71 protein-coding genes and 1 pseudogene (1 of these 72 running past the window's edge) are annotated in these 99,428 nt (G+C 70.9%); 34 read left to right on the top strand and 38 right to left on the bottom strand.

What is annotated here, in order from left to right; genetic code table 11:
* Positions 1 to 206: 206 nt before the first annotated feature.
* From ACGFNN_RS08300 to ACGFNN_RS08290, 3 genes and pseudogenes are all read right to left on the bottom strand, one after another.
* On the bottom strand, positions 207 to 437 hold the full coding sequence (locus tag ACGFNN_RS08300; protein ID WP_393554042.1) for a hypothetical protein: 231 nt from the start codon (positions 435 to 437) through the stop codon (positions 207 to 209).
* An 887-nt stretch (positions 438 to 1,324) separates the two neighbouring features.
* Positions 1,325 to 2,185, bottom strand: a pseudogene (locus ACGFNN_RS08295) (IS5 family transposase).
* A gap of 9 nt (positions 2,186 to 2,194) precedes the next feature.
* Complete coding sequence (locus ACGFNN_RS08290) at positions 2,195 to 3,253, bottom strand: LacI family DNA-binding transcriptional regulator (RefSeq protein WP_393554021.1); 1,059 nt, start codon at positions 3,251 to 3,253, stop codon at positions 2,195 to 2,197.
* Between the two features lie 227 nt (positions 3,254 to 3,480).
* On the opposite strand from ACGFNN_RS08290, the gene ACGFNN_RS08285 reads away from it, so the two are divergent.
* From ACGFNN_RS08285 to add, 3 genes are read left to right on the top strand one after another with little or no spacing between them, the layout of a single operon-like run.
* Positions 3,481 to 4,932, top strand: a complete 1,452-nt coding sequence (locus tag ACGFNN_RS08285) for a purine-cytosine permease family protein (RefSeq protein ID WP_393554019.1) — start codon at positions 3,481 to 3,483, stop codon at positions 4,930 to 4,932.
* A gap of 47 nt (positions 4,933 to 4,979) precedes the next feature.
* Complete coding sequence (locus tag ACGFNN_RS08280; RefSeq protein ID WP_393554018.1) at positions 4,980 to 6,755, top strand: adenine deaminase C-terminal domain-containing protein; 1,776 nt, start codon at positions 4,980 to 4,982, stop codon at positions 6,753 to 6,755.
* A 24-nt stretch (positions 6,756 to 6,779) separates the two neighbouring features.
* Positions 6,780 to 7,793, top strand: a complete 1,014-nt coding sequence (gene add, locus ACGFNN_RS08275) for an adenosine deaminase (RefSeq protein WP_393554017.1) — start codon at positions 6,780 to 6,782, stop codon at positions 7,791 to 7,793.
* Positions 7,794 to 7,990: 197 nt separating this feature from the next.
* Here add and ACGFNN_RS08270 read toward each other — a convergent pair whose 3' ends face one another.
* The 4 genes from ACGFNN_RS08270 to ACGFNN_RS08255 form a co-directional block, all read right to left on the bottom strand.
* Positions 7,991 to 8,569 carry a GrpB family protein gene (locus ACGFNN_RS08270; protein WP_393554016.1) on the bottom strand — a complete coding sequence of 193 codons (579 nt, stop codon included), beginning with the start codon at positions 8,567 to 8,569 and terminating at the stop codon, positions 7,991 to 7,993.
* A 130-nt stretch (positions 8,570 to 8,699) separates the two neighbouring features.
* The gene (locus ACGFNN_RS08265) at positions 8,700 to 9,485 is read right to left on the bottom strand and encodes a DeoR/GlpR family DNA-binding transcription regulator (RefSeq protein ID WP_393554015.1); all 786 of its coding nucleotides are present in this window, start codon (positions 9,483 to 9,485) and stop codon (positions 8,700 to 8,702) included.
* Positions 9,482 to 10,534, bottom strand: coding sequence for a 4-hydroxythreonine-4-phosphate dehydrogenase PdxA (gene pdxA, locus ACGFNN_RS08260; protein ID WP_393554013.1), 1,053 nt, complete (start codon positions 10,532 to 10,534; stop codon positions 9,482 to 9,484). The genes ACGFNN_RS08265 and pdxA overlap by 4 nt, the downstream gene beginning before the upstream one ends.
* Positions 10,534 to 11,895 carry a four-carbon acid sugar kinase family protein gene (locus ACGFNN_RS08255; RefSeq protein WP_393554012.1) on the bottom strand — a complete coding sequence of 454 codons (1,362 nt, stop codon included), beginning with the start codon at positions 11,893 to 11,895 and terminating at the stop codon, positions 10,534 to 10,536. The genes pdxA and ACGFNN_RS08255 overlap by 1 nt, the downstream gene beginning before the upstream one ends.
* 285 nt (positions 11,896 to 12,180) lie before the next feature.
* On the opposite strand from ACGFNN_RS08255, the gene ACGFNN_RS08250 reads away from it, so the two are divergent.
* Entirely contained in the window at positions 12,181 to 13,176 is a 996-nt protein-coding gene (locus tag ACGFNN_RS08250) for an aldo/keto reductase (protein ID WP_393554011.1), read from the top strand.
* 264 nt (positions 13,177 to 13,440) lie between these two features.
* On the opposite strand, the gene ACGFNN_RS08245 is transcribed toward ACGFNN_RS08250, so the two are convergent.
* Positions 13,441 to 16,149: a family 78 glycoside hydrolase catalytic domain gene (locus ACGFNN_RS08245; RefSeq protein WP_393554010.1), complete on the bottom strand. Its 2,709-nt coding sequence runs from the start codon at positions 16,147 to 16,149 to the stop codon at positions 13,441 to 13,443.
* 11 nt (positions 16,150 to 16,160) lie between these two features.
* Positions 16,161 to 17,684, bottom strand: coding sequence for an alpha-L-fucosidase (locus tag ACGFNN_RS08240; protein ID WP_393554009.1), 1,524 nt, complete (start codon positions 17,682 to 17,684; stop codon positions 16,161 to 16,163).
* Between the two features lie 50 nt (positions 17,685 to 17,734).
* On the opposite strand from ACGFNN_RS08240, the gene ACGFNN_RS08235 reads away from it, so the two are divergent.
* A complete protein-coding gene (locus ACGFNN_RS08235) occupies positions 17,735 to 19,909 on the top strand; it encodes a beta-galactosidase (protein WP_393554008.1) in 2,175 nt (724 codons plus the stop codon).
* Here ACGFNN_RS08235 and ACGFNN_RS08230 read toward each other — a convergent pair.
* Genes ACGFNN_RS08230 through ACGFNN_RS08210 form a run of 5 tightly spaced genes read right to left on the bottom strand, consistent with a single transcriptional unit; the run spans position 19,900 to position 29,228 of the window.
* Entirely contained in the window at positions 19,900 to 22,917 is a 3,018-nt protein-coding gene (locus tag ACGFNN_RS08230; RefSeq protein ID WP_393554007.1) for a glycoside hydrolase family 2 TIM barrel-domain containing protein, read from the bottom strand. The genes ACGFNN_RS08235 and ACGFNN_RS08230 overlap by 10 nt on opposite strands.
* 56 nt (positions 22,918 to 22,973) lie before the next feature.
* A complete protein-coding gene (locus tag ACGFNN_RS08225; protein ID WP_393554005.1) occupies positions 22,974 to 25,526 on the bottom strand; it encodes a family 78 glycoside hydrolase catalytic domain in 2,553 nt (850 codons plus the stop codon).
* Complete coding sequence (locus ACGFNN_RS08220) at positions 25,523 to 26,905, bottom strand: four-carbon acid sugar kinase family protein (RefSeq protein ID WP_393554004.1); 1,383 nt, start codon at positions 26,903 to 26,905, stop codon at positions 25,523 to 25,525. The genes ACGFNN_RS08225 and ACGFNN_RS08220 overlap by 4 nt, the downstream gene beginning before the upstream one ends.
* Complete coding sequence (locus ACGFNN_RS08215; RefSeq protein WP_393554003.1) at positions 26,902 to 28,167, bottom strand: RuBisCO large subunit C-terminal-like domain-containing protein; 1,266 nt, start codon at positions 28,165 to 28,167, stop codon at positions 26,902 to 26,904. Before ACGFNN_RS08215 ends, ACGFNN_RS08220 begins: the two co-directional genes overlap by 4 nt.
* 53 nt (positions 28,168 to 28,220) lie before the next feature.
* Positions 28,221 to 29,228 carry a zinc-binding dehydrogenase gene (locus ACGFNN_RS08210; RefSeq protein ID WP_393554002.1) on the bottom strand — a complete coding sequence of 336 codons (1,008 nt, stop codon included), beginning with the start codon at positions 29,226 to 29,228 and terminating at the stop codon, positions 28,221 to 28,223.
* Positions 29,229 to 29,465: 237 nt separating this feature from the next.
* Here ACGFNN_RS08210 and ACGFNN_RS08205 point away from each other — a divergent pair, with 237 nt between their 5' ends.
* The 4 genes from ACGFNN_RS08205 to ACGFNN_RS08190 are packed head-to-tail and all read left to right on the top strand — an operon-like array spanning position 29,466 to position 35,623.
* A complete protein-coding gene (locus ACGFNN_RS08205) occupies positions 29,466 to 31,187 on the top strand; it encodes a hypothetical protein (protein WP_393554001.1) in 1,722 nt (573 codons plus the stop codon).
* Entirely contained in the window at positions 31,184 to 32,596 is a 1,413-nt protein-coding gene (locus tag ACGFNN_RS08200) for a glycoside hydrolase family 28 protein (RefSeq protein WP_393554000.1), read from the top strand. The genes ACGFNN_RS08205 and ACGFNN_RS08200 overlap by 4 nt, the downstream gene beginning before the upstream one ends.
* A complete protein-coding gene (locus ACGFNN_RS08195) occupies positions 32,593 to 33,945 on the top strand; it encodes a glycoside hydrolase family 28 protein (RefSeq protein ID WP_393553999.1) in 1,353 nt (450 codons plus the stop codon). Before ACGFNN_RS08200 ends, ACGFNN_RS08195 begins: the two co-directional genes overlap by 4 nt.
* On the top strand, positions 33,926 to 35,623 hold the full coding sequence (locus tag ACGFNN_RS08190; protein ID WP_393553998.1) for a DapH/DapD/GlmU-related protein: 1,698 nt from the start codon (positions 33,926 to 33,928) through the stop codon (positions 35,621 to 35,623). Before ACGFNN_RS08195 ends, ACGFNN_RS08190 begins: the two co-directional genes overlap by 20 nt.
* On the opposite strand, the gene ACGFNN_RS08185 is transcribed toward ACGFNN_RS08190, so the two are convergent.
* The gene (locus ACGFNN_RS08185) at positions 35,575 to 37,626 is read right to left on the bottom strand and encodes a hypothetical protein (RefSeq protein WP_393553997.1); all 2,052 of its coding nucleotides are present in this window, start codon (positions 37,624 to 37,626) and stop codon (positions 35,575 to 35,577) included. The two genes, ACGFNN_RS08190 and ACGFNN_RS08185, sit on opposite strands and share 49 nt — an antisense overlap.
* A gap of 147 nt (positions 37,627 to 37,773) precedes the next feature.
* Between ACGFNN_RS08185 and ACGFNN_RS08180 the strand changes: the two genes are divergently transcribed.
* A complete protein-coding gene (locus ACGFNN_RS08180) occupies positions 37,774 to 39,258 on the top strand; it encodes an ABC transporter substrate-binding protein (RefSeq protein ID WP_393553996.1) in 1,485 nt (494 codons plus the stop codon).
* A gap of 1 nt (position 39,259) precedes the next feature.
* On the opposite strand, the gene ACGFNN_RS08175 is transcribed toward ACGFNN_RS08180, so the two are convergent.
* The 12 genes from ACGFNN_RS08175 to ACGFNN_RS08120 form a co-directional block, all read right to left on the bottom strand.
* Positions 39,260 to 40,237 (bottom strand): DUF5605 domain-containing protein, encoded by a 978-nt coding sequence (locus tag ACGFNN_RS08175; RefSeq protein WP_393553995.1) that lies wholly within the window; start codon positions 40,235 to 40,237, stop codon positions 39,260 to 39,262.
* Positions 40,234 to 41,655 (bottom strand): DUF5060 domain-containing protein, encoded by a 1,422-nt coding sequence (locus tag ACGFNN_RS08170; protein ID WP_393553994.1) that lies wholly within the window; start codon positions 41,653 to 41,655, stop codon positions 40,234 to 40,236. The genes ACGFNN_RS08175 and ACGFNN_RS08170 overlap by 4 nt, the downstream gene beginning before the upstream one ends.
* Positions 41,652 to 42,764, bottom strand: coding sequence for an exo-alpha-sialidase (locus ACGFNN_RS08165; RefSeq protein WP_393553993.1), 1,113 nt, complete (start codon positions 42,762 to 42,764; stop codon positions 41,652 to 41,654). Before ACGFNN_RS08165 ends, ACGFNN_RS08170 begins: the two co-directional genes overlap by 4 nt.
* Positions 42,761 to 43,813, bottom strand: a complete 1,053-nt coding sequence (locus ACGFNN_RS08160) for an ABC transporter ATP-binding protein (RefSeq protein ID WP_393553991.1) — start codon at positions 43,811 to 43,813, stop codon at positions 42,761 to 42,763. The genes ACGFNN_RS08165 and ACGFNN_RS08160 overlap by 4 nt, the downstream gene beginning before the upstream one ends.
* Positions 43,810 to 44,877, bottom strand: a complete 1,068-nt coding sequence (locus tag ACGFNN_RS08155) for an ABC transporter ATP-binding protein (protein WP_393553990.1) — start codon at positions 44,875 to 44,877, stop codon at positions 43,810 to 43,812. The genes ACGFNN_RS08160 and ACGFNN_RS08155 overlap by 4 nt, the downstream gene beginning before the upstream one ends.
* A 9-nt stretch (positions 44,878 to 44,886) precedes the next feature.
* Entirely contained in the window at positions 44,887 to 46,038 is a 1,152-nt protein-coding gene (locus ACGFNN_RS08150) for an ABC transporter permease (RefSeq protein ID WP_393553989.1), read from the bottom strand.
* Positions 46,039 to 46,044: 6 nt separating this feature from the next.
* A complete protein-coding gene (locus ACGFNN_RS08145) occupies positions 46,045 to 47,046 on the bottom strand; it encodes an ABC transporter permease (RefSeq protein ID WP_362545779.1) in 1,002 nt (333 codons plus the stop codon).
* Between the two features lie 18 nt (positions 47,047 to 47,064).
* Positions 47,065 to 49,068 carry an ABC transporter substrate-binding protein gene (locus ACGFNN_RS08140; RefSeq protein WP_393553988.1) on the bottom strand — a complete coding sequence of 668 codons (2,004 nt, stop codon included), beginning with the start codon at positions 49,066 to 49,068 and terminating at the stop codon, positions 47,065 to 47,067.
* A complete protein-coding gene (locus ACGFNN_RS08135; RefSeq protein ID WP_393553987.1) occupies positions 49,065 to 50,027 on the bottom strand; it encodes a dihydrodipicolinate synthase family protein in 963 nt (320 codons plus the stop codon). The genes ACGFNN_RS08140 and ACGFNN_RS08135 overlap by 4 nt, the downstream gene beginning before the upstream one ends.
* A gap of 243 nt (positions 50,028 to 50,270) precedes the next feature.
* Positions 50,271 to 52,559, bottom strand: coding sequence for an Ig-like domain-containing protein (locus ACGFNN_RS08130; RefSeq protein ID WP_393553986.1), 2,289 nt, complete (start codon positions 52,557 to 52,559; stop codon positions 50,271 to 50,273).
* Between the two features lie 78 nt (positions 52,560 to 52,637).
* Positions 52,638 to 53,840, bottom strand: coding sequence for a hypothetical protein (locus ACGFNN_RS08125; RefSeq protein WP_393553984.1), 1,203 nt, complete (start codon positions 53,838 to 53,840; stop codon positions 52,638 to 52,640).
* 10 nt (positions 53,841 to 53,850) lie between these two features.
* The gene (locus ACGFNN_RS08120) at positions 53,851 to 55,368 is read right to left on the bottom strand and encodes a pectinesterase family protein (RefSeq protein ID WP_393553983.1); all 1,518 of its coding nucleotides are present in this window, start codon (positions 55,366 to 55,368) and stop codon (positions 53,851 to 53,853) included.
* A 448-nt stretch (positions 55,369 to 55,816) separates the two neighbouring features.
* On the opposite strand from ACGFNN_RS08120, the gene ACGFNN_RS08115 reads away from it, so the two are divergent.
* The gene (locus tag ACGFNN_RS08115) at positions 55,817 to 56,548 is read left to right on the top strand and encodes a GntR family transcriptional regulator (protein ID WP_393553982.1); all 732 of its coding nucleotides are present in this window, start codon (positions 55,817 to 55,819) and stop codon (positions 56,546 to 56,548) included.
* An 8-nt stretch (positions 56,549 to 56,556) separates the two neighbouring features.
* Positions 56,557 to 58,512: a glycoside hydrolase family 127 protein gene (locus ACGFNN_RS08110; RefSeq protein ID WP_393553981.1), complete on the top strand. Its 1,956-nt coding sequence runs from the start codon at positions 56,557 to 56,559 to the stop codon at positions 58,510 to 58,512.
* A gap of 22 nt (positions 58,513 to 58,534) precedes the next feature.
* Here ACGFNN_RS08110 and ACGFNN_RS08105 read toward each other — a convergent pair whose 3' ends face one another.
* The 3 genes from ACGFNN_RS08105 to ACGFNN_RS08095 all read right to left on the bottom strand — a co-directional run bounded on the left by ACGFNN_RS08105 (position 58,535) and on the right by ACGFNN_RS08095 (position 64,304).
* Entirely contained in the window at positions 58,535 to 60,961 is a 2,427-nt protein-coding gene (locus tag ACGFNN_RS08105; RefSeq protein ID WP_393553980.1) for a glycoside hydrolase N-terminal domain-containing protein, read from the bottom strand.
* Between the two features lie 122 nt (positions 60,962 to 61,083).
* Positions 61,084 to 62,277 (bottom strand): extracellular solute-binding protein, encoded by a 1,194-nt coding sequence (locus tag ACGFNN_RS08100; RefSeq protein WP_393553978.1) that lies wholly within the window; start codon positions 62,275 to 62,277, stop codon positions 61,084 to 61,086.
* A 143-nt stretch (positions 62,278 to 62,420) separates the two neighbouring features.
* Positions 62,421 to 64,304 carry a right-handed parallel beta-helix repeat-containing protein gene (locus ACGFNN_RS08095; protein ID WP_393553976.1) on the bottom strand — a complete coding sequence of 628 codons (1,884 nt, stop codon included), beginning with the start codon at positions 64,302 to 64,304 and terminating at the stop codon, positions 62,421 to 62,423.
* 594 nt (positions 64,305 to 64,898) lie between these two features.
* Here ACGFNN_RS08095 and ACGFNN_RS08090 point away from each other — a divergent pair.
* From ACGFNN_RS08090 to ACGFNN_RS08035, 12 genes are all read left to right on the top strand, one after another.
* A complete protein-coding gene (locus ACGFNN_RS08090) occupies positions 64,899 to 66,107 on the top strand; it encodes an FCD domain-containing protein (protein ID WP_393553975.1) in 1,209 nt (402 codons plus the stop codon).
* Positions 66,104 to 67,504, top strand: coding sequence for a glycoside hydrolase family 28 protein (locus ACGFNN_RS08085; protein WP_393553974.1), 1,401 nt, complete (start codon positions 66,104 to 66,106; stop codon positions 67,502 to 67,504). Before ACGFNN_RS08090 ends, ACGFNN_RS08085 begins: the two co-directional genes overlap by 4 nt.
* Positions 67,505 to 68,088: 584 nt before the next feature.
* The gene (locus ACGFNN_RS08080) at positions 68,089 to 69,279 is read left to right on the top strand and encodes a mandelate racemase/muconate lactonizing enzyme family protein (RefSeq protein ID WP_393553972.1); all 1,191 of its coding nucleotides are present in this window, start codon (positions 68,089 to 68,091) and stop codon (positions 69,277 to 69,279) included.
* Complete coding sequence (locus tag ACGFNN_RS08075; RefSeq protein WP_393553970.1) at positions 69,276 to 70,295, top strand: hydroxyacid dehydrogenase; 1,020 nt, start codon at positions 69,276 to 69,278, stop codon at positions 70,293 to 70,295. The genes ACGFNN_RS08080 and ACGFNN_RS08075 overlap by 4 nt, the downstream gene beginning before the upstream one ends.
* A 5-nt stretch (positions 70,296 to 70,300) precedes the next feature.
* Positions 70,301 to 71,311: an aldo/keto reductase gene (locus ACGFNN_RS08070; RefSeq protein WP_393553968.1), complete on the top strand. Its 1,011-nt coding sequence runs from the start codon at positions 70,301 to 70,303 to the stop codon at positions 71,309 to 71,311.
* Positions 71,308 to 72,192 (top strand): amidohydrolase family protein, encoded by an 885-nt coding sequence (locus ACGFNN_RS08065; protein ID WP_393553966.1) that lies wholly within the window; start codon positions 71,308 to 71,310, stop codon positions 72,190 to 72,192. The genes ACGFNN_RS08070 and ACGFNN_RS08065 overlap by 4 nt, the downstream gene beginning before the upstream one ends.
* A 20-nt stretch (positions 72,193 to 72,212) precedes the next feature.
* On the top strand, positions 72,213 to 73,658 hold the full coding sequence (locus ACGFNN_RS08060; protein WP_393553964.1) for a hypothetical protein: 1,446 nt from the start codon (positions 72,213 to 72,215) through the stop codon (positions 73,656 to 73,658).
* A gap of 85 nt (positions 73,659 to 73,743) precedes the next feature.
* On the top strand, positions 73,744 to 75,009 hold the full coding sequence (locus ACGFNN_RS08055; RefSeq protein WP_393553963.1) for an ABC transporter substrate-binding protein: 1,266 nt from the start codon (positions 73,744 to 73,746) through the stop codon (positions 75,007 to 75,009).
* Between the two features lie 2 nt (positions 75,010 to 75,011).
* Entirely contained in the window at positions 75,012 to 75,923 is a 912-nt protein-coding gene (locus tag ACGFNN_RS08050; RefSeq protein ID WP_393553961.1) for a carbohydrate ABC transporter permease, read from the top strand.
* Positions 75,920 to 76,762, top strand: coding sequence for a carbohydrate ABC transporter permease (locus tag ACGFNN_RS08045; protein WP_393553959.1), 843 nt, complete (start codon positions 75,920 to 75,922; stop codon positions 76,760 to 76,762). Before ACGFNN_RS08050 ends, ACGFNN_RS08045 begins: the two co-directional genes overlap by 4 nt.
* Before the next feature lie 112 nt (positions 76,763 to 76,874).
* The gene (locus ACGFNN_RS08040; protein ID WP_393553957.1) at positions 76,875 to 77,216 is read left to right on the top strand and encodes an L-rhamnose mutarotase; all 342 of its coding nucleotides are present in this window, start codon (positions 76,875 to 76,877) and stop codon (positions 77,214 to 77,216) included.
* 204 nt (positions 77,217 to 77,420) lie between these two features.
* On the top strand, positions 77,421 to 80,570 hold the full coding sequence (locus ACGFNN_RS08035) for a carbohydrate-binding protein (protein ID WP_393553955.1): 3,150 nt from the start codon (positions 77,421 to 77,423) through the stop codon (positions 80,568 to 80,570).
* A gap of 57 nt (positions 80,571 to 80,627) precedes the next feature.
* On the opposite strand, the gene ACGFNN_RS08030 is transcribed toward ACGFNN_RS08035, so the two are convergent.
* Positions 80,628 to 81,377, bottom strand: coding sequence for a FadR/GntR family transcriptional regulator (locus tag ACGFNN_RS08030; protein WP_393553954.1), 750 nt, complete (start codon positions 81,375 to 81,377; stop codon positions 80,628 to 80,630).
* A gap of 271 nt (positions 81,378 to 81,648) precedes the next feature.
* Between ACGFNN_RS08030 and ACGFNN_RS08025 the strand changes: the two genes are divergently transcribed.
* Both ACGFNN_RS08025 and ACGFNN_RS08020 read left to right on the top strand, forming a co-directional pair.
* A complete protein-coding gene (locus ACGFNN_RS08025; RefSeq protein ID WP_393553952.1) occupies positions 81,649 to 82,848 on the top strand; it encodes a mandelate racemase/muconate lactonizing enzyme family protein in 1,200 nt (399 codons plus the stop codon).
* The gene (locus ACGFNN_RS08020; RefSeq protein ID WP_393553950.1) at positions 82,845 to 83,504 is read left to right on the top strand and encodes a ThuA domain-containing protein; all 660 of its coding nucleotides are present in this window, start codon (positions 82,845 to 82,847) and stop codon (positions 83,502 to 83,504) included. The genes ACGFNN_RS08025 and ACGFNN_RS08020 overlap by 4 nt, the downstream gene beginning before the upstream one ends.
* A 108-nt stretch (positions 83,505 to 83,612) precedes the next feature.
* On the opposite strand, the gene ACGFNN_RS08015 is transcribed toward ACGFNN_RS08020, so the two are convergent.
* The 5 genes from ACGFNN_RS08015 to ACGFNN_RS07995 form a co-directional block, all read right to left on the bottom strand.
* Complete coding sequence (locus ACGFNN_RS08015; protein ID WP_393553948.1) at positions 83,613 to 84,653, bottom strand: LacI family DNA-binding transcriptional regulator; 1,041 nt, start codon at positions 84,651 to 84,653, stop codon at positions 83,613 to 83,615.
* Positions 84,654 to 84,727: 74 nt separating this feature from the next.
* Positions 84,728 to 85,900, bottom strand: a complete 1,173-nt coding sequence (locus ACGFNN_RS08010; RefSeq protein ID WP_393553946.1) for a fumarylacetoacetate hydrolase family protein — start codon at positions 85,898 to 85,900, stop codon at positions 84,728 to 84,730.
* Between the two features lie 10 nt (positions 85,901 to 85,910).
* Positions 85,911 to 86,711, bottom strand: coding sequence for an enoyl-CoA hydratase/isomerase family protein (locus ACGFNN_RS08005; protein WP_393553944.1), 801 nt, complete (start codon positions 86,709 to 86,711; stop codon positions 85,911 to 85,913).
* Complete coding sequence (locus ACGFNN_RS08000) at positions 86,708 to 87,802, bottom strand: extracellular solute-binding protein (protein WP_393553942.1); 1,095 nt, start codon at positions 87,800 to 87,802, stop codon at positions 86,708 to 86,710. The genes ACGFNN_RS08005 and ACGFNN_RS08000 overlap by 4 nt, the downstream gene beginning before the upstream one ends.
* Positions 87,799 to 89,007 carry a CaiB/BaiF CoA transferase family protein gene (locus ACGFNN_RS07995; RefSeq protein WP_393553940.1) on the bottom strand — a complete coding sequence of 403 codons (1,209 nt, stop codon included), beginning with the start codon at positions 89,005 to 89,007 and terminating at the stop codon, positions 87,799 to 87,801. The genes ACGFNN_RS08000 and ACGFNN_RS07995 overlap by 4 nt, the downstream gene beginning before the upstream one ends.
* A gap of 207 nt (positions 89,008 to 89,214) precedes the next feature.
* On the opposite strand from ACGFNN_RS07995, the gene ACGFNN_RS07990 reads away from it, so the two are divergent.
* The 3 genes from ACGFNN_RS07990 to ACGFNN_RS07980 all read left to right on the top strand — a co-directional run bounded on the left by ACGFNN_RS07990 (position 89,215) and on the right by ACGFNN_RS07980 (position 91,701).
* Complete coding sequence (locus ACGFNN_RS07990; RefSeq protein ID WP_393553938.1) at positions 89,215 to 89,961, top strand: SDR family NAD(P)-dependent oxidoreductase; 747 nt, start codon at positions 89,215 to 89,217, stop codon at positions 89,959 to 89,961.
* Positions 89,958 to 91,028, top strand: a complete 1,071-nt coding sequence (locus ACGFNN_RS07985; RefSeq protein WP_393553936.1) for an aldose 1-epimerase family protein — start codon at positions 89,958 to 89,960, stop codon at positions 91,026 to 91,028. The genes ACGFNN_RS07990 and ACGFNN_RS07985 overlap by 4 nt, the downstream gene beginning before the upstream one ends.
* A 151-nt stretch (positions 91,029 to 91,179) precedes the next feature.
* Positions 91,180 to 91,701, top strand: coding sequence for an O-acetyl-ADP-ribose deacetylase (locus tag ACGFNN_RS07980; protein ID WP_393553934.1), 522 nt, complete (start codon positions 91,180 to 91,182; stop codon positions 91,699 to 91,701).
* Positions 91,702 to 91,738: 37 nt separating this feature from the next.
* Here the strand turns inward: ACGFNN_RS07980 and ACGFNN_RS07975 are convergent, their stop codons facing one another.
* Positions 91,739 to 92,023: a hypothetical protein gene (locus ACGFNN_RS07975; RefSeq protein WP_393553932.1), complete on the bottom strand. Its 285-nt coding sequence runs from the start codon at positions 92,021 to 92,023 to the stop codon at positions 91,739 to 91,741.
* 254 nt (positions 92,024 to 92,277) lie between these two features.
* On the opposite strand from ACGFNN_RS07975, the gene ACGFNN_RS07970 reads away from it, so the two are divergent.
* A complete protein-coding gene (locus ACGFNN_RS07970) occupies positions 92,278 to 93,030 on the top strand; it encodes a helix-turn-helix domain-containing protein (protein WP_393553931.1) in 753 nt (250 codons plus the stop codon).
* A gap of 295 nt (positions 93,031 to 93,325) precedes the next feature.
* Here the strand turns inward: ACGFNN_RS07970 and ACGFNN_RS07965 are convergent, their stop codons facing one another.
* Positions 93,326 to 93,826 carry a hypothetical protein gene (locus ACGFNN_RS07965; protein WP_393554040.1) on the bottom strand — a complete coding sequence of 167 codons (501 nt, stop codon included), beginning with the start codon at positions 93,824 to 93,826 and terminating at the stop codon, positions 93,326 to 93,328.
* Between the two features lie 120 nt (positions 93,827 to 93,946).
* Here ACGFNN_RS07965 and ACGFNN_RS07960 point away from each other — a divergent pair, with 120 nt between their 5' ends.
* From ACGFNN_RS07960 to ACGFNN_RS07945, 4 genes are all read left to right on the top strand, one after another.
* Positions 93,947 to 94,903: a GlxA family transcriptional regulator gene (locus ACGFNN_RS07960; protein WP_393553929.1), complete on the top strand. Its 957-nt coding sequence runs from the start codon at positions 93,947 to 93,949 to the stop codon at positions 94,901 to 94,903.
* Positions 94,904 to 95,040: 137 nt separating this feature from the next.
* Positions 95,041 to 96,039 carry a type I glyceraldehyde-3-phosphate dehydrogenase gene (gap, locus tag ACGFNN_RS07955; RefSeq protein ID WP_393553928.1) on the top strand — a complete coding sequence of 333 codons (999 nt, stop codon included), beginning with the start codon at positions 95,041 to 95,043 and terminating at the stop codon, positions 96,037 to 96,039.
* A gap of 457 nt (positions 96,040 to 96,496) precedes the next feature.
* On the top strand, positions 96,497 to 99,025 hold the full coding sequence (locus ACGFNN_RS07950; RefSeq protein WP_393553927.1) for a Pls/PosA family non-ribosomal peptide synthetase: 2,529 nt from the start codon (positions 96,497 to 96,499) through the stop codon (positions 99,023 to 99,025).
* 4 nt (positions 99,026 to 99,029) lie between these two features.
* A protein-coding gene (locus ACGFNN_RS07945) for an amino acid adenylation domain-containing protein (RefSeq protein ID WP_393553925.1) crosses the window boundary here: on the top strand, positions 99,030 to 99,428 show its beginning. 2,082 nt of this gene lie beyond the right edge of the window; only the first 399 of its 2,481 coding nucleotides appear in the window; its start codon is at positions 99,030 to 99,032; its stop codon lies off the right edge, out of view.

The raw sequence follows: 99,428 nt of genomic DNA, 5'->3' as shown, positions 1-99,428 counted from the left end.
ACCGCCCGCTTCCGCACGCCGACCGACATCGCGAGATTCCTCGACCTCGACAAAAGCAAGATCAAACCGACGTGTTGATTCCCGGCAAGCCCTTACAGCGCCTAACAGAATGAGGTGACGCTGCTCTCGCTCAGGGCTTCGGCGTAGTTGCGTGACGTCCGGTTTGCGATCACCCGAGTCCGAGGATTGCGAGGGGCCGTCGGGGGTCACGAGCGTGGTGCCGGAGGCCGGCCGCGATGTCGCCGTCGATGCGGGCCGGCAGTCGGCGGACCGTGGTCTCGGCGGGCAGGGACCGCCCGGGCGCAAGCGGGTCGGGACGGGCGCCGACCCGTTCCAGCACATGTGCAGGGGCATCGGCGATCCACTTGCAGCGAGGTCGCTCCGGCCAGCACCGCGCACGCGGTGAGCGCGAGCACGACGGACAGCCGGTGGGGCACCCCGCGCGGATCACGCGGATCCGGCACCTCGGCCGGCCTCTCCAGCAGCGCCGTCGCGAGGTGGCCGATCTGCTGCCGCACCCGGGAGTGCCGCGGGCGGGGGACCCTGTGCACGCTGGGGCGGTACGGCGGATCACCCGGCAGTACCGCGCCAGTCTTGGTGGGCCAGGCGAATTGGTCGCTCGGGCGGTGTTGGTGCTGTGCTCCAGCGGTGGAGGCCCGCCGCACACCGATCGAGTGAGTCCGGGAGGACCGCAGCCGGTCACCCGGGGGGCACGGGCCGCAACGCGTCGAGCGTGAGCAGCGCGTAGCGGCGCCACATCTTCGGGTCGGAGGTGCCCAGTTGGTGCAGTGCGAGGGTGAAGCCCCGGGCCATGACTTGGAAGTCCGTCGCGGTGGCGTCCTCCCTCAGGGTGCCCTGCTGGCGGGAGCGCGAAGGAGCTGTTTTTTTCCGACAGGCTCCGACAGGTACAAGATCAAGTGCACCATGTCCGTTGCTGCCTACTTTGGGGCAGATCCCCGCAGGATGGCCGACACCATCGACGGAGTGCTCAGCGCAGGAGACCGTACGGGACCTCCCATCCCCTTCGACCACGACTTCCACTACGCGCGTACAGTCGTCGACTACTACCGCGGGAAAGCAGGCGACCCACAAGGACCAGGAACCGGGGAACCGAAAGAGCTCTTCAGCGCGGGCACCATCAGTCTCAGCTGGGACCAGGTGCGCAGTGGGGACACAGGTGAGGTGATTGAAGAGCCTCGCTCATGTAGCCCCCATGATCCGCCAGTGCGACGTTGCCTCAGAGAACCCGCCTCGACCAGCGTGGCGGGTCTGCGACGCGAGTACGGGATGGTCTTCAAGATCACTATGCCCGTCACGAACTACTTCACCGTCTGGAAGTAGCCAGATCGGTCTCACGGGCCGGCATCGGCCCTCGCAGTGAGCCGATCTGTCGATGGGCGATGAGGCAGCAGGCGAGTTCGAGGAAGGCTTCGTGGATGTCGGCTCGGCGTTCCCAGCGGATGCGGAGGCGTTTGAAGCCGTGGAGCCAAGCGGTTGGGTCGGCGTTCGACGACCCAGCGGTAAGTGCCCAGCCCTGTGCCGTGGAGGGTGCCACGGCGGGCGATGGCCGGCACGATGCGGCGTTGCCGGACCTGGTCGCGGTAGACATCGTGGTCGTACCCGCGGTCGTCGAAGAGTGAATCCGGCCTACGTCGCGGATGCCCGACCCGGCCCCTGATAGTTGGGATGGCGTCGCTCAGGGGCAGGAGCTGGTTGACGTCGTTGCGGTTGCCGCCCGTGAGGATCACGGCGAGCGGTGTGCCGTGTCCGTCGGTGATCAGGTGGTGTTTCGATCCGGTTCGGCCGCGATCGACCGGACTCGGTCCCGTCCGGCTCCCCCTTTTATGGCCCGCACGCGGCTGGAGACGACCACCGCACGCGACCGGTCGAGACGGGCCGCCGCGTTGAGTTCGGCCAGCAGTACTTCGTGCAGTTGCTGCCAGATGCCGGCCTCGTTCCAGTCCCGCGGTCGCCGCCAGCAGGTCATGCCAGAACCGAAGCCCAACTCCTGCGGCGGGTACTCCCACTGGATGCCGGTGTGCAGAACGAACATGATTCCGCGCAGCACCTGCCGGTCCGGCAGTGGCTTGCGTCCAGGATGCCGAAACCGACGTTCCTCGCACGGCAGCAGGGGCTCGATCCGCTGCCACAGGTCATCCGACACGATCCACGGCGAAGTCCCCATTCCATCGGGTCAGTCCCCCCTGCGCCGCGTCGAGTCCCGCTCCAGCAGGGTCGCCTGCACCAGCCGGTACCGCGGGCCGGAGTCCGCCTGCTGCGGCTCCTGGATGAGGTCTATGAGCAGTTCGGCGGCTTGCTTGCCGATCTCCTCAGGGGCCAGATCGAGCGCCGTCAGCGCCGGACGCGCACTGCGGGCGAACTCGCCGTCCGCGCCGACCACGATCTGTACGTCCTGCGGTACGCGCAGGCCGAGTTCGCGGCAGACGGCGAGCGTGGCGAAGCCGAACTTCTCCATGACGACGTAGAGCGCGTCGGGGCGGTCCGGCCGGTTCAGCAGCCTTCGCGCCGCGTCCGTGGAGTCGGTGCCGGGTTCGGCCCGGTCCAGCAGGACGGGGCTCCCGGTGCGTTCGCACCAGTCACGGTAGGCGCGGGCCGCGTCCTCGTCGTAGGACTGGCCCGTCGAACCGGTGAGGAGGCCGACACGTCGTGCGCCGGTCGAGGCCAGATGCTCGAACGCCGCGAGGGCGCAGGTGGACAACTCGTTGTCGACCCAGGAGAAGGCGTCCTTCCGGGACAGATCTCGCCCGGTGGTGACGATCGGTACCCCCAGGCCGGAGAGCCTGGTCAGCAGGGGGTCGTCGGTGAGCGGGTCGATGACGATCGTGCCGTCCAGCGGGAGCGAGTCGAAGGGGCGGCCGTCCAGCGAGGGCGGGACGAGGACCAGGGAGTAGTCGTGAGCCATCGCCGTCCAGGTGGCGGCGTTCACGATCTTGACGAAGTACTCGATGTCGGTCACACCGCCTTCGACGGCGGTGCGGTGGGTCAGTCCGAGCAGACCGGTGCGGGCACCTCGCAGTCCGCGCGCGTTGGGGTTGGCGCGGTAGCCGATCTCCGCGGCGACGGTGAGAACGCGTTCACGGGTCTCGGCACCGACCCGGCCCACCCCGTTCAGCGCGTGGGAGGCGGTGGTGACCGAGACGCCCGCCCTACGGGCCACTTCACGCAGGCCGCCGCCCTTCGACGCGCCCCCTCGTCCCGTGCCGCTCCGCTTCGGCTGTGTGACATCTGGCATGACGGCGAGCTTACCGGTTGACTGCCAAAACGTTTAGGCATTACCTTCCGAAGCGTTGCCAAAACGTTTGGGCAACGTGCCGACGATCGCACCCGGGCTCTCCCGGACGCGCTCCGGCTCTCCCGCGCACACCGCCGTGCGCCTCCGGCTCGCCCGGAACCCTCCCCGTACATCGCGTCCCGTCCCTCCAGGCCGGGTCGCCGGTCCGCAAAGGACTCCCGCCGACCATGGCCGAGGCCACCACCACCGCCCCGCCCGGATCCACCACCGATCCCGCCGCGCCCACGTCCGTCTTCACGGTCGAGCAGCGCGGCATCGACGCCGTTCCCGCAGCGGAACGCCAGGGTGGCCCAGGCCGCCTGTTCGGCCTGTGGGCCGGCACCAACACCACCGTCTTCACCGTCGTGTACGGCGCGCTGGTCGTGTCCTTCGGCCTCTCGTTCTGGTACGCGGTCGCGCTGATCGTCGTCGGCAACGTGCTGGGCTTCACGGTCACCGGCCTGACAAGCCTCCAGGGACCGCGCACCGGCACCTCCACGCACTCCGTCTCGCGCGCCGCGTTCGGCCCGCGTGGCGGGAAGCTGCCCGCCCTGCTCAGCTGGGTGATGCTCGTCGGCTTCGAGGCGGGCGGCATGGTGCTGATCGTCCTCGCCGGGCTCGCGCTGCTCGACCAGGCCGGGATCACCACGGGCACCCCGGTGAAACTCCTCGTCATCGCGGTCGCGGCCGGGTTGCAGATGCTGCTGCCGCTGTCCGGCTACCACCTGATCATGAAGGTGCAGAAGTACTTCGCCTGGATCTTCGCGGCGATGTTCACCGTCATGGCGTTCCTGGTCGCGCCGAAGGCTGACTTCACGGCCCACGGCGCCGCACCGTCGCTCGTGACGATCTCCCTGGTCCTGGCGATGGTGACCGCGTCGGGCGGCCTCTCGTGGGCGGACATGGGAAGTGACTACTCGCGCTACCTGCCGGAGGACTCCGCGCCGCGCAAGGTCTTCGCGTGTGCCGCGCTCGGCGGCATGGTGCCCAACATCCTGCTGCAGATCCTCGGCGCCGCCGTCGCCACGGCCACCACGAACGCGGCCGACCCGATCTCGGGCCTGCCGGAGATCCTTCCCGGCTGGTTCATCACCCCGTACCTGCTGCTCGCGATCGTCTCCCTGCTCGCGGTCAACACCACCGACATGTACTCCTCCGGCCTCAATCTGCTGGCCGTCGGCATCCCGATCAAGCGCTGGATGGTCGTCTTCATCGACCTGACCCTGTGCACGGCGATCACCCTGTGGGCCGTGTTCTCCGCCGACTTCTACACCCTGCTGTCGAACTTCCTCAGCCTGATCGTCCTCTGGCTGGGCCCGTGGGCAGCCGTGTACCTCACCGACTGGTGGCTGCGTCGAGGGCGCTACGACGTGCCCTCGCTCTTCCCCCGCGAGACCGGCCGTGACGGCATCTACTGGCACAAGGGCGGTGTCCGCCCGGCCGGACTGACCGCGGTGCTGCTGGGCTTCGTCGCCGCCGTCCTGTGGGTCGACTCGACCGTGTTCGTCGGCCCCCTGTCGAAGGCGGCGGACGGCCTGGACCTCTCCGTCTTCGCCGGAGCCCTGGTCGCCGGCGTCGTCTACTGGCTGCTGGCCCGCCGCACCGTCCGGGCCGAGGCCGAACTCACCCACTCCGCCTGATCCTCGCCTTCCCTCTCCACCCTTCGTACGCGCTCTGGAGCCGACCCATGAACCACCCCAGCCTCCGCACCCTGATCGACGCCTCCGAGGGCGTGGTGAAGGCCGACCGGATCATCAAGGGCGGACAGCTCGTCAACGTCTGCACCGGAGAGATCTACCCGGCCGACGTCGCCATCACCGGTGACCGCGTCGCCGCCACCGGTGATGTCAGCGCGTACGAGGGTCCGGAGACCGAGATCGTCGACGCCACCGGCAAGTACCTGACGCCTGGCCTCATCGACGGTCACCTGCACCTGGAGTGCTCGAAGCTGTCGGTGACGATGTTCGCCGACGCCGCGGTCCGCTTCGGCACGACCTCGGTCGTCTCCGGGCTGGACCAGTTCCTCGTCGTCGCCGGGCCCGAGGGGGTACGCGAAGCGCTGCGCGAGGCCGACAACGGCCCCATGAAGATCTTCTGGGGCGCACCGTTCAAGACGCCGTACACCCTCCCCGAAACGACGGTCGGCTTCCGCTTCGGTCCCGAGGACCACGCAGAGGCGCAGGCCGCGGCGGACTGCTTCGGTGTATGGGAGACCGTCGCCGAGTTCGTCCTCAACCGCGACGAGAAGGTGCTCCAGGCGCTCGAGCTCGCGCACCGCAACCGGCTGCCGATCTTCGGCTGCGCCCCCATGGCCGCGCAGACCACCATCAACGCGCTGTCCGCGGCGGGCGTCCGTCTCGACCATGAGAGCTACACCGCCGAGGAGGCCCTGGAGAAGCTGCGGGCCGGTATGTCGCTGCTGATCCGTGAGTCCTCGGTGGCGCACTTCATGAACGAGAACGTGCGCACCATCACGGAGTTCGGCGCCCAGTCCCGCCGCGTCGGTCTCTGCACCGACGACATGCACGTCGCGGACATCCTGCGCGAGGGACATCTCGACAAGCTCGTCCGGATGGCGATCAAGGCGGGCGTGAAGCCGGTCGAGGCCATCCAGATGGCCACGCTGAACTGCGCGGAGATGTACCGCATCGACCACCTCGTCGGCTCGATCACACCCGGCCGCTACGCCGACGTCCTGATCGTCGACTCGCCCGAGTCGTTCCAGGTGGAGCGGGTGTTCTCACGCGGCGAGCTGGTCGCGGAGAACGGTCGTACGCTGCGCACCCCGCAGCCGCCCGAGCGGACCCCCGCCCTCTCCCCCGCCTTCCGGGTGGCCCCGGTGGCCGCCGACGGCATCGGCGTGACCGCCGAGGGTGCCTCGGCCGAGGTCCTCGTCGTCGAGATGGACCGTACGGTGCCGTTCGTGCGCAAGGGCGTCCCCATGACGCTGCCCGTCGAGAACGGCACGGTCCAGGCCGACCTCGCGCAGGACGCCCTGTACGTCACGGTCTCCGAGCGGTACGGCAAGAACGCCGGCGCTACGGTCACGGCGATGATCAACGGATTCGGTCTGCGTTCGGGCGCCATCGCCTCCTCCGCCGCACCCGACGACAACAACATCATCTGCGTCGGCGCGGACCGGGCGGACATGGCGCTCGCCATCAACCACATCTCCGAGCACGGGGGCGGCCAGATCGTCGTCGACGGCGGTGAGATCAAGGAGTTCCTGCCGCTGCCGGTCGCCGGCATCGTCGCCGACCTGGTGCCCGAGGAGATGGCCGAGGCCGAGGACCGCCTGGAGGCCGCCTCCCGTGCACTCGGCTGCGAACTGCCCTCCGCCTTCGGCTTCCTGATCTTCCTGGAGATCACGGCCATCCCCGAGTACGCCGTCACCGACCTCGGCGTCGTGAACTACCACACCCAGGACGTCGTCGACATCCTGCAGCCTGCCGCCACCAACTGATCGCCTTCAGCGAGGAGTTCACTCATGACTGTCGACACCTTCATCAGCGGGCTGCCCAAGGCCGAGCTGCACCTGCACATCGAGGGCACACTCGAGCCCGAGCTGAAGTTCGCCCTGGCACGCCGCAACGGCATCGACCTGCCGTACGCGGACGAGGCCGCACTGCGTGCCGCGTACGACTTCGACGACCTGCCCGGTTTCCTCGGGGTGTACTACGAGGGCATGACCGTCCTCCGCACCGAGCAGGACTTCTACGACCTCGCGGCGGCCTACGCGGCCAAGGCGCACTCCCAGAACATCCGTTACGCGGAGATCTTCTTCGACCCCCAGGCCCACACCGGGCGCGGTGTCGCCTTCGACACCGTGCTCCGCGGCCTCACGCGCGCGCTCGACGACGCCGAGCGTGAGACCGGCTTCCGAGGCCGCCTGGTGATGTGCTTCCTGCGGGACTTCCAGGCCGAGTTCGCCATGGCGACTCTGGTTCAGGCGCTCCCGTACAAGGAGTGGATCATCGGGGTGGGCCTCGACTCGGACGAGGCGGGCAACCCTCCGCTGAAGTTCGCGGAGGTCTTCGCGCGGGCTCGCGCCGAGGGTTTCCGGCTGACCATGCACTGCGACGTCGACCAGCGGAACTCCACCGAGCACATCCGTCAGGTCGTCGAGGAGATCGGCGTCGACCGCATCGACCACGGCGTCAACGCGCTGGAGGACCCCGCGCTCATCGCGGCGATCCTCGAGCGGGGGCTCGGCCTGACGGTGTGTCCGATCTCCAACGCCCATGTCACGGACGGCCTGAAGGCCGAGGAGATCCGCGCCCTGCTCGACCGGGGTGTGAAGGTCACGGTGAACTCCGACGACCCGGCGTACTTCCCGGGCTATGTGAACGAGAACCTGGCCGTCCTGCGTGAGCCCGCCGCACTCACCGACGAGGACCTGCTGCGGCTTCAGCGCAACGCCATCGAGATCTCGTGGGCGGCGCCCGCGGTGCGCGAGGAGTTCCTCGCCGAGCTGGCGGCGTACGAGTCCGCGGGGCACTGAGCCGACGCGCACTCCGTCCCGCCCCCGGCCCCTCGCTGCGGGGCGGGACGGTCCTCGCCGTGGCAGGAACGGCCACCGCGTGATCTCCGCCTTCGACAGCGGAGATCAGCGAAGGGCGTCCCCGGCTGCCCGTCGGCGTCCCACCCGGGACAGGGCCGGCGGACTTCCGGGGCTCACGCGATCGCCCGCCGGCTCGATCACGCCTCCGGGAATCCGTTCCAGCCGGTCTCGACGGCCCATCGTTCGGCACCGGCCATCAGCACCTCCGTGGCGGGAGCCTTGATCTGCCCGTAGTCCGACAGATCCGGCACGCTCGAAGCCAACCGCTGCTTGAACGCCCCCCAGGCGTCGCGTGCGACGGCGTCCGCGCGCAGGTAGTCCCGGAACAGCAGGGTGAAGCGGACGTTGGGGCCGGCTGCCACCCGAAGATGCACGTTGCACGAGCGCGCGCCGACCGGCGGCGCGAAGACCAGTTTGTGACACCGCAGGCCTGCGCAGACCTCGACACGATTCCACGGCTCGGGGCGGCACCGGAACCCGATCCCCGCGAGGAGCGGTACGTCCCGTGCCTCGTCGATCGACCTCATCCTCACCTGCACATCGATGCAGTCCTTGGCCGGCAGGCCCGGCACCGAGGTCGATCCCACGTGATCGACTCCGAGCGCGCGGTCGCCCAAGGCCTCACGCAGCACCTCGGCGATCAACTCGAACTCCGCGGGCCACCGGGGCTGGTACTCCACCACGGAAACCTGGGCGTGCTCATCGGGAAACGGCATGCCGCCGTACGTTACCCCGGTTCGGACAGGCCGTCCCTCGGCTCGGCGGGCCCGCGCCCGGTTTCGGTCACCGGCCGGAGAGGCGTCCTGTCCTGCGGTCCACCACTTGCCGTGGTCGTCAGAGGCTCGGTCAGTCCACCGCCGGCTCCGCGAGCAGCACCTCCACGTCTCGTGCGCGCAGGGCGTCCAGCTGGGCCGGATCCGCCGCGGTGTCGGTGACGAGGGTCCAGCCGGGCTGCCAGGGTGCCCAGGCGTGGAAGGGTGCGGCGCCGATCTTCGCCGCGTGGGCCAGGACGTACACCCGGTGCGAGCGGCGCGCCATCAGTTCCTTGAGCCTGATCTGCTCGGCGTCGGCCTCGCAGATCCCGAATTCGGGCGAGACGCCGTCGGTGCCCAGGAACACCGCGTCGAACGTCATGCGTTCCAGAGCGGCTTCCGCCAGTGGGCCGACGAAGGCATGGCTCAGCGGCCGGTAGTGGCCACCCAGGCAGGTGAGGTGAACACCGTCGGCGCCGGTGAGTTCGAGTACCGCGGACAGGCTGGGCGTCGTGACACTCACTCCTTCCACCGCGCCGCTCAGGGCTCGGGCGAGCGCGGCCACCGTGGAGCCCGCGTCGAGCAGAATCGCCGCGCTCGGAGCGATGCGGGTGGCCGCGAGCGCCGCGATGGCCCGCTTGGCCTTGGTGGCTTCACCGGTGCGCCGGTGCAGGGGTGTCTCCGCGGGTGCGGTCAGTGCCATTGCGCCGCCGTAGGTCCGGGCGAGGCGCCCGTCGGCGGTGAGGAGGGCGAGGTCCCGGCGGATGGTGGACGGGCTCACCACGAAGTGGGCGCTGAGTTCGTCCACTCCGGCGAGGCCGGTGTCCTGGGCCAGCGCCACGATACTTTCGCGCCGGGCGCGGGCCGCCGCACTGGTCATCGTTGCCTTTCGGTGGCGAGGGCGACCGCCTGGCGGAGCGCCTCGACCATGCTGCCGCCCCGGGCCGTGCCGGTTCCGGCGATGTCGAAGGCGGTGCCGTGGTCGACCGAGGTGCGGATGACGGGGAGTCCGACGGTGACGTTGACACCGTTCTCGATGCCGAGGACCTTGACCGGGGCATGGCCCTGGTCGTGGTACATCGCCACGACCAGATCGTAGTCCCCGCGGGCGGCCAGGAAGAACGCGGTGTCCGCGGGGAGCGGGCCCCGGGCGTCGATCCCGTCGGCGCGCAGTGCCGCCAGGGCAGGAATGATCTTGGTCTCCTCCTCGCCGTTCCCGAAGAGGCCGTTCTCACCGGCATGCGGGTTGATGCCACAGACGCCGATGACGGGCTCGGGGGTCCCGGCCCGCACCAGGGCTTCGTGCCCACGGCGCACGGTGCGCTCGACGAGGGGCGGGTCGATGCGGTTCACCGCGTCGATGAGGCCGAGGTGAGTGGTGACGTGAATGACGTTCAGGTCCGGTGTCGTGAGCATCATCGACACCTCGTCAACGCCCGTCAGCCGCGCGAGCAGTTCTGTGTGTCCGGCGTACTCGTGGCCGGCGAGGCGCAGGGCCTCCTTGTTGAGGGGGGCCGTGCAGATCGCGTCGACGTCGCCGCGCACGGCGAGCCGCGCGGCCTCCTCGACGTAACGGTAGGCGGCCTCACCCGCGTCGGAGGAGAGCACACCCCACGGCAGGTCGGCGGGGAGCAGGCCGAGATCGATGACGTTGACGCGGCCCGGGGTCCATTCGGCGTCCTCGGGTCCGGTGACGGTAGCCACGGTGTCGCCGCTTCCGACCAGGGCGGCGGCCTTCCGCAGCCTCCGGGCGTCGCCGATCACCAGGGGGCGGCAGTTCTCGGCGGTGCCGGGATCTCCGAGTGCCGCCATGACGACCTCGGGCCCCACGCCGGCGCCGTCCCCCATGGTGACCGCGACGACGGGCCGGTGGTCCTGGGCCGGGGCGGCCGTCCGGGCACGGTCCGGGCTGTGCAGGGGCGCGTTCATCACGGTCCTCCGTCGGATGGGGTGTGGATGCCTGCGGTAGTGGGATCTGTCGTGCCGCCGTGGGTGTGTCGGGTGGTGTCGGGACGCAGGGCCTCGACCATGCGGACGAGGGAGTCCGGGCCGCCGAAGCTGCCCGGGCGGGTGACGACCCTGCGTCCGGCGGGGGTGCGGCAGAGAACCGCGCCGTGGTGCACCTCCCGGACGGGCAGCAGCGTGGTGACGGCGAGCGCGTTCAGGAGGGCCCGGGCGGTCTCGCCGCCGGTGAGCACGAGATCGGCGTCCTGGGGCAGTCGGCCGACGACGGTGTGACAGAGGGCGTGGACGAGCCGGGGCGCTGCCGAGGCGTCGATCGTGCCCGTGGAATCGATGCTGAACACCGTGACCGGGAAACGGCGTCGGACGGTGCCGGCACCGGTGTGCCGGAGTGACGCCCGGGCGTAGGGGACTGTCCTGGCTCGGGTTCGGTCCTCGGCGTCCGGGGCGGCCTGCTCTTCGCCGCGGGGGTGGGCGAGCAGGGCATCCGCGGAAAGGGCGATGTGCTGAGCACCGCACGCGGTCAACTGCGCGATCTGCGCAGCGGCACCCGGGTGTGCGGTGCCGACGACGACCACGACCCGGCGGGGGACGCCCGGATCCGGTGGGCCTGGATCGGAGCGGCTACACCCTGCGACGGACCGCCGTCCGAGAGCTGCGACGATGCCACCGGAGCCGATGGTCCGCACCGTGCGGGGCAGTCGGAGCAGGACGGCGGCGAGGGCGTCGAGGTCGGCGTCGGTCTCCGCGTCGCACACCAGGGAGGTTCCGGCGGCGAGCCCGGATCGGAGCCGGTGTTCCAGGCGGGGAGCTCCGGCCCGTACCTCCTCCAGGGGTACGACCGCGGTTCGGAGGGCCCCGAGCGCTTCGCCCACCGACCGTGGCGGCGCTTCCGGCTCGGCCTTCCAGGCGTCGGTGAGGTGCAGGGGTACTCCGTGCAGGCGGACGACTCCGTCGCGGACCGTGCGGCCGAGTGCGGGCAGCGCGGGTACCACCAGGATCCCTCCCGCCCCGTCGGCGAACGCCGCTGCCTCCGGGGCGAAGTGACCCCGGAGAGTCGAGTCCGCCTTCTTCACCAGCAGGGCACCGTCCGTCTCGTGGAGGCGTACGGCGCGCGCCACGATCCGTGCGGCTGCGCGGGCGCTGCTGCGCCGGGAGTCGAGGTCGAGGACCCTGGTCGTGCCGACCGGTCCTGGGGTTCCCGGGTCAAGATCGACGGATTGGCAGCGCGGCAGTGCGGCGGCGCACTCCACCGCACCGGAGAGGTCGTCCGCCAGCACGACGAGAGGCGGACAGCGGTGCGCGTCATCGGTCCTTTCGAGCGGCATGGGGCGACTCCCTCTCTCCCTGGTCCCGGGGGCCGATTCCATGGCTCGGGGAGCCCGGCTCCACTGCGGAGCCGGCCGGAGGACCGCCGCCGGCCGCACGCGGGCGCGGTCCGGCGGCGCCCCTTCGGCGGTCCGGGCCGTCCGCCGGCCCAGCATGGCAGGCTTGCGCATTTCGCGCGAGACCTCTTGCGCGAACTACGCAGAACTGCCACCGTCGTGCACGCCCCGAGGGCCGGAGTGCCGGGTGGGTGCGGCACGATCGCCGCCTCCGTGGAAGGAATCCGCATGGTCACCGCTCGTGACGTCCATCTCCCCGGCATCTCCCTCCCGTTGTCCCCGTTGGTGCTCGGCACCATGACGTTCGGCGACACCGTCGACCGGGCGGGCGCGGCCGACATGCTCGACATGGCTCTCGACTCGGGCATCACGGGGGTGGACACGGCCAACGTCTATGCCGACGGAGAGACGGAGCGCATCCTCGGCGGGCTGCTGCCTTCACGACGCGACCGGTTGGTACTGGCCACCAAGGCGGGCATCCCGCATCAGGACCAGGAGGGGCACGCCCCGCTGTCGCGTGCGGGGCTGCGAGCCGCTCTGGAAGGCAGCCTGAAGAGGCTCGGCACCGACCACGTCGACATCTTCTATCTGCACCAGCCCGACCACGAGACACCGGCGGCCGAAACCATGGAGGCCGTCGCGGAGCTGGCTTCCGAGGGCCGCATCCGTGCGCTGGGCGTCTCCAACTTCCCGTCGTGGCGAGTGGCCGAACTCATGCGGCTCGCCGACGAGATGGAAACGCCACGGCCGGTGGTCGCGCAGCAGCTGCACAATCTGCTGGCGCGTCGCATCGAGGAGGAGTTCGTCGAGTACGCCGCCCACCCCGCAGCTCGCGGGCTGCGCGTGATGGCTTTCAACGCGCTGGCCGGGGGCCTCCTGACGGGGCGTTACTCAGGGCTGGAGGAGCCCGGCGTGGGCCGGTTCTCCACCTCCCGTCTCTCCGGCGCCTACCACGACCGGTACTGGAACGACGGGCTGTTCGCCGCGGTGGCCCGGTTGGCGGAGGTGGCAGAGCAGTCCGGGATCGCGCTCGCCTCCCTGGCCCTGCGCTGGCTCCTTCACCGGGAATCGAACGACGCCGTACTGATCGGCGCGTCGAGCACGGCCCAACTGCGCGCCAACCTGGCCTCGGCCGCGGCAGGGCGGCTCCCCGGCGACGTGCTCGCCGCGTGCGAGGAGGTGGGCACAGGGCTGCGTGGGCCCATGCCCGCGTACCACCGCTGACTTGATCTTCGACCTCGGCGCCGCGCCTCTCGGCGTGCCGGCCGGAGGCCTCATGCCTGACGTACTCGCGCTTTCGGCCGTCACGACGCCCGGCCCTCCCTCTGCTCGATGAGCTGGAGGGAGTACCGGGCGTCGTTGACAGGGCGATCCTGGTACGGCACCAGGTCGTGTCCGGCGGACGTTCGTGGATCAGCCGGACAGGACAAAGCCGCGCGGCGTTGCCCACCCTCCGGACGCGGCTTCCGACGGGGCATTCCTGCGACTTCACCCACCGTGCGGACCGGCCCCCGAGGCAGGCTGCACACCGCACCCGCAGTCCACGTCGCTGCCCGCGACGAACGGGTGGCCCGTCACCGTGACAGGCCGGTCGTCGGGGGCGTAGGGCACCTCGACGACATGTCGCCCCGCGCCCCGGGACAAGGGCGCCCCACCGCCCGGTGGGTGGATGTCGGCCCGCGTCCCGGGCGGCACCAGGACGTCGACGACCAGAGTCGTGCCCTCGATGCGCCAGCCTGCCTCCGCCCTTCCGAACGGGGTGAGGTGGGCCGCGCGCGCCCAGGTCAGGGTGGCGCCGGGTATGGGTGCCACCCTGATGCGACGCCAGCCGGGTTCGGCGGCGGCCAGGCCGGCCACGGTGCGGTGGAGCCAGTCGGCGACCGAGCCCAGGGCGTAGTGGTTGAAGGAGGTCATCTGCCCGGGATTGACGCTGCCGTCGGGCAGCATCGAGTCCCAGCGTTCCCAGATCGTGGTGGCCCCCATGGTGACGGGGTAGAGCCAGGACGGGCAGTGCCGTTCGGCGATCATGCGGTGGGCGAGCGGCGCGTGCCCGGCCAGGCAGAGCGCCTCGCAGATCAGCGGGGTTCCGGCGAAACCGGTGGCGATGCGGAAGCCTGATCGGCGCACGAGCTGTGCGAGACGTTCCCCGGCTCGCCGCCGCTGCGTCTCGTGCGTGAGGAGCCCGAAGGAGAGTGCCAGGGCGTACGCGGTCTGGGAGTCGGACGCCAGGCGGCCGCTCGGGGTGACGAACTCGTCGGCGAACGCGCTGCGCAGACGGGACGCGAGGGCTCGGTGGCGGGCGGCGTCGCCCTTCTCGTCGAGCCGTTCCGCGATCTCGGCCAGCAGATCGGCGGAGTGGACGAGGTGGGCAAGGGCGACCAGTCCGGCATCGGTGCGGGCCGCGGCGGGGTCGTCGGGGGGTGCTCCCGGGTCGAGCCAGTCGCCGAGCTGGTCCGGGTCGTGCCACAGGCCGCCGCCCTCGGTCTCCTCGCCTGCCGCGCGCGCGATCCACGCGGTCATGGACGGGTACTGGGCGCGCAGCAGCCCGAGGTCGCCGGTCTCCTGGTACAGCGCCCACGGCACCAGGACGGCGGCGTCGCCCCACAGCGCGTGGGGCCGGCCGCCCATCGGCGGGTCGAGGATGTCGGGGACGACCAGGGGCACCGAGCCGTCGGGGCGGGCCAGTTGTTCGGCTGCGAGATCACGCAGCCAGCCGGACAGCATGCCGGAACAGCCGTGGAGAAAGGCCGCGGTGGGAGCGAACACCGCGATGTCGCCCGTCCAGCCCATCCGTTCGTCGCGTTGCGGGCAGTCGGTGGGGAGGTCGACGAAGTTGCCGAGCAGCGAGTGGACGACGTTCTCGTGGAAGCGGTTGAGCAGTGGGTCCGAGGAGTCGAACCAGCCGGTGCGCTCCAGGTCGGTGTGGATGACGACGGCCTCGACGGCAGCCGGGTCGAAGGGCCCTGGCCAGCCGTCGAGTTCGGCGTATCGGAAGCCGTGGTAGGTGAAGGTGGGCTCCCAGGTCTCGGGCTGCCCCGTGCCGCGCAGCACGTAGCTGTCGGTGGCGGCGGCTTGGCGCAGTGGGCGCAGGGCGAGTTCGCCGTTCTCCAGGACCTCGGCGTGGCGCAGGGTGACGGTGTGTCCGGCAGGGCCGGTGACGCGTATCCGGAGTCTGCCGACGAGGTTCTGGCCGAAATCGGCGACGGTTCGTCCGGAGGGTGTGGTGAGGACCTCGCGGACGGGGACGGTGCGGGTGCGGCGTACCGGCGGACCGGTGGGAGCGGTGATCCGGGCGGTGGGCGGGGGCAGTTCGCGCACCCGGGACCAGTCGTGGGTGTCGTGGCCGGGGCGTGACCACCCTTCCCGCTCCAGGCGGGCGTCGTAGTGCTCGCCGTCGTACAGCTCGGAGCGCAGCAGGGGGCCGGCCGTCCAGTGCCAGGCGCCGTCGGTGGTGACGGTCCGCACGGTGCCGTCGGTGTGGCGTATCTCCAGCTGGGCGAGGAGGGCGCGCCGGCGTCCGTAGTGGTGGCGGCGGCCGCCGTCCCAGCCGAGGCGTCCCGTGTACCAGCCCTCGCCGAGGAGGGCGCCGATGGTGTTGGTGCCTGGTCGCAGCAGGGCGGTGACGTCGTGGGTGCGGTGGCGCAGGCGGTGGTTGTAGGAGGTCCAGCCGGGTTCGAGGACCTCGTCGCCGACACGTAGGCCGTTGATCTCTGTCTCGTGGAGGCCGTGGGCGGTGATGTAGAGGCGGGCGGAGGCGATGTCGGCGTCGACGTGGAATTCCCGGCGGAGCAGGGCGACCGGGAGAGGGCCCTCCTCCCCGCCGGTGTCCGGGGTGACGAGCGTGGCCTTCCAGTCGGCGGGGTCCAGCAGCCCGGTTTCGACGGTGGCGGGCTCGGACCAGGGACTGGGGGCCTCGTCGGCGCCGCCCCACACCCGCACCCGTACGGTGGCCCGGTCGCGGGAGGCGAGCGGGGGGCCGGGCCAGGGGACCAGCACGGAGTCGTCGCCGGGGGTACGGCCGGTGTCGGCGAGTACCGCGCCGTCGGTCCCTTCGACGCGTATGCGGTAGGCGCTCTGGGTCCAGTCGGGCTCGTCCGTGACCGCCCGCCAGCTGAGTCGCGGGGCGGATTCGCCGATGCCGAGGGGGTGGCGGTGGTGTTCGAAGGTGGGGCTGGTCACCGTCTTCGGGTACTGCACGGCAGGTCCTCTCAGTCCAGTTCGATGCGCAGGACCTGCGCGTAGGGCGTGGGGGGCGGCCCTGAGGGCAGGTGGACGTCGAGGCTGTCCCTCCCCTCGGTCCAGCGGACGGGTGTGTCGGTGCCGAGCAGGGTGATGCGCCGGGGCATGTGGGTGACGAGACCACGGGAGAGGGCGAGGCTCTCGATCCGGACGGTGCGGTCGTCGGGCCAGGCCATCAGGAAGGCGTAGAGGGTGCGGCGGTCGGCGCCGACGGTGAAGCGCAGGTCACGTGGGGTGTAGATGAGCGCCTTCTCGCGCGCCCGGTCGCCGGTGACGTTGGTGGGTCCTTCTCCGTAGACCTTCCAGGGGCGGCTGCCGAAGACCGCTTCGCCGCACCGGTCGGTCCAGGCACCGAGCGAGTCGAGGACCGCACCGGTCGCGTCGTCGATGGTGCCGTCCGGGCGCTGCGGGACGTTGAGGAGCAGGCAGCCGTTCTTGGAGACGGTGTCGACGAGCAGGTGCACGATCTCCGGGGCGGTCTTGTAGCGCTCGCCGTCCGCGTAGAACCAGTCTCCGATGCTGGTGTCGTACTGCCAGGGGTGAGGGTCGAGGCCGCCGAGCTGCCCGCGTTCGACGTCGAGGAGTACGGCGCCGCGGTCCTCGTCGGGGATGGTCTTGATGGAGACGGTCCCCTCGGGCCTGTGGGCGTAGTAGTCGGCGAGGAACTCCAGACCGCGGCGGCTCGGCGGGGCGGCCTGGCAGACGCTGTCCTCGTCGAAGGGCATCCGGGAGTCGTCCAGGTAGACGAGATCCGCTTCATGGCGCAGGGCGACCTCGCGCAGCCGGGCGTAGAAGTCGTCGACGAAGTCCGCGTCGGGCTTCTCCCCGGGGCGGCGGGGCCTGCCGTAGAGGGCTCGTGGGTCGAGCCCTTCCCACCAGGTGCCGGCGCCGTCGGCCGCGGTGAGGTGCCCGTCGTAAGGGACACCGGCGTGAGGGCCGTCGGCGTCCTGGCCGAACGCCGCGTCCAGCCAGCGCCAGGTCCAGGATCCGGCGTGCATGCTGACACCGAAGCGGAGACCGGCGGCACGGGCGGCATCGGCCCAACGGGCGACGATGTCGGTGCGCGGGCCGACGTTCACGGAGTTCCACGGCTGACGGGTGGAGTCCCACAGGTCGAAGTTGTCGCAGTGCGTGGCAAGGGAGACGAAGTACCGGGCGCCCGCCCTGCGGAAGCGGTCCATCAGCTCCTCGGGGTCGAAGCGTCCGGCTTCCCAGGAGTGACAGAGGTCCTTGTGGCCGAAGACGGAGGGATGGCCGAAGTGCTCCCGATGGTGTGCGGTCTGACGTGCGGTCCGCTCGCGTTCGAATCCCTCGGTCCCTTCGTAGGGTCCGTAGAGGTGGCGGGCGTACCAGTCGCCTCTTCGGGCGGCCGACTGCGGGCCCCAGTGAGCCCAGATGCCGAGCTTCGCATCGCGGAACCAGTCCGGCACCCGGTGGGTGCGCAGCGATTCCCAGTCGGGCCGGAAGGTGCTCAGGGTGTGTTCGGTGGTCATCCGACGTCCTTTCCCTTGACGGCATTCAGGTGGCATGCCACCTTCTGGCCATGTCTGACTTCTTGGAACGAGTGGAGCGACTGGAACTACCGGAGCGAGCCGCGGGCGCCGACAGGGTGCGGGTGGGGGCCGCGTATTACCACGAGTACCAGCCCACGGACCGGCTGGAGACGGATCTCGATCTCATGGCCTCGACGGGGCTCTCGCTGATCCGGGTCGGCGAATCGGTCTGGTCCACCTGGGAGCCCGCGGACGGGGTCTTCGACACGGACTGGGTGGTGCCCGTCCTGGACGGGGCGCACGCGCGCGGCATCCGGGTGCTGCTCGGCACCCCCACCTACGCGGTGCCGCCGTGGCTGCAGCGCGCCCACCCGGAGATCGCCGCGGTCAGGGCGGACGGCGGCCGGGTGCCGTGGGGCGCCCGGCAGGAGGTGGACTTCACGCATCCGGTGTTCCGGCGGTACGCGGAGCGGGTGGTACGCCAGGTCGCGGCCGCGCACGCGGACCACCCGGCGGTGGCCGGGTTCCAGGTGGACAACGAGCCGGGCCTGCTCCTCCTGCACAACGAGGGGGTGTTCGAGGAGTTCGTGTCCCGGTTGCGCGCGCGGTACGGGACGGTCGACGCGCTCAACGCGGCATGGGGACTGACCTACTGGTCGCATCGCCTGTCGTCCTGGGAGGAGTTGTGGAGGCCCGCCGGCAACACCACCCCGTCCTACGATCTGGCCTGGCGGCGCCATCAGGCGGAGCTGACCGCCGAGTTCATCGCGTGGCAGGCGGGCATCGTGCGCGAGTACGCGCGCCCCGAGCAGTATGTGACGACCTGTCTGGCGGTGACCCGACCGGCGGTGGACGAGGAAGCGGTCACCGAGAACCTGGACGTGGCAGCGGGCAACGTCTACTACGTCGCGCAGGACGAACTCGCGCTGCCCGACCGGGGCCGCCGGCACGAGGGCGGCTGGTTCGGCCAGGGGGTATGGCAGCTCCACCAGTCGGCGGACCGGCTCCGGGGCGCACGCCAGGAGCCCTTCCTGGTCACCGAGACCAACGCCTCCTCCGTCGACACCTCGCACTCGGGCCGCCCCGGCTACGACGGACAGTTGCGGCAGGTGGCCTGGACCCTGGCCGCGCGGGGCGCGCGTCTGGTGCAGTACTGGCACTGGCACACACTGCCGTACGGGGCGGAGACCTACTGGGGCGGCATTCTCGGACACGATCTCGAGCCGGGCAGGGTCCAGCGTGAAGTCGCCCGGGTGGCAGGCGAGTTCGAGACGGCGGGCGAGGCGCTGACCGGTCTGGTCCCGGACGCGGACGTCCTCTTCGTACGGTCCGTGGAGAGTGACTGGGCGATGCAGTGCCAGCCGCCGCTGGCGGTGCCCGGGACCTTCGACCCCGATCCCCGTGCGTACGGGCGCATCTTCGGCGCCTTCTACAAGGGCTTCTTCGATGCGGGCGCGCAGGCCCGGATCATGTCGCCACGTCAGTTCGCGGCGGCGCTGCGTCACTCCCCCGGCGCTCTGCCCGGGACACTGGTGGTGCCCGCCCTGTACGTGTGCGACGACGAACTGCCCACTCTTCTCGACGCGTACGCGCACTCGGGTGGCCATCTGGTGCTGACGTTCCGGACCGGGTACGCCGATGAAGAGGCGCGGGCCCGGGCCGGGACGGCACCCGGTGCGGTGCTCCGGGCGGCGGCGGGGGTCCGCTGTACGGAGTACTCGAACCTGCCCGGGTCCCTGACCGTCACGGCGGCCGACGACTCCGGTCTGCGGCTTCGCCCCGGAGCGCGGGCCCTGGAGTGGGCCGACGGCCTGGAGACGGAGGGCGCCGTGCCGCTCGCGCACTACGAGCACCCGCACTTCGGACGGTGGCCGGCCGCCACCGTCCGGGACCATGGGCGTGGCCGGGTGACCTATGCCGGGACCCTGCCGGACAGCGGGTTCGCCGAGGCGCTGGCCCGGCATGTGACCGGTGGAGCGACCGCGGCCGCGTGCTGGGGCCCGCTGCCCGCGACCGTCCGTGTGACCTCGGCCCGCAACGCCCTCGGGGAGCGGCTCTGGTTCGTGCACAACTGGGCGTGGGAGCCGGTGCGGGTGCCCGTCCCCGAGACGGTCCGGGACGTGCTCGGCGGGGAGCGCCTCTCCCCCGGCGCCCCGCTGCCGCTGGGAGCGTGGGACGTACGGGTGCTCCGCGCGGACGGCGCCGACGAGGGGGGTCACGGCTGATCTCCGGCAGTGACCGGGTGCAGCAGGAACTCCATCCGCCAGGAACGGGGGCGTAGTTGGTGCCGGTCCAGCGGAGCAGGCCCGCAGGAGGCACTGCCAAGGCCGTACTGGGCGGCATCCAGGTGGAGGTGGAGCCGGTCGCCCGGCACCAACTCGTGTGGGTGCGCTGCCGCTTCGAGCTGTTCGACGGACCAGGGGCGGACGGTGAGGCCGAACAGCCCGTCGGGCCGGGCCGCCGAGACGCGAAGGCCCAGGCCGGTTTCGGGGTCGACGAGTTCGGCCCGGCGGACGTCCGCGCGCCGCCCGTTCTCCTGCGGCACGACGTAGGGGGTCTGGAGAGCGGCCACGTCCGAGGTGAAGAGGCCGACTCGGGCCGCCTGGGCGCTGTCCGGGTACGCCTCGCCGGGGCCCTTTCCGTACCAGCGGACGCGGGTGTGATGTGCGGGCAGGGTGAAGCGCAGGCCGACGCGCGGCAGGGTCAGGCCGTCCCAGGGGCCTTCCGGGATGACGTCGACAGCCAGTCTCAGCGCCTCCCCTTCCATGCCCCAGGTGTGGTGGACGCGCAGACCGTGCGGCAGTCCGTCCGGCGCCCACCGGGAGCGGACGAGCAATTCGTGCGGGCGCCGCTCGACGCTCTCGGTCCGGGGCACCAAGCGGTCCAGCCCTGCCTTGCGCCAATGGCGCAGCACGGAGTTCTCGCCCATCCCCCGGTCGTTGTCGGTGGGGGCCCGCCATACGTCGAGGAAAGGGCCCGCGAGTTCCAGGCCGTCCAGGTCACGCAGCAGACCTGAGCGCTCGTCGAACGTGGCGGCCACCGGTGACCGCCCGGCTCCGGTGGCCGGCGTCCGGGGAGGGGACGTACCGACGCGGGCCTGGGCCCACGCGACCTCGTGGCCGGCCGGCGCCCACGGTTCGTCGGCCGCCAGCACGGCGCGAACGGTCAGCCAGCTTTCCGTCCCGGTCGCGTGCTCGTGCCCGGCCGGTTCCGCTGCCGACGGCGGACCGGGCTCGGGCAGTTCCGGGAAGGGCACTTCCCCGACGCTGCGGGCGGCCACCGGTGGCGCCTTCAACTCCCCCTCCGCCACCGGCGTCTCGTCCCTCTCCAGGACCCAGACGAACCGCAGATGCGACAGGTCCCGTACGTCGTGACGGTTGCGCAGCCCGATGCGTCCGCTGACGGGGTCGATGTCGATCGCGACCGGCTCGATGGCCTTCTTGTACGCCGCGAGACCGGGTGAGGGGGTGCGGTCGGGGAAGAGCAGCCCGTCGATGCAGAACGTGCCACCGTGCGGGCTGTCCCCGAAGTCGCCTCCGTAGGCGAAGTAGGTGTCGCCGTTCTCGTCGGTGCGGCGCAGGCCGTGATCGATCCACTCCCAGACGAAGGCCCCCGCGCATCGCGGGTGGGCCTCCAGACTGCGCTGGTAATCGGTCAACGATCCAGGGCCGTTGCCCATGGCGTGCGCGAACTCGCAGAGCAGGAAAGGGAGTCCGCGTCGGCGTGCTTCCGTCGCGGGGCTGTCGGCGGTCTCGGGGGGCGGCTCCTCCTCGTAGCGGCCGATGCGGTCGACCTCGTCGACGGGGGCGTACATCAGGCTGTAGAAGTCGGAGTGGCGGTAGGTGCGGTCGCGCTCGTAGTGCAGGGGCCGGGAGGGGTCGCGCTCCCGTGTCCAGTCGGCGATCACCCCCAGGTTGGTGCCGTGGTGACTCTCGTTGCCGAGGGACCAGATGACGACACTGGGGTGGTTCTTGTCGCGCTCCACGGTGCGCCGCATCCGGTCCCTGATCATCGGGAGCCATCTCGGGTCGTCGGCGGGGTTGCCGGCCCAGTCGGAGTGGATGAAGCCGTGGGTCTCCAGGTCGCACTCGTCCACGACCCACATACCGAGTTCGTCGCAGAGGTCGAGGAAGGCGGGGTGCGGCGGGTAGTGCGCCGTGCGAACCGCGTTGATGTTGTGACGCTTCATCAGGAGCAGGTCCTGGCGCATGGTGTCGAGGCCGATCGCACGGCCCTTGTCGGGGTCGTGTTCGTGCCGGTTGACGCCGCGCAGCAGTACGGGGACACCGTTGACGGTGAAGCGGCCGTCGCGGACGGCCACGGTGCGGAAGCCGATGCGCAGCGGGACGGGGCGGGCGCCGGAGAGCGGGGCGAGCTCGGCGGTGTACAGGCGGGGCAGCTCGGCGCTCCATGGTTCGACGCCGGGCAGGTGGAGCGGCAGGTCGGCGGGGTGGTCGTGGACCCCGAGGGCGGGCAGCGTCACCAGGGCGGGGACGTCGCACTCGATCCGCAGGGTCCCGCTGCCCTGCTCGTGGTCGTAGGACGCGTGCACGAAGTGGTCGCCGATCGAGCCGGGCGGGACCTCCAGCAGGGTCACATCACGGAAGATTCCGGGCAGCCACCACATGTCCTGGTCCTCCAGGTAGCTCCCGGAGGACCAGCGGTGGACACGTACCGCAAGGTCGTTGCGGCCGGGTCGCAGCGCGGGGCCCGCGTCGAACTCCGCGGGCAGCCGGCTGCCCTTGGAGGTACCGAGCTCGATGCCGTTGAGCCAGACCTTGAAGCAGGAGTCGACGCCGTCGAAGCGCAGCACGGTGCCGGCGTCGCCCGGGGCCGGCCAGTCGTCGGGCAGCTGGAAGCAGCGGTGGTGGTCCCCGGTCGGGTTGGCGTCGGGCACGTGCGGCGGGTCGATGGGGAACGGGTAGGCGGTGTTGGTGTAGCGCGGTACGTCGTGGCCCTGGAGGACCCAGTGGCCGGGGACGGTCAGCGGTGACCAGGCGGGGTCGTCGGCCGCGGGGCCTCCGGGCGTGAGGAAGTCGAGGGGCGCGTCGGCGGTGGGTGACAGGCGGAAGGACCAGGTGCCGTCGAGTGTCAGCTGCCTGCCGCCTCGGGAAAAGTGGGCCCTCGGGGCGAGCCGGCCGGTGCCGGGCGTCAGGTCGGTCCAGTAGGCGGTGGAGTCCGCCGGGTCGCCGTCCCGCGGTGCGGGCGCCGTGTTCCGGTCCGTGTCGGTCATCGGTCCCTCGGCTCGGGTCGCAGGATGTGGTGGCTTCGCCGGTTCCGATCGCTCGCTCATCGCCGCGCCCAGTCGCCGGGGACGGTGAACTCCCAGCTGCCGGGGTCCACTTCGCGTACGTCCCGGCCACCGCCCGGGAGTGGCAGCTCCACCTTGGAAGGTGCGCCGGGCGGCAGTGTGACGGTCAGCCGGAACTCCTCCGGTGTCACGTGCCAGGCGACGGCGGCGCGTCCGCGCGGTGTCTCGTACCAGGCGCTCGCCCGGGTGAGGCCGCCGACCGGGGCGGGCCGTACGACGATGCGTTCGTAGGCTACGGAGTCGGCGGCCTGCCGTAGCCCCGCCAGGGAGGCGGTGAGCCATTCGGCGGCGGCGCCCAGCATGAAGTGGTTCTGGGAGGAGCCGCGGGTGGGGCCGTCCCAGCGTTCGGTCAGCGCGGTGGCGCCGTGGGCGATCTGGTAGCCGTAGCTGGGGCTGTCGGTGCGGGAGAGCAGGTCGGCGACGACGTCGTCGCGTTCGTGCGCGGACAGGACGCGCAGCAGCGCGGGCAGGGCGATCTCACCGACGGTGACGTGGTCCTCGGCTGCCCGGATGGAGCGGACCAGGTGGTCGAGCACGGCGGGAGCCTCCTCGGCCGGGACGGCGCCCATCTCCAGGGCGAGGGCGTCACAGGCCTGGCTGCCGCTGCCGTAGGTGTGCTGGGCCGCGTCGAAGAACTCCGTGTGAAAGGCCCTGGCAATGCGGTCCGCGAGCTGTCGGTGGGCAGTGGCGTCGTCGGGGCGGCCGATCGCCTCGGCGATGTCGCCCAGCGCCGTGGCGATGCGGTGGTGCGCGTAGGTCGCGGTGACGGCCTTGGGGGTGGAGTCGTCGAAGGCGATCCAGTCGGCCAGCCCGTGGTGCAGCAGCAGCCCGTCGTCCGAGCGGGAGTGGAGGTGTCCGAGGTAGCGCAGCATGTCCGGGTAGTGGGTGTGCAGGGTCCTGGTGTCGCCGTAGGTGCGGTAGAGGTGCCAGGGTGCGAGGACCAGTGCGCCTCCCCAGTTGGCGTCGTCGCGGAACTTGTCCTCGAACACCGTGTACTCCGGGGCGATACCGGGCACGAGGCCCGTTCCGGTCTGTGCGTCGGCCATGTCGCGCACCAGCTTGCGGTAGTACGCGGCGACGTCGTAGCCGCCCGCGACGGCGGGGAAGACGAGGTGGGTCTGCTCCAGCCAGCCGAGTTTCTCGCGGTGCGGGCAGTCGGTGAGGACGCTGAACATGTTGCCCTGGACGGCCCGGTCGATGATGCGGTGGATCGAGTTCAGCAGGTCGGACGAGCAGCTGAAGCCTCCGGCGCGGGTGTTGGCGGCCCTCATGACCTCGCCGCGCACGGTGTCCGGCGCGGGGTCGCCGGGGAGACCTTCCACCTGGAGGTAGCGGAAGCCGTGGTACACGGTCGCCGGGGCCCAGTCCTCGCCGAGCGGGTCGCCTCGCAAGGTGTAGCGGTCGTAGCAGGGGGCGCCGGTGAAGCGCTGGTTCACCGTGCCGTCGTCGGCGAGCAGTTCGGCGGGGCGGATCACCACGGACGCGCCGGCCGGTCCGGTGACCGTGAGACGCGGCCGGCCGGCGATGTTGACGCCGAGGTCGAAGACGTGGACGCCGGGCTTCGGTTCGACGGCGGACACGGGGGTGAGGGTGTCCACGACCTCGACGGGCGGGTGGGTGCGGGCGTTGAGTGTCACAGCCTCCACAGGGGTCTCGACGGCGGAGCTCCAGTCCGCGCGGTCGTGTCCGGGGGCGTCCCAGCCGGGCCGTTCGAGGCGGGCGTCGTGCTCCTCCCCGCCGAACCAGGCGGACAGGGTGACGGGGCCCGGAGCGGTCAGCCAGGTCTCGTCGGTGACCAGCGTGGTGGAGCTGCCGTCGGCGAGGACGGCGTGCAGCACCGCGAGGGCCCGGGGGCGGCCGTGGTCGATGTGGAGTTTGGCGTAGCGTCCTGGGACCCGCGGCGCGTGCGCGATGCCGTTGCCGAGGCTCAGCCCCACGGTGTTGTCGCCGGCGCGCAGCGCGTCGGTGATGTCGTGGGTGGCGTAGACGAGACGGGTGCCGTAGTCGGTGTAGCCGGGTTCGAGGAGCGCGCGGCCGGTGGGGACGCCGTTGACGGATGCCTGGTAGGAGCCGAGGGCGGTGGTGTGGAGCCGGGCGGTGACCGGGGCGGACGGCAGGTGGAAGTCCCTGGCGAGCAGGGGGAGCGCGTCGGTGCCGCCGGTGTCCGGGGCGGTGATCCAGCGCGCGCCGGACCAGTCGGCCGGGGTGGGCAGACCGGTCTCCCAGGTCGCGGGGGAGCTCCAGGGCGAGAGTCCGCCGTCGTACCGGACCTGGACCCGCCACCACACGCGCCGGCGGGCGCCGGGCGGTTTGCCGTCGTACCGGACGCAGGTGGAGCGGGCGTCCTCGACCGTTCCGCTGTCCCAGAGGTCGCAGTCGCCGGAGGCCAGCAGACCGGGATCGGTGGCGGCCTGGATCCGGTACGCCCGCTGCCGGCGGGCGGGCCGCCAGGACAGATCGGGGTGCTGATCGTCGATGCCGAGCGGCTCGGCGAGATGGGCCGTACGCAGAGTGTGCGGTGCGGTCGTCACGTCCCGGGCTCCCTGGGTGGGTCGGTGGTCGGATCGGTGGCTCGGACAGTTCCAGCGGTCCGGTCGAAGAGGTCGGCCGGACCGGCCTGGCCGCCCTTGAGGACGGCCGTGAAGCCGTCGAGGCGCGGGTCGTCGCAGGTCAGCCGGCACAGGGCTGCCCCGGGGGTGAGCAGGGTGTCGATCTCGGCGGCGCGGACGCCCAGGCGGGCGGCCACCCGTCCCGCCGTGTCACCGCCGGCCACCACGGCGCGGCGCACCCCGGCGTCGAGTACGGCCGCCCGTACGGCGTGGGCGAGGGTGGCCCCGAGGGAGTCCTCGGGGTCGGACGCGGGCGTGTCGCGCCGCCCGGAGGGCACGGCGTGCACGACGACGCCGGGCGCTGTGCCGTCGAGGGCGCGCAGCACCGCCTCGCGGAGCCGTCCCAGGGCGGCGGCCGAGGTGTCGCACCCGTGGTCCGGATCCACCGGCACGGCTACGCAGGGCCAGCCGCGGTCCGTGGCGTGGCGGATCTGGGCGGCGGTGCGGGGGGCGCGGCTGCCGGAGACCACGATCACGCGGGCGGGGCGCGGCGGGCCGTACGGCCGCGTGAGCTCGGTATCGGCGAGGATCTGGCCGGCGGCGAGACTGAGGCCGCCGGAGCCGAGGGCGTAGACGGGGGACGGTCCGCCCATGAGTGCCAGTCGGGCCGCGAACCGTGCGTGTGCGGGAGTCAGGGCGTCCAGGACGACGAGCCCGGGAGGGCGGCCGGCCGCCGCCTCGAAGGCGGACCTGGCATCGGAGAGGGGCAGTTCGTAGGCCGTCAGATCCAGCCCGGCGACGTGGAGTCCGGTCTGCCCGGCAAGGTGCGTCCGGAGGTCGGACTCCGCCATGGGGGTGACGGGGTGTCGGGACATGGTGGGCTGGCGGTCGAGGCGGTGGACCCGGCCGTCGTCGTCCCGCGCGAAGTGGTGGCCGAAGGCGGTGTACCGGCCGAGGTCGGGCTGCGCGGCGAGTACGGGCACGGGCACCGGGCCGAACACCTCGCGGCCGGTCTCGGCGGCGCGTCCCAGGCTCCCGGTGCCGGGCGAGGAGTCGGCGGTGGAGCAGATCTTGTACTGCACGAATCCGGTGCCGGTGGCGCGCAGTTCCTCCAGGGCGGGGCGGATGGTCTCGGCCATCCGGGCGGTGGGCAGCGCGCGGGCGGTGCCCGCGACCCCGATGACGTCGTACAGTCCCGTGGCAGCGGCCGTCCGCACGGCGCCCGGGTCGAAGAGCAGCACTCCGCGCAGACCGGCACGGTGGAACTGGGCGAGGGCGTCGGTGGACCCGGTGACGTCGTCGCCGTAGAACGCCGCCAGGGGTGCGGGCACCGCGCGCACCGGGTCGAGCCGTGGCGTCATCCGCGGATCCCCGCGAACCGCTCGACGGCGAGGGCGAGAGCCCGGTCGTGGGCGGCGGCCTCGGCCAGCGATTCGCCCTCGGCCGCGGCTCGCCAGGCCGCGCGCATCGCCGCCACCCCGGCGGCCGGGCCCAGCGGGTGGGCGTGGATGCCGCCGCCGGCCAGGACCAGGAGGTCGTGCGTACCGGTGAGTTCGAGGGTGCGGTGGGCGATGCCGGGCCACTGTCCGGAGGAGAGTACCGGCAGGGCCTCGTAGCCCCCGAGGAAGGGGGCGCGCATCGCGTGGACGGAGGCGACGACGTCCTCGTCCGTCTCGTAGAACTTGCCGGCGATGCCCCCGACGTGGAGTTGGTCCACACCGGAGAGCCGGGCCAGCTTCTGGAAGACCAGGGGGCCCAGGCCGATCTGCGGGCTGCGCAGCAGCGCCCCGCTCATGGCGCGGTGCCCGTGGATCGGCAGCGTCGCACGCTCGCGCAAGTGGGCCACGCCCGCCAGTCCCACGGCCTGGACACACACCATCACGCAGGTGCCTCCGGTCTCGCGCACCAGGTCGTGGTTGGCTTCGAGGCGCCCGATGTCGTCCGTGATGTTGAAGGCGTACATGGTGCGGCGGCCGGTGGCGTCCGCGGCTCGGTCGAGCTCCTCGTTGACGACCCTGATCCGCTCGCGCAACGGGGCGTGCGAGGGGTTCCCGTTGAGTTCGTCGTCCTTGATGAAGTCGATTCCGGCCATGGCGAGTTCGCGGACCAACGGGCGCAGCTCGTCGAGCCGGAGGCCGATTCCGGGCTTGACGATCGTCCCGATCAGGGTGTTGTCGGGGGCGTCCATGAGGCGGCGGGTGCCGGCCGTCCCGAAGGCCGGGCCGGGGTAGCGTCCGGCGAACGCGGCGGGCAGGTCGAGATCGACCAGGCGCACGGCGGCCATCTCGCGGAGCTCGAAGAGGTTGCCCGCGACCGCCGCGAGCAGGTTCGGCATCGAGGGGCCGAAGTTGTGGAGGGGGAAGGCGATCCGGACACGGGCACGGTGCGGGCGCTTTCCGGCTCCCGGAGGCCTGACCGCTCCGGGCAGGGGAGTGTTCCCGGAGTCCGGCAGGCCGGTCACGTCGAGGACGGTCGCCCCGAACCACTCCCGCAGTGCGTCACTCTCGCCGGGAACGCGCACGAAGGTGCCGGTGGACTGCTCGCCGGCGAGCACTCCGGCCGCCTGAGCGGGCGGCAGCCAGCTCTCGATGTCGTAGACGGCGACGACCTGTTCGTCCGTCATGTCTGCCTCTCCTGCGTGGGTCCGTCGGGGTCAGCTCCTGCGGGGAAGTTCGGTCAGCGGGCCGGGTCCAGCAGGAGTTTCATGGCGTCGCTCCCCCGGTCGAGCGCCTCGAAGGCCTCCTGGGCCCCGGCCAGCGGCGCCGGTCCGTCCGCGATCAGGGGCCGTACGTCGAGCGCGCGGCCGGCCACGGCGCGAGCCGCGGCCCGGAAGTCCTCGGGGGTGTACAGGGAGGAGCCCTTGACCCGGATCTCCTTGAGCACCAGGGGGTTCAGCCCGGCGCGCACCGCTTCACCGAACATCGGCAGCACCACGACAGTGCCGCGCGGGCGGCAGAGGGCGAGCGCCTCGTTCATGCAGTCGGGGTGGCCGGAGGCGACGACGACGGCGTCGAAGGCGTCGCCCCGTCCGTCGCCCGCCACCGCTCCCTCGCGTGCGTCCAGGGTGCGGCAGCCGGTCGCCCGGGCGGCCAGGGCGAGCGACGAGGGTCGCACATCGGTGACGAGGACGTCCTCGGCGCCGTGCAGGCGGGCGGCGGCCGCGGTGAGGTGGCCGATGGTGCCTGCGCCCAGCACCGCGAGCCGGGTTCCGTGACGTACGCCGGCTGTCCCCACGGTGTGCCAGGCCACCGCCGCGGGCTCGATCAGGGCACCCTCCGCGTACGTCAGATCACCGGGCAGTGGCACCAGCGAGTGCTCCGGCAGCACGACGAACCGGGCGAGCAGGCCGGGGAGCCCCGCCCCGGGAAGCCGGCGGTGTGCGCACATGTGCGAGAGCCCCCTCTCGCAGCGCACGCACCGCCGGCAGGCCGCCAGAGGCAGCACGGCGACCTTGGAGCCCGGCACGATCGCTCCGCCGGGGGCCTCCACCACCCGGCCCGCCCCCTCGTGACCGAGGACCACCGGCGGCTCGCGGAAGGGATGGCGGCCGCGGAAGGCCGCGGTGTCGCTGCCGCACAGTCCCACCGCGCGCATCTCGACCAGCGCATCCCCTTCACCGGGGCTCGGGATCCCGGACTCCTCTATCTCGATCACGCCGGCCCGCCTCAGCACGGCACTGCGCATCAGCCCTCCGACCACTCCCCCACCCCTGCCTCTCGCATGGCTGGCATGCCACTTGGAGAGGGGTGGACGTCCGGAACCGTAGAACCCCTGGAGGGAGGCGTCAACACCCCCTGCTCTCCCAACACACGCCCGTGTACAGCACTTTCGCACCCCTTGACGCCCTCCACCACCACGCTTAGCGTCTTTCCCCGACACGCGCACCACTGAATCTCCGGACTTCGAGATGGCGTGGAAATGATGACTGGCATACCAGCAACCCTGCTCCTGGAAGAACGCGCCGAGCTGGCCATGAACGCCGTGGTGGGCCTGGCCGACCCCGATCTCGGCGGCATCCCCTTCTTCGGCGCCGACCTCCTCGCCGAGCCCGCGGCCCTGCGCCACGGCGACTGGGACTACGGCTCCAGCCACGGCCGCCTGACCGATGCCGCGGTGCTGGCCCGGCAGATGACCGGTGTCTCGACCTGGGGCGACACCGAGGAGATGTACAAGAAGACGCTGCTCGCGCTGATCGGTGACGACGGCCTCACGCGGCGCCGCAGTCATCCGCGCGGCCACTGGGAGCCGAACGCGAACATGATCGACCAGCGCGCCACCCTGCTCGCGCTCACCACCTGGTACCAGGAGAGCGGTGACGAGGAGGCCGCCGCCACCGCCGACCGGCTGGTCGCCGCCCTGCACCGGATCGCGGTGAAGGAGCGTGACGTCTGGTACTACCCGGCGTCCGAGTACACCGACAGCGGCTGGCCGTCCGCCAACGCGGTCCAGCTCCATCTGGCCCCGGATCCGGCGTCGTTCTGCGGACGGCTCATCATGCCGCTGCTGCGCTGGCACCGGCTGACCGGCAACGAGCAGGCCTGGGAGCTGTGCGGATGGTTCGCCCGGCTGATCACCCAACACAGCGGGGTGTTCCTGCCTGACGGCTCGTTCAACGCCGCGCTGGCCTACCGCAGCGGGCACTTCCACACCCGGCTCGGCACCCTGGACGGCCTCGCACGCTACGCGGCGGATTCCGGCGACCACGCCCTGACCGAGTTCGTCCGACGCTCCTTCGACTGGGCGCTCGACCGGTGCACCTCCTTCGGGTGGACCCCGGGCGACCTGGCCGGCCAGCGCTACGAGCACGAGACCTGCTCACTGGTGGACCTGATCGCCATCGCGGGCACCCTGGCCGGAGCGGGCCACCACCGCTACTGGGGCGTACTCGAGCGCTTCCTGCGAGGCCACCTGACGTCGGCTCAGCTCCTGGACGTCTCCTGGGTCCGGTCGGCCCCGGACCGCACGCTGGACGAGCCCGGATGGGTCACCCACCACCGGGTCGGTGAACGGCTGCGCGGGGCTTTCGCCGGTTACGGCGCGCCCAACGACTACGTCAGCGACAGCGTCCTCGGCCGGGGCCACACCGCGGACGTGCAGGCCTGCTGCGTCGGATCGGGCGTCCGCGGCCTGTTCACGGGCTGGTCCCTCGCCGTCACGGGCGACGAGCGGCTGGTCCGCGTCAACCTGCTGCTCAACCGCGGCAGCCGGTACGTCCACGTCCTCAGCCACCTGCCGCACACCGGGCGGGTGGATCTCGACATCCGCGAGGACTGCCGCGAACTGCGGCTGCGCGTACCCGACTGGGCGGGCTACGCCCAGGTGCGGGTGGTCCGCGCCGCGCCCGACGGGAGCGAGCACACCCGGCACGGACACGAACCCGGCGTGTGGGCTGCCGACGGGTCGCTCTCGGTGCGCGAGCCACGCGCGGGCGAACGCGTCACCGTCACCTTTCCCCTGGCCGAGAGCGTCACCGACGAGACCGCCGCCGGCCGTGTCTACCGCACGCGATGGCGTGGCGACGACGTCATCGGCATCGACCCCGAAGGAGTCACCCGACCCATGTACCCGAACCGCACCCCCTCGCCGCAGGCACCCCTGCGCGAGCACGCGCTGCACGTCCCCGCGAAGGAGTGGTCCTGGTGAGCGCCCCCGACCGGAGGACCTTCCTCGCCACGGCGGGACTCGCCGCCGCCGGGGTGGCGGCCGGCACCGCCTCCGCCGCGCACGCCGGCGGGCCGGCGGTACCCGGGGCGCAGCTCCGCGCCGCCCGTATCCTCGCCAGGGTCCACGACCCGCGCTTCCCGAAGCGACGGGTGCCGATCACCGACCACGGAGCTGTCGGGGACGGGGTCCACGACTGCACGGACGCCATCCGTGACGCGATCTCGGCATGTGCGCGGGCGGGCGGCGGACACGTGGTGGTGCCGCCCGGCGAATGGCTGACCGGGGCGGTCCACCTCAAGGACCGGATCGACCTCCACCTCGAGGAGGGTGCCACGCTCCGGTTCCGGCAGGAGCCGGAGGCGTACCTGCCGACGGTCCATACCCGGTACGAGGGTGTGGAGTGCTTCAACTACTCGCCCCTGGTCTACGCGTTCGAGTGCCGCACGGTCGCGGTCACCGGTCGCGGCACGCTCGACGGACAGGCCGACTGGACACACTGGTGGGACTGGACCAAGGGCGTGGACGGAGGCCCCTCGCCGCAGAATCCTGACATCAAGCAGTTGCTGGCGATGGGGGACGCGGGCACGCCCGTGCCTGAACGCGTCTTCGGGGCGGGGCACTTCCTGCGGCCCAACATGATCCAGTTCTACCGCTGCGAGGACGTGCTCATCGAGGGCGTCACGGTCCGCAACTCACCGATGTGGAACATCCACCCGGTGCTGTGCGTCAACGTCACCGTGCGGGGGGTGACCGTGGACAGCCCGGTGGGGCCGAACAACGACGGCGTCGACCCCGAGTCCTGCTCCTGGGTCCTCATCCAGGACTGCCTCTTCGACACCGGGGACGACTGCATCGCCTTCAAGGCGGGCAAGAACACGGACGGACGGCGGGTCGGCGTACCGATGCAGCACGCCCTGGTCGAGCGCTGCGAGATGCGCGACGGGCACGGCGGCGTCACTCTGGGCAGTGAGAACTCCGGGGGTATCGCGGACATCGTCGCCAGGCACTGCGTGATGGACAGCCCGCGCCTGGACCGGGCGATCCGCCTCAAGTCGAACCCGCTGCGCGGCGGTTACCTGCGCGACGTGCTCTGCCACGACATCACCGTCGGCGAGGTCGGGGACGCGGTGGTGGAGATCGCGCTCAACTACGAACGAGTGGAGAGCGGTGACTTCTACCCCGATGTACGGCGCATCGAGATCCACCGCGTCACCACCACCGCGGGGCCACGCGCCTGGACCTTCATCGGAAACGACGCCAACCCGATCCACGACGTGCTGCTGAGCGACTGCACCTTCGACGGCATGACCGGTCCGAACGAGCAGCGCAACATCGAGGGCCTGGTACTGCGCAACGTCACCATCAACGGTCAGGAGGCCTCGCCTTGACCGGCTCGCGGTCGGCCCGTCCGGCCGATCCCCCGGTCAGGGACCCCTGGGCCGAGGCGGACGCCGTGGTGGCCCGCGTGGTGCCGCCCCGGTTTCCCGCGCGCGACTTCCCGGTGACCGCGTACGGCGCGACCGGGGACGGGAGGACGGACTGCACCCTCGCGATCCGGCGCGCCGTCACCGCCTGCCACTCCGCGGGCGGCGGACGGGTCACCGTCCCGCCGGGGGTCTTCCTCACCGGCCCGGTGCGGCTGCGCAGTCACGTGGAGCTGCACCTGGAGGAGGGCGCCACGCTGCGCTTCGCACAGGAGCCCACCCGCTATCTCCCACCGGTCCTGACCCGGTTCCAGGGCGTCGAGTGCTACGGGTACGCACCGTTCGTCCACGCCCACGACGAGCGGGACGTCGCGGTCACCGGCCGCGGTGTGCTGGACGGCCAGGCGGACGAGGAGCACTGGTGGCCCTGGTCCGGACAGGAGGAGTTCGGCTGGCGTCCCGGGATGCCGCACCAGGAACAGGACTGGCCCGGCTTGTGGCGGCAGGCCGAGGACGACGACCCGGTCGAGCAGCGGGTGTACGCGGACGGACGGCACTTCCGCCCCAACTTCATCGAGTTCCGCAGGTGCCACGGCGTGCTGATCGAGGGGGTGACGATCATCCGCTCACCGATGTGGGAGATCCACCCGGTGCTCTGCACCAACGTCACCGTCCAGGACGTGGTGATCGACAGCATCGGTCCCAACAACGACGGCATCGACCCCGAGTCCTGCCGGGACGTGGTGATCCGGCGCTGCGACATCACCGCCGGGGACGACTGCATCGCCATCAAGTCCGGACGCGAGGCGGACGGCCGCCGGGTCGCCACACCGAGCGAGAACATCGTGATCGAGGACTGCGTGCTGCGTCACCGGTACGGCGCGATCACCCTGGGCAGCGACATGACCGGGGGGATCCGCAACGTGTACGTACGCCGCTGCCGCATCGGCGGCCCCGGCCTCTACTTCGGTCTGTACATCAAGACCAACTCGGTGCGCGGCGGCTTCGCCGAGAACGTCCATCTCGCGGACCTGACGGTCACTCACCTGACGAAGGAGTTCATCACCTGCGACTTCGACCGGGGTGAGGGCGACACGGGCGCGTATCCGCCGCGCGTGGAGAACGTCAGCGTCAGCCGGGCGTCGGTGGGCCGGGCGCGCCGGGGCGTGCTCGCCCGTGGCTACGCCCACGCGCCGGTCCGGGAACTCCGCCTGGAGGACGTGAGCTTCGGGGAACTGACGGAGGACGACATCGTGACGCACGTCGACGGATACGTACGCGAGAAGGTGACAGGTGGCCGCGGTGGAGGGTGAGTCGCGTCCCGGGCGGTTCGACCACTGCCCCTGGGAGTTCTGGAGCGGGAGCGGCGACGAGGAGCGGGCCGCCCAGCTCGCCCACCAGGAGACGCTCGCGCGGCAGATGCGCGCGGACGGCGGGACGGCCGAGTTCGGCGACCGGGTGTTCGTCTCCCCGTGGGCGGGGGTGCACGCCGATTCCCTGCGCATGGGTGACCGTTCCTACATCGGAGCGCACGCGGTCGTCACCGACGAGCTGTCCATGGGTCGCAACTGCACGCTCAACCCGTTCTCCACCGCCCGCGGCAAGGTGCTGATGGGGAACGGGGTGCGGGTGGGCGCGCACACCTCCCTGCTGGCGTTCAACCACGGTTTCGCACCCGGCGCGCCGGTCCACAAACAGCCCCTGACCTCGAAGGGGATCGTCCTCGGCGACGACGTCTGGATCGGCTCGCACGTGGTGGTCGTGGACGGGGTGACCATCGGCGACCACTGTGTCGTCGGGGCGGGGGCGGTAGTCACCAAGGACCTGCCGGCCTGGTCGGTCGCCGCGGGCAACCCTGCCCGGCGGCTGCGTGACCGGCGGGGCGGCCCGCCGGCCCCTGCCCCCTCCTCCGCCCGGCGGCCCGCGGGTGGTCTCGACGGGCGGCTGGAGGCGTTCGCCCGGCGTGCCCGTGAACAGGCGGGCGACGTACTGGACCGCTGCCGTACGGACGGCGGCTGGGTGGACCGTCCGGGAGCCGCGCCGACGGTGCGCGCGGTGTGCGACGCGGTGGAGATCTCGGACCTGCTGAGGGGCGGCCCCCCGCCCGGTGAGGACCGCGACGCCCTGGTGGAGCGGCTGCGGTCACTCCAGGATCCTGTGACGGGGCTGGTGCCGGAGACCGGAGGGCCCGCGCCGTCGCTGGACGACCACGCGGCGATGTACCACATCCTCTGTGTCGGCTACGCGCTCGGCCTGCTCGGCTCGCGCTTCGCGCACCCGGTACGGGCGGTCACCGGACTGCCGGCCGAACGGCTGGTGGAGCGGCTGGACTCGCTGCCGTGGCGGACCGAGGCGTGGCGCAGCGGGAACTGGGTGGACGGGGTGGGGACGGCGCTGCACTTCGCCTCCACCGGAGCCTGTGCCGAAGCGGCGGGCGGCTCCTCTTCTTCACCTCAGGCGGAGGCGCTGTTCGGCTGGCTGCTGACGCGGGCCGACCCGCGGCACGGTCTGTGGGGCGAACCGGACGCGAAGGAAGGGTGGCGGCAGCCGGTGAACGGCTTCTACCGCGTCTCTCGCGGGTCCTTCGCGCAGTTCGGGCTGCCCGTGCCGTATCCGGAGCGGGTGGTGGACACGGTGCTGGCGCACAGTCTCGATCCGGCGTGGTTCGGCCCGGAGCGGGGCACGGCGTGCGACGTCCTGGACGTGGTCCATCCGCTGTGGCTCTGCGCACGCCGTACCGGACACCGGGCCGGCGAGGGCAGGGACTGGGCGCGGGGACAGCTGGAGCGGGTGCTGGCCCGGTGGCAGGACGGAGCCGGGTTCTCCTTCGCGCTGGAGCCCGGGGAGCGGAAGGACCGTCTCCCCGGGCTGCAGGGCACCGAGATGTGGCTGGCGGTCACCTGGCTGCTCGCCGACCTTCTCGGGGTCGGCGAGGCTCTCGGCTACCGCCCCAGGGGCGTCCACCGGCCTGAGCCGGCCCGCGCCGGCTGACCGGTCCGGAGGGAACGCGTCCGCAGCACCTGGGACAGCACCTGGGCCGTCACCCAGGAGGGGTTCCAGGTGTTGCTGTTTCCCCGGTCCTGCCAGTTGGTGGGGAAGAACCCTTCCGCCTGCTCCCCCGGGGCGTCGAACCCCCACTCCCCCGGCCGTGTGCAGACACCCTGGCCGAGGGCGCCCAGGATCAGACGGCCCAGTTCGCCGTAGACCGGCCGGTCCACGAGCTCGCCCAGCCGGACGAACTCGTGGGCGGGGAAGAACACGTCGACGTGGTGGTTCTGGACGCTGACACCGGGCCATCCGGTGGTGCTGAAGCCGTGCCGGAAGGGTGTGTCCCACTGGTACACCCAGGTGAGGAGCCAGTCGGCGGTCTCCTGGGCGCGGTCGGCCCATCGCTGTTCGCCGGTGATCCGCAGCAGCTCGTAGGCGCAGAGGAAGTACGCCATGCCGCCTTCCTTGTCCTCGCAGGCGGCGTCCAGCGTGGCGCGGGCGAAGGGCGTGCCGTAGTCGTCTGCGAACCGCCGGTGGTAGTCCTCCACGAGTCCCGTCGCGTCACGGAGCAGGTGCTGCTCTCCGGTGACGTGGTACGTCTTGAGCATCGCCAGGACACAGGGCAGGCCGGCCGTGCCGGCGAACGAGGTCAGGGGCGCACCGTCGGTGCGCCAGCCGAAGGGGGGCGGACCGTCGCCGCAGGCCGCCGCAACGCCGTCGGTGAGTGCCCGGACCCACGTCCGGGGGACGTCGAGGGTGTGCCGGCGGAACAGCCTGACGATGTCGGCGAGATCGCAGAGATTGTCGCCGAAGGCGCGGGCCGACACATAGGCCCCCTCCTCTCCGTCGAACCCCGTCCAGACGCGGTCCTGGGTGTCGTAGAAGCTGAGGCGCAGTCCTGGCACGCCGGGGATGGCGCTGCCGGCGAGGTGGAACTCAACGGCTCTGCGGCAGCGTTCGACGCGCCGGGGCTCGCCGTTCTCGATGCCGAGGCGGGCGTCGCACCAGGCGAGCCGGAGGCTCTGTCCCGTCCATCCGTACATGAATCCGGCCCGATGGCCCGGGCCGGTGAACTTGAGGTAGCCGGCCGCGTCGCCGTCGTCGTACCAGCGCCGGTCGAGGGCCTCGGTCTTGAGGCGGACGAGCTCGTCCGGAGGGAGCGGGGCGGCGCCGCGCGGCCGGTACAGGGCCATGCCGCGGTGGACGAGGGTGCGGAAGCCGTGCCCCGGCCTGGTGGTGCGGCCCCAGTCGAGGGCGTGGTGGGCCCGGTGCTCCTCGCCCGGGGCGAGGTCGCGGTACCCCTGCGCGCACGGGGCGGTGCGGGCCTTGTGGACGTAGGCGACGTCGGGTTCGCCGTCGAGGAGAAGCGCGCCGCTCACCCCGAGGAGCGTGACGCCTTCGGGCCGGTGGATCGCCCCGAGCGAGCCCGGTCCGGGCCGCACCGCGTACAGGGTGGCATACCGGCCCTCCTGGCCGCTCTCCCATTCGGCGTGTGCACAGGGCACGGGCAGCCGGTGCTCCTCGACGACCAGCCCGCCGGTGTCCGCCGCGAGACGCGGGACGACGCGGCCGGGGTCGGCGGAGGGGTTGCCCCGGTAGAGCACCTGGGGCAGGGTGACGCCTTCCGGCCGGACGCCGGGCAGCGTGAGAGCGACGCCCAGGACGACATCGCGGCACGGGGCGCCGCCGGCGGGGCGCCAGGTGGTGCGCAGGTGCAGCATGCCGTCCTCGAAGGCCAGGTTGAGCAGGACCTCCAGCTCGGCGGGGCCCGAGAGGGTACAGCGGAGCTCCAGGCCGTCCCCCGTCGGCCGGGCCTCGCAGGCTCGGACGCCGGGCCGGGCGGGTGCCCAGGGGCGGCCGGTGGACAGCACGAAGAGGCCGTCGAGCGGCACTTCCAGCCGGACCTGCTCCCCTCCCTCGGTGTGACCGAGCACCAGGCACGGGACACCGCGCGCGTCGTCATCGGTGACTTCTGCGTACCTGACACCGCTGTTGATCCTCGGCATTCGCAACTCCCGTTTCTGTAAGCACTGTTGACCGTGCGAGCCGTCAGGTGAACCATTGTGGCATTCGCCTGGCATACCAGTGGCGTTCCTTCGTCGACCGCACAGTCCGACCCGTCGGCGATCCCCCTCAGAAGGAGAGACGCACGTATGACCCCGCACCCGCAGCACAGTGATCAGGAGCAGCCCAGCCGCCGGAAGTTCGTCGGCGGTGCCGCCGCCGCTGTAGGCGCCGCGACTCTCGCCGGCGTCGGCATCGGTGCTTCCTCCCCGGCTCAGGCCCGTACGGCCACCGGGCGGGTCACCACCTCCGCGTCCGGCGCCTCCTGCACGACCATCGGGAACAAGTACGACGAGCCGTTCGAAGTCTGCGACGACGAGCTGTTCATCTTCATGGCCAACTACAAGCCGTTCGAGTACCCGGGCTTCTTCGACACGGTCATCGGTGACGCGATGCGCGCCGCCTTCCCCGGCCTCAAGATCAAGGCCGCGGCGTGGGACCAGCCGATCCGCTACGAGGATCTGGAGAGGGCCGGTGTCGTGCCCGACATCGTCCTGGAGGACCCTCGCCGCCGTATCGACCGTGACCTGGAGCCACGCGGGTGGACCCGTGACCTCACCGAGGACCTGCGCACCACCGGCATCGACCTCGGATCACTCAATCCGGCGGCGGTGGCCCAGATCAAGGCCCGCTCGGACGGCGGGCTGTACGGCGTGCCGGTGTTCGTGGACGAGTACGTCCTCTTCCACAACAAGAAGGTCTTCGACAAGAAGGGCCTGAGAACCCCGGCCAACGGCATCACCTACGACGAGGCCTTCCGCCTCGCCAAGAAGCTGACCTTCGAGCAGGATCTGGTCGCCTACAAGGGGTACCTCCAGCATCCGGACATGTACCTGGAGTTCAACCAGCTCGGGCTCTACCCGTTCGTCCCCGGGAAGGGCGGCACGCCGGCCCCCGGGGACGTGAAGGTGAATCTCACCTCGGAGGGCTGGCAACGCCTCGGCAGCAACATGGAGCGCTTCCTGCTCCACCCGCACAACATCTTCACCACGGTGGACGACTACCTGCTCACCGGCAGCGTGGCGATGGCGGTGGACAACCTCCGCAAGCTCCCCGCATACGCGGGGAGTTCGCTGTACCTGGAGGAGGACGACGCGGCCGAGTGGGGGGAACTCGCCAAGAACATCGAGCTGGGCATCGCGTCCGTTCCGGTGCTCGGCCGCGGTGACGACTCCGTCTACCAGCCCAACACCATCGCCGCGTTCCTGCCGCCGCAGTCCTCCAAGAAGGCCCAGGCCCTCCAGGTCCTGAAGTGGCTGGTGTCCCAGGAGGGCCAGACCGAGCTGTCCCGGCACGCCCTCAAGCCGGCGCTGCGCTCGAGCGCCGTCGAGGCCGCCTTCGGTACCGCGATCCCCGAACTGGACCGGATCGACACCTCGGCGGTCTTCTGGGGTGACAACGCCGTGGTGCGGGACTACGAGAACACGGAGTTCTGGGACCTGCCGCTGTACATGGTGTTCCGTCAGCATGTCCTGCGGGACGGGCTGAAGGTCTCCTCGGCACTGGAGGTCACCGAGAAGACCGACATCCCCGCCTACATCAAGTCCCAGGTGGCGGCGGGCTTCGACTGGTGAGTCACCGTCTGCGGAGCCGGACCGCGAGGTACGGCTCCGCAGGCAGCTCCACGGTCAGCCGGTCGCCCCCTGCGTCGTCCAGCTCCCGCACCGTCATGTTCCAGGTGTCCAGGACCTCCACACTCCACACGCCGCCGGGCAGCGCGAAGGAACGCCGCGGGTAGCGATGCGGCCCCAGGTACTGCAGGACGTACTCGCCGGGCGCCTCCAGCGTCGAGGCGTCGTACGTCTCGGGGGTGTGGCCGAGACCCGACGGGGCCGCTTCGAGCACCTTCCGCAGGAAGGCGACGCGCTCCACGGCGGTGCCGCTCAGCCGGCCGCCACCGTCGCTCCAGGGCTCCTCGCCCCAGGCCTCCGCGTGCCCGGCGTAACCACCGCGGCACACGGCCTCCCAGAGACGGCAGAGCAGTTCGGTGCCCGGCAGGGCTCGTTCAGGGTTCCCGGGGTCGTCGCCCTCGGCCCCGCAGTCGTCGACGAGGACCGGCTTGCGGAGGTCGCGCACCAGGCCGGACACGGCCCTGGTCTGCGGGTGCGCCACCGAGGCGTGGGTGATCCAGGGGGCACCGAAATCGGTTCCCGGCGGGCCGTGGACGGTGAGCGGACGGTGGCCGTGATCGTGCTCCTGGATGTCGGTCTGCGCCTCGTGGCAGGCCGGCGCGCACCACCAGACGTTGGGCCGTCCGGCGAGACGGGTGACCGTCTCGGGGATGTCCCGGCCGCGCAGCATCACCTCCGCCTGCAGGCCGAGCTCGCCGAGCGCCGCGACCTGGTGGTCCAGGCGGTCGAGCGGGAGGCCGGGGTCGAGCAGCCGGACCTTGGTGAACGGGGCTTCCCCGAGGGAGCGCAGGGTCCTTTCGTCGGCCTGCGGAACGCTCGTGGACAGCGGGTGGAAGGGGGTGCCGTCCTCGTGCAGGAAGCGGGTGCCACGGGCGCGTACGGGGCCGTGGTCCGCGCGCGTGCTCGCGGGGTGCGTGGTCATGTCGCCTTCCGGATGCGCAGGGCTATGTCCGTCCGGTGGTCCAGCGGTACGCGGACCGTGCCGCGGTGCGGCCCGTCGGGCAGCGGACTCACCGTCATGTTCCAGGTGTCGATCAGATCGACGGTCCGGGGGACGCCGTCGTCGGGCAGTTCCAGGTCGTGGTGGCGGTGGGGCCGGTCGCCGAAGTAGCGGAAGTCGTCGTCGGGCGACTCCTCCCACAGCCCGCGCAGGAACGCGATGCGCGCCGGGATCTCGCCGTGCAGCCGGCCGCCGCGGGAGATCCAGGCCCAGTCGTCCGGGTCCTGCTCGGGAAAGCACTCGCCGTGTCCGACGTAGGCGCCGGCCGCCATGCCGTGCCAGAACTGGCGCAGCAGGGTCCGGCCCGAGAGGTTGCCCCAGCGACGGCCGAGCACCCCTTCGTAGCCGATCTCGTCGATCACCACCGGCTTGGGCACGCGTTCGAGCCACTCCGTGGCCTGCCGGGCGTCCCAGTGCTGGATCGACTGGTGGGTGGTCCAGGCGTGGCCGAAGTCGTAGATGCGCTCGTACTCGTACATCCGGGTGCCGTTGTGGATGGACCTCAGGTGCTGGTACGGATCACGGCGCTGCAGGTACTGGCCGATCCGGGTCCAGTCCTCGACGGTCTTGGCCTTGTTGAAGTCGTACTCGTTGGCCACCGACCACCAGACGTTGCGGTAGGCGGCGAGACGGGCGACGACGTACCGGACGAAGAACCGGTCCTCCTCGGGACTCATGTCGTCCACGCCCCAGTGCCCCTTGTCGTACGGGTGCAGGATGATGACGTCGGCCTCGACGCCCAGTTCCAGCAGGTCCCGCACCCGGGCCTCGAAGTGGGCGAAGAAGACCGGGTCGAAGCGGGACGGATCCAGCTCGCCGGGCCGGGGCCGGCCCGGGCCCCGACCGGGGAAGGCGAGCCGGGGCGGTTCCATGTCGAGCGTGGGCAGCAGGCACATGCGGACCTTGTTGAACGGGGACGCCGCGAGGGTGCGCAGCGTCTCCTCCTCCGCCTTGAGGTCCTCGTCGTGGGTCCAGTGGTAGCAGGTGGTGCCGAACGGCAGGTACGGGGTGCCGTCGGCGTACCTGAAGGTGCGCGGGCCCGCCACCCGGACCGGACCGTGGTTGCCGGGGCCGGCCGGGGTGCAGGTGAAGCCGCCCGCGGCGGCGTCGAGGGCGGGCGCGGAGGAGCGGGTGCTGTACGTCCATTCGCCCTCCCGGTCCGGCATGAACCGGACCCGGTAGACGCCGTCGCCGTCGTGGAAGCCGTCCACGGGCACCACCCGGTGGCCGTGGCGGAAGTCCGCGCCGAACTCGACGTCGCGGTAGGGGTTGCCGTCCGCGGGGCCGGCGAGCGTCAACTCGAAGGTGCCCCAGCGCTCCACCGTGGTTTCGGTGGTCATGAGTGTCCTTCCCTGACCCAGTCCTCGGAGACGGTGACGTGCTTGATCGTCCTGCGGAGGTAGGAGTAGGCGATGTGCAGGAGACCGTCGCGACGGCTCTGCGTGACACAGGGGTAGGAATAGCCGAACTCTCCGGCCATCCAGTACTCGTCGTCGGCGGTCTGGAGGTCGCGGCGTACCGGCCAGGTCCGGCCGTCGTCGTCGGACAGCGCCACGGTGAGCGGGGTGCGCAGGGCCTTCCTGCGGCGTCCCTCGCCCTCGCCCACCCAGCGGAACTCGCCGCGTTCCAGGCTCGCGTGGTTGTAGACCAGCGCCAGGGCGCCGCTGTGCAGCCGGGTGACCTGGACGCCGGAGTTGTTGTTGGGCAGCTCGGTCGGCACCGGTCTGCTCCAGGTGCGGCCCGCGTCGGTGGACACGGTGGCGTGGACGCGGTCGGCGGCGCGGCTGCGCAGCAGGCCGAGCAGGGAGCCGTCGACGCGTCGGACGGCGCTCATCTGGACGAGGTGGTCACTCCCTTCGACGTCGTACTCCTTCCAGGACACCCCCTCGTCCTCGCTGATCAGGACGGTGCTGTGCTCCCCTTCGGGGCGGCACCGGTAGGCCGGCAGCAGCAGGCTTCCGTCGCCGGGGTCGAGCGGCGGATTGCGTACGAAGACCCCCGGTCCCGCGTGGGCGATGTGCGCGGGGTCCCAGGTGCGGCCCCCGTCGCGCGAGGTGCGGGCGACCAGGTGCGCGGTCTTCTGGTCGTGCGGCTCGTTGGACGGGTGGAACAGCCACACGGTGCCGTCCGGCCGCTGTTCGAGCACGGGGTTCTGCTCGGACCGGTCCGGGTCGGCGGACAAGGCCGTGGCCGGCGTCCAGCGGTCGCCGCCGAGCGGCAGCCGCGACAGCACCACGTTCGTGTCGCGGTCACCCTCGTCGGGGCCGTTGAACCAGGCGCACAGCAGGTCGCCGTCGTCGAGTTCGAGGAGGCTCGCGGAGTGGCTGTCGCCCGGATGCGGTGCGGGCAGCAGTGCCTCCCGCACACCGGGGTCGCCCGGCCGGGGCCGCAGCACCCCGTCGAACCTCGGGTCGTGGGCCGGCCCGCCTCCCTCTTTCGTCCCCGTCATGTTCCGAATCCCTTCAGTTCCAGTTCTCCGGCGAAGTGGCAGGCCGACGTCCGGCCGGGTGCGACCTCCCGCAGCACGGGCACCTCCGTGCTGCAGCGGTCGCGCGCGTAGAAGCAGCGCGGGTGGAAGGGGCAGCCCGCCGGTACGTTCGAGGCGTCGGCCACCTCGCCGCGCAGGACCACACGCTCCCGGCGGCGCGCACCCGGATCGGGTTCGGGCACCGCGGACAGCAGGGCTTCGGTGTAGGGGTGCAGCGGCTGCCCGTACAACTCGTCGGTCGCCCCCGTCTCCACGACCTTGCCCACGTACATCACCGCGATCTCGTCGGCCATGTACTCCACGACCCCCAGGTCGTGGGAGATGAACAGGTAGGTCAGGTCGGACTCGTCCTGGAGATCCTTCAGCAGGTTGAGGATCTGCGCCCGCACGGACACGTCCAGCGCGCTGACCGCCTCGTCCGCCACGACCATGCGCGGGGCGAGGGCGAGAGCGCGGGCGATCCCGACGCGCTGGCGCTGACCGCCGCTGAAGGCGTTGGGGTAGCGCCGCAGGTACTCCGGGCGCAGTCCGACACGGCGCAGCAGCTCGGCGACCCGCTCCTCGGTGTCGGCGGCCTCCAGGCCGAGGTTGACGCGCAGCGGTTCGCCGATGATCTGCAACAGCGTCATACGAGGGTTGAGCGAGGCGAACGGGTCCTGGAAGACCAGGCGGATCTCGCTGCGGTAGGGCTTGAGGGCACGCTCGTCGAGCGCGGCCAGGTCGACCACCGTGCCGTCGGTGCGGCGGTAGGCGATCTCGCCCGAGGTCGGTTCGAAGACCCGCATCAGGCATCGCCCGAGCGTGCTCTTCCCGCAACCCGACTCGCCGACCAGGGCGACGGTGCGGCCGGCCGGGACGGTCAGGTCGACTCCGTCGACCGCGCGTACCCGGCCCACGGCGCGGCCCAGCAGTCCGCGGCGGATGGGGAAGTGCTTGGTCAGCCCGTGAGTCCGCAGCAGAGGTGCGGTCCCGGCGGCCGTGGCCGGGGCTTCGGAGGGAGGTGCGGTCATGGGGTGGTCTCCTCGGGCTCCTCGTGCTCCTGGTCCGCCTCGTACAGCAGGCAGCTGACCGTCCCCCTGCGGGCGGGATCGCGCAGCGGCACGGGGACGGTCACGTCGCAGCGGCCGGCCATGAACTCGTCGCACCGCGGGTGGAAGGGGCAGCCGGGTGGCCGCCGGTAGGAGTGGGGCACCATGCCGCGGACCGGCCTGAGCCGTTCACGCGATCCGGAGCCGAGCTTGGGCACCGACCGCAGCAGCGCCTTGGTGTACGGATGCCGCGGTGCGCGGAACACGTCCTCGACGCGCCCCTCCTCAACGACCGTGCCGAGGTACATCACGGCGACCCGGTCGGCCATCTGGGCGGCGACACCGAGATCGTGGGTGATCAGCATGATCGCCATCCCGGTCTCCTGCTGGAGGTCGCGCAGCAGGTCGAGGATCTGTGCCTGGGTGGTGACGTCGAGGGCGGTCGTCGGCTCGTCGGCGATGAGCAGTTCGGGGCCGCAGGAGAGCGCCATGGCGATCATGACGCGCTGGAGCATGCCGCCGCTCATCTGGAACGGATACTCGTCCACGCGCCGCTGGGGCGCGGGGATGCCGACGCGGCCGAGGAGTTCGACGGCACGCGCACGCGCCTCGGCCTTGGTGACCGGTTCGTGCAGCCGGATCGCCTCGCCGATCTGGTTGCCGATGGTGTGCATGGGGCTCATCGAGGACATGGGTTCCTGGAACACCATGGCGACCCGCTTGCCCCGGACCTCGCGTACCGCTTCCAGGCCGGCACTCACCATGTCGGTGGCGCCGTCGTCGGTCCGTACGCGGATCCGCCCGCCTGTGATCCTGCCGGGCCGGTCCACCAGGCGCAGCACGGAGCGGGCCATGACGCTCTTGCCGCAGCCCGACTCCCCTACCACGGCGAGGACTTCACCCCGGGCGATGGCGAGGTCGACGCCGCTGACGGCCTGTACGACACCGTCATCGAGTTCGAACCGGGTGTGCAGCCCCTCGATCTCGAGGATGTTCTCGCGCGCTCGCGTCCGCTTGCGCTCCCGCGACGCTTCTGTCGTCGGCATCGCGCCCCCTCACTGTTTGTACGGGTCCGCGGAGTCCCGCAGCCCGTCACCGACGAAGTTCATGGCGAGCACGGTCACGAAGACCGCGACGCCGGGTATCAGCAGCCACGGAGCCGTCTCCAGCGTGCGCACGTTCTGGGCCTCCTGGAGCAGGACTCCCCAGCTGACGGCGGGCGACTGGAGCCCCAGGCCGAGAAAGCTCATGGCGGTCTCGCCGAGGATCATCGCCGGGACGGCCATGGTGAGCGAGGCGATGACGTGGCTGGACATCGACGGGACCATGTGGCGGAAGATGATCCGCACGCGGCCGCAGCCGTCCAGCCGTGCCGCCGTCACGAAGTCCTCCTCGCGCAGGGAGAGGAACCGTCCGCGCACGACGCGGGCGAGTCCGGTCCAGCCGAGGACGGACAGGATGGTGGTGATGGCGAAGTAGCGCATCATGGGGCCCCAGTCGGCCGGCACCGCGGCGGACAGGGAGAGCCAGAGGGGCAGGGTGGGGATCGCCATCAGGAACTCGATGACGCGTTGGATCAGGGTGTCGGGTGCCCCTCCGAAGTAGCCGGAGACTCCCCCGAACAGCAGGCCGAGCAGGAAGCTCACCGCGACTCCGATGAGGCCGATGGAGAGCGATACGCGTGAGCCGTGGATGATCAGCGACAGCAGATCGCGTCCCTGCCGGTCGCTGCCGAGCAGGAAGACCTTGTCCTCGGCATGGACCGCGCCGAAGAGGTGGCGGTCCCCGGGGATGATCCCCCACATCTCGTACGGGTCCCCGCGCGGGAGGAACCTCAGGGGCACCCGGCGGTCGGGGTCGACGGTGTGGATCTGCTCGAAGGTCTCGGGGTCCCGCTCGGTGCGGTAGCCGTTGACGTACATCTGCAGGCCGTCGGACCAGCTGAGGTCGACCTTGACCATCTGTGGCGGCGCGTAGGTGAGCTTGGAGTCGTTGCTGCTGGTCGAGGTGGGCGCGAGGAACTCCGCGAGGACGACGACGACATAGGCGAGGAGCACCACCACGGCGCCGGCGACGGCGAGCTTGTGCTTGCGGAATTTGCGCCACACCAGGCGCCACGGTGAGCTCCTGACCGCCGCGACGTCGAATTCGAGCTCCGTGTCCGCCTCGGCCGGGGGTGCGGCCTGCTTCTTGGTCCTGGTCAGCACGGCGGCTCACCCTCCCTCGTAGCGGTGACGGATTCTGGGGTCCCACCAGGCGAGGGCGAGGTCGCTGATCAGAGTCCCGATGACGGTGAGGGTGGAAAGGATCAGGATGAAGCTGCCCACGAGGTACATGTCCTGGTTCTCCACCCCGCTCAGCAGGAGCGGTCCGGTGGTCGGCAGGCTCATGACGATGGAGATGATGGTCTCGCCGCTGATGAGTCCCGGCAGCAGCCATCCGACGGTGGAGAAGAACGGGCTCATGGACATCCGGACCGGGTACTTGAGCAGCAGCTTCCACTCGGGCATCCCGCGGGCGCGCGCCGCGACGACATACGGTTTGTACAGCTCGTCCAGGAGGTTGGCCCGGGTGATGCGGATCAGGCCCGCGGTTCCTGACAGCCCGATGATGACGATGGGGAGCCACAGGTGGGCCCCCAGGTCGAGCACCTTGCCGAGGTTCCACGCGGCGTCCTGGTACTCCGGGGAGAACAGACCGCCGGGGCTGGTCCCGAAGAAGCGCATGCCGGCCCACATGAAGACGAGGGCGAGCAGGAACTCGGGCACCGCCATGCCGAAGAAGCCGAAGAGAGTGGCCAGGTAGTCGCCGGGCGAGTACTGGCGCACCGCGGAGAAGATCCCGATCGGGAAGGCGATGGCCCAGACGAACAGCAGGGTGGAGACGGAGAGGAAGAAGGAGAGTCCGACCCGGTCCCAGATGAGGTCGGAGACCGGGCGGCTGTTCCAGGCGAACGCCTGCCCGAAGTCCCCGTGGAGGACGATGTTGGAGATCCACTTCCAGTACTGGGCCAGGAAGGGCTGGTCGAGCCCGTAACGGGAACGCAGCGCGGACAGCTGCGAGTCGCTCATCATCTCGCCGCGGCTCTCCGCCTCGGCCTGGAGGGTCGAGACGTAGTCGCCGGGCGGCAGGCTGATGATGAAGAACGAGGCCAGGGAGACCGCCCACAGGGTGACGGCCATCCACAGGACACGGCGGGAGAGGAACGAGAGCATGGATGTCCCCCGTCCGGCTCAGGCCTTGCCGGAGAAGAAGTACGTCGCCGGGTTGCTCGGCCCGGGGGCCTGGTGCGCCACCGCCGCGCTGAACTCCTCGGGCACGTTGAACATGTTGTTGCGGACGATGCCGTACTCCGACGGCGGGGTGGAGATCCCTATGTAGTAGAACTCCTCCCTGGTGATGGCCAGGACCTGCTTGGCCAGGCCCAGCGCCTCCTCGGCGTCGAAGGTGGCGCGCAGCTTGTCGTTGAGCTCCAGCTGCTCGCGCACACGGGCGGGCGGTTCCTCCCCCGTCTTGCCCCCGCTGGTGTACCACTCGGCCCACTGCCCGCCGAAGCGGGAGGAGCCGCGGGGATTGGTCGGCAGGTAGTAGTGGTTGCCGCCGGCGCCGGTACGGAGGTCGAAGGAGCCGCCCTGCCAGGTCGCCGCCTCGGACTCACCGGCTTCGACGCGCTCCCAGTACAGGGTCTCGGCGAGCCGCTGGATGTTGGCCTTCACACCGGCCTTCGCCCAGTCGCCGCGGATCAGGTCGCAGGCGTCCACCTGGTCCGGCTGGTCGGAGACCACGAGCACGGTGAAGGAGACCGGGTCACCGTCCTTCGTGAGGCGGATGCCGTCGCCGTTACGGCGGGTGAAGCCGGCCTTGTCGAGGTACTCGGCGGCACGTTCTGTGCTGAACTCGGTGAATTGTCTGCCCAGTTCCCTGTCGTACAGCTCGTCGCCCTCGGCGGGTCCGCACTGCCAGGGAGCTCCCTGGCCGCCGTAGATCGTGTCGATGATCTTCTGGCGGTCGATGGCGTACGACAGGCCGATCCGGAAGTTCTTGTTCGCGAACAGCGCGCGCTTCTTCGGGTCGGGGTGGGTCTGGTTGAAGCCGATGATCATCGTGTTGGCGAGGGCCGACTTCACCTCGATGAGGCGGTAGCCGCCCTTCTTGCGGTTGCGGGAGATCACCGGCTTGTTGCGGATGGTGCCGAAGTGGGTGAGCTGCATGTCGAGGTCGCCGTTGGTGACCTTGAGTACCTCGACCTCGACGTCCTGGATGTTCTCCACGACGACCTTGTCGATGTACGGGAGTTGGCTGCCCTCCGGGTCGGTCTTCCAGTAGTAGGGGTTGCGCTCGGCCACCAGGCTGCTGCCCTTGCCGAGCTCGTTCGTGGACACCCAGGCGTTGAGGGTGGGCAGCTGGGGGTTGGCCCAGCAGTCGGCGCGCAGCGGGATGTAGTCGGTCCAGCCGCTCAGGCCGGCCTTCTTGGCCAGTGCGTCGGCGGTCTTGCCGTGCTTGGGGTGGAACTGCTTCATGTAGTGGGCCGGCAGCAGCATGACGACACCGGAGGTGCCCGCCATCTCCTCGAGGAAGCCGGGCTTGGGCTCCTCGTACACATAGCGGACCGTGTGGTCGTCCACCACCTCGAACGTCGCGTTCTTTCCGGACTTGGAGACCCAGAGGTCGTAGACACCGTCCGGGTGGAGGTCGGGGTCCACGTTGTAGTCGTGGTAGGCGAACGCGAAGTCGTCGGTGGTCACCGGCTTGCCGTCGGACCACTTCAGGCCCTTGCGCAGGGTGAAGACGAACTCCGCCCCGTCCTGCTTGACCTCGTACTTCTCGCAGACGTTCGGGAGGAGTTCGGTGTGGGTCATGCCCTGCCAGACAGGGCTCCAGGCGACGAGGGGTTCGTAACCCATGCTGTAGTGCAGCCACATCACGTCCTCCTGCGTGATCATGGCCGAGTGCCAGGTGCCGCCGTAGACACCCGACTTCTCCAGCGGTTTCACCTTCAGCGGGACCGCAGGAAGCCTGTCGGCGACCTTGGGCAGCTTTCCCGCGTCGGCGAGCTTCTTCAGCGCGGGTGCCTCCTTGCCCTTGGCGCCGTTCGCGGCCGCCGTGCCCTCGGGCTCGGTGTCGAAGAATCCGCAACCGGACAACGAGGCGGCCACGAGGAGGCCGCCGCCCGCCCGCAGGAGCGAACGCCGGTCGAGCATGCCGGGCCGGTCCGGGGATGGTGTGCGGTCGGTCATCTGGTCCACGCTCCTTTGCGTGTACGTGCCGCCTCTTCCAGCTCGCGGACCTTGGGGACGACGGTCGCGGTCAGCCTGCGCCGCTCCTCGTCGTCCAGGCGGGCCAGGGGCTCGGCGGCGTGGGCTTCGTCGATGCGGCCGAGGGCCGCCAGCACGAACTTGAAGGTGGCGACGAGCGCGGCGAGCGTCGGTTCATGGCGGGCCGCGCGCATCAGGTCGAGCAGGTCCTCCAGCTCCTCCTGGAGGCTCCTGGCGTGCTCCCAGTCACCGGCGCGGGCCGAGGCGTAGAGGTCGGCGAGGAGACGGGGGGTCACGTTGGCGAGCGAGGAGGTGGCACCGGCCGCTCCCGCGTAGAGCGAGACGTCGGTCAGGCTGCTGCCGCCGGCGAAGCAGCGCACGTCGACGCCCTGCCGCTCGGCGCGGCGCAGCAGCTGGCGCAGCCAGCTCATGTCGCCGGCGCTGTCCTTGATGCCGCAGAGCACGCCCTCCCGGGTGAGTTCGACGACGCAGTCGACACTCAGCGCGGACCGGGTGAGCTGGGGCATGTGGTAGGCGAGGACGGGGATGCCGACGGCCTCGGCGACGGCGCGGTAGTGGTCGCGGAGTTCCTCCTTGCCGTAGGCAGCGAAGTACGGCGCGATCACCGCGACTTCGTCGGCTCCGGCGTCCATCGCGGCGCGTGCGTGACGCACCGTCACGGCGGTGGCGGCATCGCCCACATGGGCGATGACCGGTACCCGTCCGCCCGCCACCTCCGCCGAGACGGCCACGGCGAGCGCCCGTTCGTCGTGGTCGAGGGCGTGGAACTCACCCGTGGTGCCGTTGATCCACAGTCCGTGGACCCCGGCTTCGATCAGTCCGTTCAGATGGCGTTCCAACGACTCCCGTGCGAGACACCCCTTCTCGTCCATGGGCAGGACGGTGGGGGCGATGATCCCGTGGAGCTCATGTGCCGGCATCGGTACCTCGCGGTATGTCGGTGGAATGCCATGAGTCTCTTGAGTGCGACATCGGTCGTCAACCCTTTCGACAGAGGCAATAGTCTGTGCACGTGAAGTTCGGTCAGAAGTGGTTCACCTGCGGCATACCAGGTGGATTCACGGATGCCCGGGAGGCATTCCGCGGGCCGTGCCGCCGCGCGGCGACAACGCCCCCGGTGGCGGCGCCCGGCGGGCCGACTCCGGCCCGGGAGGGCCGCGGGGTCAGTGGTTGATCCTCACCTGACTGAACGTCGCCGTCGTGTAGTGGGCGACGCCGTTGGCCTCCTTGTTGCCGTCAACGAACATGCCGACGTAGACCTTGTCGCCCATCGGGATGCGTTCGTAGCCGATGCGGGTCCACTGGAGCGAGTCGGGCGAGATCTCCGAGGTGAACTCGTCGCCGCGCAGGGTGATCCGAAGCCAGTACGGCTTCTTGTCGAGCACCTCGTCCTCCTCGTAGGGCCAGGTGCCGACGCTTGCCTGGGTGCCGCTGGAGTGGATGCGTTTGACGACGCCCTTGTGGCCTCCGTCGCCGAGGTGGACGCCGATGAGGTTGAAGGGCGAGTCCGCCGTGAGGTTCTCCCGGATCATGATGCCGCCCAGGACCTCCTGGTAGACGTCGCTGACGGAGTCGAGGCGGGCGATCAGCTCCACGACCTCGTCGCCGGGGGCGTCGACCTCCTGGTACACGAAGTGGCAGGAGTCCGAGCGGCCGCGGAGCTTGCCGGAGCCGCGCAGGGTGAACGAACTTCCGGCCAGCGCCGATCCGCCCTCGATGGGCACGGAGCCGATGTCGGTGGCGGTCCAGTTCCCGAGCGAGGTGACCCGGTTGACGTGGACCGGAACCATGCTGGAGGTGGTGGACGTGCCGGTCGAGTCGGTGGCACGCGCGGTGAGGTGGTGGGTGCCCGCGGGGGCGTTCCTCCAGACCGCCTCGAAGGGGGCACCGGTCGCTTCGCCGACCTGCTTGTCGTCGGCGAAGAAGACCACCGAGGCCACCGTCGCTCCGTCCTGTGCCTCGGCCTCGGCGCGGAGGATGATGTCGTGCGTGCCGGTCGCCGAGGCGTGGACCGCGTCGATCGCCGGTGCGGTCAGCCTGACCACCGGATTGGCGGCCCCGGTGCGGGTGAGGGAGTTGAGGTAGAGCTCCAGGTTGCTGTAGCCGGTGGCCGGGTCGATGGCACTGCCGTCGGCCCCGTCCTTGTTCTTCAACCCGTGCTGCTTCTCCCAGGAGTTGGGGATGCCGTCCTTGTCCGTGTCCTTGGGTGCGGCCGCGGATGCGAGCGGGGGGACACCGCCCACCTCCTTCTGCGAGTTGATCATGCGGCCGGTTCCGTTGCGTGCGTCGGCGATCAGCCGGGCATCGGTGGCGTCGCGGCGCGGCAGCAGTGCGCCGGCTCCGTCCAGCACCGCCTTGAACGCCTCCTTGGCGGTCTGCGACGGGATGGGGTCGGAGACCTCGAACGGTTCCTCGCGCAGCGTGACTCCTCCGAGCGGGAACTCGACGCCCCCGGTGTTGTCGCCGGTGACCTCCGCCTGGCCCTCCACGACGTTGCCTTCGACGTGCCAGCTCCCGCCACGGTCGGGCGAGACGATGACCGGCGCGATATCGGCGAGGGTGTTGGGCCCCGGCTTGTAGTAGTTGCCGACGATGTTGACGCCGTCGGCCCACTCTCCGCCGTAGCAGGAGGTGTAGCCGTGGTTGTAGATGACGTTGTTGCGGTGGTCGGTGTGCGTGGGCACGTCCTCGACGAAGCTGAAGCGCGGGTTGCGGCCACCCTGGTGGATCAGCAGGTTGTGGTGGTAGGTGACGTTGTCGCCGCCCCACAGGCCGCCGTAGCCGTGCCTGCCCTTCGGGTGGACGGAGACCGAGAGGCCCTCGGCGATGATGCACCACTGGAGCGTCAGGTTCTCGTTGCCGTAGACGGAGCAGCACTCGTCCACCGCCCAGCTGAAGGAGCAGTGGTCGATCATGACGTTGCGGCAGCCCTCCATGCCGAAGGTGTCGATCGCCGTGCCGAGCATGTCCGTGCCGCGGAAGCGCATGTGCCGGATGATGATGTTCTCGACGCCGTTCGCCTTGGTCTCGTTGCCGACCACGCAGATGCCGTCGCCCGGCGCCGTCTGGCCGGCGATGGTGAGGTTGGACCCGGTGATGTCGAGTCCGCCCTTGAGCTCGATGTTGCCGGAGACCCGGAAGACGACGGTGCGGTCGCTCCCTGACACGGCCTCACGCAACGAGCCCGGTCCGGAGTCGGCGAGGGTGGTGACCTCGTAGACCGAGCCGCCGCGGCCGCCGGTGGCGTACCGGCCGCCGCCCTCGGCTCCGGGGAAGGCGATGACGTCGCCGGCGGCCTCGGCGGCGGCTGCGAGCTTCTCGGACGCCTGCGCCGTCGGCACGCGCAGGGCCGCGGTGCCCAGGAGGGCACCGGCTCCGACGACGAACGCGCGGCGGCCCATCGCTCCGCCCTTCTCCTCGCCCGTGGCGGCGGTTCCGTTCAAGGGGGTCATGACGTGGCTCTCCTCTGTGGGTGGAGGTGGACGGCCCGACGGGTGTGCGGCTCCGGCGGGCCGTGGGGCGGGCGGGGCTCAGGGCTCGTCGGAGCAGTTCACGTCGAGGTCCCAGAGGATGACGTCGAGGGCGTGCGTGCTGATCGTGTGCTCGCCGTGCGTGGCGTCCTCCAGGAGTTCCCAGTGGCCGTTGCCGATGACCTCGACGCGGTGGCGCACCACCGGCTCGTAGCTGCGGTGGCCGACCCCGTTGAAGCAGCAGGCGTCGAAGCGGTTGAGGATCTGCGTCTGCCGACGGTGCCGCCCGACGGCCGCCAGCGCGTAGATGTCGGGGAAGTCGCTGATCCCGTAGAAGACCGGGTGCCGGTCGAGTCGCTGCTCCCAGTCGCCGGTGGTCGGGCTCGGCTTGGGCGGCGCGGAGCGCAGGAAGAACGGCAGCGACCCGGCCGTGGGGTAGCTGCGGGTGATCCGCGGGTCGAGCGCGGGGTAGACCGTCGTGGTCCAGCCGCCCCCGGACAGTCCGATCATCTGGAGGGAGGGCGGACGGTAGGTCCGCGTGACGTGGTTGACGGCGACGGCGAGCGGTTCCAGGAAGAAACGGAGGGTGGAGAACTCCGGGGTCTCCCAGGTGCCGAAGTCGTTGTGGTTCTCCGGAGTCACGAAGGTCCCGGGGTCCGTGGGGCTGCGCAGTTCCTTGGGGTTCCAGTGGTAGAGCGGCATGGCGCACAGGAGCACGCCGTAGCCGGCGTCCACCAGGGCCTGCGCGGTGCGCTGCATGGTCTCGGGTGTCTCTCCGTGGCCGTTGTGGTACAGGGCGAAGCGCCCGTGAGGTGCGGGGCGCCGGGGCAGCAGGAGGTACACGACGGATTTCAGGTCGTAGGGCAGGGTGACGGTGAGCCTGTCGACGCGCCTGAGCCCGGTGAGGGCGGGCAGGTCGTTCATGGCCACGCCCTGTTCGACCTCCGGCAGGGTGCTGGGCAGCCGGCCGTCCGCGGACTTCCAGACCTCGGCGACGAGTTGTGCGCGGAGGCGTTCGACGTCCGCCTCGGTGTGCACGGTCATCAGGGCCTCGACGTCGACCCCGACGACCTGCTGGGGCAGCGCCTTGTAGTCGATGCTGTGGGCGGCGGCGACCTCCTGGTTGACGGGTGCCACCGGTCGCGGGCGGGCGGGGCGGCCAACGGGGGCGGCGCTCTGCGCGGGGGCGGCGGCTCCGAGGGCCGCGGTGGTCGCGGCGGTGGCCACCGTTCCCAGGAGAGCTCTGCGGCTGACGTTCGGCATGGCGTGCACCTCAGTTTCCCCGGCCGTGGCCGGTCGTGTCGGACGGGTCCCAGCCGCCCAGCAGGGTCGCCGGGTCGCGCCAGTCGCGCACCTCGGCCTCGGTCAGCTGTCGTGAGCAGGACAGTCGCTGCGAGGTGTCCACCGGAGCGCCGTGCAGGTCCTTGCTGCCGAACTCCCAGAAGCGCAGTTGCTGACCGCTCGTGCAGTCGAAGCCGGTCAGGCCCCAGCCGACGGGGGCCACATGGGTGTCCATGGCGGTGTCGATGAAGACGGCCTGGCTGGCGGGGAAGCGGCTGTCGATGCGGCTGAGCAGGACACTTCCGTCGGCGACGCCCTCCGCGCGGGTGAGCCGGGTGCCGGAGAAGACCACGCCCGGACCGTCGGGGGCGTTGCGGATCTGGCTGATGTACCCGAGGTCGAGCGCCCTGAGTTCGGAGTCCCGGACGAACACGCCGCCGGTCCCCCAGAAGAAGTCGACGTCTCCCTCGATGTACGAGTCGGTCACGTAGGCCCGGCCCTGGAGACGCAGGCTGTCCTGGTGGCTGAGTACGCGCACCCGGTCGAGGACGATGCGGTCCCCGTTGCCCCGGAACGCCTCGGACTGCGAGCCGCCGTCGGGGGTGAGGTTGTGCACGGTGATGTCCCGCAGCCTGAAGTCGTCGGCGTCCACTCCGAAGGCGGCGCGCCAGCAGTTGAACCGGTCCGGTTGGGGCAGCACCCGGCGGGGGCAGTAGCTCTGCTCCGGCGGCACGTCGGCCATCGCCGAGTCGCCGTTGAGCACGCTGTTGTTCGGGTAGGCGACGACGGTCCGGGCGGCGCCGGAGCCGTGCACCCGCAGGTGCGGCCGGTTCTGGCCTACGTAGACGATCTCCCGGTACGTGCCGGGCGCCACCTCGATGGTGACCTCCCGGTCGTTGCCCTCGGGGACGAAGTCGACCGCGCCCTGGACGGTGCAGAAGTCACCGCCTCCGTGCGCGTCCACGTGCAGCTCCGCGGTGCCGGGGCGGGGTCCGGCCGCGGTGCGGAACCGCCAGGTGCGGGGCGAGGTGATCCCCGCGTGCCCTGCGAAGAAGCCCGGGTCGACGGTGACGTAGTACTGCCTCCCCGGCTCCAGGGAACGGTGCAGCAGGACGGTGGCGGTGCGGCCTTCGACGACGACCGGCTCGTAGGTCCAGCGGTGGGGTTCGCCGTAGTCGGAGCGTGCGCCGCCGATGAGGCGCTGGTACGTCGCCGGGTCGGCGAGGTCGACGGTGTCGGCGGCTGTGCCGTCGGGGCGGTGCACGGTCAGGCGTCCCTCGGTGCCGACCCGGACGTCCGAGTCGAAGGTGAGGCGCAGAGGGGTGTCGGCGCAGACGGCTCGTGCGATGCCGTCGGGGGCGACCGTGGCCCTCGCACCGTGGGCGGCGGGCAGGTCCCCGGCCGTGGCCCGGGGGGTCACGACCGTCGTGGCGAGCAGGACGGCGAGGACGGAACCGGCGCGCAGCGCCGGTCGTACGAGGGCAACGAGCTGACGTAATTTCATTCGCATGGGAGCGGCTCCTCATCCCGGCATACCTATGGCATGCCAGCGATGGAAGCACATGACCCGCGGGGTGAACACCCCTTGTACGGCGCCGGAACGACGGCCCGCACGACGACTCGGGACCGACGCGGACAAGGCGGACCAGCCGCGCCGGCCCGGACCGCCGATTCCGCTCCGCTGAGGTCCGGAGCCCTTTGCCACCGGGTTCCGGAGCCGGGAACCGCCTGGCTCGGACATCGGCGAGCGTCGCCCGCGATCAGTGGCAGGACCGCCGGAGCGACGCACCGGCGGCCGTCCCGGAAGCGCGCCGCCGCGCCCGGGGAAGGCGTCCGCGTGAACTATCTCGTTCAACGGGACGACAGTTGGCCTACCAGTGGCATACCATGCGTCTCGGGTGTGCGGGGCGAACGGTACGGTGGCCCGGACCATAGTCACGGAGTGCCAGGAGGACGGCATGACCCCACCGAAGGCGGTTTCGGCCCCGCGCGACCCGGCCACGTCGTCGATTTCCGTCACGGCCGAGGAGAGCCTGGAGACCCGGGCGCGCAAGGCCCTGGTGGACTGGCTGACCAAGGAGCACCCCGCTCCCGGACAGCCGGTCCCCGTAAGGGAGTTCGCGCGAAGGCTGGGGATGAGCCGTACCCCGGTTCGCAGCGCGGTCGGGCGCCTCTACGAACGCGGTCTGCTCGCCTACGACCCGGTCGCCGGTTTCACCGTCGCCATTCCCTCGCTCTCCAGCATCTACGAACTGTTCGAGCTGCGGCTGATGCTCGAATCGCACGCCTTGCGCCTCTTCGGGGAGCGCACCGACAGGCAGCCGCCCGCCCGGCTCCGCGAACTGGTCGACGAGGCGGACGTACTGGCACGTGAGTCCGTGGAGGACCACACGCGCTACATCGAATTCCGGGAGAACGACGGCCGGTTCCACCGCGCCATGGTGGAACTCGGCGGACTGCCCCGGCTGCTGGAGCTCCACGACGACCTGCATCTCAGCATCCATGTGACCCGCACCGGGATGGAGGCCCCCATCACCGCGTCCAGGCTGAACACCGCCGTCTCGGAACACCGCGCCGTGGTCGACGCGCTGGAACGGGGCGACCGGTCGACGGCCCGGGACCTGTTGGAGGCCCACATCCTGCGGGTCCGCGATCAGACGATCGCCTTCCTAGCCCGTCCCACCATCTAGGGGAGACCATGTCGGGACCTGCGGTACCCACCCGCGCCGCGCACACCGCGCACCGTCCGCTCCGGCTGGAGCGTCCGGAGCTGACCGGAGGGCCGTGGCGCCGGTGGCGCGACGTCAACCGGTCGGTCAGCCTGCCGCTGGCGCGGGAGTGGCTGGAGCGCGCCGGCAATCTGGACAACCTGCGCATCACCGCCGGGGAGATCACCGGAGAGCACCGCGGTCCCGTCTACATGGACTCCGACGTGTACAAGGTCCTGGAGACGGCGGCCTGGGAGCTCGGGTCCGCCGACGACCCGGGTCTGGCCGGCTTCCTCGCGGACACCACCGCCCTGCTGGCCCGCGCCCAGCAGGACGACGGCTATCTCGACTCCGCGTACCAGGTGAAGCAGCCGGGCCGGCGTTACACCCGGCTGGTCGACAGTCACGAGATGTACTGCGCCGGCCATCTGATACAGGCCGCGGTGGCCGCCCACCGCACCACCGGGGACGACGCGCTGCTCGGGGTCGCCCGCCGGTTCGCCGTCCACCTCGCCGACGTCTTCCTCGATGACGAGGGGCCCGGCCTGGACGGGCATCCCGAGATCGAGACCGCGCTGGTCGAGCTGTACCGGGCGACGGGCGAGGAACGCCACCTCGCGCTGGCGTCCGCCTTCGTGGAACGGCGGGGGCGCGGCCTGGTCGGCGCGCACAAGCACGGAAACCGTCACCGCCAGGACCATCTGCCGGTGCGCGAGGCCCCGGCGGTCACCGGCCACGCGGTGCGCGGCCTCTATCTGGAGGCGGGGATCGTCGACCTCGCCTCGGAGACCGGCGACGCCTCCCTGCTCGCCGCATCCGAGCGGCGATGGCTGGACATGGTCGCCACCCGGACCTCGCTGACCGGTGGTCTGGGTTCACGTCAGGTCGGCGAGGTGTTCGGGGAGCGGTACGAACTCCCCCCGGACCTCTCGTACAACGAGACCTGTGCGTCGGCGGCGAGCATCCAGTGGAGCTGGCGGCTGCTGCTGGCCACCGGCAGGGCACGGTACGCCGACCTGATCGAGCGAACCCTCTGGAACGCCTTCGCCGCCGCACGCTCCGCCGACGGCCGGACCTACTACAAGGGCAACCCCCTCCAGCGCCGGGCGGATCACGCGGAGGCGGTCGGCGATCCGCGCTGCCGCGACGAGTGGTTCTTCTCCGCCTGCTGCCCGCCTGCCGTCACCCGGCTGGTCGCCTCCCTGGAGCACTACACCGCGACGGTCTCCGAGCACGGGGACGTCCCGGCGCTCCATCTGCACCAGTACGCGCCGCTCTCCCTGACCGCGCCCTTCGCGCACGGCAGGATCGGGCTGCGGGTCGAGACGGACTATCCGTGGCAGGGCCGTGTGGCGATCACCGTGACCGAGGCCCCCGAAGGGCCGTGGGCCCTGGCGCTGCGCATCCCCGCGTGGTCCGCCGGGCCCCGGCTGGACACCCCGGACCGCAAGGACGTCGAGGTCACCGCCGGCCGGGACGGTTACGCGCTGGTACAGCGCGAGTGGCGGGCCGGCGACACCGTCGTGCTGCATCTCGACATGACCCCCCGGCTCACGCTGCCGCACCCCCGGGTCGACGCGGTGCGCGGGTGCGCCGCCGTGGAACGCGGTCCGCTGGTCTACTGCTTCGAGCAGGCGGACCAGGAGGACGGCGTCGAGGTGGACGACCTCGCGATCTCCCCGGACACGGTCTTCGAGGAGGTCGCCCATGACGACCTGGACGGACTCGGCCCGGCGGTCACCCTGCGGACGCCCGCGGTCGCGGTGTCGGGATCCCACGAGGCGGGACTCCCCTACCGCACGCTCGGCGGCCCGTCCGCGCTGGACACCGTACGGCCCGTCACCGCCACCGCGGTGCCCTACTACCTGTGGGACAACCGCGGCGACGGCGCGATGCGTGTGTGGATGCCGCTGCGCGGCGGGGACACGGGGCCGCGCTCCGTGTGAGGGCGCGAGCCGTCCGCCCCGGTCAGCGACCCGGGCGGGCGGTCAGCCGGTAGCGGGCACCCGGGCTGGTGTCGAAGGCGACCAGGCACTCCTCCGGCCGGTGTGCCTTCGCCCCGGTGACGTCGACGGGGTGGGGAGTACGGACTCGCACCGGGTTGCCGAGCAGGGAGCGGACCTCGGCGTGGGCGATCCCGTCGGAGGTCCACGCGAGGTCCACCTCGAAGCCACCCCGGGCACGCAGTCCGCGGTACGAGCCGGTGGGCCATGCGTCGGGCAGCGCCGGCAGCAGCGAGATCTCGTCCGAGTGGCTCTGGAGCAGCATCTCCGTGATGCCGGAGACGCCGCCGAAGTTGCCGTCGATCTGGAACGGCGGGTGCAGGTCGAAGAGGTTGGGGGCGGTACGGGCGGGGGTGAGCAGGTCCGACAGGTGCTTGTAGGCCTGCGCCGGGTCGAGCAGCCTGGCCCACATGTTGATCTTCCAGGCGAGGGACCAGCCCTGTCCCGCCGTGCCCCGCAGCTCCAGGCTCTTCACCGCCGCGGCGGCGAGCTCCGGCGTGGTGCGGGGGTCGATCTGCGCGCTGGGGAACAGTCCGTAGAGTTGCGAGACATGGCGGCTGCGCACCAGGGCCGCCTCCTCCCAGTCCTCCAGCCACTCCTGGATCTGGCCGAGGTAACCGATCCGGGTGGGCGCGAGGCGGTCACGGATCTCGCTGACCCGCTCGACGAACCCGCGGTCGCGGTCCAGGACCCCGGCCGCCTGCCGGTACGCGTCGAAGAGGTCCCGCAGGAGCTGCATGTCCATCGTGGGACCAGCGCAGATGCTGACGCTCTCCCCCTCGTCCTGGTGGTGGGTGACCTCGGGCGACTGCGAGGGGTTGGTGACCAGCCATCCGGTCTTCGCGTCCACCACGAGGGTGTTGACGAAGAACTCCGCGGCACCCTTGATCACCGGGTAGTTGCGGCTCAGTGCGCCCTTGTCGCCGGTGAAGCGGTAATGGTCCCAGAGCATCACGCAGAGCCAGGCGCCGCCGGTCGGCCACATGCCGTACTGCGCGGCGTCCACGGGGGCGGTACCCCGCCAGCCGTCGGTGTTGTGGTGCATCACCCAGCCCGGGGCGTCGTACATCTCCTTCGCGGTGCGGGTACCGGACTCGGCCAGTTCGTGGACCATCCGGACCGCGGGGTCCCAGCATTCCGCCAGGTTGGCGGGTCCGGCCGGCCAGTAGTTCATCTCGAAGTTGATGTTGACGGTGTACTTCGATTCCCAGGCCGGATTGAGGCTGTCGTTCCACAGACCCTGGAGATTCGCGGACTGCCCGGGCGTGCGGGAGCACGAGGCAAGGAGGTAGCGGCCGTACTGGAAGTAGAGGGCGGCGAGTTGCGGGTCCTTGCCGTCGGCGAAGAGCGGGATGCGCTGGTCGGTGGGGAGCCCGGCCCGCTCCGAGGGGCCCAGGTCGATGCCGACCCTGGAGTAGAGCCGGCGGTAGTCCTCCACGTGCCGGGTACGCAGCTGTTCGTAGCGCCGCCGCGCGGCGGGGTCGAGGTGCCGCCGGGCCCTGGCCTTCGGGTCGGCGTCCGCGTCGAGGTAGTTGCGGTAGCTGGTCGCCAGGGAGATCAGGAGGGTGACCGAGTCGGCCCCCTCCACCGTGAGGGTCCCGCCGTCGGTGGAGACCCGGCCTCCCTCCGCCTCGGCTCGGGCCAGGGCGCGGAAGCGGACCGAACCCGGCAGGCCGTACCAGTCGCCGCTCACTCCGTCGAGCGCCACGGTCCGTCCGTCCACCGCAGCGCCGGTGGAGCGCTGGGGCGTGGTGAAGCGGGCGCTGAAGCCGAGTGCACCCGGCGTGTCAGTGGTCATCCGCACGACGATGACCTGGTCGGGGCCGGAGGCGAAGACCTCTCGCACATGGCGGACACCGCCGCGGGTGTAGCGGGTACGGGCGACCGCTGACTCCAGGTCGAGTTCCCGCTCGTAGTCGGTGGTCTCCCCGGTTCCGGTGAAGGCGAGTTCGAGGTCCCCGAGCACCTGGTAGGCGACCTGCTCCGAGGGACTGCCGATGAACTTGCTGTCGATCAGCCGCTGTGCCTGGTTCCACTTCTCCTCGACGACGAGGCGGCGGATCTCCTCCAGCTGCTCCCCCGCGCCGGGACGGACGTAGTCGTGCGGTCCGCCGGCCCACACGCTGTCCTCGTTGAGCTGCAGGCGCTCGGTCTCGGTGCCGCCGAAGACCATGGCGCCGATCCGGCCGTTGCCGACCGGCAGCGCCTCCAGCCACTCGGCCGCGGGTGCCTGGTACCAGAGCCGCATCGGGTGGGTTCCGGCGGCCGTGGCCGCCTCCCGGCCGACGCCCGCCGCCCCGGTCGCGGCCTGGGCGGCTCCGGTGCTGAGCGCGGTGGCCGCCGCGGATGCTCCGGCAGCGGCGAGGACGTGCCGTCGGGTCAGCTCGGACATGATGTGCCTCCAGATTCGTCGTACGGTGGTCCAGTACGTGGGGTGCCGGCGCGAGGTCGGCCGGCGTGCGGTACGAGCGGATGCGCCGGAATCGGGCGGGCGGCGGTGCGCCGCCGGGTGGGTCAGTGCCAGTTCCCCTCGCGGTACCAGGAGTCGAGGGAGTCGAGCAGGGTCCGGTGCGGGATCCGCTCGGCCAGTCCTTCCCGAAGCAGCAGCGAGGCCCGCTCCTGGAAGGTCAGGTAGCCGGGCATGCGGGGGCGCAGCCAGGCGCCCTCGACCGTGGTGAGTGTGTCGTGGCAGAAGCCCCGCCAGTGCGGGTCGGTCCGGCGGCCGGTCCAGGCGGTGCGGGCGGCCGGCTGACCGCCGGTCATCGGGAACAGATCCCTCTGGACGGGGTCGGAGAGCAGGCGGCGGACGTGGTCGCGGACGGCTGCGCGGGTCTCCGTGTCGCGTACCCGCCGGGCGGACACCGCGAGGCCGGCGCCCCCCAGCACGCTGCCGGCCGGTCCGTCGGCGCACCAGCCCGGCGGGCGGGAGAAGGCCAGTGGATAGGCTCCGGCCCGGGTGTAGGTGGCATAGCCGTAGACGAGCGGGCAGTAGGCGGGGCCGGCGTCCTGTGCCATGGCCCTCAGCACGCTGTTCGGGTCGCAGGTGCGCAGTGGTGGCGCGGTGCGGGCGCGGAGGGTGGCCATCATGTCGAGCGCGGCGAGGCCGGTTTCGCGGCAGACCACCGTACCGTCCTCCTCCTCCCGCATGGGTTCCTTCCCCTGGGCCAGGCTCATCGAGCAGAGAGTGAGGAAGGCGTGGGGGCCACCGAGGCAGAGGACGGTCGGAATCGTCCTGGCGAGGGCGGCCGCCTCCTTCCAGGTGCGCGGCAGACGGTCCTCGTCCACGAGGTCCGGGCGCGCGGCGGCGACCTGTGTGGACACGTCGAGCGGCAGGGCCCAGGTGTGCCCGCCCAGCCGGTAGCTCTCGTAACTGGCGCCGACCGAGGTCCGCCGCCAGTGGTCGAGTTCCGCCGCATCGAAGAGGGTCTCCATCGGCAGCAGGCAGCCTGAGGCCACTGCCGTGCCGAGTCCTGGGTGGGCGACGACGAGGAGGTCGTAGTCGCCGGCGTAGCGGCGGACCGGGGCTGCCGCGAAGGCCGCGGCGGGTTTGCGCTCCCAGCTCAGCGGCCGGGCGACCGTCTCGCAGCCGGCCGGCACCGAGGCGTCCAGCCTGGCCAGTTCTTCCAGCGGGGCGTAAACCCTCGGGTGGTCCCAGGTCAGTCCGCGCAGTCCGGCGGTGGTGGTGTGCACCGCGACGGGGGTGGCCATGGTGGCGACTCCATCCTTCTCATGCACATGCCATTACTGGAGGCATGACCTCCGGGACGGGTCGGGTGTGTCCGCACGCACGGGGCGCGGAGGCAGGGCCCGGCGCGCGGGCGCCTGCCTCCTGAGGGACGGTCAGCGACCGGTCACCGGGTGTCGCCCTCGGGCAGCGGGTACGGGAAGGACGCCTTGACGCCGATCTTGTCGTACTCCATCCGGGTGGCGTCGAAGCCCTCCTCCCAGTTGCCGTTCTTCACGTCGTTGCACTGGTAGCTCTGGTACGACTGGTCGGTCGTCCTGCCCACCTCGACGTCCGCGAAGCTGAAGCCGCAGCCACCCGCGTCCATGTGCACGCCCCGGGTGCCGCTGTCGGGCATGGAGGCGTCCGGGATCACGTCGCCGATCACCATCTGGCGGACGTGGTTGTCCACCGTGTGCGGTTCGACGTTGCTGACGCCGTAGGTGTAGAAGGCGCCCATGTCGCCGCTGTCCAGGCCGGCTTCGTCGATACGCAGGTACTCGAAGGTGTTGTTCCGGGCGTAGTTGTCCTCGGGTGCGACCTCGGGCCGCACCTCCAGGCTCACGCCGTAGCGGGCGCTGTGCTTGATGTGGCTGTAACTGACCGTGTTGTTGCCGGTGTTCTGGAGCTCGATGCCGGAGGCGTCGCCCGGCACCAGTTCGCCGTAGTGGGTGATGTAGTTGTTGGTCAGCAGGTGCCCGTTGGAGGTGTTCCCGTCCCCCGGGTAGGGGCCCTCCACCTTGATGCCGTCACCGCCGATGTTCTCGAGCAGGCTGTCCTTGACCGTCAGCCTGTCGTTGGCGAAGAGGGCGTACACCGCGTGGTAGCCGGTGTCGGAGATGTGCATCCGGGAGAGTGTGATGTCCTCGCTGTTGGTCACCGTGACCGCGCCGAAGCGGTTGCGGGGCAGTTCGATCTGCCGGTCGTACTCGGGGTACTTGCGCGGTTCACCCGAGTCGCCGTCGCTGATCCAGCCGTAGCGGTACCAGTCGACGAAGTCGGTGTACTGGAGGGAGAGACCGTCGAGGCTGATGTTCTCCACGCGCCGGTCCTCGGACGGGCCGGCGATGTTGAACAGGGTCTTCACCGTGGGCCGCAGCACCGTGACGTCCTTGATGTCACCGCGCGGCTTGTAGTAGACCTGCCCCTTCTTGAAGTCCGTGTAGTACTCGCCCGCCTGGTCCAGGAAGTCCAGCGAGTTCTGCAGGAAGTAGCGTGATCCGCCCCGTGAGTTGATGAGTGCGTACCGCGTCCAGTACTTCAGTGTGATCTGGCCCTTGGTGGGGTTCCAGTCCCGGATCGGCACGGTGTCGGTGAACCAGCTCCAGCTGCCGCCCGACCAGATGACAGCCGAGGCGTTGCTCATGTCCCAGTCGGGATCCCACTCACCGGGGGTCGAGTAGAGCCAGCTGCGTACCGCCTCCTTCTCCGGCTCGTAGAGGATCGAGGTCATGTAAGGGGCCCACAGGTCGTCGGACTTGCGGTTCGGGTAGCGGGCCGTGGTGGCGCGCTTGCCGTCCTCGAAGAGCGTGTAGAACGGGCTGTCCGTGCCGACGTCCGCCCGGTAGATGCCGTCCTTGTACTCCTCCCAGCCGGTGATCGGCTCGGCACCCATCACCCGGGCCTTGCCGGCCCCGTCGTAGGAGCGGTAGACGACCTTGTGTCCGCCGGCACCCGAGTCGCGGTCGTCGAAGTCGACGGTCCTGCTCACCGGGTAGTCACCGGCACGGAGATTGACGTCGATGTCGCACTTCATCCGGCCGGGCCGGTTGAGGCCCTTGTCGCGGATGTGGTCGCGGGCGCGTTCGATCGTCCTGAACGGGCTGGTCCTGGTTCCCTTGGCCTTGTCGTCGCCGTCGGGCGCGACGAAGATCTCGGTGGCCTTGCAGGACTGCTTCGCGCTGGCGCTGGCGTCGGGGACGCTCAGCGTCGCCCCGCTGACAAGCAGCGCGCCGGCGGCGAGCAGCAGCGGAAGTCTGGACCTCCGGCGTACGAAGGTGGTGATGGGCATGGATCCTCCAAGCCACGTGCGTCGTGTGGCGTCGTCGTTCGGCCGCGGACGTGCGGACGACGGGTGGGGACACGGGTGGGTGCCGCACCGGTGCGATCCGGGCGTGGGCGACGTCGTCAGCGCGCGTCGCCGTCTGACCGCGTTCGGCCTGTCGTCACCGCGGTCGCCGGGGAGCGGGCGTGCTCCGCCCGGGCCGCGGGCACATCATGGGCGCAGGAGAGGGGTCGGCCGGCCGTGCGCGGACACGGCAGTGCCGTCGCGCCGGCCATCGGGTGCCGGGGGCCTCGGCCCCCGTGAGTGGATCACGGGCTTCCGGCCTGGGGCATCCGGGCCGGGGACGATTCAGGAGCGGACGGACAGGCCGGCACGGGCGCTCAGGGGCCCCCGCCCTCCGGTCCGTCGATCACACAACGTTTCCTCCTCGACGGGCATCGCTGCCACGGTCTAGTGGGTCACTGATCGAGCACGATAAGTAAGATGTTCGCGCCCGGGCCCCGTCAATACGCCGGAGCGAACAATAAGTTGATGCATGCGGGACGGCGCAGCCCAGGCCTTTCGAGTCATAAATCCACGCATCCACGGAGTGGCAGCGTCATGACGAATCCGGATCTCCCGGCGTTTGTGCAGCTCAGCGACGTCGACCGGGCAGCCCTGTCCGACTATGCCCACCGGCCCCCCGGAGCGCTCCGGCTGCGCGGCTCCATCGTGCTCGCCTGCGCCGAAGGGCTGACCAACGCGGAGGTGTCCCAGCGCCTCCAGGTCAGTCCGGCCACGGTCGCGAAGTGGCGGGAGCGCTATCTGCGTCGGGGGCTGGCCGGACTGAGCGATGCCCCGAGGACCGGACGACCGCGCAGCGTCACCAGGCAGGAGGCGGAAGCGCATGTCGCAGCGGTGCTCGAACAGTCCCGTGGCGGCGCTCCGGTGCCCTCGACCCGCTCGCTGGCCGAGACGCTGGGCCTGTCGCAGTCGACGGTGGCGCGCATCTGGCGGGAACAGGCCGCCGGGCTCACCGACCCGCCGGCCCCACGGCGCCGCCGCCGTTCCCGGCAGCCCGGGGACGACGGGACCGAGGCGGTGCCGGTACCGGCCCGGATGCCGCGCCAGCTGCTCTCCGACCACGTGTACACCCTGCTGCGGGACTGGATCGTCGGCGGTGAACTCGTGCCCGGGCAGCGGCTGGTGGAGTCGGAGATCGCACGCCGGGTCGGCACCAGCCAGGCTCCGCCCCGCGAGGCGATCAAGCGCCTGGCGTACGAGGGGCTGGTGGTGTCACAGCCGCACCGTGGCACGTACGTCGCCAGGATCTCCGAACGGCAGGCTCAGGACGTACGGGACATCCGGGTCATGTTCGAGGAGTACGTGGCCCGCCGCACGGCCGGTCGCCTGGACGCCGAGCACGACCGGTTGCTGGCACAGGACGTGGAGCAATTGCGGCGAGCTGCGGACAAGGGCGACATCGCGGCTTTCCGCAGCGCCGACATGTCCTTTCACCGCCATGTGTGCGAGGCTGCGCGCAACGACGCGCTGATCCGCCTGTGGCGGATGATCGAGTCCAGCCTGTGGGATCTCCATGTGCTGGGCGACCCCCGCTACGTCGGCGGCTGGGGCGCGTTGGCCGAGCACCACGCGGAGCTTCTGGACGTCCTGCACTCCGGCGACCCCGATGCCGCCGGGCCGATGTTCGCCGCCCACGCCGCGGGTGAGGTCGATCGCTACCTCCCCGCCCCGGCCGGGCCGCACGCCCACGAGGGCGGTGAAGCGACCGCGGACCACCACCCATCTCACCGAGGGACACATCCGTGAGTGATCCGGTACGCAGACGACTCCTCCGCCTCGGAACCCTGGCCGCCGCCGCGGCCCCGCTGGCCCGGGCCTCCGGCGCGGCCGCGGCGGGCCGAGGCGGCCCCCGCTTCCCCGACGCGTGGTTCCCGGTGACGGACCACGGCGCCGTCGGCGACGGCGTCACCGACTGCACCGCGGCGGTCCGGGCTGCCGTCCACGCCTGCCACCGGGCCGGCGGCGGACATGTGCTGATCCCCGCGGGGCTGTGGGCCACGGGACCGATCCACCTGCTCAGCGGCGTGGACCTCCATGTGGCCGAAGGCGCGACGGTGCTCTTCAGCACGGATCCGTCCGCCTACCTGCCGGTGGTGCGGACCCGCTGGCAGGGCGTCGAGGTGTTCAACTACTCGCCGATGATCTACGCCTTCGGCCAGCACGGCATCGCGGTCACCGGTCGGGGCACTCTCGACGCGCAGAGCGACAACGCGCACTGGTGGCCGTGGAAGGGCTCGGGGCAGTACGGGTGGGAGCCCGGGATGCCCCACGAGCGAGCGGACTGGGCCACTTTGGAACAGTGGGGCGCCCAGGGGGTTCCGCTGACGGAGCGTGTGCTCGGCGCAGGGCATTACCTGCGCCCCAGTTTCATCCAGCCCTACATGTGCGCGGATGTCCTGATCGAGGGCGTCACACTCCGCAACTCCGCGTTCTGGAACATCCATCCGGTACTCAGCCGCGACATCGTCGTCCGGGACGTGCGCGTCGAGTGCGAGGGGCCCAACAGCGACGGCTGCGACCCGGATTCGTGCGAGAACGTCACCATCGAGCGGGTCACCTTCGCCACGCACGACGACTGCATCGCCATCAAGTCCGGCCGGGACCAGGACGGCCGCCGGGTGGGCGTACCGTCCCGGCGCATCCGGATCCGGGACTGCGTGTACCTCAGCGGCGGAGCAGCGGTGGCGATCGGCAGCGAGATGAGCGGCGGGGTGTCGGACGTCGTCGCCCAGCGGCTCCGCCTGCCCTTCGACGCCGATCTGGGCGAGGCGTCCGTCGCCTCGGTCCTCGTGGTCAAGTCCACGCCGACCCGCGGCGGTTACGTCCGGGACGTCCGGGTCACCGACGTGGACGCCCCGGCCTGGACGTATGTGCCCTTCGAGGTCACGTTCCAGTACGCCGGCGACACCGGTGGCGCCACACCCGCCGAGGTGACCGGGCTGTCGGCGGCCCGCTGGTCGATGCGCGGCCCCTGCGAGTACCCGGTACGCGTACGGGCCCGGCCCGAGGCGCCCGTCAGCGAGGTCGCCCTGGATCGGCTGGTCTTCGACGAGGCCGCCCAGGACATCCTGCTCCAGTCCGTGACGGGCCTGACCATGCGGCACGTGACGGTCAACGGCCGTCCGCAGGAGGGTTCGTCGTGATGGGCTGAGGCCCGGGGACGTCTGGCGATGATGCGGCTCACAACCTTGGAGGGTGTGAGCCGCCCGCATGTCCGGAGCCTTGGCGGCCTCAGCCGCGCGGGGGCCACGAGGCGGCGGACGGGAGGGCGGATCGTGTACGACCGGGTCGGCGCGGGGCGCATCGCGTACGACCGGCGACCACGCCTCGAGACGCTCTCCGGCGTGCGCGTCCGGACCGGGCCCGGCCTCGGGAGACGCCACCGACCTGGCTTTTCCTCCACCATCGGCCGTTCACCCGGCCCGAATTGAGATGTCGGCCAGGACTTCCAAGTCGTCACTTGTATGATACGTTACGACTGTTGAGGGCGCGGTCCGGGCCTCCCCCGGCGGCGCACACACCGCGCCGTTCCCCGCCCCGACGACGTGTCACCCCGAAACATCAGCAAGGTGCGGTCGACGACCGCGAGCCGCGTGCCCCGGCACGCTCCCCCACGGCCCGCGCTCATGACCGGTGCCGGCCGGCCGGGCCGCGAGTACACCGGGCGGACCGGATGCCGGAGCGCCCTCGCCGTGGGACCGCGAACAAGCACGCAGAGGGGGAGCAGTTGAAGATCACCGGGTACCGGACCCTCCGGACCGTGCACCACTGGGGCAGGCCGGTCGGGGACGCCAACGGCGTCGTCGCGGGTGGCAGCACCGAAGTCCCGGTCCTGCTGGTCGAGACCGACGCCGGGCTCACCGGAGTGGGGCTCGGCGCGCACGCCGAGGCACACCGGATCTTCCCGGCCGTCGAAGGCCATGATCCGAGGGCCGTCACCACGCTCTACGACCGGATGCTCGCCCACACCTTCAAGAGCGGTCACGCCGGCTCCGTGTTCGGCACCATCGGTGCGTTCGACATGGCGCTCTGGGACCTGAAGGCCAAGATGGCCGGCGAACCGCTGTGGCGCACCCTCGGCGCGGCGGACCGCTTCGTGCCCGGCTACGCCTCCGGCCTCGACATCGGGCTCGACGACGACGAGTTGGTGACGCTCTACACCGGGTGGGCCGAACGCGGCTTCACCGGTGCCAAGCTCAAGGGCGGCCTCGACACGGACCGCGACATACGCAGGCTGGGCGCGGTGGCGGAGGTGCTCCGCGTCAACACCCGCTCCCCCGCCCTCATGCTCGACGTCAACGAGACCTGGGGCCGCCACCAGGCCGTCCGGCTGCTGGCCCGCATCGAGGAACGGATCGAACTGGCCTGGATCGAGGAGCCGGTACGCCGATGGGACACCGCCGGCAACCGTGCCGTCGGCAGGTCCGCCCGTACCGCCGTCGCATCCGGCGAGAATCTCACCGGACTCGAGCAGTTCCTCCCGCTGCTGGCCGCCGACGCCGTGCAGGTCGTGCAGACCGGGAGCGTCTGGGGCATCACCCACTTCCTGCGGACCGCGACCCTCGCGCACGGGCACGACCTGCCGGTCAGCCCGGTCGGCTACGAGGGCAACCCGGTCGCGCACGCCGCGGCCTCGGTCCCCAACCACCTGGTCACCGAGGTGCAGGACACCGGCAGCCCGGTCGGCCTCACCGTCGACCAGGTGATCGCCGACGGCGGCATCGTGCTCGGCGACGCACCCGGCCTCGGCATCTCCGTGGACGAAGCGGCGCTGGCCCGGCTGGAGACCGCCGGCTGGGCCGAGCCCGCCGGACCGCACGTACGCCCTGCCGTGGCGGGCCTGCGTCTCGTCGCCGACGCCGGACGAGTGGGAAGCCCTCCACGCGACGGACACCCGCAGAGGGAGACAGCCCCGTGACGCGACCTCGTGCCGTCCTCGCCATGAACCCGCCGGGCCTGACCCGGTCCCTCTTCGACGAGGACGCCCTCGCCCGGCTGCGCCGCGCCGCCGACATCGACACGGATCTCGTCCTCACGGAGATCGACTCCGCCCGCTCCCGGGCGGTACTGGACGGCGCCGACGTCCTGATCGCCGGCTGGAACGCCCCGGTCGTCCCCGCCTCCCTGCCCTGCGCCTCGCGTCTGCGGGCCGTGGTCTACGCGGGCGGGGTCGCCGCGACCTGCCTGGACGACCCCGGTACGTTCGCCGCCCGCGGTGTGGTGGCCGCCAACGCCCGCGCCGCCAACTCGGGTCCGGTGGCCGAGTACGCGCTCGCCATGATCCTTCTCGCGGGCAAGCGGATCCTGCCCGCCGCGCAGGAGTACCGGCGGACCCGCGCCCTGCCGGACAACCTGGCCGTCCCCGCCGGGACCGGCAACTACCGGCAGACCGTGGGCATCGTGGGCGCGTCCACCGTGGGCCGCGCGGTGCTCCGGCTTCTGCGCCCCTTCGACCTGGACGTACTGCTGTACGACCCCACTCTCACCGCCGAGGAGACGGCCGGGCTCGGAGCCCGGTGGGTGGAGCTCGACGATCTTATGAGGAGCAGTCAGGTGGTGTCGCTGCACCAGCCTCTGACGCCTCTGACGCGAGGTCAGATCGATGCCAGGCGGCTCGCCCTGATGCGTGACGGGGCGACGCTGGTGAACACCGCCCGCGGCGCCGTCGTCGACCAGGACGCCCTCACCGCGGAGTTGCGCACCGGCCGGATCGACGCCGTGCTCGACGTCACCGACCCCGAGCCGCCCGCTCCCGACAGCGATCTGTGGACGCTCGGCAATGTGGTGCTCACCCCGCACATGGCAGGTTCCATAGGCGGTGAGCTGCACCGGATCGGCGACGCCGTCACCTGCGAGGTCGAGCGTTTCGCGGCAGGCCTCCCGTTCGCCCATCCGGAGGACCTGGCATTCTCCGCTCGCGCGAGGGTCAGGTGACCGTGATGCGGCTCCGAAGCTCGACACGTACCCCCGAACTGACCGAACTCGGCCTGGGAGCAGCCCATCTGGGCAACCTCGGCCGGGTCACCTCCGAAGAGGACGCCCGTGGGACGGTCGACGCCGCCTGGCTGAGCGGGGTCCGGTACTTCGACACCGCCCCCCACTACGGCCTCGGGCTCGCCGAGCGCCGCCTCGGCGCCGCGCTCGCGGGCCGCCCCCGCGCCAAGTACGCCGTCTCCACCAAGGTCGGGCGGCTGCTGGTGGAGAGCCCGGAGACCGCTCATCTCGACGACGACGGCGGATTCGCGGTGCCCGCCACCCACCGGCGGAACTGGGACTTCAGTCGCGACGGCATCCTCCGTTCGCTCGAAGGCAGCCTGGAGCGGCTCGGTCTCGATTACGTCGACATCGTCTACCTGCACGACCCCGACAACCACTGGCAGCAGGCCTCCACCACGGGCGTCGACACGCTGGTGGAGCTCCGCGACGAAGGTGTGGTGAAGGCGGTGGGCGCAGGGATGAACCAGGCCGCGATGCTCACCGAGTTCGTCCGGCGCTGCGATGTGGACGTCGTCATGGTGGCGGGCCGCCATACGCTGCTCGACCACACCGCGCAGGACGAACTCCTGCCGCTCGCGCACGCACGTGGCGTGGGGGTCGTGGCCGCCGCGGTCTACAACTCCGGGCTGCTCGCCGCCCCGCGCCCGCTGGCCGGAGCGACCTACGACTACCTGCCCGCGTCCGGCGAGGTGAGCGCCCGGGCCGCCACGATCGCCGACGTCTGCGAGCGCCATGGCGTCACCCTGCCGGAGGCCGCCGTCGCCTATCCGCTGCTGCACCCCGCGGTGACGTCGGTGGTGCTCGGCGCCAGGGACGCCGGCCAGTCCCGGACCAACGCGCACCGCCTGGCGGCAGGCGTCCCGGACGCGCTGTGGGCCGAACTGATCGCGCTCGGGCTGCTTCCCGCGGAACCGGCGGACCGGACCACTCGGAACGGACGGAGCCTCGCATGACCGTGATCGACGCCCATCTGCACGTATGGGACCCCTCCCGGGTCAGCTACGACTGGCTCGGACCGGCGATGGCGCCGGTCGACGGCACCATGGGGTTCGAGGACGTCCGCCCGGAGCTGGGAGCAGCCGGGGTCACGGCGGCCGTCCTGGTGCAGGCGGCCGACAACGACGGCGACACCGACCACATGCTGGCCAGCGCCGCCGCCCACCCCGAGGTGGTGGGCGTCGTCGCCTGGGTCCCCCTCGACCACCCCGCGCGGGCCCGTGACCGGCTGGCGGAACTCCGGGAGAACCCGCACGTGGTGGGTGTCCGCGCCTTGGTCCACGAGAACCCGGACCCCGACTGGATACTCCGCCCGGAGGTGGCGCACGGGCTGGACCTGCTCGCCGGGGCCGGCCTCACCTTCGACTGGGTCACCTCGTCGCCGGACGCGCTGGCACACGTTCCCACGCTGGCGGCCCGGCACCCGGAGCTGCGCCTGGTGATCGACCACCTCGGCAAGCCTCCGGTGGGCGGCGGCGCCGAGGACCGTGCCGCCTGGCGGAAGCTGATCGCCGCCGCGGCGGAGCACCCCGGGGTGCACGCCAAGCTCTCCGGCCTGTACTCCGCCACCGGCCCCCTCGACACCTGGACGACCGGTGAGGTCCGTCCCTTCGTCGAGGACGCGCTGGAACTCTTCGGCCCCGACCGGCTGATGTACGGAGGCGACTGGCCGGTCTCGGTCCTGGCCGGCGGCTACGCGCGGTCCTGGGCCGCCTGCCGGGAGCTGCTCGCCCCGCTCACCCCTGACGACCGTACGGCGGTGCTCGGCGGGACGGCCGCCCGCTTCTACGGCATCGACGCCACCCTACTGGACGCCGCACGCCGAGCGGCTGCGTGAACCACCCCGGAAGGAACGCCATGGAACACCGCACCACCAGACCGGACACGACCGCTCTGGCCGGCTGGCTGCACAGCTGGGTGACGGACGAAGGCGCGATCAACGGCTTCCACAACCACAGTGTGTGGGGGACGAACCCCTTCACCTTCCTCGACTTCACCAGTGGCCACACCACCTTCGCCGGGCCCGCCGTCGGTGCCTTCGCCGAGGCCCTCGCCGCCCAGCCCGACGAGCGCGGCGTGGAGCTGCTGCGCCGTCTCCTGCGGTACCAGTCGGCAGAGCTGCAGGACGACGGCCAGTACCGCCACATCGGTTTCCAGGTCGGCGAGTCCGCCACCAGCGGGCTCATCCACAACGCCGTCGGCAGCCTCGGCATGCTGCTCGCGCTGCGGCATGCCCGCCATCTGCTCCCCGCCGTGGAGGTGGACGCCGTCCTCGACACGGTCCGGCGCAACCTGGACGCCTGCGCGATGTACGGGGGCGGCCGGGCGGGCGAGGACGGCACGTGCAACCAGGAGTACGCGCGGGTCTGGGTCAAGCAGCTCTACACGGAGCTCGCCGACGACAAGACCTACGCCGACCAGATACCCGAGGACCTGGCCACCTTGGTGCGCCTCTTCCACCACCGGGGTGTGCCGGACGCGGACAGCGCGGGTACCTTCCGCACCGTCAAGGACCGCGTCGAGGGCGGCATCCTGGAGCCGGCCGAGTACTACGGCCTGATGATCGTTCCCCTGGTGCTCGGCTACCGCGCCCTGGGCGATCCGGAGCTGCTGGCCGAGGCGAGGAGGCTCTGCCGCCACGTCGCCCGGTCCGCCTGGACCGACGAGACCGGGGCGGTCCGCTACCACCGTTACTGGTACGTCCAGGGCGACCGCGCCCTCAAGACGGACACGCCCATGCTGATCGCCGGCATGGGGCTCACCCTCTACGGCATCCACGAGGTCCTGGCAGAGGGGCCGGACGCCGAGCTGGAGGCCTTCACCGAGTCGTGCCTCGCCACGTACGCGGGGTACCAGACACCGGCCGGTTACTTCGCCTCGGCGAGCGGCTGGCACAACGAGGCCGATCTGGCCCCGAGCACCGCCTGGCACGCTCACGACCTGCTCTTCCTGATGGCCAGGCTGGGGCCGGGCGAGCACTTCTGGGACCGGGTGCTCGCACCGCGCGATCGGCAGTCGGTGCTGGTCAGCGACCGGGCCTTCTGGGCCGAGTCGGGGGTCCACTGGGCCGTGCGCTCACCGCTCACCGCCGGGGACCTGCACATCTACGGACGCAAGGACAAGGACACCTTCACCCGGGAGTTCTTCTCCTGGACGGACCGCGAGCCGCTGCCCGAGGACCTCCGCTACCCGGGCGTTCCCGAGTTCTTCGTCGCCAACGACGGCATCTACCGCGTCGACGGCGACGGCACCCCCACCGACATCACGGCCGTCGGCCCGCTGCCCTACCGGGGCCGGCTCTGACGCCGTACCCCGGTCCCCATTTCGCACCCCTCAACGGATGTTGATCCCCCAGCTTTCCCTACCCAGGAAAAGAGAGACGACAATGATGTCTTCCACCAGAGGGAACAGGACGCGCCTCGCCGCCCTGGCCGCCGTGGTCCCGCTGACGCTCCTCGCGGCGTGCTCACAGGGATCCGCCTCGGCGGGCAGCGAGGACGGCGAGATCCGGATGATGGTCAATCTCACCGACAACCTGAACCAGGCCTACTGGCAGAAGCTGGTCAAGCCCTTCGAGGACAAGACCGGTCTGAAGGTGAAGATCGAGGGTCCGACCGGCAAGTCCGTCGCCGAGTCCTTCCCGCAGCAGCTCGCCGCGGGCACCGCCCCCGACGTCATCCAGTCGATCTTCCCCGATGACGACACCGCCCCCGAGCTGCTCGACCTGAGCGGCGAGGCGTGGGCGAAGGACACCCCGATGTACGAGGACTACGCGATGGGTGACGCCCACTACGCCGCGGGCGTCGGTACCCAGACGCAGTCACTCGTCTACTACAACAAGGCCGCCTTCGAGAAGGCCGGCATCTCCGAGGCTCCCACCACGTGGGAGGAGCTGTCGGCGGACATGGCCAAGCTGAAGAAGGCCGGCTACACGCCGATGCAGACGGCCGGTGACTACATGACCGGACTTCAGCTCCAGCAGATCTTCCACCCCACGCTCAACCAGGCGCACCCGAAGTGGCAGAGCGACGTCAAGGGGCAGAAGCTCGCCGTCGGCGACGCCTACCTCCCGGCGTTCCAGAAGTACGCGGACTGGATCAAGTCGGGTTACATAGCCAAGAGTGACGTCGGCCTCAACCCCTCGCAGGCGGACGGTAACTTCCTCACCGGCAAGGTGGGCCTGTACACCAACGGCAGCTGGTTCGCGGCCACCCTGGACAAGGCCGGCAAGCTCCCCTTCGAGGTGGGCGTGTTCTCCCCGCCGGTCGAGGAGGGGAAGGACTACCCGGGTCCTCAGGGCGCGACCATGGCGGACCCGTACATGGTGAACAAGGGCGCGGCCGACCCGGACGCCGCGAAGCAGCTCGTGGAGTACCTCGTCACCGACGCCGAGGCGGTGAAGACCCAGCTGACCTCCGACGGGGTGTTCCGCCAGGGGTCCGACGTCGAGCAGTCCGCCGTGGGCGCCCAGATCCAGGGCATCCTCGACGACGCGCCCGAACTGGTCGCCGTCGGCGAGGGCCAGGGCAACGTCCGGCTGCCGGTGACGGGCTTCAACCCGAAGTTCACCGAGGTGGCGCAGAGCCTCTACACCGGCGCGAGCCCGGCCGACGCGGCCAAGGCCATCGACCAGTGGGTCGACGAGAACCGCTGACCATGGCACTGAAATCCACTGGGAACCCGCGGGGATGGCGCCAGGCCGGCGTCTCGGTCAGCATGGTCCTCCCCGCGGTCCTCCTCTACGCCGCACTGCTGGTCGTACCGGTGATCTACGCGATCTACTACAGCTTCACCGAGTACAACGGATTCCCCCGTCGTGTGCCGGAGTTCATCGGTCTGGAGAACTACCGGACGATCTTCGCCTCCGACGACATGACCGGCACCATGGTGATCACCGCCGTGGTGGCGGTGGTGGGGGCGATCGCCGTCAACCTCGCCGCCCTGGGGCTGGCGCTGCTGCTGCAGCGCACCAACCGCTTCAACACCTTCGGCCGGGTCGTGATGTTCTACCCGCATGTGCTGAGCGCCCTGGTGGTCGGTTTCCTCTGGCAGGCGATCCTCGGCCCGCAGGGCGTGGTAAACACCATGCTGGAGAAGGTCGGTACGGACGCCCTGCCCTTCCTCAGCGACCCGGACTGGGCTCTCTGGTCGATGATCGTGGTCATCGTGTGGTCGCTGTTCGGCGTCCAGCTGATCCTCTATCTGGCCGGCCTGCAGACCGTGTCACCGGACCTGCTGGAGGCGGCCAGGCTCGACGGCGCCGGCAGGTGGCAGACGTTCCGCGCGGTCACCTGGCCCTCGCTGGCGTCCACGGTGACGGTCGCGGTCATCACCTCGGGCATCTCGCTGCTGAAGACGTACGACGTCGTCGTGTCGCTGACCGGGGGCGGCCCCGCGGGGTCGACCAAGACGCTCGCCTACTCGATTCTCGCGGTCTCGTTCCCGCAGCGGAACATCGGCCTGGCCTCCGCCCAGGCGGTGCTGCTGATCCTCGCGGCCGCGGTCCTGTCCCTCACGGTCCTCTTCCTGCGCAGGCGCGCCGAGGACGATGCGGAGTCGGTCGGATGAAGAAGACACTCACCTCGGCCGCCGCCGCGCGGACCGGGTTCATCGCCCTGGTGTCCCTCGGCATGCTCGTGCCGATGTACCTCCTGGTGGTCAACGCATTCAAGAGCCAGCGGGAGATCCTCGCCGACCCCTTCTCCCCCGCGTTCGGTTCGGCGTCCTTCCGGTACCTCTCGGACGCCTGGAACAACCCTGACTTCGACATCCTGAAGGGGTACGGAACCACCATCGCGCTGGTCCTCTGCGTCAACGCGCTGGGGATGGCACTGTGCGCACCGGCGGCCTACGTCCTGGCCCGCACACCGAAGACCCTCTCGCGGGTCCTGCTGTTCTTCTTCATCGCGGGCATGTTCATCCCGACCCAGGTGATCCTGGTACCGGTGATCTTCGTACTGCGCGCGGTGGGTCTGATGGGCACCATGCCCGGGCTCATCCTGTTCATGACGGCGACCACCGTCCCGTTCACGCTGTTCGTCTTCTTCGGCTACATCAGGACGCTTCCGAGGTCGCTGGACGAAGCGGCGGCGATCGACGGGGCCGGCAGGTACTACACCCTGTGGCGGATCATCCTGCCGCTGATGCGGCCGATCCTGGCCACCGTCTTCATCCTGAACTCGCTGAGCGTCTGGAACGACTTCGCGAGCCCGCAGATGATCCTGGGCCCCGGCAGCGGGATCTACACCGTGACCACCGGGGTCTACGCGGCCGTCGGCCAGTACTCCACGGACTACACCAAGGTCTTCCCGACGCTGCTGCTCGCGGTGATCCCGATCCTGGTGATCTTCGTCGCGATGCAGCGCCATGTCATGAGCGGCCTGGCTGCAGGAGCCGTCAAGGGCTGACCGCGGGTGCTCGTCGACAGACCCCACCGGCCCGGCCCTCGTGCCCGGCCGGCGGAGGCCGTTCTCCGGTCCCTCTCCGAGGTGATCGCCGCCCACACGAAGGAGCTGTCCCATGTCCGCACCCCGAACCCCCCGCCGCGTCGCGTCGGTGATCCATCTGCGGCCCGAACAGGAGCAGCAGTACCGGGAGTTGCACCGCAAGGTCCCCCAGCAGGTGCTGGACACCTTGTCCCGGGCGCACATCACCCGGTACTCCATCTTCCTGCGCGAGAACACCCTGTTCGCGTACTACGAGTACACCGGCGAGGACTACGAGGCCGACATGGCCGCCATCGCGGCCGATCCCGCCACCCAGGAGTGGTGGACCCTGACCGATCCGTGCCAGCGGCCACTCGACTCGGCCGCGCCCGGGGAGCGCTGGGTGGAGGCCGAGGAGGTGTTCCACCTCGGCTGACCGGCCGGGCCTGATTTCCCGTCGTCCGGACGCTTGTGCACCACCCCGAGGAACCCTACTGTGCACATGTCATACATGTTCCGTCTGCCCTGAGGCCTTCGTCCCGGGTGGCATGCGGGTCCGCGCATCGCGGCCGTGCCAGGAACACGGCATCCAACGAAAGGCTCATCCATGGTGAGACCTCGGAGACGACCGACTCGGATCGTGACGGCCTCCGTGGCGCTGGCGCTGATGACGGGTATCGGCGGGCCGGCGGCAGGCGCGGTGACGGCGTCCCCGGCCTCCGCCACCGCCGGCCTGACGGTCTACGTTTCGGTGACCGAAGGCGACGACGACAACTCCGGCGAATTCGGCGCCCCCTTCAGGACGGTCACCGCGGCACGGGACGCCCTGGCCGGGCGTACGTCCGCCGAGGCGCGGGGGACGGTGTACATCCGCGGTGGCACCTACGTCCTCGACGACACCATCCGGCTGGAAGGCGAGGCGAACTCGTGGGTCACCTACTCCGCCTACCGGGACGAGAAGGTGACGATCACCGGTTCGCACGAGCTGCCTTCCGACGGATGGAAGAAGCTCACGGACCTCTCGGCCGAGACCCTCGCCGAGCCGCGGTACTCCTCCAACAGCCGTCTGAACACCCCTGAGTTGCGCGAAGGCGTGTACGTGTACGACCTCGGCGGCCACGGCATCGACCCTGGCACGCTCTACAAGAACGGCTTCAACTGGGTCCAGCAGCCTTTCGCCCCCGAGCTGGTGGTGGACGGCGGGACACAGGTACTCGCCGAGTACCCCGACGGCAACACGTGCTCCACCAAGGAGACCGGCTGCCACCTCTGGGGCACGGGAGACAAGTGGGACGCCGAAGGCCCCGGAGACCTGATGAACGTCGATCTCGACGCGCGCTTCGGTCCGGAGAGCTCCTGGAACACCTCGGGCACCACCCCACGGGCTCAGTTCGAGGACAAGAAGCAGCAACTCCCCGCCGGCCAGGACCGGAGCACCTGGTCCCCGGAGGAACTCCGGCGCATGACACCGTCGCTGTACACCGTCGGCGGGCGGGCCGCGGAGAACGACCGCTACAAGAGCTGGGCTCCCGAGGCCGTGCCCACGGTGGACGATCTGGGCACCCGGGGCTTCGGGGCGTACACGGATGTGCCGGTCCAGCTGGACCCGCGGTGGATCGAGGACATCGACAACACCACCTCGGAGACCGAGGGCTGGCTCTCCGGCTACTTCGGCAACAACTACGCCAACGACATGGAGCGCATCCTGTCGTGGAGCGGCGACACGCTGTACACGAAGTACCCCTCCATGTACATCCCGCAGGACTCCTGGACCAAGGTCAAGGTGCTCAACGTCCTCTCGGAGATGGACACGGCCGGTGAGTACTACATCGACCGCTACCACGACAACGACGTCCTCTACTACCGCCCGCAGGGTGGCACGATCGAGGGCCGATCCGCGACGCTGCAGACGTTCGACAAGAACTTCATGCTGCTGGAGGACACCCGGGGCGTGACGCTGCGCGGCCTCTCGATGACCGGCTCGCTGGTGAGCGGCGTGCAACTGCTGGACGCGGTGGGGACGCTGATCGACGGCGTCGACATCTCCAACGTCAGCATGGACGCGATCCGGATCGGCCGCACCACCGACACGATCACCAGCATGCCCGACTACGAGACCTTGCGGGGCGGGCACGACAACGTCGTACAGAACTCCTACCTGCACGACCTGGGCGGCGGAGGCGTCCTGCTGGGCGGAGGCGACAGGTCCACCCTGAAGCGCGGGAACAACATCGCCCGGAACAACGAGATCGCCCGCTTCTCCAAGCTGGCCACCTACACCCCGGCCGGCTACATGTACGGGGTGGGCAACTCGTTCGAGTACAACTACGTCCACGACGCGCCGCACATGGCTGTGCAGATCATGGGCAACGACATGCGCGTCAACCACAACCGCTTCCACGACGTGGTGAAGAACGCGGGCGACATGGCCGCGGTGTACGCGGGGCGCGACTTCACCTACCTCGGCAACGAGATCGCGTACAACAGCTTCGAGGAGATCGGCGGTTCCAACGACGCTCTGTACATGGACGACGGGGCGACCGGCGTACGGTTCCACCACAACGTGGTGAACGGGTCCAACTCGGGCGTCAACCTCAACTCCGGTCACAGCAACGCCGTCGAGGACAACGTCTTCATCGGCGTGAAGCACGTCGGCCACGGTGGGATCTACCACAAGAACGGTGAGACCAGGCTCCCCCTGGCCAACAACTGGGTACTGGAAAGCAGGTTCAACGCCTTCCTCGACGTGCGCGAGGGAGAGAAGTACAGCGCGACCCCGAAGACCGTGGCCACCTGGCACCGGCACTACACCGACGGCGGTGCGAAGTACTCCGACGGCACCCCGATCACGTACCCGGAGATCACCGACTGGTACGTCCCCCGGGCGACGGCGACGGGCGAGGAGTGCACCACGGCCCTCTACGCCACCGACGGCGACAACGGGTGCAGCCGGGCGACGGTGTGGGACGACGCCGACTCGGTCTGGGTACCGTCCCGGGTCGGGATCGACCACTCGGTGATCGTCGGTTCCACCACCGGCTTCGTCCAGACCGAGGTGACGTTCTCGTCCCCGACATCGGTGTACGACCTCGCGCGGTGGAGCGACAAGGTCAACACCGACGCGCTGACGGCGACTTCGGTGGACGAGACCGGACTTGACCTCGGCACCTGGAAGTTCTCCGCTTCCGGCTCGGTCGCCCGGGCGTACGGCGCCGAGTGGGTCGACGCGTGGAACCGTGACGTCTCGTCCCAGGGCATCGGGCGTCCCTCGCGCGGCGACACGGCGGCTCTCTGGGACGCGGTCGACAGGGGCGCAGGTGTGCTCGCGGACGAGCCGGGCGGCAACGCCGCTCCGCTCGCGAAGGCCGTCGCGGCGGCGACCGCGGCCGGCGAGGCCACGGGCACCTCCCAGGCCAGGCTGGACGCGACCGTCATCGCACTCGACGACGCGGTCGCGGCGTACCGGTCCACCCGCTGGTCCGCCACCAGGACCTACGGTGCGGGCGACGAGGTCTTCCACGACGGCCGGGCGTACGAGGCCCTTTGGTACGCCCGGGGCGAGGAGCCCGGCACATCCGCCACGGGCGCCTGGGCCGAGACCGGCACGGGCGTGCGATGCGGGGACGGGACGGTGCCGGCGTGGACGGCGTCCTCGGTACATGACAAGGGTGACACGGTCGCGCACGACGGGCGGCTGTGGACGGCCGGGTGGTGGACACGGAACCAGGCTCCGGGCGGATCCGACGGCCCGTGGAAGGACGGCGGCGCCTGCGAGGCCGGAGAGGACTGATCAGGGGGGTCACCGAGGGGCGGGGCATCCACGGGAAAGGCGGGTGCCCCGTCCGTCCTACTCCTCCGTGGTGACGTGGGGGCGCCGGCGCTCCCACGAGGAGGTGATGTGGGAGCGCATGGCGTCCTCGGCCCCCTCCGGGTCACCGGAGATCACCGCCTCGGCGATCCGGGCGTGCGCCTCGTGGGTGAGGTCGATGTGCTCCCGCGTCGGGTCGCCGCTGTACTGGGGCGACCGGACGGCCTTCCCCTGGATGCTGGACACGATGGCCCGCCCGAAGGCGTCCTGGGAGGCGCGGTGGATGATCTCGTGGAACTCGATGTCCGCCCGCGCGTACGCCGTGGGGTCGTCCCGCAGCGAAGCGAGCTCGTCGAGCTTGGACGCCAGCACCGCGGCCTGGGCACCGTCGATGCACCGGGCCGCCCGCGCCGCCATGGCGCACTCCAGGGTGGTCCTGATCTCGATGAGGTTGTCCAGGAAGACCAGGCGGTCCTCGCGCTGGAAGAGCGCGTCGAGGACGAGCGGATCGAGCAGGCTCCACTGCTCCTGGTCGAGGACAACGGTGCCCCAGCCCTGACGAGTTGCGACGAGGCCCTTCTCGGCGAGTGTCGTCGTCGCCTCACGGATCACCGTACGGCTGACCTCGTACTCGTCGCACAGTTCTCCCGCCGACGGCAGCGCCGTACCCGGCGGGTACTCACCCAGCACGATGGCCGTGGCGAGGCTCCGGACGACGGCTGCGGCGAGCGGCGGCCGCCGCCGTGTGTGGCGGGACACCCCGGCGGTGTCCGCAGAAGGTCTGCTCATCTGGTCAGAGGCTCCCAAGGTGTGTGCAGGTTTGCCCGGCCCGTGCGGTCCGAGGACCAAGGCTAGCGGAACATGCTAAGGTCATCACTCGTATCACAAGTTATAACTGACGAGGTGTCGGGGGTGCGAGGCCGCCCCGACGGTGAGCGTGCCCGCGGGCACCCCGGTTCCGTCCTCGCCGCAGACGCTCCCTCATGCATCCGGTCGGACCTCGCGACGCATGGGGCGCACGTCCTGGCCGTGCGGCATGCGCAGACCAAGGAGAGGCGCGATGCGAATCACCGGATACAGATCCCTTGCCACCGTGCACGACTGGGGACGGCCGGTGGGCGACGTGAACGGTGTCGTCGCCGGCGAAGTCACCGAAGTACCCGTGCTGATACTGGAGACCGACGAGGGTCTCACCGGCGTCGGCCTCGGAAGTCACCCGGACGTGCACCGCGTGTTCCCGGCGCTCGAGGGCCAGGATCCGCGAGCGGTCACCTCGCTGTACGACAGGATGCTCTCCTACGTCTTCAAGTCCGGTCACGGCGGGCAGGTGTTCGGGGCCGTCGGCGCTTTCGACATGGCACTCTGGGACCTGAAGGCGAAGATCGCCGGGGAGCCGCTCTGGCGGACCCTGGGTGCCGCCGACCGCTTCGTGCCAGGCTACGCCTCGGGTCTGGAGTACGCACTCGGCGACGACGAGTTGGTGGAGTTCTACCGGAGTTGGGCTGCCCGCGGCTTCTCCGGGGCGAAGGTCAAGGGCGGACTCGACGTCGAGCGGGACGTACGGCGCTTGGCGGCCGTACGGGACGTGTTGCGCGCCAACACCCCCCGCCCCGCGCTGATGTACGACGTCAACGAGTCCTGGGGGGCGCATCAGGCGGTACGCCTCGCCCGGTCGGTCGAGGACCGCGTCGACCTCACCTGGATCGAGGAACCGGTCCGCCGCTGGGACGTCGCCGGGCACCGTGCCGTCGCGTCCGGCATCCGCGCGGCGGTCGCGACCGGCGAGAACCTGACTGGGCTGGAGCACTATCGCGCCCTGTTCGACGCCGACGCGGTGGGCGTGGTGCAGACCGGCAGCGTGTGGGGCATCACCCACTTCCTCCGGGTCTCGACACTGGCGTACGGTCACGGCCTGCCGGTCAGTCCGGTGGGCTACAACGCCAATCCGCTGGCGCACGCGGCGGCCGCGGTGCCGAACCACCTGGCCACCGAGGTGCAGGACCTGGCCTTCCCGTTCGGCCTCAGGGTCGATCAGGAGATCGCCGACGGAGGGATCGTCCTCGGTGACACACCGGGGCTCGGCATCGAGGTCGACGAGGAGGCGATCGCCGCGCACGCGGCGTCCGGCACGTGGTCGGCCCCCGGCGGTCCGCACGTCCGCCCGGCCGACGCGGGTCTGCGGCTGGCGCCCGCGCGTGACAGGACGACGAAGGAACACTTCGGCGGAGGAAACCGGCAGCGCGAAGGGATCGCAGGGTGAACACACGCAGGGCTCTGGTGGTACGCGGCGGCTGGGAAGGCCACGACCCGGTCGGCTGCACCGAGTTGTTCGTGCCCCGGCTGGAACGCGCCGGGTTCGGAGTGACCGTCGCGGAGGACCTCGCCGTCTACGAGGACGCCGAACTGCTCGCCGCCACCGATCTCGTGGTGCACTCCTGGTCGGGAGGTGAGCTGACACCGCTCCAGGAGGCCACGCTGGTGCGGGCCGTCGAAGCGGGTACCGGGTTCGCGGGGTGGCACGGCGGGGTGATCGGCACCAACGTCGCCAATGCGGGCTATCTGCGGATGGTCGGAGGCCGGTTCCTCTGGCACCCGGAGGGCTTCCAGGACTTCACCGTACGGATCGCCCGCTCACCGGACCGGGACGGGGAGATCGTCGCGGGGGTCGAGGACTACGACGTCCACACCGAGCACTACTGGGTGCTGTCGGACGGCCTCAACACGGTCCTGGCGACCTCGGTGCTGGCCCCCGCCGAAGAGCAGTGGGACGAGCCGGTGGAGTTTCCCGTGGTGTGGACCCGGCGCTGGGGGGCCGGGAAGGTCTTCGTCTGCACGCTCGGGCACCGCGTCGCCGACCTCGAGGTGGAGCAGACGGCGACGATCGTCGGGCGCGGTCTGCAATGGGCGGCTCGCTGAACGCCGGGCGCGACCTGCAACGGGCGGCTCGCTGAACGCCGGGCCGCCCGGCCCGGCCCACTCCTCCGAGCCCGGGACGCCCGTGTCGTCGCCGTCGCCGCCGTGGCCTCAGGAACTCTCACGCGCCACGACGCGGTGGCCGACGTCACGGTGCGGAGCCTCGACGTCTCCCCCGCGCATCCGGGTCAGCAGCAGCTCGGCCCCCAACTCGCCTATCAGGGAACCGGGTACGGCCACCGTGGTCAGCGAGGGAACCAGATGGCGGGCGAGCTCGAAGTCGCCGAAGCCGGCCACGGCGAGCGTGCCCGGCACGTCGATCCCGCGCCGCACGCACGCCTGGAGCGCACCCGCGGCGAAGACGTCGCTGGAGAACATCACCGCGTCGGAGTCCGGATACCGCTCCAGCACCAGGTCCAGCAGTGCGACACCGGTGTCCATGGTGACGGGCTCCGGGCCGGCGTCCACCGTACGCGGGTCGGCGCCCAGCAGTTCACCCACCGCCCTCGTGTAGCCGTCCAGGCGCTCCGCCGCGCGGGGGTCTCCCGAGGTGTGCCGGCCGGCGAAGGTGATCCTGCGCCTGCCCCGTTCCGCGAGGTGGGCCACCATCGCCGAGGCGGCAGCCGCGTTGGAGAAGCCGACCAGCAGGTCGAGGGGATCGTCGGACCAGCCCCAGGTCTCGACGACCGGTACTCCCGCGCCGCCCAGCAACGCGCGTGTCCCCGGGGTGTGGTCGGTTCCGATCATCAGCACGCCGTCAGGACGTCGTCCGAGGAAGCTGCGTAGCACCTCCTCCTCGTGCTCCGGGCGGTAGTCGGTCGTGCCGACGAAGATCTGGTAGCCGTGGCGGGCCAGCGCCGTCGAGAAGGCGTGCACGGTGTCCGCGAAGACCGACGCGTTGATCTGCGGAACGACGACGGCGACGGTGCGGCTGCGGTTCGACGCCAGATTGCTGGCGGCGAGGTTCGGTACGTAACCGGTGGCCGCGATGGCCGCCCGGACCTTGGCGCACGTCGCGTCCGAGACCGACAGCGGGTCGCGCACCACGCGGGACACCGTCTGGGCGGAGACCCCTGCCGCGGCGGCCACGTCCGACAGGGTGACCGAACGGGTCGCGGATCGCTTGCGGGGGCGGCTGGGCGGTGGGGTCACACCGGAGACGATATCCATCCCCGCGCCCGTCCTCCCCCCGGCCCGGTCCGGGCCGACGGGAGTCGCACCCGCCGTCACAGCGCTCCCCTGGCCGACAGCGACCGCATCAGATCGGCGAGCCCGAAGGTCCACGGTTCGCAGGACTCGCTCGACCGGATGCGGTTGACCAGCGCGCCGAGGCGCGGGGTGGCGACGGTGACCAGGTCACCGTCATGGTGGGTGAACCCCTGGCCGGGCGTGTCGCGGTCCTCGACGGGAGCGAACATGGTGCCGAGGAAGAGGACGGCCCCGTCCGGGTACTGGTGGTGCGGGCCGATCAGCTGGGCGGCGAGGTCCATCGGATCGCGGCTGATCGCCGTCATCGAGGACACCCCGTCGAGACGGTAGCCGTCCTCGCCCTCGACGGTCAGGGTCACGGCCGCCTCGCGGACGTCCTCCATCCCGAACCCGTCGTCGAACAGCCTCACGAACGGACCGAGTGCCGCCGAGGCGTTGTTGTCCTTCGCCTGGGGCAGCAACAGCGCGGAACGGCCCTCCACATCACGGAGGTTGACGTCGTTTCCGAGTGTGGCCCCCACCACCTCGCCGGTCGAGGAGAGGACGATCACCACTTCCGGCTCGGGGTTGTTCCACCGTGACCCCGAGTGCACCCCTGCCTCGGTGGCGCTTCCCACGGCGGCCAGCGCGGGCGCCTTCGTGAAGATCTCCGCGTCGGGGCCGATGCCGACCTCCAGGTACTGGCTCCACATCCCCTGGGCGACCAGGAGTTCCTTGAGGGCGGCCGCCTCGTCGGAACCCGGGCGCAGCGAGGCGAGGTCGTCCCCGATCAGTCCGCGGATCCGCTCCCGCATGGCGGCGGCCCCCGCGGCATCACCACGGACCCGCTCCTCGATCACCCGCTCCAGCATCGACACGACGAAGGTGACGCCGGCCGCCTTGACCGTCTGGAGGTCGACCGGTGCCAGCAGCCAGGGCAGTTGGGGCTCGCGTGTCTCCGGTGGCGTGTTGCCGAGAAGTTCGGCGAGCCCGGCGATCCTCTCACCGGTGGCCGCGCGCAGGGCCGAAGCGGGGTCCGGTGTCTCGCAGAGGTCGCGGACCGTGGCGAAGGAGGCGGTGACGTCATGGACGCCGTCCTCGCGCACGGCGACCACGGACGGTCCGAGGCCGGGGCGCCACACCCGGCCGACGAGAGCGCCTTCGGTGCCGTCCTCGGGCAGGGTGGTCGCGGCGTCGGGCCACTGGTTCATGTCGTTCCTCTCAGCGCTTGCGGAAGACGGGCGGCCGCTTCTCGGCGAAGGCCCGGCGGCCTTCCGCGGCGTCCTCGGTGGCGAAGCAGATGGTCTGCAGGTCCCTCTCGTAGGCGAGGGCCTGGTCCTCGGGCAGATTGCCCGCGGCACGCAGGTTGATCTTGGCTGTCTCGGCCGCCACCGGGGCCCTCGACGCGATCACGGTGGCCACGGCCGTAGCCCGGTCGAGCAAGGTCTCCGGTGTCACCACCTCGCTCACCAGGTGCCAGGCCAACGCCTTTGCGGCGTCGATGCGTTCACCGGTGAGCAGCATCAGCGCCGCGTTGCTGGGGCCCGCCGCCCGGTTCAGGAAGGCGGCCATCCCGCCGCCGCCTATCCAGCCGAGTGTGATCTCGGGCGCCCCGAAGGACGCGGTGTCCGAGGCGATCCGGATGTCGCAGGACAGCGCTGTCTCCAAGCCGCCGCCGAGGGCGTAGCCGCCGACCGCGGCAATCGTCGGGGTACGGGCCTGACGGATGGCGTCGCAGTAGTCGACGCGGTTGCGGAACTCCCAGGGCGTGCGGTAGCCGTCGAGCTCGCGGATGTCCGAACCGGCGCTGAACGCGCGTCCTCCGGCCCCGGTCACGACGAGCGCGCGGACGTCGTCCGTGGTGTCGCACCATTCGACGGCCCGGACCAGGGCGCGGGACATCCCGGGGGTGACGGCGTTGAGCTTCTCGGGCCGGTTCAGGGTGAGGGTCGCGACCCGGGCGGACACGTCGAGGAGCACGTGCCCGGTGCCGAGATCGGGCGGTGTGACGGTGTCGGTCATGCTCGTCCTTCCTTCGGGGCACGGCTCGTCCGGTACAGGGCGCGCATCCGGTCGAGTGCCGCCAGGTGTCCGGTCCCCCCGGTCAGGGCGTCACGTACGACGGCCGACGCCTCGGTCTGGAAGCGGATGTAGCCGGCGTGCCGGGGGCGCACCCATGCCTGTTCGCAGGTGGTGGTGGTGTTGCGGTAGAAGCCGGCGGCGACGACCGAGGGATCGGTCCAGGCGGCGCGTGCGCTCGGTTGTCCGCTGTGCCGGGGCAGGAAGTCGCGCTGGGCCTCCGGTGACATCAGCCACCGTATGTGGTCGACGAGTTCGGCGCCGGGCGTGCATCGGGTGCTGACAGCGAGGCCGGTTCCGCCGAGGGTGGAGCCGGGCCGGCCTCCGGGGCCGGCCGTCGGCGCGTCGGTGAAGGCCAGCCGGCCGGAGTAGGTGACGTAGCCGTACACCAGCGGGCAGTGCGCCAGCAGGTCCGTGTCCGTCATGAGCTCCAGGAGCCCGATAGGGTTGAGGGGACGGGTGACGGCCGGAGCGAGCGAGTCGATGTCGGCCATCAGGTCGAGTACGGCGAGCCCGGTGGCGTCGCCGATCAGCTCGTCCGGGTCGGTGGCCGGTTCCTCCCCCAGCGCCACGGCGACGGAGGCGAAGGTGAGGAAGGCGTGCGGTCCGGCGAGGGACAGGGCCACCGGGACGCGTCGCGCGAGGCCACGCACCTCGTCCCAGGTCGTCGGAGCGTCCCCGGCCAGGTCGGTGCGGGTCGCGGCGACCTGCGTGGCGGCGTCCAGCGGGAGTGCCCACTGCCTGCCGCCCATGGCGTACGAGCGCATGGTCGGGCCGATCGAACCGGTGCCCCAGCCCTCGAGCTCCGTGGCGGTGAAAAGGTCGTCCAGCGGCCGCAGGCATCCCGCGTCCAGTGCCTCGCCGAGGTGCGGATGGTCGAGCACGACGAGGTCGTAGCGGGCGCACAGGTCGTCGATCGGGTGCGACTCGAAGCCTTCCAGCGGCTGGACGGACCAGTCCACCAGCCCGTTCGCCGAGGCTGCCAGCGCGTCGTGGCCGCGCGGGTGGTCCCAGGTGAGTCCGGTGTAGGTCATGAGGTCTCCACGACGGTGCCGGCGGCGAGGAGTTCCTCGACAGCGGCCTCGTCGAAGCCGGCCTCGGCCAGGATCTCGCGGGTGTGCTCGCCGGTGAGGGGTGCGCCCCGGTCGATGCGCGGCGGGGTCGCGGAGAACTTGTACGGGAAGCCCGGCACCGTGACACGGCCCTCGGTGGGGTGGTCGTAGGTGACGAAGGTGCCGTTGTGCCGGATCTGGGGGTCGTCGACCAGCTCCGCGTAGCCGTAGACCGGTCCCGCCCAGATGCCGGCGGTCTCGAAGGCATCGAGCCAGTGGCGGGAGGGCCGGGTCAGCAGGCGGGCGGCAGTACGGGCGAAGAGCTCGTCGCGGTGGCTCCAGCTGTGCTTCTCGTCCTCCATGGTGAGGAAGCTGTCCTCTCCGATGATCTCCCCCAGGGTCTTCAACGGGGGGAACGCGAGGACGATGAAGCCGTCGGCTGTCCGGAAGGCACCGTAGGGCGCACGGATGTAGACGTGCGCGTGGGGTTCCTCCGAGCGGGTCTGCGGCAGGCCGCCGACGGTGTGGACCGAGAGTTCCTGCATCTGCAGAGTGGTGATCGCGTCGAGCATGTTGACCGTCACCAGCTGTCCCTCACCGGTGCGTTCCCGGTGCAGCAGCGCGGCCAGCACACCTTCGAACGCGGTGGAGGCGGTGACCGCGTCCACCAGGTACTGGCCCGCGGCGCGGGGCGCCTCGCCTTCCCGGCCGGTGGAGAGCATCGCGCCGGACATCGCCTGCAGCAGCAGGTCCTGACCGGGACGTCGGGCGTAGGGGCCGTCCTCGCCGTATCCGGAGATCGAGACGTACACCAGCGAGGGGTTGATCGCGGCGAGCGACGCGTAGTCGACGCCGAGGCGGGCGGCGACCCCGGGCCGGTAGTTCTGCAGGAAGACATCGGCGTCGGCCACCAGCCGCCGCAGCACCTCCTTGCCGGCCGGGTCCTTGAGGTCGACGGCGACCGAGCGCTTGTTGCGGTTGAGCGAGAGGAAGGAGACGTTGATGCGATTTCCGCTCGCTCCGCCGGCGGCGGCGTGCCGCTGCCATTCGCCGGTCACAGGTTCGACCTTGACCACGTCGGCACCGAGGTCGCCGAGGCGCTGCGCCGCGAAAGGGCCGGCCATGGCGATGGAGCAGTCGAGGACCCGGTACCCGGCGAGAACGCCGGGCTTGTCACGCGTGGTCATGGGACTCCTTGCAGCAGGCTGGGGGTGAGAGAGCCAGGAGGGGTGCGTGGAACTCGCCGCGCCGGGAGCGTATTTCGTGGTTCCGACATCTTTTGTTAGCGCTACCGGCAGCGCTAACATTCACGCTAAGCGGGCCCGGCTCGCAGTGTCAACGCCACGATCCGCCCTCTCAACGCCCGGTCGGTGCAGGGAAGATGGGAACAACCGATGAATCAACCGCAAGCCGCACTCGTGACCGGGGCCGGCGGCGCCCTGGGACGCGCCACAGCCGCTCGGCTGGCCGCCGACGGCCTCGATGTCGCCCTGCTCGATCGCGACACCGAGGCGTTGGAGCGGACGGCCGAGGAGGTACGCAAGGCCGGAGCACGGGCGCTCGTCCTCACCACCGACCTGCGTGACGCGGCGGCGATCGAGGCGGCCGTCGACCGGACCGCCGCCGAACTCGGCCCCCTGCGCGCCCTGGTGAACAACGCCGCCGTGTACCCGGCGCGCCCCTTCCTCGAAGTGCCGCTCGCCGAGTACGAGGAGGTCGTCGCGGTCAACCAGCGGGCCTACTGGGTGGCCGCCCAGGCCGCGGCCCGGCGCATGGCCAAGACCGGTGGAGGGTCGATCGTCAACATCGCCTCGATCACCATGCACGGCGGCTGGGACTCACTGGCCGCCTATGTCTCCACCAAGGGCGCCGCGGTGTCATTGACCCGCGCTCTCGCCCGGGAGCTGGGACGCGAGGAGATACGCGTCAACTGCGTCTCGCCCGGGGCGTTCCCGACGGCCGCCGAGGAGATCCACGAGGACCCCGAGGGTTACACCCGGCACGTGCTCGACCACCAGGCGCTGAAGCGGCGGGGGCGGCCCGAGGAACTGGCCTCGGCGGTCTCCTTCCTGGCGGGACCCGACTCCTCCTTCGTCACCGGCCAGACCCTGGAGGTCAACGGAGGGTGGGTGATGACGTGAAGCTCCACGGACGTGAACACGACCGCAACTCACTCGCCAGGCTGGCCGGCGATCTGAGCGCGGCAGGGGGTGTGCGCTCCGTCGTCCTCGACGACGGCACCGAACGCGGCATCCGCACACTGGAGTTCCGCACCGGGGCGGGGCTCGGCTTCGACGTGATGGTGGACCGCGCCATGGACATCGGCGGCGCGGAGTTCGAGGGCCGCGGATTCGGCTGGCGCTCGGCGACCGGCTTCCGCCACCCCGGGCTGCACGAGTACCGCGACGACGACGGCCTGTCGATGATGCGCAGCTTCTCCGGCCTGCTTCTCACCGCCGGCCTGGACCACACTCTCTTCGGGGCCGAGGTGGACGCCTCCCAGTACCGCTATCCGCCGCGCCGCACGGTCTCCAACGGGTTGCACGGGCGGGTCGCCAACCTCCCGGCCCGGCTCACCGGCTACGGCGAGCGGTGGCTGGGCGACGGGCGCTGTGTCCTGTGGGCGGAGGGCGAGGTGCGCCAGGCGGCGATCTTCGGCGAGCACCTGCGGCTCACCCGCCGTATCGAGGCCGATCTCGGCGGCACGGAGATCCGGCTGACCGACCGGGTGCGCAACGCGGGATTCGACCCGACCCCGCACATGTACCTGTACCACATCAACATCGGCTGGCCCTTCCTCGACGAAGGTGCCCGCTACGAACTGCCGGCGCACCGCACCGTGTGGCGGAGCGACAGCGTCGAGGAGCAGGGCGTCTCGAACACCGAGATGCCCGGCCCGCTGGGCGGCTTCGTGGAGCAGGTCTACGAGCACGAACTGGAGGCGGACGCCGAGGGCCTGGTCCGTCCGCGACTGGTCAACGACCGTCTCGGGGTGTACTTCGAGCTGGAGTACGACCAGGCGCAGTTCCCGGCCTTCTTCCAGTGGATGCATCTGCGCGAGGGCGCCTACGCGGTGGGTTTCGAACCCTCCACCCACCATGTCGCCGGAGAGACCGCCGCACGGGAGGACGGCTCCATGACCTTCCTGCAGCCCGGCGAGGAGCGCCTGTACACGACGATCTTCCGGGTGGGCCGCATCGAGGGCTGACCGCCCGCCTCGTATCCGCGCCCACCCCGGTGCGCCCTCCTCCGTCGAGGCCGGGCGCACCGGGGCCGGATCCGGTCCGGGGCGCAGGACAGGCCGATGCCGGAGCCACCGGATCCCGCACACCGCCGGAACCGCGCGGCACAATGGCGGCATGACGTCGGCATCGATCACTCTTGTACGCGGGGACATCACCGAGCAGCACGCGGACGTGCTGGTGAACGCGGCCAACTCCTCCCTGCTCGGGGGCGGTGGCGTGGACGGCGCGATCCATCGACGTGGCGGTCCCGCGATCCTCGCCGCCTGCAGAGATCTGCGGGCGTCCCACTACGGCAAGGGACTGCCCACCGGGCAGGCGGTGGCGACGACAGCGGGCAGGCTGCACGCCGAGCACGTGGTGCATACGGTCGGGCCGGTCTGGTCCCGCTGGGAGGACCGTTCCGCGCTGCTGGCATCCTGCTACCGGGAGTCCTTGCGGGTGGCCTCCGAACTGGGCGCCCGCACGGTCGCGTTCCCGGCGATCTCCACGGGAATCTACGGATGGCCTCTCGACGACGGAGCCCGGATCGCGGTGCGCACGGTCCGCGAGGCCGCGCGTCCTCCGGTCACCGAGGTCCGGTTCGTGCTCTTCGACGAGGAGGCGTACGCCCGCTTCGAGGAGGCGCTGTCCTCCTGACTGGTGCGTCGACGTGGAGGTCCGCGCCGAGATGACCTCAGAGGCCACGGTGAGCGGCCCACAACGCACCGGCCCGGTCGGCCGCGTCGGCGACGAGGGCCGCCAGTTCGGGTTTCTCGGGCACGGGGAACGAGACGTATCCGCCACGCCCTCCACCGACCGGCCGGCCGTACGCCTTCGCGGCGAGCCGCCCGTCCGGGAGGAGCCGGACGTTGAGGGTGTTCAGCACGAAGGTCTCACCGCGCCGGGTGTCCGTCCAGCGGAGCGGTTCCGGGACGGTCACATTGATCGCCAGGGCGCTCACTTCGAGATCGCTGTCCATGGACGGATGGTCTCACGCAGTTCGGCCAAGTGACTGACCCCGCAGCGCTCCACGCATCTGCTCGGGTCGAGTTTCAGAATGATGAAAAGCTACGTCGCATTCGTCGTTTCGACAACGGTCGCACGGCACCCGACCCGGCAATTCCACATGGAACAGAGCCCATTCGCCGCGAGGACCATCTGCATCGCGACCTGCGCCCAAGCCTCGGCCGTTGCAACCGTTAGGCTGGAGCACCCGACTTGAAGGAGCGCTCGATGCCCGGCGGCAGGCTCACGCACAAGGACCGTCAGCAGATCGCACTGGGACTGGCCGATGACCTCCCCTACGCCGAGATCGCCCGTCGTCTGGAGCGCCCCACCTCGACGATCACACGCGAGGTCATGCGCAACGGCGGCCCCGGTGGCTACCGGGCGGAAGCCGCCCACCGTGCCACCGAACAACGCGCCCACCGCCGCAAGGGCGCGTCGCCGTCGGTGCGCGGTCCGGAGGCGGTCGCCCTGCCGCACGGACGTGACCCTCGGGCCGTCGCCGAGTACGAGGAGCTCTACACCACGGTGATGTCGGGTTCCGGGCTCTCCCAGATGATGTCCCGCATCATGGTCAGCCTGCTCACCACCGACTCCGGAAGCCTCACCGCCGCCGAACTCGTCCAGCGCCTCCAGGTGAGCCCGGCGTCCGTCTCCAAGTCCATCGCCTTCCTCGAGAGCCAGTCCCTCGTACGCAGGGAGCGGGAAGAAGGCCGCCGGGAGCGGTACGTCATCGACGAGGATCTCTGGTACCAGTCGATGGTCGCCAGCGCCCGGTCCCTGCTTCAGCAGGTGGAGATCTCGCGCAAGGGAGTCGCCGTACTCGGCCCGGGTACGCCCGCGGCCACCCGTCTGGAGAACGTCGCCCGTTTCCTCGACTTCGTCGCGGAGAACATCGCCCGCTCCGCCGAGCAGGCGCGAGGCATCCTCTACAGCAAGCCCTCCGCCGACACCCCCGAACCGGACCCACGGGACCTCTGAGCCGCGGCCGCCCGCCTACGGCGCCCGGTTGAGCCCGGCCAGGCCCCCAACCGGCTCCTCCGGCAGGCTCTGACAGGATCGTGCCGACATTTCGGTACGAGACGGATGGTCGCGGCTGCCGTGCTCGACGCCGACGGGCTGTGGGCCGATTCGACGGACGACGTGCAGCTCCACTTCACGCTTCATGACCTGGTGCTCTCGGCCGAACAGCCGTGACGGTGGCACGCGCGGACCGGTGCGTGCCTGTCGGCCCCGCCAGGCACCCCCACGGGCAGGCACCTCAGGTGGTCCGGTCTCAGCGGTCGCCCGTGGAGCCGGAGAGCGGGGGCACGCACTCATGGCCGACGGTCCAGTGGCCGACGTTGACCAGGAGCGGCTCGGAACCGTCCTGGTTCCGGAAGGTGAATGTGACACCCGTCGGCTCCGCCCGCAGGGCGGACTGTCCGGGCGGTTGACCGGCCGTCGCGGGGACGAGCCGGCAGCCGGCCTCACCGAGCCCCGCCGTCACGTCGGCTCGGGTGAGGTGACCGCTCGAGACGGCGAGCCCCTTCGTGCCGGGGACGGGGAGCTCGATGACGTCCCGCCAGGTCTGGACGCTGATCAGCGTGACACGACGGCAGCGGCACACACAGAACTCGGCGTCCCCGTAGGAGAAGAGACGGGGCCACTGCCGCCGTCTGCTGACCCGGCCGATGTCCCAGGGCGGCCCGAAGGCCGCCACGATGTCGTCGAGCGCGGCACCGCAGCTCAGTGTGCCGAAGGCCGCGGTGGAGCCGAAGCCGGCCAGGGTTCTCATCGCCGTCACGCGGTGGACCATGACACGCGGCCTGCTCCGCCGTCCATCGGGTTGATCGAGCTCCGCGGAGTGCGGGCCGTGCTCGCGCCCTCGCACGCGCCGGACGCGTAACCTCGTCCCGTGCCAGCTTCCCGCCCGCATCGCGTCGCCGTCCTCGTGCTGGAGGGTGCGAAGCCGCTCGACGTCGGAATTCCGGCGCAGGTCTTCACCGAGCGGGCGAGCATGCCCTACGAGGTGCGGGTGTGCGGCGCGACACCCGGCCTCGTGGCCGGAGGCGACGGCCTCGCGTACTACGTCGCCGACGGCCTCGGCGCCCTGGAGTGGGCGGACATCGTCTTCGTACCCGGCTACCGGCACCCGGACCGCGACGATCCGCCGGGGCAGGTCGTCGACGCCCTGGTCGAGGCGCACGAGAGGGGAACACGACTCGCCGCCATCTCGACAGGTGCCTTCGCGCTCGCCGCCACGGGACTGCTCGACGGCAGGCGCGCCACGACGCACTGGCACTACACGCGTGCTCTCGCGGCCCGGCATCCGCTCGTCCAGGTCGACGAGAACGTGCTGTTCGTCGACGAAGGCAGCGTCCTCACCTCGGCAGGCGCGGCTTCCGGCATCGACCTGTGCCTGCACATCCTGCGGGGCGACCTCGGGGTCGCCGCGTCCAATCACGCCGCCCGGCGGTTGGTCGCCGCACCGTACCGCAGCGGCGGCCAGGCGCAGTACGTGCCGCGGAGCGTCCCCGAACCCCTCGGCGAGCGGTTCACCGCCACCCGCGAGTGGGCCCTGCACAGGCTCGGTGAGCCCCTCACCCTCGACAAGCTGGCCCGGCAGGCGGAGGTGTCGCCACGGACGTTCTCCCGGCGTTTCGTCGAGGAGACCGGCTACACGCCGATGCAGTGGGTCATGCGGGCGCGCATCGACCTGGCCCGGGAACTTCTGGAACGCTCCCAGCACAGCGTCGAACAGATCGCGGCCGATGTCGGACTGGGCACCGGCGCGAACCTGCGGCTGCATTTCCAGCGCATCCTCGGTACGACCCCGAGCGAGTACCGGCGCACCTTCACACGGGGCGAATGACCTGCCGGTCACCAGGTGGCGCGATCTTTTCGAACGGTGATGGCCGTGGCGGGATCCTTTTGAACCATGGCGATCCCGCCACTGTCCGCGACCCGGGACGCGGGCGACGCTGGTGGTGAACGAAAGGGACATCACTCATGACTCGCATCGCCATCAACGGATTCGGCCGCATCGGGCGCAATGTGCTGCGCGCACTGCTGGAGCGCGACAGCGCCCTCGAGGTCGTCGCCGTCAACGACCTGACGGAGCCCGCCACCCTCGCCCGTCTCCTCGCCTACGACAGCACCGCCGGGAGGCTGGGCCGCCCCGTCACGGCGGAGGGGAACACCCTCGTCGTCGACGGCCGGCGGATCACCGTCCTGGCAGAACGCGAACCTGCCCGGCTGCCTTGGAGCGAACTGGGCGTCGACATCGTCCTGGAGGCCACCGGCCGCTTCACCTCGGCCAAGGCCGCCCGCGCCCACCTCGACGCCGGGGCCAGGAAGGTGCTGGTCAGCGCACCGTCGGACGGCGCCGACGTCACGCTGGCCTTCGGGGTCAACACGGACGCCTACGACCCGGCCCTGCACACGATCGTCTCGAACGCCTCCTGCACCACCAACGCGCTCGCGCCGCTCGCCGCCGTCCTCGACGAAGTCGCCGGGATCGAGCACGGGTTCATGACGACGGTGCACGCCTACACGCAGGAGCAGAACCTGCAGGACGGCCCGCACCGCGACGCCCGCCGTGCCCGGGCCGCCGGCGTCAACATCGTGCCGACCACCACCGGCGCGGCCAAGGCGATCGGGCTGGTCCTGCCGGACCTCGACGGCAAGCTGTCGGGGGACTCCATCCGCGTACCGGTGCCCGTGGGCTCGATCGTCGAGCTCAACACGACCGTCGCCCGCGACGTGACACGCGACGAGGTGCTGGCGGCGTACCGTGCGGCGGCGGACGGACCGCTCGCAGGCGTCCTCGAGTACTCGGACGACCCGCTCGTCTCGTCGGACATCACCGGCAATCCGGCCTCGTCGATCTTCGACTCGGCTCTCACCCGTGTCGAGGGCCGGCACATCAAGGTGGTCGCCTGGTACGACAACGAGTGGGGCTTCTCGAACCGCGTGATCGACACCCTCCAGCTGCTCGCCGACGGCTGACCGGGTTCAGAAGCACCGGCCGTCGCCTCCCGCGAGGAGGTCTGCCGGCCGGTGCTCGGCGGCCGCCCCGTCCCGGTCCGTGCCGGAGTCGCCCTTGAGCGCGGTCGCGGAACGGGATGGTCAGCCGATGTGTTCGCCCCGGGCGGGGTACGCCTGCTCCGGAGGGCGGCGGGCCGCGTTCGACGGGGCACGCGGTGTAGTCGGCCACCAGCCCGCCCGAAATCATAAAACTTCCGCATATTGCGGCAAACCTTCGCACACTCGGTCCCGAATGCCTTGTAGAGAGTCCGCAAGCGGCTCACCACTCACATCGAGCTGCATTCAGGACGCGGAGAGTTCAGCCCGGATCCGATGGTCAGGCGTTGTTCGGCCTGCCCTGGATTCCTGCTGCCCGCCGTGCGACTCCCGCACGGCCGGATCGGATCGGGGCACCGAGGAATCGCGCGAAGGAGCCTCCATGACCGCCAAGCAGGTCGCCACCGGCGCTCCGCCCGAAACGAGTGCGCCGACGGGCCATGCCGGGCCCGGCACGCACGCGGCCGGAGCCGAGGAGCCACTCGCCCGGGTACTGGCCGACGTCATGCACCTCGACCACGTCTCGCCCGGCAGTCACTTCTTCGACGACCTGGGCGCCGACTCACTGGTGATGGCCCACTTCTGCGCGCGGGTCAGGAAGCACCCCGATCTGGCTCCGGTCTCGATGAAGGATGTGTACGCGCATCCCACCATCGGCTCGCTGGCCGGCGCGGCGCGGAGATCACGCGCACCGGCGCCGGTCGACGCCCCGCCTCCCGTACCGTCACGTCCCGAGCCCGTTCCCACGGGACGGGCCAGGTACGTCCTGTGCGGGACGCTGCAGTTGCTCGCCTTCCTCGGCTACACGTGGCTCGTCGCCCTGGCCGGCGTACGGGGCTACGAATGGATATCCGCCGGGTCGGGCCTGCTGGACGTGTATCTCCGCTCGGTCTCCTTCGGAGGAGCCGCCTTCCTCGCACTCGCCACACTTCCGGTCGTGGCGAAGTGGGTGCTCATGGGACGCATGCGGCCCGAGCGGATCCGCATCTGGAGTCTTCCGTACTTCCGCTTCTGGCTCGTGAAGACGCTCATACGCTCGAACCCACTGGTCCTCTTCGTCGGATCACCGCTCTACACGCTCTACCTCAGGGCGCTGGGTGCGAAGATCGGCCCGGGTGCGGCGATCTTCTCCCGTCGGGTGCCCTCGTGCCCTGACCTGCTGACGGTCGGGGCCTCCACGGTCATCCGCAAGGACGCTCTCTTCCCCTGCTACCGCGCCGACGGCGATCTGATCGAGACGGGTCCCGTGACGCTCGGGAAGGACGCGGTCGTCGCCGAGGCCGCTGTGCTCGACATCGGGACCTCACTCGGTGACGGTGCCAGGCTGGCGCACGCTTCCGCCCTTCACACCGGGCAGACGGTACCGGCCGGCGCGCACTGGCACGGTTCCCCGGCGGAGCCCGCGGGCTCGGAGTACCCGGTGGTGGCGCCGGCGGTCTGCGGCCCCGTCCGCAGGTCGTTGCACGGCGTGGTGCAGTTGCTGAGCGCGCTGCTGGTGTATCTGCCGCTGGCCGTGGGAGCGGCCGGCATGCTCCTCGAGGAAGCACCGCAGCTCGGCGCCGTGCTGGAACCGGGGCCCACCGTCCTCACGAGCTGGGAGTTCTACCGTGACGGTCTGGTGATCACGTTCGCGCTGGTGTTCGTCGTCCTTCCGCTCCTCCTGCTGGCCCTCGCCACCCTGCCGCGTCTGCTCTTCCGGGTGATCGCGCCGGACCGCGTCTACCCCCTCTACGGCATCCACTACGGGGTGCACCGCGCGATCACCCTGATGACCAACCGCCGTTTCCTGACAAAGCTGTTCGGCGACAGCTCAGCCGTGGTCCCCTACCTCCGCCTGCTGGGCTACGACCTCTCACGGGTGGAGCAGACCGGGTCGAACTTCGGGACCGACGTGAAGCACGAGTCTCCGTTCCTCAGCTCCGTGGGGACGGGAACGATGGTGGCCGACGGTCTGTCGATCAACAACGCGGAGTTCTCCAGCACCTCGTTCCAGGTGTCCCGGGCCTCCATCGGAGCGCGGAACTTCCTGGGAAACAGGATCGCCTACCCGTCACGGGGCAGGACGGGGGCGGACTGTCTGCTGGCCACGAAGGTCATGGTCCCGGTGCACGGTGAGATCAGGGAGGGTGTGGGCCTGCTCGGCTCACCGAGCTTCGAGATCCCCCGGTCGGTGCGGCGGGACAGCAGCTTCGACCGGATGAAGAACGGGCAGGAGCTCACGGACGGTCTGGCGGGCAAGAACCGGCACAACGGCGCCACGATGGGGCTGTACCTGCTGACCCGCTGGATGTACCTCTTCGTCGTCAGCCTGGTGATCTCGGGCTCTGCCGAGCTCTACACCTCGGTCGGCGCCTCGGCGGTCGCCCTCGGCAATGTCCTGGTCGTACTCGCGAGCGCCGCGTACTTCATCCTCGTGGAGCGGGTCACGACCGCTCACCACCCGCCGGGTCCGTTGTTCTGCTCGATCTACGACCCCCGTTTCTGGCAGCGCGAACGCTACTGGAAGGTCCCTTCGGAGTCCTATCTCCAGGCCTTCAACGGCACTCCGTTCAAGACCCTCGTCTGGCGCCTGCTCGGCGTCCGGGTCGGTCGCCGGGTGTTCGACGACGGATGTGCCCTGACGGAGCGCCGGATGGTGACCATCGGCAACGGGTGCACGCTCAACGCCGGCAGCGTCGTCCAGTGCCATTCGCAGGAGGACGGCGCCTTCAAGTCCGACACCTCCGCCATCGGGGCCGGCTGCACGCTCGGGGTCGGCGCGTTCGTGCACTACGGCGTCACGGTCGGCGACGGTGCTTCGCTGGCGGCCGACTCCTTCCTGATGAAGGGCGAGACCGTCCCGCCGCACACCCTCTGGGGCGGCAACCCCGCCCGTCACATCAACCGGGCCACGCCCGGGACGAGGAGCTGACACCATGGACACCCGCGTACGCACCCGTGAGGAGTACTGGCGCGACGTCCTCCTGGCCGGTGAGCCGACCACGGTGAATCCCTGGACGTCCACTCCGGCACCCGGCGCTGCCGTGGTCGAGGCGGTCCTCCCGCAGTCGCTGGTCACCGACCTGCGCCGGATGGCGGGAGCCATGGGCGTCTCCCCCACCGCTCCGCTGCTCGCCGCCCACGCGAAGGTGCTCTCCGCCCTGTCGGGTGACCCTGTCGTCACGACGGGGTACGTCGCCGGCACGGGCGAGCGGCCCCTGCCGTGCAGGCTGGCGACCGACACCCCCTCGTGGCGCTCGCTGTTGAGGCGCGCGGACCACGCGGAGTCGGTGCTGCTCGCGGAAAAGGACTTCCCGGTCGGCTCTCTGCGCGAC

Source organism: Streptomyces sp. NPDC048590, assembly GCF_043199535.1.
Lineage (GTDB): Bacteria > Actinomycetota > Actinomycetes > Streptomycetales > Streptomycetaceae > Streptomyces.
The sequence above is the reverse complement of the archived record's forward strand: the minus strand, read 5'-3'. Positions and strand labels throughout refer to the sequence as shown.

Coding starts and splice junctions, on each gene's coding strand:
- ACGFNN_RS07950 (WP_393553927.1), top strand. CDS start 96,497: ATGACCGCCAAGCAGGTCGCCACCGGCGCTCCGCCCGAAACGAGTGCG.
- ACGFNN_RS08065 (WP_393553966.1), top strand. CDS start 71,308: ATGACCGTGATCGACGCCCATCTGCACGTATGGGACCCCTCCCGGGTC.
- ACGFNN_RS08145 (WP_362545779.1), bottom strand. CDS start 47,046: ATGCTCTCGTTCCTCTCCCGCCGTGTCCTGTGGATGGCCGTCACCCTG.
- ACGFNN_RS08180 (WP_393553996.1), top strand. CDS start 37,774: ATGACCCCGCACCCGCAGCACAGTGATCAGGAGCAGCCCAGCCGCCGG.
- ACGFNN_RS07980 (WP_393553934.1), top strand. CDS start 91,180: ATGACGTCGGCATCGATCACTCTTGTACGCGGGGACATCACCGAGCAG.
- ACGFNN_RS08140 (WP_393553988.1), bottom strand. CDS start 49,068: ATGACCGACCGCACACCATCCCCGGACCGGCCCGGCATGCTCGACCGG.
- ACGFNN_RS08110 (WP_393553981.1), top strand. CDS start 56,557: ATGTCGGGACCTGCGGTACCCACCCGCGCCGCGCACACCGCGCACCGT.
- ACGFNN_RS08125 (WP_393553984.1), bottom strand. CDS start 53,840: ATGCCGAACGTCAGCCGCAGAGCTCTCCTGGGAACGGTGGCCACCGCC.
- ACGFNN_RS08105 (WP_393553980.1), bottom strand. CDS start 60,961: ATGTCCGAGCTGACCCGACGGCACGTCCTCGCCGCTGCCGGAGCATCC.
- ACGFNN_RS08230 (WP_393554007.1), bottom strand. CDS start 22,917: ATGACCGACACGGACCGGAACACGGCGCCCGCACCGCGGGACGGCGAC.
- ACGFNN_RS08210 (WP_393554002.1), bottom strand. CDS start 29,228: ATGCGCAGTGCCGTGCTGAGGCGGGCCGGCGTGATCGAGATAGAGGAG.
- ACGFNN_RS07970 (WP_393553931.1), top strand. CDS start 92,278: ATGCCCGGCGGCAGGCTCACGCACAAGGACCGTCAGCAGATCGCACTG.
- add (WP_393554017.1), top strand. CDS start 6,780: ATGACTGTCGACACCTTCATCAGCGGGCTGCCCAAGGCCGAGCTGCAC.
- ACGFNN_RS08255 (WP_393554012.1), bottom strand. CDS start 11,895: ATGCCGCTCGAAAGGACCGATGACGCGCACCGCTGTCCGCCTCTCGTC.
- ACGFNN_RS08265 (WP_393554015.1), bottom strand. CDS start 9,485: ATGACCAGTGCGGCGGCCCGCGCCCGGCGCGAAAGTATCGTGGCGCTG.
- ACGFNN_RS08175 (WP_393553995.1), bottom strand. CDS start 40,237: ATGACCACGCACCCCGCGAGCACGCGCGCGGACCACGGCCCCGTACGC.
- ACGFNN_RS08025 (WP_393553952.1), top strand. CDS start 81,649: ATGCGAATCACCGGATACAGATCCCTTGCCACCGTGCACGACTGGGGA.
- ACGFNN_RS08010 (WP_393553946.1), bottom strand. CDS start 85,900: ATGAACCAGTGGCCCGACGCCGCGACCACCCTGCCCGAGGACGGCACC.
- ACGFNN_RS08215 (WP_393554003.1), bottom strand. CDS start 28,167: ATGACGGACGAACAGGTCGTCGCCGTCTACGACATCGAGAGCTGGCTG.
- ACGFNN_RS07975 (WP_393553932.1), bottom strand. CDS start 92,023: ATGGACAGCGATCTCGAAGTGAGCGCCCTGGCGATCAATGTGACCGTC.
- ACGFNN_RS08165 (WP_393553993.1), bottom strand. CDS start 42,764: ATGACGGGGACGAAAGAGGGAGGCGGGCCGGCCCACGACCCGAGGTTC.
- ACGFNN_RS08235 (WP_393554008.1), top strand. CDS start 17,735: ATGTCTGACTTCTTGGAACGAGTGGAGCGACTGGAACTACCGGAGCGA.
- ACGFNN_RS08290 (WP_393554021.1), bottom strand. CDS start 3,253: ATGCCAGATGTCACACAGCCGAAGCGGAGCGGCACGGGACGAGGGGGC.
- ACGFNN_RS08120 (WP_393553983.1), bottom strand. CDS start 55,368: ATGCGAATGAAATTACGTCAGCTCGTTGCCCTCGTACGACCGGCGCTG.
- ACGFNN_RS07995 (WP_393553940.1), bottom strand. CDS start 89,007: ATGACCACGCGTGACAAGCCCGGCGTTCTCGCCGGGTACCGGGTCCTC.
- ACGFNN_RS08055 (WP_393553963.1), top strand. CDS start 73,744: ATGTCTTCCACCAGAGGGAACAGGACGCGCCTCGCCGCCCTGGCCGCC.
- ACGFNN_RS08070 (WP_393553968.1), top strand. CDS start 70,301: ATGCGGCTCCGAAGCTCGACACGTACCCCCGAACTGACCGAACTCGGC.
- ACGFNN_RS08160 (WP_393553991.1), bottom strand. CDS start 43,813: ATGACCGCACCTCCCTCCGAAGCCCCGGCCACGGCCGCCGGGACCGCA.
- ACGFNN_RS08240 (WP_393554009.1), bottom strand. CDS start 17,684: ATGACCACCGAACACACCCTGAGCACCTTCCGGCCCGACTGGGAATCG.
- ACGFNN_RS08050 (WP_393553961.1), top strand. CDS start 75,012: ATGGCACTGAAATCCACTGGGAACCCGCGGGGATGGCGCCAGGCCGGC.
- ACGFNN_RS08155 (WP_393553990.1), bottom strand. CDS start 44,877: ATGCCGACGACAGAAGCGTCGCGGGAGCGCAAGCGGACGCGAGCGCGC.
- ACGFNN_RS08185 (WP_393553997.1), bottom strand. CDS start 37,626: ATGCCGAGGATCAACAGCGGTGTCAGGTACGCAGAAGTCACCGATGAC.
- ACGFNN_RS08205 (WP_393554001.1), top strand. CDS start 29,466: ATGACTGGCATACCAGCAACCCTGCTCCTGGAAGAACGCGCCGAGCTG.
- ACGFNN_RS08090 (WP_393553975.1), top strand. CDS start 64,899: ATGACGAATCCGGATCTCCCGGCGTTTGTGCAGCTCAGCGACGTCGAC.
- ACGFNN_RS08280 (WP_393554018.1), top strand. CDS start 4,980: ATGAACCACCCCAGCCTCCGCACCCTGATCGACGCCTCCGAGGGCGTG.
- ACGFNN_RS08115 (WP_393553982.1), top strand. CDS start 55,817: ATGACCCCACCGAAGGCGGTTTCGGCCCCGCGCGACCCGGCCACGTCG.
- ACGFNN_RS07990 (WP_393553938.1), top strand. CDS start 89,215: ATGAATCAACCGCAAGCCGCACTCGTGACCGGGGCCGGCGGCGCCCTG.
- ACGFNN_RS08170 (WP_393553994.1), bottom strand. CDS start 41,655: ATGACCACCGAAACCACGGTGGAGCGCTGGGGCACCTTCGAGTTGACG.
- ACGFNN_RS08220 (WP_393554004.1), bottom strand. CDS start 26,905: ATGACGCCACGGCTCGACCCGGTGCGCGCGGTGCCCGCACCCCTGGCG.
- ACGFNN_RS08030 (WP_393553954.1), bottom strand. CDS start 81,377: ATGAGCAGACCTTCTGCGGACACCGCCGGGGTGTCCCGCCACACACGG.
- ACGFNN_RS08130 (WP_393553986.1), bottom strand. CDS start 52,559: ATGACCCCCTTGAACGGAACCGCCGCCACGGGCGAGGAGAAGGGCGGA.
- ACGFNN_RS08005 (WP_393553944.1), bottom strand. CDS start 86,711: ATGACCGACACCGTCACACCGCCCGATCTCGGCACCGGGCACGTGCTC.
- ACGFNN_RS08095 (WP_393553976.1), bottom strand. CDS start 64,304: ATGCCCATCACCACCTTCGTACGCCGGAGGTCCAGACTTCCGCTGCTG.
- ACGFNN_RS08060 (WP_393553964.1), top strand. CDS start 72,213: ATGGAACACCGCACCACCAGACCGGACACGACCGCTCTGGCCGGCTGG.
- ACGFNN_RS08000 (WP_393553942.1), bottom strand. CDS start 87,802: ATGACCTACACCGGACTCACCTGGGACCACCCGCGCGGCCACGACGCG.
- gap (WP_393553928.1), top strand. CDS start 95,041: ATGACTCGCATCGCCATCAACGGATTCGGCCGCATCGGGCGCAATGTG.
- ACGFNN_RS08135 (WP_393553987.1), bottom strand. CDS start 50,027: ATGCCGGCACATGAGCTCCACGGGATCATCGCCCCCACCGTCCTGCCC.
- ACGFNN_RS08285 (WP_393554019.1), top strand. CDS start 3,481: ATGGCCGAGGCCACCACCACCGCCCCGCCCGGATCCACCACCGATCCC.
- ACGFNN_RS08045 (WP_393553959.1), top strand. CDS start 75,920: ATGAAGAAGACACTCACCTCGGCCGCCGCCGCGCGGACCGGGTTCATC.
- ACGFNN_RS08040 (WP_393553957.1), top strand. CDS start 76,875: ATGTCCGCACCCCGAACCCCCCGCCGCGTCGCGTCGGTGATCCATCTG.
- pdxA (WP_393554013.1), bottom strand. CDS start 10,534: ATGAACGCGCCCCTGCACAGCCCGGACCGTGCCCGGACGGCCGCCCCG.
- ACGFNN_RS08250 (WP_393554011.1), top strand. CDS start 12,181: ATGGTCACCGCTCGTGACGTCCATCTCCCCGGCATCTCCCTCCCGTTG.
- ACGFNN_RS08100 (WP_393553978.1), bottom strand. CDS start 62,277: ATGGCCACCCCCGTCGCGGTGCACACCACCACCGCCGGACTGCGCGGA.
- ACGFNN_RS07965 (WP_393554040.1), bottom strand. CDS start 93,826: ATGAGAACCCTGGCCGGCTTCGGCTCCACCGCGGCCTTCGGCACACTG.
- ACGFNN_RS08270 (WP_393554016.1), bottom strand. CDS start 8,569: ATGCCGTTTCCCGATGAGCACGCCCAGGTTTCCGTGGTGGAGTACCAG.